Genomic DNA, 115,343 nt, shown 5'->3' with positions numbered 1-115,343 from the left:
CCATCTCTAAATCTTTTTCTAAAGTAGAGCCTCTTTTTCTTGTACCTGCTATTGGTCTTAAAAGTAGGTGACCATCTATTAATCTAATCATAACTTCTGGACTACTTCCTGCAATACTAAAATCTTCAAACTTTAATAAATAAAGATATGGACTTGGATTTTTACTTCTTAATGCTCTATAAAAAGATAGACTATCAACAACTGCTTGTTGAGTAAATCTATTTGAGATTAAAATCTGAAATATATCTCCAGCTCTTATCATCTCTTTTGATTTTTCAACGATAGAAAAAAATTCTTCTTTGGTAAAGTTAAATTTCCCATTATCAATTAATTTTGCTTTTTTTAGTGGAGTATAAATATATGGTTTTAAAAGCTCTTTTTCTATATTTTCAATCTCATTTTTCAACTCATCCATTGAAGTAAGGATTACTAATTTTGAAGTTTTGTGGGAAAATGCCAATATTATCTTTGGTCTTATTAAATCTAAATCAGGAATGTTCAGCTCATCTTCTAAAGAGTTCATAGAGGCTTTTAGTTTTGGTTCAAACTCCTTTCCTATGTCATAACCAACATTTCCAATAAATCCATCAATCAAGCCAATTCCTAGCTCTTTTGATTTTTCTTTATATATGTTTTTTTCAAAATTCTTATAATACTTTTTTAAAAATAATAGAGGGTTGTTGTCTACTTTTTCTATTATTCCAATTTCATTTTTAAAAAAACATTCATTGTTTTTGTACCAAATTCTCTCTCTTGCTCCAATTATTATATATGAAAAATTTCCATCATTACTTGAACTTATACTACTTTCAAACAAAAAACTAAGCTCTTTTGGATAAAGAGCTTTTGTTTTTTCATAAATAGAAACAGGTGTAAATTGGTCTAAAAATAGAGTTTTACTATAAAAATTCATAAATATCTACTAATAATTTACTATAAAAGTATTTTGAATATTTAACTTATTTTTAACAGATGATACATCATTTGATGCTGCTGTTCTACTGCTATAAGGACCAATAAGAAGTTTGTTAAATGTACTACCTTTTACATCTTCTTGGATAACTTTATATTTAAAACCTTGGCTTGTTATATTTTTTAAATAAGATTCACTAGGTCTTTTTGAAAATGCGCCAATTTGAATAAAGTAACCACTTCCAGTAGTTTCTTGATTTGTTGATTTTGCTCCAGAATTACCTTCAACTAAATCTCTTATAGATTTTTTTGGCTCAGCTTGTGTTTTTGTAGATGGTGCTACATTTGTTTCAGATGTTTTTGAAATCTGTTTTTTCTCTTCAATCTTTTTTATAGTTTCATCAAGAGCTTCATTTGGAATAGAGTTATCTGAGAAATTTTCATTTTGAGCCATTTTAGCATCTTCTTTTGTCTCTTTTATCATATCTAATCTATCATTTGAGCTATTAATTTGTTGATTTGTTGATGGTTCTATGCTATCTTTTTTCGCTTTATCATCTAGTATTCTTTGGTATCTATCTTCTATATTACCACTATTTTCAGATAAAGTTTTCATTTCAGAAGAGTTTTGACTATTTGAAGTAAACGGGTCTTCTTTTTTTGAATCACCTGTTAGAAGTCTTATAATAATTATTGTTAGTAAAAAAAGAACTACTAAAACAATACCTAAAATTAAGTATTTTTTCTTATTGTCTTCTCCACCTTGTTGTTGATTTAGCATAATATTGTCAAATTCATTGCTATCATCATAATTGATATTTTGCTGTAATCTATTCATCTCATTCATATCATCGTTGTTATCTATACCTTTGTAGGCATTATTTAGATTGTTTGTAAGATTTATATTTCCCATAGATATCCTTGTTTCATCAAGTTCACTTAATTTTTTTTCAAGCTCTTCTTTTTCTTGTTTTAGTTGAACTTTTTTTACAAAATCATCACCTATTATTTGCATAATAACTCCTTGCTTCTAAACTTTATTAATACGTCGAACTACTGTAAATCACAAACTTACTAGCTAACTCTTCAAGCTCTTTGTTTATTTTTTTGTGTAACTCTTTATCTTCAATATTATCTAATACATCACAAATTTTATTTGCAATATATTCAAACTCTTTTTCTTTCATTCCTCTTGCAGTAAGTGCTGGGCTTCCTATTCTAATTCCTGATGTTACAAATGGACTTCTTGTCTCACCTGGAACTGTATTTTTATTTACAGTTATTCCTGCATCTCCAAGTGCTGCATCTGCTTCTTTTCCTGAGAATGGTTTATTTAAGAAAGATACTAAAACTAAGTGATTATCTGTTCCACCACTTACTATATCATAACCTCTACTTACTAGAACTTCTCCTAGTACTTTTGCATTAGCTTTTACTTGTTTTGCATAATCTTTCCATTTTGGATCAAGTATCTCTTTAAATGCAACAGCTTTAGCAGCAATTACATGAACAAGTGGTCCACCTTGAAGTCCTGGAAAAATTGCACTATTTATTTTTTTAGCAATATCTTCATCATTTGTCATAATCATACCACCTCTTGGACCTCTTAGAGTCTTATGAGTAGTTGTTGTTACAACATGAGCATGAGGAAATGGACTTTGGTGCTCATTTGCAGCTACAAGTCCTGCAATATGAGCAATATCTGCAAATAAAATAGCTCCAACAGAGTCTGCTATTTGTCTAAATCTTTTAAAATCAATCTCTCTTGCATATGCACTTGCACCACATACAATGATTTTTGGCATAACAATTTTTGCAATCTCTTCTACTTTATCATAATTGATTCTTCCATCAAGTTCAACACCATAATAAAATGCAGAGTAGTTTTGCCCTGAAAAGCTTGGTTTACTTCCATGAGTTAAATGTCCACCATGAGATAAATCCATTCCTAAGATTTTATCACCAGCTTTAAGAAGTGCTGCATATACAGCACCATTTGCTTGACTTCCACTATGAGGTTGAACATTTGCATAAGAACATCCAAATATTTCACAAGCTCTATCAATTGCAAGTTGTTCTACTTTATCAGCAAATTCACATCCACCATAATATCTTTTATATGGATAACCTTCAGCATATTTATTTGTAAATACACTACCCATTGCTTGCATTACTGCTGGAGATGTAAAGTTCTCACTTGCAATCATCTCAAGATGATTTGTTTGTCTTTTTAGTTCTGCTTCAATTATCTCAAATACTTCTTTATCTGCTACTTCTAAATTATCGTTTGTTATGTAGTTCATTTATTTCTCCAATTTTTATTTTTCAGATTTTATTATTTTTCTTCATTTTCATCTAATAATAGATCAAAATCTTGTTTTACAGGTTTCATTGCAGGGAAAAGTAAAACATCTCTAATTGAGTGTTGATTTGTAAGCATCATTACAAGTCTATCAATACCAATTCCTTGACCAGCTGTTGGAGCCATACCATAAGATAATGCATTTACAAAATCTTCATCCATCTCGTGAGCTTCATCATCTCCGCTATCTTTTGCTGCCATTTGTCCTTCAAATCTTTGAAGTTGGTCAATTGGATCATTTAACTCACTAAAAGCATTTGCAATTTCACGCCCAGCAATGAAAAGTTCAAATCTATCTGTTAAATGAGGTTTTTCATCATTTCTTCTTGCAAGTGGTGAAATTTCTACAGGATACTCTGTTATAAATGTTGGATTTATAAGTTTATCTTCTACAAATTCATCAAAAAGTTCACCTTGAAGTTGTCCAAGATTTAGTTTTGCATTTGCTTCAAGTTTATTTTCTTTTAAAAACTCTAAAATTTTCTCTTTATCTTCAACTATTTCTTGTGGAACACCACCAATTTTATATAAAGATTCAATAAGAGGTATTTCACTAAAATTTGTAAAATCTACTTCAAGTTCTCCATAAGGTAAAGTTGTAGGAAGATTTAAATTTTTAAATAGATATGCAAAATACTCTTTTGTAATAACAATTAAATCTTTATAAGTTTTATATGCCCAATAAAATTCAATTGATGTAAATTCAGGATTATGTGTAGCATCCATTCCTTCATTTCTAAAGTTTCTATTTATTTCAAATACAGCTTCAAATCCACCAACTATTAATCTTTTTAAGTACAACTCAGGAGCAATTCTTAAAAATCTATCAATTCCTAAAGCATTGTGATGAGTAACAAATGGTTTAGCATTTGCTCCACCAGCAATTGGGTGCATCATAGGAGTTTCAACTTCTAAAAAGCCTTTATCTTCAAAAAATCTTCTTGTTAAACTTATAACTTTACTTCTTGTGTGAAAAGTATCTCTAACACTACTATTCATAATTAAATCTAAGTATCTTTGTCTATATCTTAGCTCTTTATCTTGTATTCCATGAAATTTTTCTGGAAGTGGTGAGATAGCTTTTGTAAGAATTGTTAAACTATCAACATGAAGCGAAAGCTCACCTTGTCCTGTTACGAATGGATAACCTCTAACTTCAATAATATCACCAACTTCAATATATTTTTTGAAAATATCGTTATAAAAATTTTCCTCTAAATTATCTCTTGCAACATAAACTTGAAGCATCCCACTTTCATCTTCTAGTTTAAGAAAACTAGCTTTCCCCATAAGTCTAAAAAACTTAATTCTTCCAGCTATTGTAAAGTTTCTGCTTTCATCTCTTTTTGTTTCAAGATTAAAAATATCTTCATTTTTTGTTAAATAATCTTGTATACTTAGTTCTCTTTTTGTCTCATTTGCATATGGATTTATTCCTAAATCTCGCAAATTTTGAGCTTTTTCTATTCTTTGTTGTATAAATCTATTTTCAAACAATTTTTAAATCCTTATTCTTCTTTATTTCTAATATCTTGCAACTTATCTTTTGTACTATCTAAATTTTCTTTTAAATTGTCAAGTTGCTCTATGTTTTCTTTCATATCATTTAAAGCAGGTTCTATGCTCTGTTTTGTTTCTTCGATACCATTTTGTATTGAAACTGAACTATCTGTTGCATTTTGAATAGTTTTATCAATACTATTTACAACTGCTGTTGTGTCAAATTTTATTATGTAAGAACCAACACTAAGTAAATGAGGCATCATAAAAGATTTACTAAATTTTTCATCTATTACTTTTTTAAATGATCCTACTTGATTTAGTGAATAAGCAATAACAGAAAAAATAAGGAATATTTTTAACATTCCAAATATAAGACCAAATATTCTATCAACAATTCCTAATCCACTTGCACTAAATATTTTACTAACAACAACACCAGCACTATAAACAATAAGCCAAACAGCAATTAAAGAAACTACAAAACCTATTAGTTTTATCGTTGATTGGTTTTCTATTACAAGAATAGGAGCTAAAAGTCCGCCAACTTCTGTTGAAATTCTTGATGCCACAAAAATAGCACCAACAATACCAACTATTCCAAAAACTTCTTTTATTAAACCTCTAAAAAGTCCTTTTAAACCAAGCAATAATGTAATAAGTATAATAACTAAATCAAAAACTTCAATATCTTGCATATAAACAATCCTTTTTTCAATAATCTGTGCATTTTACCTAAAAAAGATAAAATAAAAGTTTAATTAAAATTTATATTAATATTTAAACCTTTGAGTTTTTTATTTTTATACTCAAAATCTTCATTTTTAAATTCCATTTCAAAATGAAGATTTTTTACAAAAAATTCATTTGTTGTAAAAAGTCCTAATCCTACACCAAAAGATTGATGTTTTGTAGTAAAATATGGTTCGCAAATTTTTGTTATAATATCATCTTCTATCCCATTTGCGCTATCTTTTATTGATAAAACTTTATTTGAAAAGTTTATTAGTATATACCTATCTTCTTTATTCTTGTTATGAACTAGTGCATAAATTGAGTTATCAATAATATTTAAAATTGAGTCAGAAAAATCACTTTGATTACAATTTATAATAAAATCTTCACTATGTTGAAATTCACAAACAATATAGTTTTTTTCAAATATAGTTTCACAAAATAGTATTACATTTTCTACCATTTCAAGCAAAGAGTGACTTGTAATAGTTTCGTCTTTTTCAAAAAAACTTGAAAAGTTTTCTATTGTATTTGAGAGTTTGTTTGTATTAAAAATAATTTTATCGCAAGATAGTAAAATCTCTTTTGTATTTAGCTCTTCTATTTCTTCTTTTAGCTTCATTCCACTTGCTATTGTACTAATTACACTTAAAGGTTGTCTCCAGTGATGTGCTATGCTATTTAGAGTATTCTCTATAGCATTTATTTTTGATTGTTGAAATAGAGTTTTTTGTTCATTTTTCTCTTTTTCTAGCTGTAAAATTTCATTTGTAACATCAATAAAAGTAACAATAATAGATAAATCAATCTTTGCACTAGAAGTTTTTACACTAAAGTGTCTTAGTTCATCTTTTGAATTTTTCATAGCAACTTTAAAGTTTTTATCTTGATTTTCAAATATATATTCAACCCAATTTTTACCATCATAATCTTTGTTGATAACATAATCATCTTTTTCTAAATCTATAAAAAAAGTGCAGATACAAATATGTTTTTCCTTGAACTCTTCGACATCTTTAACTAAAGGAAAAAATGATAATAGTTGTTTATTTGCATCTATAATCTCTTTTCCGTTTGTTATTATTACAATATTTGGTTGAGAGTTTAAAAGAATTTTATTTTTACTATTTTGATATTTTATATCTCTTAAATAATATATTAGAATCGCTGTAAATAAGACAATGAGTGCTATAAATGTTCCTAAAATTGTTTGAGTTTTTATATGCTTTATATTTTCTATACTTATGCTATTTAACTCTATAAAATTTAGTATATATGCTAAATTGTTGCCATTTTCATCAAAAAGTGGATATTTTGAGATTAAATAATCATTTTCTACAATAAAATCATCTATATTTATATATTTTTCAATACCATTTTCTTTTATGTAGTTGTATAAATTCATATCAACATTTTCATTAGCAATATAGTAATCATCTATAAAAAGTTTTGATAAAAGAGGATTTGTCAAATTTTTTCTAATACTTTTATCTCCTATTACAATAGGAGAGATACTGTTTTTTAATAAATCTTCTGAAATTGAATCAAAATGAGTAACAACTTCTAATGCTCCATAAAAATTATTATTTTCATCAAAAATAGGAACTCTTGCTTTTATTCCTACATTAAAAAGTCCAGCACTAATCGAAGTTGAAATCTTTTTTAAAGCTTCTATTTTCTTTAAATCAGGTCTAAAGTTAAGGCTTCCTCTTATATTTGTCCACGACCTATATGCACTATTTAAGTTATTATCAAAAATTTGAATCCAAACATTTTTATACTTTGAATACTCTTCTATTAATTTTGCAATTTGTACATAATTTAACTTTTCAAACTCTTTGTTTTTTAAATGTGTATATAAGTTTTCATCTTTTGATAGAGAAATTGCGATGGCTAAAGAGGTATTTTTTTTATCATTAATTAAATTTTGTGTTTTTTCAAAAGTATTTTTATGTGTAGTTTGATATATTGAGTTTAGAAGCTGTTTTTGTTTTTCATTTATATAATAATTTGTTAATATTATTGCAAAAAAAGTTGAAATAATAAATGCAATGATAATTAAAAATATATTTCTTTTTTTGTTCAAAATGGTTTTCTTTTTGTTTTCTTTTTTAAATCAAGCCCTAAGCATATAAAATAATTTCTTATTTACAAATTAAACTTCACTTTTATTTAAACTATTTTAGATAAAATCCCAAAATGATAAAAAGATACCCAACAAAACAAATATATGTAGGAAATGTTCCTATTGGTGGTGATGCACCAATTAGTGTTCAGTCAATGACATTTACAAAAACATCAGATGTAGAAGCAACAGTTGAGCAAATAAAAAAACTTCATTTTGCAGGAGCTGATATTGTAAGAGTTGCTGTTCCTCATCTTGAGGATGCTCAAGCTTTAAAAGAGATAAAAAAACAAGTTGATTTACCAATCGTTGCTGATATTCACTTTCACTATAAGTTAGCTTTAATTGCAGCTGAAGTGGTTGATTGTATTAGAATAAATCCAGGAAATATTGGAGATAAAAAAAGAGTACAAGAAGTTGTAAAGGCTTGTCAAAATAGAAATATTCCAATAAGAATTGGAGTAAATTGTGGAAGTTTAGAAAAAGAGTTTGAAGATAAATATGGACAAACAGCACGAGGTATGGTTGCAAGTGCTGAGTACAATATAAAATATCTTGAAGATTTAGGTTTTACAGATATAAAAGTATCTTTAAAAGCTAGTGATGTTCAAAGAACAGTTGAAGCTTATAGAATGTTAAGACCTATGAATAACTATCCATTTCATTTGGGAGTAACTGAAGCTGGAACACAGTTTCACTCTACAATTAAATCTTCAATTGCACTAGGGAGTTTGCTTCTTGATGGAATAGGTGATACATTAAGAGTTTCAATGACAGGAGAGCTTGAAGAAGAGATAAAAGTAGGACGTGCTATTTTAAAAGATTTAGGTATTTCAAAAGAGGGTTTAAATATTATATCTTGTCCTACTTGTGGAAGAATTGAGGCTGATTTAGTAAGTGCAGTATCAGAGATAGAAAAAAGAACTGCACATATAAAAACTCCTCTTGATGTTTCTGTTATGGGATGTGTTGTAAATGCTATTGGAGAAGCAAAAAGTGCTGATGTTGCTATTGCTTTTGGAAAAGGTAGTGGGCTTGTTATGAAAAAAGGTGAAATAATCGCAAAATTAAGTGGAGATGCTTTAATAAACAAGTTCGTTGAAGAAGTTGAATTTGAAGCAAAAAGAAAAATATAATGGATAGTATTTATAGTATAAATATTGAAAGAGCAGTTTTAAGCTCTATATTTTTTAATCCAGAAGAGCTTGAAGATGTTTTAGGAGTTTTAAAACCAAAAGATTTTTATCTTCCTGCACATAAATCTATATTTGAGGCAATAGTTAAACTTCATAGTGAAGATATGCCAATTGATGAGGATTTTGTAAGAAATAGGGTAGATAAAAAAGATGTAAATGATGGAGTTTTACTCGAAATTTTGAGTGCAAATCCTATTACAAATACAGCCGCTTATGTAAAAGAGATAAAAGATGCTTCTGTAAAAAGAGAGTTAGCAACACTTGCAACAACTATAAAAAAAGTTGCTATTGAAGATGAAATTAGTGCAAATGAAGCTTTAGATACTATTCAAGGTGAACTTTATAAAATATCTACAAATAGTGCTACAAGTGAGCTAAAAGATATGCAAACAGTTACAAGTGACACTTTAGCATATATCGAAAAGATGAAAAAACTAGGAAATAAGTACCTAATAGGACAAACAACTGGTTTTGAAGCACTTGACAAAAAAACGACAGGTTTTAATGAAGGGGATTTAGTAATAATCGCTGCACGTCCAGCCATGGGTAAAACAGCACTTGTTTTAAATATGGCTTTAAAAAATGTAGAACAAGGCAAAGGAGTGATTTTTTTCTCACTTGAAATGCCAGCTGAACAGTTGATGCTAAGAATGCTTGCTGCAAAAACATCAATTCCTCTTCAAAATCTAAGAAAAGGTGATATGGATGATAAAGAGTGGTCAAATTTAAGTGCCGCTTTTGATGATTTAAACTCAAAAAAACTTTTTGTAGATGATGGTGGAAGTATAAATATTAATCAGCTTAGAGCAAGAGTTAGAAAATTAGCACAAATTCAAGAAAATAATATCAGTCTTGTTGTAATTGACTACCTTCAACTAATGCAAGGTTTGGGAAATAAAGATAGACATCAAGAAGTTTCAGATATTTCTAGAGGTTTGAAAATGCTTGCAAGAGAGCTTAAAATTCCAATTGTTGCTCTTTCTCAGCTTAATCGTGGACTTGAAAGCAGACCTGATAAAAGACCAATGCTAAGTGATTTAAGAGAATCTGGAGCAATAGAGCAAGATGCTGATATTATAATGTTTGTTTACAGAGATGATGTTTATAAACAAAGAGATGAAGCAAGAAAAGAGAAAGAGGCTAAAGATAAAGGTGAAGATTATAAATCTAAATTTATAGATAAGCCAATTGAAGAAGCTGAAATAATTATTGGAAAACAAAGAAATGGACCAATAGGTACAGTAAAACTAGATTTCCATAAAGCTTTGACTAAATTTATTGACAAAGATAACGAACACTATGGACAAGCTCCAATAGAAGTTGTTTTTGAATCAGTAGCAGATGTTCAAAAAGAGACAAAAATAGATTTTCCTGATGGAGTTTTATAAAATAATACCTTTTTAAGTTATAAAAGTTTAAAATCAATACAAACTTTTACACAAGGAAAATCTTATGAAAAGAGCTTTTTCTCTAATAGAGATTATATTCGTAATTGTGATTTTAGGGATAATTGTCTCTTTTGCTGCTCCAAAACTTATGGATACAAAGGATAGTGCTCTTGTTTCAACTTTAAAAAGAGATGTTAATACAGCTGTAAATTCTATTCAAAGCTACTATTTATTAAATCAAAAAATTGAAGACATTAATGATGCTATAAATATTGGTGATGCAAATTGGGATATAGAAAAACTCAAAATGAGTGATAAAAACTCTTGTATAAAACTAGAAATTAAAAAAAATCAAAATATTGTCTCTATTGATGTTCAAGTAGATAGTGCAAAAGATAGTACTATTTGTAAAAAAATAAAAGATAGTGGCTTAGTTTCAAAGGTTTATGAAGTTTACTAAGAATAACAAATATTAAGTGATTTTTAAGTACAATTCGCGTTATTTTTTTACTTAAGGAAACAAATGCAAATAGATTTTGCCAACTTAAAAATCCAACACAACCTGTATAAAGAAGAGATAGAAGAGGCTATTTTAAAAGTAGCACGAGATTGTAACTTTATAATGGGAACTCAAATAGATGAACTAGAAAGAAACCTAGAGAAGTTTACAGGTTCAAAATACGCAATATCTTGCTCAAGTGGAACAGATGCTTTGCTTCTTGCTATGATGGCTTTAGATATTCAACCAGATGATGAAATTATTACAACTCCTTTTACATTCTTTGCAACAGCAGAAACAATAGCCTTTCTTAAAGCTAAACCAGTTTTCGTTGATATTGATGAAAAAACATATAATATAGACCCAAAAAAAATAGAAGAGAAAATTACTTCTAAAACTAAAGCTATTATGCCTGTGTCTTTATATGGACAACCGTGCGATATGGATGAAATAAACAAAATAGCTAAAAAACATAAGCTAAAAGTTATAGTTGATGGAGCTCAAAGCTTTGGCTCTACTTATAAAGATATAAGTGACTCAAACCTTGGTGATATATCTTGTACTTCTTTTTTCCCTGCTAAACCATTAGGTTGTTATGGTGATGGTGGAGCTTTGTTTACTAATGATGAAAAACTTGCAGATAAAATAAAATCTCTTAGACTTCATGGACAAAGTATAAGATACCATCATCAATATATTGGTATGGGTGGAAGACTTGATACTATTCAAGCAGCAGTTTTAAATGTAAAACTAAAATACTATCCTAAAGATTTAAAACTAAGACAAGATGTAGCAACTAAATATACAAAAGCATTAAATGCAAAAAATATAGAAACTCCATTTGTAAAAGAGAATAGAACATCAGCTTGGGCACAATACTCAATAAGAGTAAAAAATAGAGATGAACTTCAAACAAAACTTCAAAACCTAGGAATTCCAACAGCAGTACACTACCCAATGCCACTACATGTACAAGAATGCTTTAAATACCTAAACCTAAAAGAAGGAGATTTTCCAATCTCAGAAAAAGTATCAAAAGAAATCATGAGTTTACCAATGAATCCATATGTAAGTGATGAAGAGATTGAGTTTATTGTTGGAAGTTTAGCAAAAGAGATAAGATGTTAAATGTTGCACTTGTAGGATTTGGTTATTGGGGACCAAATATTGCAAGAAATATAAATAATAATCCAAATTTAAATCTTCATACAATTTGCGATATGATAGATGAAAATCTTGAAAAAGCACATAAAATATATGCATCTTCAACAAACTATGAAAAAGATTTTAATAAAGTTTTAGAAGATAAAACTATAGATATAGTAGCTGTTGCTACACAAACGAGTAGTCACTATTATTTGATAAAACAAGCACTATTGGCTTTTAAAAATGTATATGTGGAAAAACCTTTTACTGCTACTTTACAAGAGGCTCAAGAGCTTGAAGAGTTAGCAAAAAAACAAAATAAAATTATACATATAGATCATATTATGATTTTTCATCCAGCAATAAAAAAGATAAAAGAGATAATCTCTAGTGGTGAAATAGGAGAAGTTTTATTTATAAATTCAACTAGAAAAAGTTTAGGACAATTTAGAAAAGATGTAAGCTCTATGTGGGATTTAGCAGTTCATGACTTATCTATAATAGACTATTTGATGGATGGGAAAAATCCAACTAGTATAAAAGCAAGTGGTGAAAAATTTTATAATCCAAAAGAGAGTATTACATTTGTAAATCTAAAATATGAGAACTTTTCTGTACATCTTGAATCAAATTGGTTAAGTCCAATAAAAGAGAGAAATATCACTATTGTTGGTTCTAAAAAAATGCTTGTTTATGAGGATTTAAAATTAGAAAATAAACTTACTATTTATGATAAAAATGTAGAAGTTGTAAGTGGAGAAAATATTACAGACGAAAACTATTTGGTAAAAACAAATGAATTTGGAACTTATTCACCATATATAAAACCAGAAGATGCTTTATACAACAGTATTGAACATTTTAGAACTTCAATTGTAAATCAAAAACAATCTTTATCAAATCCTTCTCAAGCAATAAGAATTCATAAAATTCTAGAAATTGCAGATAAAAATATGAATATGTAAGATAAAATCTTACATATTTTAAACATTTTAATAATCACTATCAATTTTATCTTATTTTAAGAAAAAATCATTAATATTCCATTTCCTTTTTGTTAATTATAATAACAATTATCAAAAATAAAAATAGATTTCTCCTAAAATCTATTTTAAAAAATTTAAAGTCGAAAAAGAAAATATAAAAAAGGAATGGAATGAAAATAAAAATGGCACTAAGTGTAGCTTCTATTTTAGTTACACAAAATTTACTTTTGGCAAATGAGACTACAAAACTTGATGATGTACAAGTTGTAACATCAGCTTCTGGATATGAGCAAAAAATCACAGATGCACCAGCATCTATTTCTGTGATAAGTCAAAAAGATTTACAAAATAAAAAATATTCAAATTTAGCTGAAGCTATTGAAGATGTTGAAGGTGTTGATGTAAGAGGTGGAAATGGTAAAACAGGTGGATTAAATATAAGTATTAGAGGTATGGGTTCTGAAAATACTTTGGTTCTAATCGATGGAAGAAGACAAAATTCTTCAGGAAATAATACTCCAAATGGATTTAGTGAAACTAATAATAATTTTTTACCACCATTGTCTGCAATTGAGAGAATTGAGGTTATTAGAGGACCTATGAGTACACTTTATGGTTCAGATGCTATGGGTGGAGTTGTTAATATTATTACAAAAAAAGTTGCAAATGAGTGGAGTGGATCAGTTGGTGTAGATAGAACATTCAATGAAAGTTCGCAATTTGGAGATAGTAATAATGTAAATACATATATTAGTGGACCACTAGTAAAAGATAAATTAGGATTAGCATTAAGAGCAAGTCATTATGATAGAGATGCTTCTGATATTAAATACGGAGATGGAGAGGAGGTAAGTAAAAGAGGAAACTCTCCAGTTGAAGGTAAAAACTATACTGTAGGAGCTAAATTAAATTATACTCCAGTAGAAAATCATGATGTATTTTTTGATATTTCTACATCAAGACAAAAATATAACAATGACCAAGCACAATTAGGTACATTGAATACAGCAACAGTTTCTCAAGGTTATGACGAGACATTAAAGTTTGAAAGAAATCAATATACTTTAGGACATACTTCACGATTTGATATAGGTACTTTAGAATCAAGTATTATGAGAAGTGAAACAGAAAAATTAGGAAGATTAATTCCTGGAACAATAGGAGTTCCTTATGTTGGTATGCCAAATCAAGTTGGCGGAGAAAAAAGAGAGTTAAAAAATACAGATACAGTTTTAGATACAAAATTTGTAACAGATTTAGTTAATAGCAATATTATTTCTCTTGGTGGACAATTTTGGAAATCAGAGTTTAAAGATGGTTTAGTTGATGATAAATTTAAACAAGATTTGTGGGCTTTATTTCTAGAAGATGAGATTTCTGTTACCGACTCTTTAGCTTTTACTTTGGGTGGAAGATATGATCATCATGATGTTTATGGAGGAAATTTTAGCCCAAGAGCTTATGCCGTATATACTGCAAATGATAATTGGACTTTAAAAGGTGGAGTATCAAGAGGGTTTAAAGCTCCTCAGGTTCAAGCACTATATGATGGTATTAATGGAGCAACATCACAAGGAAAACAATTATCAATAGGAAATCCTGATTTAAAACCTGAAAAATCAACAAACTATGAAACTGGAGTTTACTATAATGCAGATAATGGTTTCTTAGCAAATGCTACTATTTTTTATAATTTATATAAAGATAAAATTGAATCAGGTGATAGAGTTCATGTGAGTGGAAATTCAAAGATTCCTGCTGATAGTGGATATAGGGTTAAAGGAAAACCAAACCTTGGTGATCACCCTGATAATGGTAGTTATGCAAGAAGTTATAATACTGGCGAAGCTGAAACAAAAGGTTTAGAGCTAGGTACTCAAATTCCACTATATCTTGATGGATTAAATTTAAAAGCAAACTATACTTATATGAAAACAGAGAAAAAATCTGGAGATGATGAAGGTGCACCATTTTCAACTACTCCTGAGCATTCTTTAAATGCAACTTTAAACTATCAAGCTACAAGTGCTTTAAATCTTTGGCTAAAAGGTGAATATAGAAGTGATAGATTAAGATATACTAAAAATTATGATAATTTAGAGGCTGAAGAAAAAAATATCTATGATCAATTAGGAGATATAAATTCTTATACTTTAGCACATTTAGGTGGAAGTTATAAATGGAATAAAGATTTAACTTTTAGTGCAACTATTTATAACTTATTTGATAAAGATTTTTTCTCAAGAGACCAATATAATGATAATGGAACGATAAAATATGCTGTTTCTGATACTGTTATAGAAGGTAGAAGAATTTGGTTAGCAATGAATCTTACTTTTTAGTAATAAAAAATTGCTTTAATAAAAAAAGATAAGTAGATTTCTACTTATCTTTTTTTAATTATTAATACCAATTATCAGTTTTGTTAAAGTGGTGTTAAAATTGAATTGATACTATAAAAATTTAAAAAATAGGAGTTAAAGAATGAAAAAATTAGTTTATGGTGTTTTAACATCAGCAAGGTTGAAAAATGCATAAAACATTTTGGTTTCAACTTCACTGGTTTTTAGGTTTTATTTTTGGAGCTTTACTTTTAATTATAGGGCTTAGTGGAGCTGTATTATCTTATGAAAAAGAGATTTTACAAGCTATAAATAAGGATACATATTTTGTAGAAGTTTCTCAAGATAAACAAATTTTATCTACACAAGAGATTTTGGAAAAATATCAAGCACAAAATCCAGACTCAAAGATAAATAGTATCTCTTTTTCAAGCGATAAAAGCTCTAGTGTAGTTTTAAATATTGCTTCAAAAGATTCTAATAATAAAAGAGGAGAGAGTATATATTTAAATCCTTATACAGCTGAGGTTTTACCACAAATTGTAGGAAAAGATTTTTTTATGTTTTTCTTTAGGCTTCATAGATGGCTAACACTTTCAGGAGATACACAATGGATTGGAAAAAATGCAGTTGCAGTTGCAACTATTGCTTGCATAATTTTAACTATTGGCGGAGTTATAGTTTATTGGTCTAGAATTAAATCAAATTTTTTAAGAAGTTTTACTTTTAGTTTTAAACATAAAAATAGAGCATTTTTATCGACAATGCATGGTGCTATTGGTATGTGGGTTATTCCATTTTTCTTACTTATGTGTTTTACAGGGCTTTATTGGTCGTATGATTGGTATAGAAGTGCAATGTTTAGTATAATGCAAGTTGAACAGCCAAAAAGAGCTACACCACCTACTCAAGCAGTTCAAATAGGACAACAAAAAGAAAAGCAGAGTGAAAAAGATCAAAAATCTGAAAAACAGCCAGAAGTAATCTCTTATGAAACAGCTCAAAAGGTAGCAGATATTTTTAATCAAACTGTTTCAAGGGATTATAAAAATGCAAATTTAAGATTAACTCCTTCAAAAGATGCAGTATTTACAATTTCATATTTATATGCAGATGCAACACATTTTAGAGAGTCAAATTCTATGGAAATTGACCCAAATAAATCTTTAGTTGTAAAAGAAGCAAAATTTGAAGATAAAAAACTAAACGAACAGCTTATGAGTAGTATGTTACCACTTCATAGTGGTGAATATTTTGGTTGGATTGGACAACTTTTGATGTTTATTGCTTCAAGTCTTATGGCTTTATTTGTAATAACTGGATATATGCTATATTTTGATAGATGGAAGAAAAAAAGAGCAAAGGCTTTAAAAGAAAAACAAGTTGTTTTATAGTTTATTAGAATAATCAATATAACTATTTTCAAGATATAAAAAAAGGCTTAGAACAGAAGTTCTAAGCCTTTTTATGTTTAGTAGAAACTCTACACTTAAAAGTTTAACAACACTTCTTAAAACCACCAGTGTTGTATTTTCTTTCCAAAGCCTCGTTAAAAAACTGACCTCTAGTTAAAACATCTTTATTCGGATGAACTCTTTTCATATGCTCAAGATATTTCTCATAGCTAGAAAGCCCCACAAGGGGATGAAAAAACTTTTCAGATTTTTCATAGAATTCTTTGATTTTTTCAAACACTTTTAAGCCTTTTGAAGAGAATCAAGTCTTACATAAGGAGACTCTTTTAAAGGTATTTTTATTCTTCCAAAACAAATTCCCAAAGTTGAAATAATTACTAAAGTAGTTGCAAACATAAAGAACACTGCTAAAACAGCATTAACTATATTTGAATTTTTTAGTTTATTTGCAATAGATATATCAGCTTTTGCTTTATTTATATCAGCTTCTAGAGTTAAAGTAGGAATTTTTGCTTCTAAATCAGCAATTTTTTTAGCTTGAATTTGTGCAGTAGCAACATGACTTACAGCATTATGAACTCTATCACCCTCTTTATATGGTAACACTTTTTGAATTCCACCATACATAGTAGCTATTAAAACAAATGTTGCAGGTAATACTGTAACCCAAAGATATTTTGTTTTACCCATTTTGTATAGTATTGCAGTTGCAAGTAATAAAGCCATACCAGCTAGCATTTGGTTACTTACTCCAAATAGTGGCCATAAAGAATAAATTCCACCTTTTGGATCAATTGTTCCTTGATATAAGAAATATCCCCAACCAGCAACACTTAAAAATGTAGCTAAAATACCAGCTGCATAGTTATTTGTATTTCCTAAAGGTTTATAAACATTTCCTAACATATCTTGAACCATAAATCTGCAAGCACGAGTACCTGCATCAACAGCAGTTAAGATAAATAAAGCTTCAAATAAAATAGCAAAGTGATACCAGAATCCCATCATATCAATTCCACCAAAAATTTCATGAAGTACAATTGCAACTCCAATAGCAAAAGTAGGAGCTCCTCCTGTTCTTGATAAAATCGATTCTTCACCTATATTTTTTGTAAGTGTAAGAATTTCTTCAGGAGTTACGCTAAATCCCCAAGTAGAGATTGTTTGAGCAACTTGAATAACATCTGTCCCTATAAATATAGCAGGAGAGTTAATAGCAAAATAAAGCCCAGGATGTAAAATAGTAGCACAAATTAAAGCCATGATAGCAACTGCACTCTCCATTAACATTGAACCATATCCAACACTAAGTGTATGAGTTTCATTTTCAAGCATTTTAGGACTTGTTCCACTTGAAATTAGAGCATGGAAACCACTAATAGCACCACAAGCAATAGTAATAAATAAGAATGGGAATATTGCCCCTGCAAAAACAGGACCACTTCCATCAAAATATTGTGTATTCATTTTTGGCATTTGAATATCTGGAGCAACTATAACAATAGCAATTGCCATTAGTCCAATAACACCAATTTTCAAAAAAGTTGATAGATAATCTCTAGGAGCTAGCAAAAACCAAACTGGTAAAACAGCAGCTATAAATCCATAAGCCATCATTATAAATGCTAAAGTTGTAGCATCAAATGTAAATACTGCTTTCCAATAAGGATCAGCAGCAATAACACTTCCATAATGAATTGCTAAAATTAGAAGAATAAAACCAATAATTGAAGCTTCTCCAACTTTTCCAGGTCTGAAGTATCTCATATAAAGACCCATAAAAATTGCAATAGGAATAGTCATAGCAATAGTAAATAGTCCCCAAGGAGATTCAGCTAAAGCTTTTACAACAACCATTGAAAGAATCGCTATAATAATTAGCATAATACCAAATATAGCAATCATAGTAACACCACCAACGAATGTTCCAAGCTCATCTTTTATAATTTCACCTAGTGATTTACCATTTCTTCTTGAAGAGATAAATAAAACAACAAAGTCATGAACAGCACCTGCAATTGCAGCAAAATGGTGACCAAATAAAACAGATTTGTTTGTAGGAACAAAATCTCTTCCATCATCATTTATCATAGCTGGAGTTGCTCTGTTTTTATCAAGTTCTAAAACTTTATAAGCAACAAATCTTCCATAAAATCTATATGCAATCATATAGATACAAACAGCTGCAACAACTAAATACATAGCAGAAACAGTTTCTCCTTGTTGTAAAGCTAAATAACCAAAGCATGATGCTCCAACTATTGCTATTACACCCCATAAGAGTTTATTCATAGCGAATCCTTTTTTAAATAAAATCTTTGGATTCTACTCTTAAAAAAATAAAATGATAGTTAAATAAGCTATATAATTAATACTATTTAGGACTATTTTATAATTATTTACACACAATAATTTAGAATATGAATAAAAATAAAAAAAGGGCTATTAGCCCTTTTTTTTTAAATTAGTTAGTTTTAGAGTAGTTAGTTATGCAAGAGCGTTTATCATATCTTTTGTAACTTCTGATACATCTTTTGTACCATCAAGTTCCATAAATACACCCATTTTTTTATAAAAATCAATTAGTGGTGCTGTTTGAGAGTGGTATGCTTCAAGTCTGCTTTTTACAGTCTCCGCATTATCATCTTTTCTAATAGTTAATTCTCCACCGCAATAATCACACACACCATCTTTTTTTGATGGATTAAACTCAACATGGAAAGATGCTCCACAACCTGAACAAACTCTTCTTCCTGTAATTCTTCCTACAATTAGGCTATCAGGAACATTTAAAGAGATAACTTTATCAAGTTTAATTTTCATATTTTGCATAAGTTCACCCAAAGCCTCAGCTTGAGCTAAAGTTCTTGGGAAACCATCAAGAATAAATCCATTTTTACAATCAGCAACTGCAAGTCTATCTTTGATAATTCCAATAATAGTTGAATCTGGAACTAATTGTCCAGCATCCATAAATTTTTTTGCTTCCATTCCCATAGCTGTTTTATCAACAATAGCTGCTCTTAAAATATCTCCTGTTGAGATTTGAGGGATATTGTACTTCTCAATTAGAAATTTAGCTTGAGTTCCTTTTCCAGCTCCTGGTGCTCCAAATAGCATTAAATTCATATTTTATCCTTAAATTTTTTTTGTTTATTGTATTAAAAAAGGATTTAATAGTAGATAAGTTTAAAATAGTAGATTAGTAATTTAATTGATTTTTGATACAATCATTGCTTAAAACTCAAGGCTTCATTCTTGAAGCCCTTTAGAATTTTCTCAAAGAGAGTTCTAAAGAACAACCTACTTTTAGGAATTTTTTATAAATTCCGTTAAAAAGTAGTAATAACAGAAAAGGAAATGAATGAAAAAATTATTTTTAATTATTGGAGCACCTGGAAGTGGAAAAACAACAGATGCCGAACTTATAGCAAAAAGACATGAAAATATAACTCACTATAGTACAGGCGATATGCTAAGAGCTGAGATGGCAAAGAAAAGTGAAATAGGAAATGAAATAGCAAAATATGTAAATGCTGGAAACATTGTACCAATTAAAATAGCTATACAAACTATAGTAAATGCTATAAAAAATGCTCCAACAAATACAATAATAATAGATGGTTATCCTAGAAGTTTAGAGCAAATGAGTGCTTTGGATGAGTATTTGAAAAATGAAAAAGAGCTAGAGCTAGTTTCTTGTATAGAAGTAGTTGTAAGCGAAGAAGTTGCAAAAGATAGAGTGCTTGGAAGAAATAGGGGAGATGATGATAAGGTTGAAGTATTTAACAACAGAATGAGTGTTTATATAGAGCCTTTAAAAGTTATTCAAGATTTTTATGAATCAAAAAATATTTTGAAAAAAATAGATGGAGAGAGAACTATAGAAGAGATTGTAGATGAGATGGAAAGTTTCATTTTGTCAAAAATATAGTAAAAAAAGATTTTAAACTATGAGCAAAAGAGTAAATTTTTATAGCGTAATTATTGGAACTGAGCTTTTAAATGGAAGAAGAAAAGATGCTCACTTTGAGTTTTTAAATAAAGAACTTCTAAATCGTGGTTGGGAGCATAAAGCCTCTTTTGTGATTGAAGATGATAAAGAGTTGATGCTAAAAATATTTAATCTTATAAAATTTGATGAGAATAGTGTGATGTTTTGTTTTGGTGGAATTGGAGCAACTCCAGATGATTTTACAAGACAAATAGCTGCAGATGCTTTTACAGATGGAGAAATGGAATTTCACGAAGAGGCAAAAAAGAAGATTGAAAATAGATTTAAAGAAGAGGCTTATCCTCATAGGGTAAATATGGCGTATCTTCCAATAAATGCAAAACTTCTAAAAAATGTGGTAAATGATGTATCTGGATTTTATTTGCAAGATAGATTTTTTTTCACACCTGGTTTTCCATCTATGAGTCAAAGTATGATTTTGGAAGCTTTAGATAAACACTATTCTAGTTCAAATATCAAAAAATATAGAAAAACAGTGACAATTTTAAGTAGTGAGAATGATTTAATTGAAGTTATGAAAAAAATCCCCGCACATCTTGAGTTTTCATCTTTGCCAAAGATTATTGGTGAACAAAGAAAAGTTGTAATATCTGTTGCTGGATATAATCAAGATGAGGTAAATCTTGCTTTTAAACTCTTTTTGGATTTTTGCCTTGAAAATAAAAAAGAGTATGTTTTGGAAATTGGACTTTAGTCCAATCAATAGAAAAAATAGGTGAGACTTTAGTCCCACTTCCAAAGATATAAAAGGTGAGGGCGAACTACTTATTAAAAATAGTCTAAATAAAAAAGATTTTAGTGTAGAAAACGCTCAATTAGAGATTAGTTTAAAGATAATTTATTATCTTTTTCTATCAAATTTTTAATATATGTGTTTAAAGAAATACCTATTTTTGTAGCATTTAAAACTGCGAGTTTGTGAAGTTCACTTCCTGTTCTTACATTAAAAACACCTTTAAATGCTTTTTGTGGTTCTCTATTTAACTCTTTACAAGTCAAGATATATTCATCAACTGCATTTTTAAAATTTTCTTCCAATTCAGTTGCATTTTGTGCTTCAAATGTTACTAAATCATTTATCATATCTATTTTTCCAAAAAAACATTTGTCTTCTTGTGAATACTCAACTGTCCCTATATAACCATTATATTCAATAATATTTGCCATTATAAAAACTCCTTAAGTTTGTTTTGTATCTGTTTTACAAGATAAACTTTTAAAATATCACTTGGATGCGGTTTATGTAGATTTATTAATAAATCTTTATCTTTATTGTAAAATTTAACAGCAGAACCAGCACCTTCAATTTTTATAAACCCTAAAGATATTAGTAAAGTATTTAACTCTTTAAAAGTTAAATCTTTTTTTGGTGGATTTTCTAAAAATTTTAATAAAAGCTTATCTTTTTTACTCATAGCAAAATGATACCATAAATTAGTTGCAAATTAAGAAAAAATTATTATAAATTTTCAATAGTTTTCTTTAATCTATCCAAAGCCTCTTTTAAAATTTCAATTGATTTTTTGATAACTCGGTTTTAATTTAAATGATATAAGATATAATCTAGACAATATTTATATGTATAAAGGATGTGTATATGACTGCAATATATAATAAAAATGCAAAGAAAAAAGCTACAAATATTTCAATAAACTCTGACTTGCTAAAAAAAGTAAAACAATACAAAATAAATATTTCTGCAAATGTTGAAAAAACTCTTGAAACTTTAATATATGAATACGAAAAAGCAAATTGGGAAGATCAAAATAGAGATGCAATAGATGATTACAATAAAAGAGTAGAAAAAGAGGGTCTTTTTTCAGACAATTTTAGGAATTTTTAATGGCTCAATTTGATGTTTACTAAAATAAAAACTAAGAGATAAAATGATACATAAATACATAGAAAACATAAATAGACTTTTTATTACTGGAAATGCAAGAGAGCATAGTTATAGAGGGGATTTACAAGATTTATTAAATAAAATTATAGATGATAAAGATATAGTTGTAACAAATGAACCAGCAAGAATAATAAATGTTGGAGCTCCTGATTATAGTATTACAAAAAAAGATATTCCAATAGGTTATATTGAAGCAAAAGATATAAACAAACCACTAAATAGCAAGGATTATACAGAGCAGTTTGATAGATATAAAAATGCTCTTGATAATCTTATAATCACTGATTATATGGATTTTTGGTTTTACAAAAGTGGTGAACTTACAAATAAAATAGCAATAGCAAAAATAGAAGATAATAAAATTGTAGCTATTGAAGAAAACTTCACACTATTTACAAATAATATAAAAAGCTTTACAACACAAATATCACAAACAATCACAAGCCCAAGTAAACTAGCAAAAATGATGGCTGGAAAAGCAAGACTTCTTCAAAATGTAATTTATAGAGCGATAATAAGTGAAGATGAAAGCGATGCAAACAACTCTTTAAGAGAGCAGTTGGAAGTTTTTAAAGCTACTTTAATTCACGATATTACACCTGAGAGTTTTGCAGATATTTATGCTCAAACTATTGCTTATGGAATGTTTGCAGCTAGGCTTCATGATGCAACTATGGATACATTTTCAAGACAAGAGGCTGTTTTTTTAATACCAAAATCAAATCCATTTTTAAGAGGATTATTTAACTATGTTAGTGGTGCTGAGTGTGATGATAGAATTATTTGGATTATAGATTCTCTTGCAGAGATATTTTTAGCAACAGATGTAAAAAAGCTTTTAGATGGTTTTAGCCAAAAAAGTGGAATGAACGACCCAATAATTCACTTTTATGAAACTTTTTTAAGTGAATATAATCCAGCCTTGAGAAAAAGTAGGGGTGTTTGGTACACTCCACAAGCTGTTGTAAACTTTATAGTTCGTGCTTGTGATGAAATGCTTAAAGATGAGTTTGATTTAAGTGATGGTTTAAGCGATGAGACAAAAATCAAAATAAAAGTAGATGATATAAATGCTGGTTATACAAAATCAGGTCAAAAGATAAAAAAAGAACTTGAAGTTCACAAAGTGCAGATTCTAGATCCAGCAACAGGAACTGGAACATTTTTGGCTGAGACTATAAAGTTTATCAAAAAAGATTTTTGGGGTGGAAGTTGGAGCTCTTATGTGGAAGAGCATCTAATTCCACGACTTAATGGTTTTGAGCTTCTAATGGCTAGTTATGCAATGGCTCATTTAAAGCTAGATTTACTTCTTATGGAAACTGGATATAAACCCTCAAAAGAGCAAAAAAGGTTTAATATATTTCTTACAAATTCACTTGAAGAACATCATGAATCATCTGGAAATCTTTTTGCTTCATATTTGGCAAATGAGAGTAAAGAAGCTGATAGAGTAAAAAAAGATGTACCTGTGATGGTTGTGATGGGAAATCCACCATATGCTGTAAGTTCTTCAAATAAAAATGAGTGGATACAAAATCTAATAGCTGATTATAAAAAAGATTTGAATGAAAGAAAAATAAATCTTGATGATGACTATATAAAATTTATAAGATATGGACAACACTATATAGAAAAAAACGGTGAGGGAATTTTGGCATATATCTCAAACAACTCTTTTATAGATGGTATTACTCATAGACAAATGAGAAAGTCACTTTTGGAATGTTTTGATAAGATTTATATTTTAGATTTACACGGAAATGCAAAGAAAAAAGAAGTAGCACCAGATGGAACTAAAGATGAAAATGTCTTTGATATTATGCAAGGTGTGAGTATAAATATTTTTGTTAAGAAAAAAGAAAAGAGTAAAAAACTAGCAGATGTTTACCACTATGATTTATATGGGAAAAGAGATTTTAAATATGAGTTTTTAAGTGATAATAATATTAAAAGTGTAAATTGGAATAAATTAGAATATTCAGAACCAAACTACTTTTTTGTTAAAAAAGATTTTGGAAATATAAAAGAGTATGAAAAAGGGTTTAAAGTTGATGAATTAATTAGAGAACAATCCATGGGAATATTAACATCAAGAGATAACTTTGTAATAGATTTTAAAAAAGATGATTTAATAAATAGAGTAAAAAAATTTACAGATAAAACAATTTCTGATATTGAATTTCAGAAAATTTATAAACTGAGTGAGAATTATCAATGGAAACTATCTGAACAAAGAAAATTATCTCCAGAGTTTGAGGAAAAATATATTAAAGAAATTAGTTATAGACCGTTTGATATAAGATATATTTATTATCAGGATAATATTGTTTTTAGAAGTAGAACAAAATTGATGAAGCATTTATTTAAAGATAATATAGCAATTAATCTTGTTAGAGCAGGAAGAAATATTGATTCTTCAAATTATTTCTTATCAAATTACATTACGGATAAAGGAATATTGTCTTCATTGGATAATGCAAATACTTTCCCACTATATTTATACCCTGATGAAAACTCTTTGACAAATGAACCAATACCAAATTTCAATATGGAAATTGTCAAAGATATAGAAAAAAGTTTAAATCTTAATTTCGGAAATTGGACTTTAGTCCAATCACTAGAAAAAACGGGTGGGACTGAAGTCCCACTTCCAAAAGAAAAAACAAATGGGACTGAAATCCCACTTCCAAAAGAAGAGTTTCAAGCTTTGGATTTATTTGATTATATTTATGCTGTTTTACATAGTCCAAATTATAGAGAAAAATACAAAGAGTTTTTAAAAATAGATTTCCCAAGAGTTCCATATCCAAATCCTGAAACTTTTTGGCAAATGGTAGCTTTGGGAGCAAAATTAAGAAGCTTACATTTACTAGAAGATACAAGCCTTGATGATAGAGTTATAGATATAAAAGGTGAGGGCGAACTACTTATCAAAAATAGTCTAAACAAAAAAGATTTTACTATAGAAGATGAAAAAGTAGAGCTTAGATTAAACGATGATGTAAGTATTGTAAATATTCCTTTAATTGCGTGGGAGTTTTATATTGGTGGGTATCAACCTGCTCAAAAGTGGCTAAAAGATAGAGTTGGAAGAGTTTTAAGTAGAGCCGATATGAAACACTACAATAAAATTATAAATGCACTTTGTAAAACAGATGAAATAATGAAAAAAATAGATGAGCTAGCAAAGTTTTAATCAAACTTTGCTACAAATTCACACTTCTATTTCAAGCTTAAAACTGTATTTTTAAGTCCATTTAAAGACTCTTTTAAAATCTCAAAAGAAGTTGCTATATTTACTCTTATAAAATCATTGCCATTTTCTCCAAAAGTAGCTCCTGATATTACTCTTACTTTTCCAAGCTCTTCTAGTTTTTTTGTAAACTCTTTTGAATTTAAGCCAAGATGGCTTATATCAATCCATAGTAAATATGTAGCTTCGGCTTTTACTACTTTTAGATTTGGGATATTTTTTGCTATAAAATCTTCCAAAAAATCTCTGTTTTTTTCAAGATAAACCAAAAGTTCATCAAGCCAACTTTCGCACTCTTCATAAGCTGTTTTTGTGGCTTCTATTCCAAAAACATTTAGGCTTTTTATCTCATTTTTTTGTAAAGTTTTATCTAATTTCACTCTTAAACCTTTATTTGCTACAACAATATTTGAAGCTTTTAATCCAGCTAGATTAAATGTTTTTGTAGCAGATGTACAAGTAATTGAATTTTGTAAAAACTCTTCACCCAAAGATATATAAGGAGTATGAAAATATCCTTTGTAAACTAAATCTCTGTGTATTTCATCGCTAACTACAAGCACATTGTGTTTTTGGCAAATTTCTCCCATAGCTTTTAGTTCATCTTTTGAAAACACTTTTCCTACTGGATTGTGTGGATTACAAAGTATAAAAAGTTTTGGATTATGAGTTTTTATTTTATTTTCAAAATCTTCTAAATCTACACTATATTTTCCATTTTCATAAATAAGCTCATTTTCTAATACTTCACATCCACTATTTTTTATAGAAATTGCAAAATAGTGATAAATAGGAGTTTGGATTAAAACTTTGTCATCTTTTTGGCAAAAAGTTTGAATTATTGAAGCTAAACTTGGAATTACTCCAGTTGTTGGCTCTATCCACTCTTTTTTTATTTCACAATTAAATCTTCTTTTCCACCAATTAATCTCAGCATTAAAATAATCATCATCTACAACCGTATATCCAAAAACACCATGATTTGCTCTATTTATAATACTATTAAGTATAGGTTTCGCAACTTCAAAATCCATATCAGCAACCCACATAGGAATCACACCATCTTTTGTAGTATCCCATTTGTAACAGTTTGTATCTTTTCTATTTATTTCTTTATCAAAATTGTAATTCATTTATTGCCTTTAAAAATATATTCAAAATGACTTTTATTATACAAGATTATGATTTATGTAAGGTTTTATGAATTTGATAGATAAAGAGAAATATAGATAAAATTTCAAAAAAAAGGAGTAATTTATGGAAAATTTTAGTTTTTATAATCCAACACAAATTGAGTTTGGAAAAGATAAAGAGAAAAATATTGGAAAATATATAAGTAAAAATGGAATAAAAAAAGTTTTAATAGTTTATGGAAGTAGAAGAGTTATAGAAGATGGACTTTTTGATACAGTAATAAATAGTTTAAAAGAGCATAATATTGATTTTGTAGACATAGGAGGGGTTATTAGTAATCCTATTTTATCTACAGTAAAAGAGGCTATAAAATTAGCAATTGAGCAAAAAGTCGAAGCTATTTTAAGTATTGGAGGTGGATCTGTTCTTGATAGCTCAAAAGCAATAGCTGCTGGAGCTTTATATGATGGTGATGTTTGGGATTTCTTTACAAGCAAAGAGCAAATTAAAGAAGCTCTACCTATTTTTGATATTATCACACTTGCAGCAACTGGAAGTGAGATGAATGGTTATGCAGTTATTACAAATGAAAAAACAAAACAAAAATTTAGTATTTGGTCACCTTTGGTTTATCCAAAAGTTTCTATTATAAACCCAGAGTTACAAAAAAGTGTTTCAAAAGAGTATTTGGTTTATTCTGCAACTGATGTAATTGCACACACAATTGAAGGTTACTTTACAGCAAAAGTTCAACCAAAATATATGAGTAGACAAGTTGAAAATATCATAAAAACAGTTATTGAAACTGCAGAAATATTAATTAAAAATCCAGATGATTATAGTGCAAGAGGAGAGTTTGCTTGGGCTGCAACAAATGCTTTAAATGGTACAACTACTGTTGGAACATCTGGTTTTTCATTTCCAAATCACTTAATAGAACATGCACTTTCAGCACTTTACAATGTTCCTCACGGAGCTGGGCTATCTGTTGTAATTCCAGCTTGGGCAAAGTGGTATTATAAACAAAATGAAGAGCAGTTTATTAGATTTGCAAAAGAGATTTTTGGCAAAAATACAGCACTTGAAGGAATTGAAGCACTTGAAAGTTGGTTTAATAAAATAGGAACACCTACAAGATTAAATCAATTTAATCTTTCAAAAGATAATATAGCTGAAATTATAGAGAATTTATCTTTTCAAGAAGAGTTTTCAAAAGAGGATTTAGAGCAAATTTTAAACAATATGCTATAAAAAATATTTTGAATGAATTTTAAATTCATTCAAAATTATAATAACTTATTTAAATCTATACTATCTTTTCCTACAAATTTTTTTTCATCTGTTTTTTTTACTACCATTTTTGCAATCTCATCAGTTTCAACTGCAACATCGTGAGTTAAAGATGCTATTTTTGCATTTTGTTGAGTTTGCTCATCCAAACTATTTACAGCATCATTTATCTGTTCAATACCCATAAGTTGCTCTTTTGAAGAGTTTTCAATATCATAAATAAGTTTTGAAGAGTTTTTTATATTTTCATTTAACTCTTTATACCCTTCGATCATACTATTTGCAATCTCTTTACCTTGATTTGCTTTTAGTGTTGCATTTTCAACAATATTTTTTATCTCTTTAGCAGCTTCTGCACTTCTGTTTGCTAAGTTTCTAACCTCACCAGCAACAACCGCAAATCCTTTTCCAGCTTCTCCAGCAGTTGCAGCTTCAACAGCTGCGTTTAGACTTAAGATGTTTGTTTGAAATGCAATATTATCAATCACACTTATTGCTTCATTTATCTCAGATACTTGGCTACTAATCTCTTCCATAGAAGCAGTTGTTTGATTTGCAAGTTTTTCACCATTTGTAGAAGAGTTAAGAAGTTTTTGTGATAGTTGAGTCATTTTTGATACATTTTGTGAATTACTTCTAATATTTGATGTAATTTGTTCTAAAGATGCTGATGTTTGTTCAAGTGATGCTGCTGCTTCATTTGAACTTATATTTAATTTATCTACATTTGTAAGTAATATATTTGAGCTCTCATCAAGTTTTAATCCAATTGATTTGTTTTCAATTAACATTTGAGTAATTGAACCTCCCAAAGTATTCACACCATTTGCAAGTTTTAAAAGATGTTCTTTTAAATTCTTTGTTGATATTTTATTTAGATAGTTATAATTAGAGTATTGCTCTAATACATTTAATACATTTTCAATATTTGATTCAAGATTATTTGCCATTCTGTTTAATACATTTTTTAATTCCATTAATGCAGGATTTGAAACTTCAATATTAATTCTTTGACACAAATCACCATGTTCAAACTCTGATAAAACAGCAACTGTTTCATCGATTAGTTTTCTATCCTCATCTGTTGCTTTTTTTGCTTTCTCAATATTTTCATTAATCTGTTTAGCCATAATCCCAAACTCATCTTCTGAATCAATAGCAATTTTTTCAATATCATTACTCTCTTTATTTAAATATTTAAAAAATGACAATAAGCCATCTTTGATTCTTTTAAGAGATTTTAGTGAGATTGTTAAAGTTATAAAAATAGATATAGATATTACAATTAAAGTTATAACAGATAATGTGATTATTAAATACATAAGTTTATTTGCATCTTTAAAAATTTCATCTGAATTAACTCCACCAACTAAAAGCCAATTCCATTCATCAAAATTTTTAAATACTGTAAATTTTTCTTCATCATTCCAAATATATGTAAGGTCACCATTTTTCTTATTTAAAATCTCTTTTACAATATAAACTCCATTTTTATCGGAAATATCTAAACCAGATTTTTTGCTTAATGTTGGATGAGAGATAAACTCTCCATATTTTTTATCATTTAAATTTGAGTTTAAAATATAGTAGTAACCACTTTTTCCTATAACTCTATTTTGAATAGTTTGCATTAAATCATTTAAATCAGAGCTAATATCAGAACCTATAAAAGCTATTGCAATAACTTCATTATTTTCTATTATTGGTATATATTTTGTCATATACTCTTTGCCAAACAATAAGGCTTTTCCTAAGTAAGTTTTACCCTGTAAAACACTTTTGTATCCAGGATGATTAATATCTAGTTTAGTTCCAATAGCTCTTTGTCCATTCTCTTTTTTTAAGCTAGTAGATACTCTAATAAAATCATTATCTTTTCTAACAAATATTGTAGCAATAGAGCCATTAGTAATTTGTGTAAATTTATCAACCAAATCAAAATTTAGATTTACTAAATTTCCATTTATATATAAAGCAGGAGTTTTTAAATTTTCAATCTCTATGTTTTTTGAGTTATCTATTTTAATATCATTTAACATACTTAAAAATATATCACCAGATAAGTTTGCGCCACTTTTTGCAACTTTATTGAAAGTATTTATATTTTCTATTAGTAAAGACAACTCTTTTTGAACAGTTTTTTCAGTATTATTTTTTATCATTTCAAAACTATTATTAACAACTAAAAAAGTTAATATAGCCATTGAAATAGATATTGATATTATTGATACAGATACTACTTTTGCAATAACTGAATTTTTTATAAAATTCATTTTAATATCTCCGCCTATTTTGGTTAAATTTTTTTGACCGTAATTATAGGCAGAATTTAATTTAATATTAATAAAACTCTAAACAATCTCTCTTTTTATACTCTCTTTTAAGCTACAAGTTATCTCATATGTTATTGTATTGTGAAGTTTAGCCAACTCTCTTACATCATCAAAAAGACAAACTTCTTCTTCATTGCTATTTATAGATAAGTTATCCATAGAAACACGACCTAATATTTGAAAACCTTTTGGTGTTGTGTAGTTGTGATTTTCATTAAGTCTTAAAAAACCATCTCCATAACCTATATCATAAGTTGAAACTATCATATCAGCACTTGCACAGAATTTTCCACCATAACCAACACTTTGATCTTTTTTTAAAGTTCTACTTGCCATTTTTGATGCCCAAAGGCTCATTACAGGTTTTAGTTTTGGAAAATCAAATGGTAAATCATCTTCTAAATATCCATAAGTTGCAATTCCAACTCTAGCAAAATCTTCGTTAAGTTCTTCAAAATTTCTCTCTCTAAAAAGTGCAGATGAGTTGCAAGAGTGAAAAGTAGGGATTGGTAGAAAAAGTTGTTCACATACCTCTTTTACCTTAGCTTTTGCTTTGGAAAAAAGTTCTTTTTGGAAGAAAAAATTTGTTGATAATTCATCCGCTCCTTTATGATGTGTGAAAACCCCTGTAATATTGGCTTTTTGTTTCAAAAGCCCTAAAATAGCCACTTCTATGTCATCTATTGATATTCCATTTCGGTGCATTCCTGTATCTATTTTGATATGAACATTGCTATTTTGTGGGATTTTTTCTATGTTTTCAAGAGAGTTTAATGCCATGTGAAAAGTATGTGAATAGTTGTGAAAAACTCTAGGAGCTAGGATTAAAATATATGGAAAAAAGTCCTTTATTTTTTGTGCATCTTCAACACTTCTTACTACTGCTTTTGTAATACCAAACTCTTTTGATAATTTCGCAATTTCAACTATTCCATGACCATAAGCATTATCTTTTAAAACTACAGCAACTTTTTCTTTGCTTGTTGTTTTTTTACTAATAACTTCAAGATTGTAAAAAAGATTATCCTTGTTTATTAATATCTTCGCCACTTTTTTCCTTTTTAAAATAATCAAATATATTTTTTGAATCAACTTCATTTAAAACAGTTTTTAACTCTTCTAAACTTGCACTTTTTATCTTTTCAAACTCTCCAAAATATAGAAGAAGTTTTTTGATTTTAGCTTCGCCTATTCCACTTATTTGTAAAAAAGATATCTCTTTATCCTCTTTTCTTTTTTGTTTTTTGTGAAAACTAATAGCAAATCTGTGGGCTTCATCTCTTTGTCTTTGAACAAACTGTAATCTTTTATCACTTGGAAGAAGATTTAAGCTTTTGTATTCACCATTTTCTTTAAAATGGACTATATCTTTTGCATTACCTTTTGCTCTATAGGCTTTGGCATCTACTTTTTGTTTTGAAATCGCAATAATATCTAAATTTACCCCAATACTTTGTACAATATCAAAGGCTAGTTTTAGCAAAGTTTCTCCACCATCGATAATCCATAAATCAGGAGCTGGATTTTTTGAAAAACTCTCAACTCTTCGCATTAACATCTCTCTCATTTGTGAGTATTCATCTTTTGATTCAAGGTTGTAGTGTCTAAAAGCTTTTTTGTCAAAAGAGCCTAAATCTTCATTCCAAACAATCATAGCTCCAACTGTTGCTTGTCCCATTAAGTGAGAGTTATCAAAACTTTCTATTAAGCTAGGAGCTGTTTGTAGGGAAAATAGTTCTTTTAACTCTTCATATATAGTTGTTTGATTTTTTGAAGCCTCAACTCTTAGAAGTTCATCACAGTTACTTAATGCAATTTTTACGATACTAGCTTTTTTATCTATTTTTGGATTTATTACTTTTATCTTTTTATTAAATCTTTTATACAAAAACTCTTCAATATCATCTAAATCTAAAATTTCATCAGCTAAAATAATCTCTTTTGGGATAATTGGAAGCTCATTTGAGTAGTAGTTTACAATAGCTCTTTTGTAGGCTTCATTTAAATCAAACTCTAAATCATCATTTATTTTTATAAAATCATAATTTGAAGATGCAAGTTTTCCATCTCTTATAAACATTCTTACAATTACAGCTTTCTTACTAGCAGATTTTATAGCAAAAATATCCAAATCTTCATTTGTTGCTAAATCTATGCCTGTTTTTATTTGAGATTTTTCAATAGTTTTTATTCTATCTCTTAAATTTAAAGCATCTTCAAAACGAAAATCATCTGAATATATTTTCATTTTCTCTTTTAGTTTTGATAAAAGTTTTGATTTATTATATATATAAATCAAAGCTTCATCTAAAAGTTTTTTATACTCATCTTTTGTTATTTTCCCAACACATGGAGCTTTACATTTTCCTATTTGGTAAAATAGACAAGCACTTTTTCCTTTTATACAAGATTTTTTTTGCACCAATGGAACTATTTCATATATGCTATCTAGCATATCTTTTGCACCACTTGAGTAAGGACCAAAATATTTTATATTTTTACCTTTTTCTATTTTTCTTGTAATTTCAAGTCTTGGAAAATCTTCATTTAAATCAATATAAATATATGGATAGGTTTTATCATCTCTTAAAAGTATATTGTATTTTGGTTTTAGCTGTTTGATTAAAGAGTTTTCAAGTATTAAAGCATCATGTTCATTTGGAACAACAATCCACTCTACAAAAGTAGTTTCACTAATCATCTTATATATTCGTGGACTTAGCTTATCAGCAGGTAGGAGTTTTGGTGTAAATTTAAAATAAGATTTTACTCTATTTTTTAAAACTTTTGCTTTTCCAATATATAGTAAATGACCGTTTTCATCAAAATATTGATAAACTCCAGAATCATTTGGTAACTCTTTTAATTTCTCTTCTAAATTCATTTTGAAATAGTAGCCAAAAACTCTTTTTATAGAGTTTATCTTGATGTGATTATTTTAAATAAAAGATATAAAAAAAGCCTAGATAAAAATCTAGGCTTTTATAAATTAATAAATAGAGAAATTTACTTCTGGCTATTGTTTTCCTCTTCCTCTTTTTTTAAATCTTCGGCAATATTTCCCTCTTTTTCTCTACTTAATCTAGAAATTAATACATAAAATAGTGGGATAAATACAATTGCTAGGAATGTAGCAGTTAGCATTCCACCAATAACTCCTGTTCCAATAGAGTGCTTACTAGCAGCTCCAGCTCCACTACTAATTGCAAGAGGCATAACTCCAATAGTAAATGCTAGTGAAGTCATAATAATTGGTCTTAATCTTACTTTTGCAGCTTCTAAAGCAGAATCAATTAGATTGTATCCCTCTTTTCGTTTTTGAAGAGCAAACTCTACAATCAAAATTGCATTTTTAGCAGCCAATCCAGCAAGAACTAAGAGCCCAACTTGGAAATATATATTGTTATCAAGTCCTCTTAAATTTGTAGCTAAAATAGCTCCAAAAATAGCAAATGGTACAGCTAAAACAACAGCAATTGGAAGTAACCATTTTTCATAAAGAGCTGCAAGAATTAAAAATAGGAATATAATACCAAAGATAAATGCTTGAGCAGAACTTCCACCAATTTGTTTTTCTTGATAAGCAGTTCCAACCCAAGATATTGTATATCCTTGTGGTAAAACCTCTTTTGATACTTCTTCAATAGCTTTTAAAGCATCTCCAGAACTATATCCAGCAGCTGGTTGTCCTGAAACTTTTGCCGCTTGGAAAAGGTTGAATCTTTCTATAATATCAGCTCCAACTTCTTTTTTCAAAGTTACAAAAGCATCTAAAGGTAAAAGCTCACCATTTGATGATTTTACATAAATATACTGCATATCTTCAACATTTGATCTGTATGTATCAATAGCTTGCATATTTACTTTATATGTTCTTCCATAAAGTGAGAAATCATTTACATAAAAACTTCCAAAAGTTGCATTTATAGTGTTATAAATATCGTTTATATTTACACCTTTTGCTTTTGCTTTTTCTGTATCTACATCCATTTTATATTGTGGAATAGTTGCAGATAATGAAGTTCTAACTCCCATTAGTTCAGGTCTTGTTTGTGCTTTTTGTATTACAGCATCAACAGCTTTTTGTAAATTTTCAATACTTCCACCTGTTCTATCTTGAACATACATATCAAATCCACCTGTTACACTCATACCCATAATTGCAGGTGGAATAACAGCAAATGAGAATCCTTCGCTAGTTCCCATTAGTTGTCCACTAAATTTCTTTAAAAGTGCTTGTGCTGATTGACTTGAATCTGGTCTTTCATCCCAATCTTTTAATTTAACAATAGTTGCAACTGTGTGTGTTCTTTGAGCACTTGTTGTAAAGTCATAACCAGCAAGTGTTATAATATTTTTAACATTTGGGTCTTTTGAAATAATTGCATTTATCTCTTCTGATAATTCAATAGTTCTTGATAAAGATGAACCTGGAGGATTAAATCCAAAAATAAATATTGTTCCTTGGTCTTCATCAGGAACAAGTCCTGTCTTCATACTTTTAAACATATCATAAGATATAAAAATTAATCCACCAAATAACAACATAGATATTAAAGAGAATCTAATAGTTTTTTTAACTAAAAGCGAATAACCAACAGTTGCTTTATCAAACATAGTATTAAACCATTTGAAAAAACCTTTTGGTTCATGTTTTTTATTTTTTAATATTCTTACACATAATGATGGTGTTAAAGTAAGAGCAACAAACCCTGAAATTAAAACGGATATAACAATGGTAATAGCAAATTGTCTATACATCTCACCACTTAATCCACCCATAAATGCAACAGGTACAAAAACAGCTCCAAGTACTAAAATAATAGCAATTAAAGCTCCAGTAACCTCTTTCATAGCAGCAAAACCTGCTTCTTTTGGAGTTTTACCCATCTCCATATGTCGTTCTATATTTTCAATAACAATAATAGCATCATCAACAACAATACCAATAGCAAGAACAAGTCCAAAAAGTGTTAAAAGATTTATACTAAATCCAAAAGCATACATTCCTGCAAATGCACCAACTATAGATATAGGAACAGCAATTAAAGGAATAATAGTAGCTCTCCAGTTTTGTAAGAACAGATATATTATTAAAATAACTAAAATAAGTGCTTCAACAAAAGTTTTAATAACTTCGTTTATAGAAGCCGTAATAAAATCTGTACTATCATAAGGAATAGTATATGTCATATCTTCAGGAAAGTTTTGGCTAGCTTCTTCTAAAGCCTTTTTAATAGCTGCTGCTGATTCTAAAGCATTTGCTTCACTTTGTAAAAATACACCAATAGGTAAAGAAGGGGCATCATTTAATCTTGTTTGCATACTATAACTACTAGCACCAAGCTCAATTGTAGCAACATCTTTAAGCTTTAAACTACTTCCATCAGGATTTGAACGAATTACAATATTAGCAAACTGTGTTGGATTATCAAATCTTTCTGGAGTTTGAATTGTATATGTGTACATTTGCTTATTTGCAATTGGTTCAGCTGCAATTTTACCAGCTGCATATTGATTATTTTGCTCTTTTATAACAGCAATTACATCAGTTGTAGCAAGAGAGTATTTTGATAGTTTTGAAGGGTCAAGCCAAACTCTAATAGAGTAATCTTTTGCTCCAAAAATCATAGCATCTCCAACACCTTCAACTCTTTTTAGAGTTTCAACCATATTAAGTAGTGCATAGTTTGATAAATATATAGAGTCATAAGTGTTATTTGGAGATTGAAGCATAGCAAATAGAAGAATACTAGGAGATTTTTCACCAACTACAACTCCAACTCTTTGAACTTGCTCAGGCATAGATGAAAGTGCTGCTTGAACTCTATTGTTTACATCAATTTTTGCACTATCAGGATCAGTTCCTACTTTAAAATATACATTAATTGATAAGTTTCCACTATCATCAGCTAAAGAGTTCATATAAAGCATATCTTTAGCACCATTTATTTGTTGTTCAAGAGGAGCTGCTACTGTTTTAGCAATAGTATTTGCACTAGCTCCTGGATAATTTGTGCTTACAACAATTTGAGGAGGAAGAACTTTTGGGTATTGTTCAATTGGTAAATTGAACATAGAAATAAGTCCAACAAGGAAAATAATTATTGATAAAACTCCCGCAAAAACGGGGTTTCTTATAAAAAATGCTGAAATCATAACTATTTCTCTTTATCTACAATTTGAACTTTTGTGTTAGGTCTTATTTTTGCAATATTGCTAATAATAATTTTCTCACCACCTTTTAAACCACTTTTTACTACAACACCTTCTTTGATTAAATCACCAACAACAACAGGCGTAGGTTTTGCAATATTATCATCTCCTACAACAATTACAACAGTTGCTTGTGCTGTTTTTAAAATAGCATTTTCAGGAACTACAAAAATATCTCCTAAATCAAGATTTGAAATTTCAATTTGTGCAAAATTTCCAACAATTATTTCATTGTTTGGATTATCAATTTTTGCTCTTACAAGAAGCGTATCAGTATTTGTATCAATTATAGGAGCAACAAAATCAATAGTTCCATTGAATAATTTATCACCTAAAATTAAATTAGTTTTTGCTTTATTTTCTCTAATTTGACTTATGTATTTATTCATATCCTCTTTTGGAAGAGAAAATTCAGCATGAATTGGATTTGTATTTGTAATAGTTACAAGTGTAGAGTTAGCAGAAGTTGTTCCTACTAAATCTCCAATATCTTGTTTTTTTATTCCAGCAATTCCATCTATTGGACTAGTAACATTTGTGTAGTTATATTGAATTTGTGCTTCATCTAAAGCAGCTTTTGAACTCTCAAATTGATAAGTATAATCATCAAATTGTTGTGCACTAATAGATTTTGAAGCTATCAAAGATTTTGCTCTATCAAAATCTTTTTTTGCTTTTGTAAAATTTGCTTTTTTTGAGTTTAAATTTGCTAAATAAGTATCAGGCTCTATTTTATAAAGAAGAGTTCCTTTTTTTACAAATTGCCCCTCTGTATAGTTTTTTTCTTTTAAAGTTCCAGGTACTCTTGCAATAATATCTACTTGCTCAACAGCTTTCAAAATAGTTGGATAAGTTTTACTTGTAGTAATATCTTTTTTTTCTGCTTTAAATACTTGCACTGGAAGTGCAGGGGCTTCATTTGCATTTAGATTTGCAATTGCTATGCTTGCCACAAAAAGTGACATTATTGATTTTTTTATCATCTTATATACTCCTGTAATTTTTCACCACTATGGTAAATTATTGTTGCTTTTTTTACTTCTAAATCATTTATAGCTTTTTTATGTTGACTTATTGCATCAAATTTTTCTGTTAAACTTTGTAAAAATGCAACATTGTCTATAAGTCCATTTTCAAATTTTGATTTAATTATTTCATAAGTACTTTGAGCTGCTTTAAGAGTTGCTTCCGTTGATTTAATTTTTGCTTTTGCAATATTATATGACTTTAAAGCTAGCTGTAAATCTACATCTGCTTTATTTTTCTCATACTCAAAATTTGATCTACTAGCTAAATACTCTTTTTGTTTTGATTCATATTGATATTTTGTTTGACCAAAAGAGAATAAATTCCATTTCATATTTGCACTTGCAACATTTTGGTGATTGTTTATATCAGTATCATTGCTTTTTTTGTCGTAATTATTGTCATAATAGTTAAATGTATTATCCAAAGTTACAGTTGGCAAATATCCACTTTTTTGTGCTTGGGCAATACTTTGTTTTGATTGAGTTACAAAATCCAAAGCTTGAATATCAAACCTAGGGTTTTTTTGTATCAGATTATTAATATCTTCAAGTTTTGAACCATCTGTTATTGATACTTTTGTTCCTGTAATATATTCAAGATTATGTGTAATTGTAATAATATTTAATTCAATTTCTTGAAGCTCAACAATAGAGTTTTGAAGTCTTGAAACTATTTTTTGAAGCTCATCTTCTGTTGTAGTTCCTGCATTATAAAATCTTCCAATTCTATCTTCTTGTGCTGTTAATTGTTCTATCTCTTTTTGTTTTGTATCTTTTTGTGCTTCAAGAGATAGATAATCAAAGTAGTATTTAATAACAGTTAGTGATAGATCATTTCTTAATGCATCAAGTGATTTTTCACCACTTTTTATATCAGTTTCATATCCATCATAAATATCATATTTTTTTCCACCATCATATAATAAGTAGTTTACACTACCATAAGCATTAGCCCCTTTTTTGGGTGTATTTGGGTATTCGTGTTCATTTACTGAGTATGAAGCACCAGCATCTAGTTTTGGTAAATAACCTCTTTGTACACTTTTATACTCATCTTTTAATGCATCTAAATTTTGTTTAGAAGATTCAACTAATCTATTTTCAATTGTTAAATTTACTAACTCTTCTAAACTTTGACTATATAAAAATATTGGTACCAAAAAAGTAAAATATATCTTTTTCATTTTGCTCCTTTTAGAAATAAAGTAAAATTCTATCAGTTTTTTACTTAAATTTGTCTTGCTAGAAAGATAATTTTAATTTTAAATTAGATACAATTTTCACCATGAATAAAAAATATATAGATGAATTTTATAGTAGAGTTGCAAAAGATAAAAAGCATGATGTTTTTGCTTTTTCTTTACCAATGTTTTTAGTAAATAAACATATTTACAACGAATCAGAGAGTTTTTATAAAACTAGCTATGATTTGCTACATTCTGATATTGATGTTTTAGCATCTTTATATTTTAGCAATGAAAATCATTCACTTTCTCCAACAGAACTTTATGATGCAACAATATTTTCAAGTGGTGGTATGACAAAAGTTTTAAAAAAACTTGAAGATAGAGAGTTTATAAAAAGAGATGTTTCAAAAGAAGATAAAAGAAAGAGTTCTGTAACTCTTACTAAAAATGGAGTTTTTTTAATAGAATCTTGCATTTGTGAAACTTCAAAAAGATTAGAAAATCATTTTAAAGTATTAAGTCAAAAAGAGCAAAATGATTTAAAAAAGATTTTGTCAAAACTTATCTACTCGATGATTTAAACTAATATAAAATCAATCAGATGTTATCATATACCCTTGAGATGATACATTTTCAATCAAATCTTTAGATGTTTTTGCTCTTAATCTTTTTATAAAAGTTCTAACTCTTTCATCACTTATATTTTCTAATTCCCATAGATTTTCTTTAATATTTTCCATTTTTACAAGTATATTTTTGTTTTCTATTAGAAGATTTATAAACTCTTTTTCCCTTTTTGTAAGATTTATTAATTCACTATCTTTATATAAATTACAAGAGTTTTTTACAAATACAAAACCACCTTTTAAAGTATAGTTTTTCTCTTTATTTATCTTATTTGATAGCTCTTTTAAGTATTCAATAAAACTTTCAATATCAAATGGTTTTATAAAATATTTTGAAATTCCCAAATCAATTGCTTCTAAAAGCATCTCTTTTTGGCTGTAAGCACTTAAAATTATTATAGGAGTTTGTCTTTGACTTTTTATTATTTTGCACATTTCAAGACCACTTAGATTTGGCATAGAAATATCACTAATTACAATATCAGGTTTAAAACTTTTAAACTTTTTAATTCCATCAATACCATCTTTTGCAGTTGCTACTTTGAAAAAAAGCTCTTTTATTGAGTTTCTTATTAAATTTGCTAGTTTTTGTTCATCTTCAACTATTAAAACTTTTAGATTTTTCATACTGTTTTTGGAAACTTTAGAGTAAATTTTAATCCATTTGATATATTTTCATGCATAATTTCACCTTTAAAACTATTTTCAATAATTATTTTACAAATAAAAAGACCAAGTCCTGTTCCAATTGATTGATGTTTTGTTGTAAAATATGGTTCGTAAATTTTATCAAATAGTTCTTTTCTTAATCCTTGAGCATTATCAAGATATTCTAAATATACAAAGTTATCTTTTGTATTTGTGTAAGTTTTTATAGTTATCTCTTTTTTTGTAATATTTTTTTGTACAAAAGCATCTTTTGAGTTATTTATAAGATTTAATAGTACTTGAGTTAGCTCATTTTTTACTCCAAAAATCTCTAAATCTTTTACAATATCAAACTTAATATTAATATTTTCATCTTCTAAAACTCTATTTAAAATCTTCAAAGCTTCATTTATGCTTTGATTTATTAAAAAAACTTCTTTTTGTTTTTGTGGAGCAAAAAAATTTGTAAAATCATCAATAGTACTAGACATTCCTAAGATTAAATTTTTTGAGTTTAAATAAAGATTTTCAATCTCTTTTTTGTTCTCTTTTTCAAAAGCTTTTTTAAGATTAAATAAGCTTAAGTTTAACTCTGTTAAAGGTTGTCTCCATTGGTGAGCAATATTTCCTAGCATTTGACCTAAACTTGCCATTCTTGATTGCAAAAATATGATTTTTTGTTTCTCTTCTAGCTCTTTTTGAAGTAGTACTTCGTTTGTAATATCATATCTTATGGCTACAAATTCAACAATATTTTCCTCTTTTTCATCTAAAATAGGAATAATAGTTGTATTTAAATATATATCTTGCCCATTTTTTGATATATTTTTTACAGTAGATTTATAGACTTTTTTATCTAAAATAGTATTCCAAAGTATTTGAAAATTCTCTTTTGGAGTATGGGGATGTCTTATAATATTATGATTTTTTCCAATTAATTCATCTTTTGTAAAACCAAAAAGATTGCAAAACTCATCATTTACAAAAGTTATAATTCCATTTATATCTGTTTTTGAGACTATATTTGAATTTTCTATTGCTTTTTGGTAGTTGTTCATAAGTTTAAAATCCTATAAAAATTTTTCTATCCTATCAAAGAAGCTTTTTTTTGTCAATGATTTTAGAAACTACTCCACCAAAGCTTAAGTTTTAATCCAAAAGTTGAACTATATCCAACTTCAGTGAATTTTAGATTTTTGTTTTTGTCATAAATAAAAGTTGTAGGAAATGCTTTTACATTAAATTCACTAGATAAAAGACCATATTCATCATTTACGACTTTAAAACTAAGATTTTTATCTTTTAAATATTTTTCTATCTCTTCATTGCTTCCTGATTGAGTTGCTATTGTGATTACTTCAAAATCTTTTGATAATTTTTCGATATTTTGCTCTTCTAAAGCACATATTGGACACCAAGTGGCCCAAAAATTAACTAAAAGAGGTTTATCTTTTTTTATCTCATAATTTGAACCATCTATTAATTCAAAACTTTGGATAGAGAATTTTTCTTTGTTTAAATCTAGACCTTTAAAATAGCTTACTACGTTTAAAACTATTATAAAAAAAATTGTATATTTTATTAAACTTTTTAATATTTTTTTTATTTTTTCACTCATTTTTTACCTTTAAATATATTTTTAAATAATCTTTTTCAAACTATTTCTTATAATAATTGGAACAAAAAACATAGAAACAATATAAGATATTAAAGTTCCACCAATTAAAGCAACTCCAAGTCCACCAAATACAGCATCATTTGCTATTAAAGAGCTTGCAAAAACAAGAACTAAAACAGTTAAAATAATAGGTTTTGATCTTGTTGCTGCTGCTTTTGCTATAGCTTCATTTATTTCTAAATTATTTTCAATTACAAGTTGTTTTGCAAAGTCGATTATCAAAGTCGAGTTTCTTGAGTTAATACCAATTAAAGCAATAAATCCAATAAGACTAGTTGCTGTTAAATAAAAAGTATCGTTTGTAAAAATATCCATAATAATATGGGCAAAAATAACCCCAATAATAGATATAAAACTAGATAAAACAATTGCACCACTAAGAGCAAAATTCTTATAATAAACTACCATGAGTAAGAATATTAAAATTAAAGCTATGATAAAAGCTGTTCCTAAATCTATAAAAGTATCAATAGTTACTTGCAGTTCTCCATCAAAAACCAAATCAAATCTCTCATTTGTTTTTTTATCTATAAAAGATAGATTTAGCATATTTGTTTTTATTATTTCATAATCATCTGAAAAGCTTTTTATCATATCTTCTCTTGAGTTTAAAAGTGGATATATTTGGCTATCGTTTGAAGTTTCGGCTATTACATTTATTATTGGATTTAGATTTTTTGATGTAATTGTTGGCTCTTTTATAGTTTGTTTTATATTTACTAACTCAGAAATACTAATCATTTGTCCCATATTGTTCATAATTTTTAAGCTATTAAGTTTTAGATTTAAAGCATCTTTTGAGTTGTTTGATAAATTTCTTGAGTCATCAAGTCTTAAAAATATTGGAATTTGACTTTGGGCATTTTTATCATTTATAACTCCTAGAGGCATACCTTCAAATGCAAGATATAAAGTTGCTTTTAAGTGTTCTAAATCAACTTTACTCATAATTGCTTTGTTGCTATTTATTTCCAAAGTAAAAGTAAAAAAATCTTGTGAAGCTAAAATATCAATATCAACCAAAGTGTCTTGATTTTTAAAAATATTTGCTACTTTTATAGCAAAATCTCTTCTACTTTCAAAACTATTTCCACCATAAATTTCAGCTACAAGAGAAGCTAATACTGGAGGACCAGCAGGAAGTTCTATAAATTTTATAGTTGCTTCGTATTTATCTTGACAAGAGTTTTGTATTTTACTTCTAATATTTGAAATAAGATTGTAGCTTGTAATTTCTCTATCTTTAAATCTTTTAATATTTATCATAAGTTCAGCTTGATTTTCACTATTTTTTAAAGCACTTTGTTTTACAAGTCCTGCAAAATCAATTGGTTGACCTTGAGATATAAAAGCTGAAATATTTGTTATATTTTCTTCATTTTGCAGATTTTTTACAACACAATCTACAACTTCTTTTGTCTCATACTTACTTGAACCATCTTTTAAATCTACATAGATAGAAAAACTATCTGAATCTTTGTTTGGAAGCATTTTTGCTTTTACTATTTTTGTTGGAAAAGTTAAAATACTTAAGATAAAAAGTATTAAAGTAATAAGATATATTAAATTTATTTTTCTTTTACTATTTAAAATATCTAGTATAAATTTTTCTAATCTCATTTTTTACCTTTTAAAATCTTTTTAACCAAATAGGGTGTAAAAGCATATGCAACAAAGAGTGAAACAGCCAAAGATATAGGAACAAAAACAGGAAGAGGGTGCATAAACTCTCCCATCATTCCACCTACAAAAAACATAGGAATAAATACCATAATGATTGCAATAGTTGCTATATTTGTGGGGTTTCCTATCTCATTTGTTGCATTTATTGCTAGAGTTTCTAAATCCATATTTGGATGTTCAATTTTGTGTCTATGTATATTTTCTATTACAATTATTGCAGCATCAACTAGCATTCCTAGTGCAACAATAAGTGCAAAAAGTGTTATACGATTTACACTCTCACCTATCATAAATCCAATAAACAAAGTCAAAGATAAAATCATAGGAACAGTCAAAGATACAATAATTGCCTCTTTAAATCCTAAAGTAAAAATAAGTAAAACAAAAATGATTATAATAGAAATTAATAGATCTTTTATTAAAGCATTTACTGCATTATTTGCTGTATATCCATCGTCTCTTGTGATTGTAAAAAGTATATTTTTCTCTTGCAAAGATTGTTTTATACTATTTAAATATTCAAAAATCTCTTCATTTATCACAACACTATTTGCACCTTGTAGCTTTGAAGCCATTAGAGTAATTTGGCTATTTTCTTCAAAATTTCCATTTTCATCTTTTAGATAAATATAGGCATCTTTTTTGTTTTGTATATCATAAGATTTCTCTATTTGTGCTATATCTTTTAGATATATTGGAGTTTGAAAGTTGTAAGAGATTATTAGATTTTCCAAATCTTTTACATTTTCTATAGCTTTTTTTACCTCTAAAACTACCAAAGAGTTATTGTTTGTATTTGTGCTAATATTTGGAATATTAAAGTTTAAACTCTCAATTTGTTTCATAACTTGTGCAATTGCAAGATTATAAGAGTTGATTTTATTTATGTCAAGAAGAATATTAAATTGCTCCTTTTTTTCTCCTTTTAAATCTACTAAAGCTACATTTTTTATTTTATTTATCTCTTTTGAAATAAGGCTTACTTGTGTAAAAAGCTCACTTTTTGAAATTAAATCAATTCCATCTTTTTTTGCACTATAAAATGCTACTGTTGCTATTGGAATACCTGTGTCTATATCCATAGTTTTTATTATTGGTTGCATTGCATTTTTAGGCATTAAATCCATATTTCTCATAACTTGGTCATATAGTTTTAAGTTTGATTGTTCTTTATCTTCCCCAATAAAAAATTGTACTTGTACAACACCATAGCTATCATAAGCAAAAGAAAAAATATGTTCAACCCCTTTTATCTCTCTTATTTTTTTCTCCAAAGGCTCAATTATTACTTTTTGAATTTCACTAGCTTTTGCATCTGGTAAAGCAACTATTACAACTGCACCACTAACTTTTATTTGAGGATTTTCCTCTTTTGGCATAAATTGAAGTGCAAAATATCCTAAAATTAAAATAAAAATACCCAAAATTCCTGTTAATGGATGATTTATAAATATTTTTGCAATTTTTCCTGCACTATTTAAATTTTGATTCATTATTTATCCAAATCTATAGTTATTTTTGAATACATTGCTGGATAGATTTGAAAATCTTTTTTATCAAATGAGATTTTTATTGAAAATGAGTGAGCATTTGCAATATAATTTGGATAAATTGCTATAATTTTTCCCTTTGTTTCAAACTCTTGAGATGGAATTTTTATATCTACAACTTGACCTATTTTTATGTACTTTAAACTAGACTCTGCAATATTTGATTTTATTATTAAATCATCCAAATCTGTTAGTATTAAATGTGGCATCATAGGAGTTGCCATCTCTCCCTCTTTTATAGATTTTTTTACTACAAGAGCGTTATTTGGGGCTTTTACTTTTAGATAGTTAAAGTTTGCATTTAATTCACTTAATTTTGCTTTTGCTGTAATTAAATTTAATTCAAGTTGTTCATAATCAAATTTTGAAACTAAATCTTGGTCTAGTAGATCTTTGTATCTTTTTAAGTTTAACTCAAGATTTTTTACTTGATTTTTTAAAATATCACTATTATACAAAATATCTGTTGGGTCAATTTCGTATAAAATTTGCCCCTTTTTTACACTATCACCTTCATTTACATATATTTTTGTAATATATCCCATCATTTTACTTGAGATTATCTTCTCATTTTGCGATTCTACAATACCGTCCAACTCTAAACTATTTGCAAAAATAGTTGAAAAAGTTAAAAATATTAAAATTAAAAATCTCATTTATAATCCTTTTGTAGGTTTTGTCCTAAAACTAAATTTAATCTAGCAAGTGCCAAAGAGTTCTCATATTTAGCATTTAGAAGCATAGTTTGGCTCTGTCTATAATTTGTCTCTTGAGATAAAAGTGTTGTCATAGAGATTAATCTATTTTTATATTGAAGTTTTGCTTGATTTAAAACACTACTTGCTAATTCACTTGCAAGAATTTTCTCTTTTAAAATCTCTTGTTTTGCTTTGTAGTCCAAAATAGCTTTTTGCACTTCAAGTTTTATTCCATCTTGAAGTTTTTCAAAATCTAATTTTGCTTTTAGGTATTCAAGACGACTTTTTTCAAGATTTGCACTTCTAGTTCCATCAAAAAGAGTTAAACTAATACCTAAAAGCGCCATGTAGTAATCTTTGTCTTTTGAAGTAGAAAATTTATCATCATTGTATCCATACTCTAAATGAGTAAAAACAGATGGATAATATGAACCTTGGTTTACTTTTATATTTTTATTATTTGCTTCAATAGATATATTTTGTAAAGTTATTTCATCTCTATTTTTTAAAGCAATTTTGTATAAATCTTCAAACTCTTTTATTTCTAAATATGTGTTTTGTAGATTTTCTACATCGCTAATATTCTGATTTGAAGTTAAAAACTTAAGGTAAGCAAGTGATAGTTTAAAGTTGTTTTCGGCTTCAATTAAGTTTGAGTTTGTATTTAAAAAATGTAGTTCAGCTTCGTTTACATCTATTTTTGTAACAAGTCCATTTTTATGAAACTCTTTTGCTCCATTTTTAATAAACCCAATAGTATCTTTTGCTTTTTGCATAGTTTTTACAAAATCTTTTGCTAAAACTGCACTATTGTAAGCTTTTAAAACTTCAAATTCTAGAGTTTTTTTATCAAGATTATATAAAATTTCATTTGCTTTTTCTTGAAGTTTTAAAATACCTTTTTGGTGATAAAGTGCAAATCCTGTAAACAGAGGTAAATCATATGAAATATAAGAGTTGATGCTTGTATATGCTTCTGGATAGTTTAAATCTTTGGGAGCTGTGTTTATATCTTCATTCATTTGAGAAAATCCAAAATCTTTAAATGTTGCCTCTCTACTAGATAGTTTTCCCATAAAAACATATCCAGAATGATTTGTACGGCTAATATCACTATTTAATGAGACTTTTCCAAAGTTTAAACCATCAATAAAATCACTATTTGTTTTTGCAATATCTATATTGATTTTTTGCTTTTGTAAATCTTTACTATTTTCTATAGTTTGGTTTAAAGCCTCTTCAAAACTTATAGTTTGCGCAAAAGCTAGTTTTGAGATTATTAAAAATAGACATAATTTTTTCATATAAATCCTAAGCAAAATTTAGTGAAAAAATTATATCCAAAAAAATAGATAATTCAAAGTATAATTATAAATAAAAATTATAAAAAATATCTATAGATATATAAAAATTATTTATATATCTTGGTGCTCTTCTTTTATTTTTAATATATCATCTAAATTATCAAAGAATATATCTACAAGTTTAGGGTCAAAGTGTTTTCCTCTTTGCTCATTAATAAACTCTAAAACTTTTTCAATCTCCCAAGCTTTTTTGTAGCATCTATCACTTCCTAATGCGTCAAAAACATCTGCTAAAGCTGTTATTCTTCCAAAAATAGGTATATCTTCACCTTTTAAACTATTTGGATATCCTGTTCCATCATATTTTTCATGATGAGTTAAAGCTATTTGTGAAGCAACTTTAAAAAGTGGTCTATTTGATATTCCAAGCATATCATGACCTTTTTGTGCATGAGTTTTAATAATTTCAAACTCTTCATTTGTTAATTTTCCTGGTTTATTTAAAATAGCGTCAGCAATTGCAATTTTACCAATATCATGCATAGGACTTGCAAGCTCTAACATATCAATATCATCTTCACATAAACCATAAGCAGCGGCTAAAATTCTTGAGTATTTTGCAACTCTTTTAATGTGTTCTCCAGTTTCTTTGGATCTAAACTCAGCAATAGAGCCCATAGTAAAGATAACCTCTTTTTGAAGTTCTTCTATCTCTTTATTTGCTGTAATATCTTCTCTAATAGCAAAATATCCTATATGATTTCCTAAGTCATCATATTCAGGTTCAAAATCAGCAACTACCCAATAGTATGAACCATCTTTTCTTAAATTTTTTATCTCTATAGTTATTTTTTCTTTTGCTGCTAACTTATCCCAAATCTTTTTAAATGTAGATTTTGTCATATCAGGATGCCTTACAATACTGTGTGGTTGTCCCAAAAGTTCATCTTTTGTATAACCACTAATTTTACAAAAGGCACTACTTGCATGAGTTATTCTTCCTCTTAAATCAGTTCTTGAGAATATTACATTTTTATCATAAATATCAAGTAGTTTTTCAAGTCTGTTTTGCTGCTCTTGAATCATTTTTGTCTTGATTTTTACATCATTATCAAGCTCTTTTGCATACATAGTTTTTAGAAGATATAAAAATACTATAAGATATAAAATTGAGAATATTATAACAATATATAAATATTGATTTTTAAAATTTATTAAAGATGAATAATCCAATCTATTTTTTTCAAAAAATAGTAAAAATAGACCCATATCTTGACCATTTGTATCTTTTATTTGTAAATTTGTAACAATGTATTGATCGAATAAAAGATAGTTTTCAATATTTAAAAATTTATCAACACCTCTTCTTTCAATATATTTTAAAATAGATTGGTTTGCATCTATATTTGCTATATAATTATCACGTATGAATATTTTACTAAATGGCTCAATTAGTTTTTTACTTTTTTCACGACTTAAAATAAAAATGGGCTCTATTTTTTCAAATTTTAAGTTTTTTGATATAGAGTTAAATTTTGAAATAAACTCTACAAAACCTAAAAATTCACCATTTAAGTCATAAATTGGATTTATAGCTTTTAAAGTTAAGTCAAACAATCCTGAGCTTATATTTGTAATTGGTTTTGGATTTTTTATAAGTTCATCTAAATCTGTTCTAACATTTGATAAGTCATCACCTGACATATTTTTCCAAGATCTATAAAAACTTTTACCCTCTTTATCAACAATTTGTAGCCAAAGATTTTTGTAATCACTGTTATCATGTAAAAATAATAGAGTATTATTATAATTTAGTAAGCTTTTATTTTTTGTTTTTAAAGCATTTATAAGATTTTCATCTTGACTTAAGATAAATGCCATATTAAGCGTATTATCCTGTTTTCTTTTTATTTCATCTGTAAAAAGTTTTCTCATTTGAATACTTTTTTCTAAAAATATCTCTTTTGTTATCTCCTCTTTTTTTGGAGAGTAGTAAAAATAGTATGATATAGATAGAAGTACTAAAAAACCTATAACAAAATATAAAATTTTTTTCATATATAAAACCTGATTATAAATTATTTATTTAAAGGATTGTGCTAGATTTCCAATTATAAGTAACCAACCGTCAACTATAATAAAGAAGATAATTTTTATGGGCAGTGATATCATAACAGGTGGCAACATCATCATACCCAAACTCATCAAAATTGAAGCAACTATAATATCTATAATTAAAAATGGTAAGAATATCAAAAATCCTATCTCAAATGCAGTTCTTAGTTCACTTACAATAAATGCAGGCATAAGTAAAATAAGTGAAACATCTTCTATATTTTTTGGATTAGGTTCTTTTTTTATTCTATAAAATAGTGCTAAATCTGATTCTCTAGTATTTTTTATCATAAAATCTTTAAACGGGGCAACACCTTTTGTAAAAGCTTCTTGATATGATATTTTTTCATCCATATAAGGTACAATACTTTCATCCCAAGCCTTTTTTCCATACGGTTCCATAATAAAAATTGTCATAATAAGTGCAAGAGAAATTATTATTTGTGTAGGTGGGGATTGTTGTAAACCCAAAGCCTGTCTTAAAAGTGCTAAAACAATTATAATTCTTGTAAAAGATGTCACCATAAGTAAAAGCGTAGGAGCAAGAACCATAAGAGCTAAAATAACAGCTATATTTATAGTTTTTACAAATTGTATTGGTTGATCTACGGCTGCAACTGAAAGATTTATCATTGGCAATGGATCTTGTGCAGCAAATAAAAATAGTGATGAAAAAACTAGTGAAAAAATTATCTTCAAATATAAATCCTAAATTAAATGGTGTTTATTCTATCTAATATATGATTAAATATTACTCTAATTCTGTTATATATCCTAAGTCATATAATTTATCAAAAATTCTACTAGCAATTCCACCTGTGGCACTTCCACCACCACCACCATGTTCTTGTATTATTGTTACTACATATTTTGGATTTTTATATGGTCCATAAGCAGTAATCCAAGCATGAGATCTTTGAAAATACTCCATTTCGCTCTCTTTCATCCTTACTTTTTCACTTTGTGGAATAGATACAACTTGAGCTGTTCCTGTTTTTGCTGCTATTTTTACTTTTGAGTTTATATATCTTTTTGCAGTTCCCGATGGTGAGTTTGCAACGTCATACATTCCTTCTTGCATAAGTTTTATATGCTCTTTTTTAAAATCTAACTCTTTTGGTTCTTCATAAGCATCTTTTGTTAAGTGTGGTTTTGGAAGTTTTCCGCTTGCAAAAAATGCTGTAAATCTTGCTATTTGTAAAGGAGTTGTTAGCATATTTCCTTGACCAATAGAGCTAATAACAGTTTCACCAATGTACCAAGGTTTTTTTAATCTTTTTTCTTTCCACTCTTTATTTGGATTAATACCTACAAATTCATTGTTTAAATCTATTCCAGTCTTTTCTCCAATTCCTAATTTTCCTAAAGTTGCAGACATTTTACCAATTCCTATTTTTAAGCTGCCTTTGTAGTAAAAATCATCGCAACTTTGCTCAATTGAACTTCTAAATCCAATATGACCGTGGCCTGTTGTTTTCCAACATCTAAAATTTCTATTTCCAATTGGTAAAGAACCACTGCATTGAACTGTAAATTTATCACTTATACCATTTTCTAAAAATGATAAGGCAACTCCCATTTTAATAACAGAACCAGGAGGATACAGACCATTTGTAATTTTATTTGTAAATGGATGATTAAAGTCATTCCTCATAATATTCCACTCTTCTTGACTAATTCCTCTTGCAAAAAGGTTACTATCATACTCTGGAAATGAACCTGCTGCTAATATTTCACCATTATTTGCATCCATAACTATAACAGAACCAGCTCTATCTACAAATAATTCTTGAATATATTTTTGAAGATTAACATCGATTGTGATTCTTACATTATTGTCATTTGAAGGATCTTTTTGTTCTATTACTTCAATCTCTTTATTTAAAGCATTTACTTTTGTATCTTTAAATCCCAATGTTCCTTGCAGTTTTTCATTATAGTATCTCTCAATTCCACTTTTACCTACAATTCCACTATATTTTGCTATTTCATTGTTTGCAATATCTAATTTTGAAGCTTTACTTACATAACCTATTATATGTGCGGCTAACTCTTTGTGTGGATAGTGTCTTTTTGAAGAAGATTCAATTCTTATATCCTCTTGAGTTGCTAAAAATGTGTATCTTGAAAAAATCTCTTCATAAGGAACATAATCAATAACTTTTATAAATTCGTGATTATAGGGCGAATCATCTCTTAAATAATCTTTTATTAATTTATTTTTATCATATTGTGGAAATTGTTCTACTACAATATCTATAAGTTTTTCTAGTTTTGCTCTATATTTATCAGCTCTTAAATGAGGCTTTATAAGAATAGAAAATCCTATTTGATTTAGAGCTAAAGGTTCTCCATTTCTATCTTCTATTACACCTCTTGTAGGTGCTAAATATGTTTTTTTAATATAGTTATTTTTTGATAACTCTTCATAATAAGTGTTTGATTTTATAGATAAAAAATATACTCTTGAAAGTAGCGTAATAGCAATAATTCCAATAAAAACATAGATAAGTGTTAATCTAAAATTCATAAAAATATCCCAACTAAGATTAAATCTATAAATAGATTTATTAAGAGAATAAAACTAAAAAATGAGTCAAAATTAAAGAAAATATACCAAATAATACCTAAACCAATGTAAAAAAAGATTATGTATAAAAATGTATTCATCTTATTTTGTTCATATCTTGGAACTATAAAAAGATATACAAAATATGATAATAAAGATAGAGAAAATGGTTTAAGTCCCATGTTTAATTCAATAAATAAAAATGCAATTATAACAAATGCAAAAGAGTAGTAATATTTTTGTTTTAAAGTTCTATAAAATGCAGTTGAAATAACTCCCGCAAATAAAATAACTAAAAAATGAGTAGAAGCTAAAAAATTTATACTTACCGCAAATAGTAGTAAAAATATTAAAAAAACTGGATTGTCTATGCTATTTTTTACCATAATAATGCCTAGATATTAAATAGATCTTTTGGATCTATGTGTGAGCTATCTTTTGTAACTTGAAAAGTTAAATTCTCATTTACTCTTCCTACAACTGAGCCTTTTTGAACCCATTTTCCCACAACTAAATTTGGTGCAATATCATCTAAATGTGAGTAAACAGTATGAATTCCACCTTCGTGTTGAATAATAACAACATTTTCAAGCATTCCCGCATTCTTTTTTGCATATACAATTTTTCCATTTAAAACAGCTACTACTTTTGAGCCTTTTTCATTTGATTGTAAAACAACAGATTCATTAAATAATTTTATTTTATAAACAGGGTCATAATATGTTCCAAAATTTTTAACAATTTTAAATGATTTTAAAGGAGCTATAGTTTTTGCACCTTTGTATTTTACAATTTGAACACCATCTGTTGAAGAACCAATTTTTTTAACATCAAGATCTAAATTTTTTGCATATTTTTGATTTCTTACATTTGTTGTTTGTGCTTGTTGATTATTATCTTCTTTTTGTTCTTGTGCTTTTTTTAACTCTTGTTGTTTAACAATTTTTAAATCAGATAATATTTTACTCAAAGACTCTTGTTGCTCAATAACTTTTTTAAGCTCAACTTGATAAAGTTTGTGCTCTTTTTCTAAGTTTTCTAAAGATTTTGTATGCTTTATTTGTAGAGCCTTATAGTTCTCTTTAGTTTTTAATCTATCTTTTATATAGTTGTTTAGTTTATTTATCTCTTGTTGATTTGCTTTTGTATTTTCTGTTAGTCTATTGTAATTTTCATTTAGTTTTAAAACTTTTTGTTTTGCATTTGTTGATAAAAGATTAAACATCTCATTATCTATAAGTTCTTGCAAAGACTCTTTTGAAGCTAGTTGAAGTGCTAAAGATGTAGAAAATTGTTCTACTATTGTATTTATTATCTCCTCTTCACTACTATTTTTCTCTTTTATTAAATCGCTTGATTTAGCTTGAAGGTCATTTAGTTTTGATTGAGAACTCTCTAGTAATTTTTGATGTTGTTCTATATCTTCATTTATTTTAATAATATCTTCTTCAAGTTTTGATAAATTTGTGTTTGAAGCTTCTATTTTGTCAGCTATCTCTTTTATTTTAACAGCTGTATTATCTTTGTTTTTTTTACTGCTATCTAGGCTTTTTTGATTTTGTGCAATTTTTGTATCTATTGCTGAAGCAAAGATAAAAACTGGTATTAAAAATAGTAAAAAAATTAATTTAATCATTACTTATCTTATACTTAAATAGTACTCCAAAGATTGTAAATACAGAGATACAAAAAGATAAAATAAAAATTTTTATAATATCTCTTTCAATATTTATATTTACATTAACTATCTCTTGTAATTCAAATGGAAAAAGTAATTCAATATTACTCGACACATATATCAAAAAAAGTGAAGATATTAAAAAAGCCATAAAAGAACTTATTAGAGCATATTTTAAAACAGAAGAAGCACTATAAATAATAGAAGCCCCATGAAGTCTTAAAATAGAAATTCTTACACTATGTTCATGAAACCAAAGTTTTATCTGTTTTGCAATAATTATTATTGCAAAAATTGTAATAATAAAAAATAGTATAAATGAGACACTATTTAAAATAAGAAGTAGTAAATATATTTGATTGTGATTTTTATAAAAAACCTCTACATTTTTTACATCTTTATTTGAAAGTAGGGTTTTTTTAATAACTTCTAGTTCGCTACTTGTTGGAAATATTTCAAGATATATTTGATAAAAGTATGGTAATTTTTGTCTTAAAAGCTCAATAGAGTTATCAGATAAATTTGATTTAATATTTTCAATTATCTTTTCATTTGGTAATAGTTGAATATTTTCAACTTTAATTCCAGCTAGTTCATTTAAAGACTCTTTTTTTATAGGATTTGTTGCAACCAAAACAATACTATAATCTCTTGATATTTTATTTTTGTAATTATCTACAATATTATCAATAAGTAAAAAAATACAAAATGTAATAAGCATTGCTAAAAGTGGTACAAAAAAGGCAAAAATAGCTTTAAGAGACTTCATAAATTATCCCATCTTCTATTGATAACTGTCTAAAATTAATTCCTAGATTTTTTGGAACTCTATGAGTTACCACAACTACTGTAATTCCTAGTTGTTCATTTGCCCCTTTTAATAAGTTCCAAACAACATCAGCATTAAAATCATCTAAATTTCCAGTTGGTTCATCTGCTATTATAATTTTTGGATTATGTGCTAAAGCACGTGCTACTGCAACTCTTTGTTGCTCTCCACCACTTAATTGATTTGGATAAAAACCTTTTCTATGAGTTAATTTTACGTGTTTTAAAAGATTATCAGCTTGAAGTCTTGAAACTTCATCTGAATAGTTATTTATCTTAAGAGGTATCATTATGTTCTCTTCAATAGTATAATCATTTATTAGTTTATAATCTTGAAAAATAACACCAATATCTTTTCTAAGATATCTTAGATTATTTCCTTTAATTTTAAAAACTTCTTGATTTGATATTTTTAAACTACCATGTTTTATTGGAATATCACCATAAAAAGATTTCAAAAGTGTTGATTTTCCACTTCCAGAGTTTCCTCCAATAAAGACAAACTCTTTCTCTTTTATAGAAAAATTTCCTCTTTTTATAATATATTTATTATTATCATAAGTAAGATATAAATCTTTTGCTGTAATCATTTAGATAAAATCTCTTTTAATTTTTTATCAGCTTCTATATTTGAGCTAGTTGGAAGAGGATTACCTTGATAATAAGATATTTTTCCATCTATTACTAAGAGATATTTAGTAACAGGTCTATCAAAGTTTCCCATAGTAACTTTTATTAAACCTGAATTATTTTTATTTATTATCTTATAAAACTCTTCAATGTGTATAAAATAATTTTTAATTATAAGAGCTTTTGAAAAAATATTTTTTATAAAATTATCAAAATTTATATCAAAATCAAATTCAAAACTATAATCAATATTTAAGTTTTTATCAATATTTTGAGAAGTTAAAACTACATCATATATATTTTTACCTTGTTTTTTCCATCTATCTTCATATTTACTTACAACTTCTAAATCTCTATTTACATCAATTTTTATTGATGCTTTATTTAAGTTTGTAAGTAAATTTACACAAAAATCAAAATAATTTCTACTATCAGTTCTAAGCTCCAAAGTTCCAGAAACTTTTAAAACTCTTAAAGCTTCATTTACAAACTCTTTTGAATAAATTCTTCTATGTGCTTTTTTATCCCAAGGAACTGGAAAATGCACAAATATTTTCCCTACTTGATTTGACTCTATAAACTCCATAAAAAGTCTAGCATCATAGTTTACAACCAAAACATTTGTAATATTTTGAAGTTCTAATTGTGTTAGAAGTTGCTCAATAGATGGATAGTGAATTTCAAGTCCAATAAACTGTATATTTGGGTTTTGTTTTGCTTGATAAAGTAGATGTCTTCCGCTTCCAAAACCAATTTCTATTTGAAGCTCTTTATCGCTTTTAAAATCTTCTACAAAAAAATCAATATCTTTTAGATATTTGTGTTCTTGCTCTTTTTTCTCTTTTAAGTTTGTAGTGTTTTTAAATACAATTTCTGATTTATTCTCTAAAACATAAGAGTTTAGAGCATCTTTTATATATGAAACAGGTGATATTCTTGTTGTTTTATCTGATTTAATTATAAAGTTATCATCTTTCTCTTTTATTGCTAGTAAAAACTCTAAATCTTTGTTTTTTGTAGCAATTTTGTATTCAATTTTTCTATTACTACCTTTTGGATGATAAGATACAGCTGTAAATAAAAACTCAATATCTCCTTTTTTTAAAGGAGTTTCAAGTAGATTGTTTTTTTCAAAAACTATGTGAGGCATATTTATATACTTGTTTCAGGTAGAGCCAATTTTGCCTCATCGCTTTTTGCAGAAAGTACACCAAACTCATCTACTGCTTGTACAGAATAGTAATAATCAACACCTTTTAAAATATCATGGTCTTCAAATCTAAGAGAAGTTATATTTTTAAATTTTACTGTATCTGATAAAAACCAGTTCTTTTTTACTCTTTTATGAACATTGTAAGATGTTGCTCTATTATCTCCTGCTTGCCAATTCAAAATAGCTTTATTTCCTTGAATTTGAGCCAAAGTTAATATCGGCTTTGCTGGTGGAGCTAGAGATATACCTTTTATAGCTTCAATATCAGAACTACTTTCAAGATTATCTTTATCAACTGCTATAACTTTGTAGTAGTACTCTTTTTTATCTGCATTTACTTCATCTGTGTACTCTAAAGTATTTGAGTTTACAGCTGCAATATTGCTATAACCTAAAGATTTGTAACTACTTCTATATATTCTATATTGAACTACATCAGGACTTTGAGAAGCATTCCAAGTTATATATATTTTTTTTGGAATATTATTTGAAGTTTTAACATTTGTTGCAGGTAGAGGAAGAGCTTTTGTTTTTGCATCTAATATTTTTGAAGGAGCTGATTCAACATCTCCAAAAGAGAAGGCTTTTATTCTATATTTATATGAAGTATTGTCATCTAATCCTGTATCAATAAATTCAGCACTTAGTCTATTTTCTATCTTAGAAGCAGATGCCCAAACCCACTCTTTAAGAAAAGTATTATATCTTTCAACTCTATAATAACCAACTCTAGGATCAGGATGCGGTTGCCATACAATTTTTACTTTTTTTGGAAGATTTGATATAGCTTGTGCAAAACCAACAGGTGCGATTCTTGGAAGAGTTTCTACAATATAAGCTTGAGTTGTAGGTGATTCTGTTCCATCATTTAATCTAGCAGATATTTGATAAGCATATTTTGTTTTTGGCTCTAAACCTTTGTCAACATAGTGTGTTATATATCTACTATCTGTTGCTTTGATTAACTTAAGAGTATTTTGACCTTTTGATAATTCTGTTCTATAAAAATTATAACCAACAACTCTATGGTCATCAATTCTTTGCCACTCAAAACCAATTGAGTTCATATCTGGAATTGATTTAATTGAAGAGTAATCTATTGATTGAAAATTTTGATTAACCTTTGGTGAAGTTGTTGTACTTAGGCTATCTAAAACATTAGAACAACCACTAATTATTAAAATTAAAAAACTTAAAGAGGCTAGTAGTCTCAATTTTTTCATATATTCTCTCCTTATCAAAATTGGTATCTATAAAATCTTGCATATCTTTTGGAAGTTTTGCAGTAAAACTCATCTTCTCTTTTGTTCTTGGATGAGTGAATACTAGGCAAAATCCATGCAAAAAAAATCCATCTATAATACTGAAATCGCCCTTAAATCCATATAAAATATCCCCTAAAATGTGCCTATTTAATCTATTTAAGTGTACTCTTATTTGATGTGTTCTTCCTGTTGAAAGTTTACAAGCTATTAGTTCATATTTTGAGTTATTACTAACTTCTAGTTTACAAAACGATGTTTTTGCATATCTTCCATCTTTTTGTATAGCCATTTTGAGTCTATTGTTTGGATTTCTTGCTATTGGTTCTTCTACAATAATATTATCTTTTAAAGGCAAATCAATTATTGCTAAATAGTATCTTCCAGCTTCTCTTTTTTCTAACTGTTTTGATATTTCAATATGAGCTTCATTTGTTTTTGCAACTATTAAAATACCACTAGTTCCTTTATCAAGTCTATGTACAATTCCATGTCTTTCTTCTCCACTTATAGTTGATAAACTTATATTTTTAAGTTTTAGCCAATCAACTAAAGTTGCGTCTTTTACACTAGGAGCATCGTGAACAGTAAGTCCTTTTGGTTTATTTATAATTAAAATATCACTATCTTCATAGATTATCTCTATATTTTTATCTTTTAATGAGTTTTCAATAAATTCTCTATCTTTTTTATCAAATGTTTTTGGTTCAGGAAAACAAACCTCTATTTCTTGATTTAATTTTAGTTTTAAACCATTTTTATTTGTTGTTTTTCCATCTACTTTTACAAACTCTTTTTCAATTAGTTGCTCAATTTGATTTCTTGAAGCATCGATTTTTAAACTTAAAAATTTATCTAATCTAATCTCTACATCTACAATAAAATTTTTATACATATTATGCTACTCTTTCGTTATGCGTTTACTTGATAAAAGAATTATGTCACATTTTGATTATTTAATATTAATCTTTATAGCCCCTTTGATAATACTATCTTATGTATTAATAGCAGAGGCAAATGATGCATTGGCAAGTAAACAAATTTTTTATTTTAGTATATCTTTTTTTGCATTTATTTTAGTTTTTATGCTTCCTCTTAGAAAAAATCTAAGATTGGTTCCTGCTTTATATTGGATAGGAATTTTACTCTTACTAGCAGTTGAATTTATTGGAGTAACAAAATTAGGAGCAAAAAGATGGATTCATATTCCATTTCTTGATACAACTATTCAGCCCTCTGAAATTATAAAACCAATATATATATTGATGTTGGGATATTTAATTCAAAGAAAACCACCACCTATTGATGGATATGGATTAAAAGATTTTGGATATTTTTCAATTTATATTTTTATACCATTTATTCTAATAGCTAAAGAGCCAGATTTAGGTACAGCACTTGTGTTGCTTTTGGTTGGATATGGGATACTTTTCATAATTGGTGTAAATTGGAAAATATGGGTAGGAATTGTTTTTGTTTTATCCATATTTTTACCATTTTCATATAACTATATTATGAAAGATTATCAAAAGAAAAGAGTTCATGATTTTATAGTTGCAGCGAAACCTAGTTATCATGTCCAGCAAAGTATTATAGCAATAGGTTCAGGTGGGCTTACTGGAAAAGATAGTGATGAAGCAACTCAAACTCAACTTAAGTTTTTGCCAATTGCTACGAGTGATTTTATTTTTGCTTATTTGGTAGAAAGACATGGGTTCTTAGGTGCTTTTGGTTTGATAGTTCTATATGTGATTATAATTTTGCATCTATTTACAATAAACTATTTTTTCAAAACAGATTTTATAGTAAAAGTTTTTTCTTCTGGTTTAGCTTTACTTATTTTTTTAAATATGAGTGTAAATATTTTAATGGTAATAGGTTTTGCACCAGTTGTTGGTATTCCTTTACCACTATTTTCCTATGGTGGAAGTTCTTTTATAAATTTTATTGTAACTTTTGCAATTTTAGAAAATTTACTTGCATTTAGATATATGGATATGTATAATTACGAAAGAAAAATGTAAAAATATTTTTAATAGTTTCTATAAAAAACTTTAAATCTAAGTTTAGTTGGTTCAGTTGGTTTTGGATACTCTTTGTATGCAATTTGTATTAATTCCAAAGAGTAGTCATCTAGGATAGTATAACCACTTGAACCTATTATTTTAAGTCCACTAATATCTCCATTTGGATGAAACATAAATTCTATAGTATTTATTCCACCAATTCCAAGCTTCGCAGCTAATTTTGGATATCCCATACGATTTAGAACTTTTTGAGTTATTACTTGAAAGTTATTTAGATTTTTTTCTAAATATGCTTTTTGTACACTTGTAAAATTATCATACTCTTTTCCATATAGTTTTTGAAGTTCATTTAAAATTTCTTGATTTACAGGAGTTTTTTGAGATAAAAATTTTTCTAATGCACTATCTTGAAGATTGCTACTCTCTTTTAAAATTTGTTTTTGAACTTTTTTTGCTTCTTTTATATCTAGCTGTTTTTTACTATTGTTAGCTTTTAATTCACTACTTGCTTTTTGCTGTTTCTCAACTTTTTTTGGAGTTTTTATATCTTCTTTTTTTTCTTCAACTATTTTTGGCTCATTTATTTTTGGCTCAATATTTTTGGCTGCTTGTTCTTGCAATACTTTTTCTTGTACTAATTTTACAAATTTCACTTCACTTTTTTCATTATCTTTTTTTGTCTCCTCTTTAGCAGGCTCCTTAAAACTATAATTTAGAAAAAGTAAAATATGGATCAATAAAGAAACAAAGAATGCAAGTACTATTTTTTTCATTCGCGAATTATAGTAAAAAAAATTAAAAATTGTATTTATTTTAAATTTGATAAATATATTAAATAACCTTTTGCTTATATAGATTATTGTAGAATAATTACTTAATTATAATTTAGGAAAAAAAATATGTTTAAAAAATCTATAAAAGCCTACAAAGAAGCTTGTGAAGTAATCCCAGGAGGAGTTGATTCTCCTGTTCGAGCATTTAAGAGTGTAGGTGGAACACCTCCATTTATCAAAAAAGGAAAAGGTGCATATTTATATGATATTGATGGTAACAAATACTTAGATTTTGTACAAAGTTGGGGACCACTTATTTTTGGACATTGTGATAAAGATATTGAAAAAGCAGTTATAAAAACTGCAAAGTTAGGTTTAAGTTTTGGAGCTCCAACAAATCTTGAAACAAAACTTGCTTCTGAAATTGTTGATATGTATGAAAATATTGATAAAGTAAGATTTGTAAGCTCAGGAACAGAAGCTGTAATGAGTGCAATAAGACTAGCACGTGGTGTTACAAATAAAAATGATATTATAAAATTTGAGGGTTGTTATCATGGACACTCTGATTCTTTATTGGTGCAAGCAGGTTCAGGTATGGCAACTTTTGGAAGTCCAAGTAGTCCAGGAGTTCCAGAAGATTTGATAAAACATACGCTTTTATGTGAATACAACAACATAGAACAGCTTCAAAAATGTTTTGAAGAAAGTAGTGATATTGCTTGTATTATAATTGAGCCAATTGCTGGAAATATGGGATTGGTTCCTGCATCAAATGAGTTTTTAGCTACTTGTAGAGAGCTTTGCGATAAGCACGGTGCTTTACTAATTTTTGATGAAGTTATGAGTGGATTTAGAGCTTCTTTAAAAGGTGCAAGCGGTATTTTAGATGTAAAAGCCGATATTTTAACATTTGGAAAAGTTATTGGTGCTGGAATGCCTGTTGGTGCTTTTGCTTCTTCAAAAGAGATTATGGGACATTTATCACCTGAAGGTAAGGTTTATCAAGCTGGAACTTTAAGTGGTAATCCAGTTGCTATGGCAGCTGGTTTGGTAAGTCTTAAAAAGTTAAAAGAAAATCCAGAAATTTATGATAATTTAGGAAAAAAAGCAAAAAGATTAGTTGATGGGCTTAGAAGAGTTGCTATCGAAAATGAAATAGCTCTTCAAGTAAATACAAGAGGAAGTATGTTTGGATTTTTCTTTTGTGAAAATGAGCCAAAAAACTTTAAAGAAGTAGGGCTTTGTAATTTTGAAAGATTTGCAACTTTTCACCGTGAGATGTTAAAAAGAGGTTTTTATTTTGCTTGTAGTCAATATGAAGCTGGATTTATTTGTACAAAAATTACAAATAAGATGATTGATAATTGTATAAAAGCAGCCAATGAAGTTATGAAGGATTTAAAATAATGGAAAGTTTTAAAAATGTAGAGCTTATAAAAAAAGCAAATATCTATTTTGATGGAAATGTAACAAGTAGAACTTTTATAGATACAAATGGAAGTAAAAAATCTCTAGGAATTATGATGGCTGGAGAGTATCTTTTTAGTACAGCTGAAGCTGAGATTATGGAAATTATTGATGGTCATGTCGAAGTAAGATTAAAAGGTGAAAGTGAGTGGAAAAGCTATAAAAATGGAAGCTCTTTTGAAGTTCCAGCAAACTCAAGTTTTGATATAAAAGTTTTAACAATAAGTGATTATTGTTGTAGTTATATAAAATAGATTGGAAATATATGGAAGAGATAAAAGATAAAGAGCAAAAACCAAAACATAGAGATAAAATTGAGGCGCTTGATAGTTTGTCTGTTGGTATTTCTATGGTTGCTGCTATTGTAATTGGAGTTGGAATAGGTTTAGCCCTAAAACACTTTACAGGATACACATGGACTCTTTGGATAGGTGTTTTTTGGGGTATTGCAGCAGCTGGTTTAAATGTTTATAAAGCTTATAAAAGAGCTCAAAAAGTATATGAGGGTATGGAAAATGATCCAAGATATTCATATAGAGCAAAACATGGTGATAAATCATTTGACGATGATGAAGATAAATAGTGAAATTTTAAACTTTGCAAAGGTTTTTTTATTTTTAAATCTTTGTCTTAGTTTGTATGCAATATTTTTCCAAAATACAATTTGGCTTTTAAATCTCCAAATAGCTTTTTTTGCTTCAATTTTTGTAACTCTTGCTTCATTTTTATCTTATAAAAAAAATATTCAAAATAGATTAGAAAATTTTGATAAAAATGATACTTTAAGTAGTGATGAGAGAGATAAAATCGATGAAATTGATGATCCTTTTGATTTATATAGCGAGTATAAAGAAGTTCCTGAAAGTGAATTAACACCACAAAAAATAAAAGAGATTATAGATGAAGAAAAAAGTAGGGTAAAACAAAATTCACTAAAAAATGTATTTTTTAGTGCAACAGGTTTTTTATCTATTTATAGAATTTTGGGTTATGGATTTTTAATTTTTGGATTTTTTGCATTAAATAACAATAAAATCCTTGTTCCTCTTGCTTTTATAATTGGTCTTAGTATTGTACCAATTGGAGTTTTATTTACAAAGTTAATAAAAAAATAGTATATAGTTTTATAAAATATTCAAGCTAAAATTTTGTCAAAAATATCTACTATACTTTCATCTATTTTTTTATTATTTGCCATTTCTTGCATTATTTCTATAGCTTTTTGGTGAGAAAAAGCTTCTCTATAAGCTTTTTTTTCTATTAAAGCACTATAAATAATTAAACAAATAATCAATCTATCTTTAAAACTCAAATCTTTTGAAGATAGATTAAAAATTCCACTTCCATCTAATCTTTCTTGAGCCTTAAAGCTAAGAGAACAAATATCAGAAAACCCCATAATAGAGTTTATAAGCTTTTTTGTGTAGTATGGATATGATTTTATTATCTCTTTTTCTTCCAAATTTAGAGGCTCTTTTTTTTCTAAAATATCTTTTGAAATGTATAATTTCCCAATATTTTGTAGTGATGTTGCAATCAAAAAAATCTGTTTGTCTTTGTGCTCAAACTCAAAAAAATCTGATACTTTTAAAGCACTATCTAAAATATTTGATTTTGGATTTTCAAGTTTATAAAAAACTTTTGTCATCTTTAATATATCTTCAAAATCAAGAGCTTTTGTAAAATCTTCTAAATTGGAGTATATAAATATAACAATTTCGCTCTCATTTTCTAAATCAAGCCAAAAAGTAAGATTTTTTGATATTTCAAAAAAGTTTTCTATCAGCTCTTTACTAAATTTTTTTTGATTGTTTTTTGTAAAATCAATAGCATCAACTCTTTGATTTATACTATTTTTTGAAAAATCAAAATTTTCACAAATTAAAGTTGAAAACTTTATAATCTCTTGAAAAGTTTTATCTTCTAAATGTGAACTATCCAAAAAATCAAACTCTTTTAAACTATTTTTTTCTAAACAAAAAATCAAAGCACAAGAGCATAAATCAGCTAATTTTTTATTATCAAGTCCAAATTTAATGCCTAAGTTTAAAGCTATATACGCAACTTTTTTACTATTTAAAACTTCACTAAAAGCTAGTAGAAAATTGTTTAAGTTAAATACCATTTGTCGTTTTTTGTCCATGGAAAAACCTTTATTTACATATTTAAAAGTGATATTATAATATAATTTTCACTTATAAATCTAAAGGAGAGTTTATTTATGTTTAAAAATATTGTTTTTTTTGCACTTTTTTGTTCTTTTGGTTTTGCTTCAAGTTTTGATTATAAGTTAAAACCACAAAAAGTAAGTGAAAATATTTGGTGTTTTTTTGGAAAAACTGAAGTTCCATCAAAAGAAAATGGTGGATTTATGGCAAATTCTTGTTATATAAAAGCAAAAGATAGCTATATTTTAATAGATACAGGAGCAAACTACAACTTTGCAAAACAAGCTTATGAAGCTATGCAAAAAATTGAAGATTTAAAAGTTAGCACAATTATTATAACTCACGAACACGATGATCACTGGATGGGAAATAGTTTTTATAAAGATAGATTTAATAGTACAATTTATGCTCCAAAATCTATAAATGAAAACTATGATGAAAGCTCAAAGCCTCGAATTTTTCAGATTTTAGATAAAAATGAGATGGAAAATACAAAAGTTATAAAAGCTGATGTTGTTGTAAGTGATGAAAAAGTTATAAATGTATCAGGTAAAACTATAAAAATAATTCCAACAAAACTAACAGCACACACAAAAGATGAATTAATAGTTTATCTTCTGGATGAAAAAGTTATTTTTACAGGTGATATTATTATGAATCAAAGAGTTACATCAAATAGGGAGGGTTCTGTAATAGGAACTTTAAAGGCTATTGATTTAATAAACTCTTATAATTGGAATACTTTAATTGCAGGACATGGAACAATTACTGATAAAAAAGCAATAGATTATACAACAAACTATTTCACACTTTTAAAAACAAGAGTTTTAGAAGCTATTGAAGCTGGAATTACAGCAGATGCGATTTCAAAAGTAGTTACTATGGATGATTTTAAAGATGTTGCTATGTTTGATGAGTTAAATAGTAGGAATGTTTTTGATGCTTTTAGAGAGTTAGAGTTTTATGACGAAGAGTAGAAAATCTACTCTTCAATAAGTTCCATAATAGAATTTTTTGATTGCGTAGTCATATCTAAATCTATATGAACACCATCTTTAACTTCTACTAATTTTACATCTAAGCCTTTTTGTTTTGCAAGATTATAAAAATCTATTGTTGTTTGTGGAGTTGAAATTTCATCAGCTGTTCCATAAATAAGTACGATTTTTGCTTTTTTAGATATTTTATCAACTACATCAACTGCAGAGATTAGCTTTTTGTCATTACTTTTTTTATGAATATCATAAACTCCACCAACACAAACCAAATTATCAACTAAATCTGGTTTTACTCCAAGAAGTGTAGCACTCATCATACAACCAGCACTATGAGCTATTAAAGTTATTTTTTTAGCACTATATTTAGATTTTAAAGATTCAACTAAATTTTCTAAAAATTCCACATACTCTTTTGTTGCTGCTAAGTTTTTAACTTCTTTACTTGAAAGAGGAAGAAGTTTATTTGAAGAACTTTTTGAATAACCTGGAAGTGCAACAGCAATAGTTGAAATATCACTCATCATAGTTAAATCTTCAGCAAATGGTGAATATCTAGCAAGAGTATCACTTCCTTCATCCCAAGTTCCATGGACAATAATATTTAAAGAATCACCCTCACCATTAAATTTTTTATATGATATACACTCATTTTGTACATATATAAAACCATCACCTTTTTTATTACAATCCTCTTTTGTATTTGCAAAAAGATAATTTACAAATAGCAATGAAGTTAAAATAACTAGTTTTTTCATATTTTTATTCTCCTTTAAAATAGTTTTAATAAGCAGTAATACCAATATATCCATCAACTTTTCGTTCAATTACTTCAACAATTCCAGCTTGAGTAAATGAAATACCATCTATAAAATCACTTTCTTTCCATTTCATAGTTTCCATAGTATTTTTGCAAGCTATAAATTCAACATCGTACTCCATCAAAGATTTTATTCTTGATTGTGTTGCTTTATCATAATCTTTTTTTAGAGTTCTAAGACCTTTTCCATAAGCAATAACTACAATTTTTAGACTCTCAGCTGGATACTCTTTTAAAATATTGTACATAGAACCAATAGTCTGATTTACAGTATCTAAATCATTTACATATAGTGAATATACTACCTTTCTTGGAGATTCAAAGCTAGGTTTTGGGTTGCTAAATTCTGTATGTGCTAATGCAAAACCAAATAGACAAAGAATTAAAAAGAGTTTTTTTAACATTATACTTCCTTCACTTTCATATTTTTTAAAATCTTTCCAGATTGTATAATCTTACAATAAACTCCCCTATGACCTTTTAAAATTTTTGGTAAATTCTCATTAAAAACACTTAAGTGATTGCAAACGGTACATATTTGAGTTATTTGAATTATAGCTTCATCTATTTTGAAATATTTTCCAACTTGAAAATCGTGAGGATCAAAATCTAATAAAATATTTTCCCCTAAACTTCCAAACTCTAAATCTATGTTAAATTCTTTTGCTAATTCATATGATTTTAAACCAACAATCATGACAGTTTGGTCAAGATTTTTTTCTGCAAATTTATCAAACTCTATTCCATAATCTTTTATTAAATTTAAGATTTCAACCTTTGGTCGTGGAAGCCCACTTGACTCTTTTGTTGCACTAAAAACTTCTAAAATTTCACCTAAAATTTTCATTTGTTCTCTTTTAAAATATCTATAAAATCGTTTTTCTTCCAAGCTCCTGGATATTGAGTTAACAACTTTTTATTGTTGTTTACAAAAAAGAAACTAGGAGTTACCCTTTTATACTCCTTTTGTAAATCAAAAGGAAGTGAATTTTTATCCATATCAATTTCTATAAAAATGTAGTTTTTTTCTAATAATTTTTTTATTTCATTATCCGTAAAAACCTCTTTATCCATTTTTTTGCAAAAATAACAGCTATTTGAAGTTGCATAAACTATAATTTTTTTACTCTCTTTTTTTGCTTTTGTTAAAATGTTTTGCTCTTCTTCTTTAGAGTATTTTGGTTTTTTATAGACATCTTGCTCTTTGATATTATTTTTAAACTCCATAAAATAACTTGTTAAATTAAGGTAATCATCTTCACTTAATTCACCTTTCATACTACTTTTATTTTCATAATGTCCCAAAGCACTATCATCACAAATTGAGTTAAATCTATCTGGATTTTCTAAATACGATTTTAAATAACTATGTATTTCAATCTCTTGAAACTCTTTATCATTTTCATCACCAATTTTTTTTGAGCTATCAAACATTGCCCAAACTATTAAGTTTGCACTAGGAGCTTTCAAATTTAAAAGCGTATTGTTTTTTTCAAAGAAATTTTCCTTTAATAAGTTCATAGGAATATACTCTTTATGACAAGATGAACATTTTGCATCAAAAACTTTTTTGCCATCTTCAAAATTTGCAAATAAAGCTATTGTAAAAACAAATAAAATAGATATTATTTTCATAAATTCTCCAAAATTTTTCTAAATAGAACGATACAAATTTATGGCTCTATTTAAAAAAACATAAAGAAAAAATCTTTATGTTTTCTATGCTTATATAATTCCTGGATTACCTTTTATTCCAACAATATCAGGAGTATCAATTTTTATTTTACTAATATGTTTCATATTTTTCAAATATGTCTCAACTGTTTCCCAAACTGGTTCACCATCACTTTTGGCTCCTACAGTTGACCAACCAGCAACTTTATATGATTTATTAGCATCAAGTTTTTCACCTGTTTTGCTTAAAATAATATTTGTGATTCTCTCTCCAATTTTTGCTTTTGGATCTATTTTATAAGATATTCCACCTGTTCTTACCATATCTCCACCTTGTTGTAAAAATGGGTCTTCATTAAATAAGTTATCAGCAACATCCTCTAATATTAGTTTTAGTTCACTTCCTTTAATATCTCTTACATAAGTTTCAGGATATGTCATAGCTGTTTGTGTCATTAAATCATCAAAAGTGATTGTTTGATTTGGCATTATTGAAGTTCCCCATCTAAACCCTGGACTTAGAGAAATTTGAGCACCTTTTACATCGATTAATGCATCACATATAATTTGATCCCAAGAACCATTGAAGTTTCCTCTTCTAAATAGTGTCTCTTCTGTTGTAGCTATTGGACGTGTTAACTCTTTTAGATATGGAAGTCTTACATCTTCGATATATTTTTTCATCTCTTTATTCTCAGGAACTAAATCAGAAAAAATTGGAAGAAGTGTAAATTTAAAATCTTTAATTTTCCCATTTTGAATATCTAAATCTAAAACATTTAAAAATTTACCATTACTTCCAGCATTACAAACATAAGTTGTACCAGATGAGTTTTTAACAGGATAAGCTTCTGGAACACCATCGTGTGTATGCCCACCTAGGATAAAATCAATTCCAGTACAAACTTCTGCCATTTTTTTATCTGTATCAAAACCATTGTGAGATAAAACTATAATAGCATCAGGTTTTTCTTCATCTTTTATTTTATCAACTAACTCTTGCATACTGTTTTCATTTATTCCAAATGTCCAATCAGGAATAAATCTTTGTGGATTTGCAATAGTTGTATAAGGAAATGCTTGACCAATAATTGCAACCCTTGCTTTTCCTAAAGTTTTAATAGTATATGGTTTAAATGCATGACCACTATCTTCATCATAAGCTTCAGCACCATTCATCATCGCGTCTTCTTTTACAAAAACATTTTGTGCTAAAAACTCTGCATTCAACTCTTTTACATTTTCAAGAATTTCTTCAGCTTTATATGTAAATTCCCAATGCCCAACACAAATATCGGCTCCAAGTAAATTTAAAGCCCCAATCATATCTTTACCTCTAGTCCAAAGTGCTGTTGCACTTCCTTGCCATGTATCTCCACCATCTAAAAATAGAGTTTTATCTTTTCCAAAACTATCTCTTAGAAAATCAACTACTGTTTTTATTTGTGCAAAACCACCTGTTTTACCCATAACTTTTGCATGTTCTTCAAAATTTACACAAGAAAAGGCATACTCTAATCTTTTATTTCCTTTTATTCCATAATAATCTAAAAATTTTTCACCAACAATATGTGGTGGTTTTCCTAAATTTCCATAAAATCCTAAATTCACACTAGGTTCTCTAAAATAAACAGGCAATAACTGTGCATGACAATCTGTCATATGTATAAATCTTGCATTACCAAATGGTTTTAATTTATAGTAATCTTCTAATTTTTTAGATGTTTCTACCATTCTTGTATGAGAGTTTGCAAATATAGGAGTTGCTCCTAAAGCTGCAATCATATATACAAACTCTCTTCTACTTAATTTGCTCATTTAATATTCCTTTTGCTGTATAAATAAAAAAAGTCAAGATAAAATCTTGACTTTTAAAAAATAGTTTTTAAATACTTTTAGTATTTGTAACCATCACTAGGACTTGCTAATTTCCAAGTTTTTTTTGCTTCAATTTCTTGTGTAAAAGCACTAATTGCAAAGCTACAAGCTCTCCAAGTTGCAAATTCAATTGAAACTTTTTCGCCAGTTGGTTTAGCTTTTTCATCAACTAGCTCAATCTCTTTTGTACCACTTTTAATAGCTTCTTTAGAAGCATTAATATATTGACTATTTTTCATACCAAATCTCATAAACTCAACACCATGTTCAATAGCTACTTTATTGTATTTTTCAGCTGTTTGAATTACTTTTTCAAGTCCATTTTCTTTTACATTACACTCTTTTTTAACATCAAGTTTTGAGTAATTTTCTGCTGCACTTAAATTTAGTCCAAAAGATAAAAGAGCTACTGATATCGAAATTTTTAAAATATTTTTCATTTTCATATCCTTTATTTTCTTACATCTGGACCATCAACTGGCATATCATTTGACATATAAGCTAAGAAATATATCAATTCAATCATAGTTTGGCTCTCATCTTTTGGTGGAACTTGACCTTGATCTACAACACAACCAGAAAGTCTTCTCTCCAAAGTGCCTATATCTGTCCATTTAAGTCTTAGAACTGGAAAGTGAGTAACTTGACCTAAAAGTGGTGATAAAACTTCACTTCTAACTTTTTGTCCAGAACCTTGAATATGACAAGTAGCACAAGATAGTTTTAAATAACCTCTTTGAGTATAGTAGTACTCTTTTCCTCTTTCATAAGCCTCTTTTTCAGCTTTACTATTGATTTTTATATCAAATTTTTTACCAGCTTCTTTACTTTCATTTACCCAATAAGCTTGAAATTCTGCAATAGGACCTTTTTTTGTTCCCCACTCTTTTTCACCATTTGCTCTTAAACAATCATTAACAGCTTTTGTTAAAGATATCATCTCTTTTTTATTTTTATCATAGTAAGGATATGTTCCAGCATTTGTTAAATCAGGGAAACAAGTTTGTAATGAGTTTCCATTTGCAAATTTTTTAGTATATAAAGCTTCACCTTTTTCAATAGCATCTTCATAAGGTGGCATCTCTTTTAGTGCTTCATATTGGCTTCTTGCATCTTTTGAATATGCATAACTTCCAATATTAAAATCCATATGTTTTAAATTTTTATCATATTTTTGTTCAAGTTCTTCTTCTGTGAAATAATGAAAAAATCTATCTTTATTTTTTGCTGGGTCTTCAAATTTTGCTTCAAAGAACTTTATCATCTCTAATCTATCTTTTTCTGCATCTGCATTAAAGTTTGCAGCACTTAAAGATGATATAAACAGAGCTAAAACAGTAGTAGATTTAACTATTTTTTTAAGCATTTTCTCTCCTTTTATTTAAAATCAAATAGTTTAAACTATTTGATTTTCTCTACTGTTGTATCACTATTTCCTTTTAAGTCTTTCCAAGTAATTTCAATATCATCTCCAACTTTTGCACCTGTAAATGAAAATTTGAAGTATGGGTCTTTTGATAAGAATTGACTAGAAGATACTTCGTATACAACTTTCCCACCAACTTTTGCAACTAAATATGTAATAAAGTTTGCCTCTTTTTTAGCTCTTTCAGCTTCTTGATAACTTAACATATCATGACTTGCTAATGCTTTTACTTCACATACACCATTTTTATCAATTTTTGCTTTTATTTTTGTTGTTCCTGCCATTTTATATCCTTTTTTTATTTTTATAATTTTTTATTCTATTTTTATCTTTTTATTTAATTATTAGCTGAATTAGATCAACCACCACAACCACCAATTGTAACTTTTATCTCTTTAGAAACTGAGTGTAATTTTCCACCAACATCTGCAATTACTGTAACAGTACCTGTTTTTGCCATTTTAATTCTAAATGCATAATCTAAAACCATATCAGGAGTTGTTGTAAATACAGCAACTGCACTTTCAGGGTTTGCATCTTGGAATACTGCAATTTTACTTGCTTTTAAATCTGTTTTAAAAGAGATTGGAATAACTGCACCATTTTCAGCAATATCTGGAGCTGTTAATGAAATTCCACCTTGAGTTGTAGTTGTTGTTCCAAAAATTTCTTTAACTGCATCATCAACTTTTGTAGCAGTCCAAGCTTTTGGTTTACTAGCTCTAAAATCCTCTGCACTTAAACTACTTGGAATTGCAGCAACTGCAATAGCACCTAAACCTAAACCTAAAAAATTTCTTCTATTTAACATATTTCTTCCTTTATTTTAATTTATTGTTTTTAAATAAGCAACAACTGCTTTTATTTCATCATCACTTAACCATCCATTTCTTCCAAATGCTGGCATAGCAGTTATTGGATCACCTGGATTTGTTGGGTCAAAAATTTTATTATACAAAACTTCATCTGGCCACATTGCAAGATACTGCAATTTTGGTCCCATAGTTCCAGGACCATCTAGAGTTTTTCCATTTGCATCATGACAAGCTATACAATTACCTTTTGTATTCGTAGTATATATCTTCTCACCTTTTTTAATCAATTCTGAATTATCTGCTTGAGCATTTACTAAAAATAGTAAGCTAAAAGCAAGATATGTAGCATATTTTTTGATTAAATTCATAATACCCTCCTTATTTACTTGATTGAATCATATAGTCAATGATTTTTTTAAGTTCATCATCACTTAAATCAGTTCCACCTCTCGGTGGCATAGTATTTATACCATTTATTCCGTTATAATAAACTTTATCAATACCATTCTTAACAATATTATCCCAAGCAACTTTATCACCTAAAACAGGAGCTCCTATAGCTGCATTTGCATGGCAAGCTGAACAACCAGCATTTTCATACTCTACTTGTCCTGGTTTTTGAGCTGATTTATCATTTTTTGGTAAATCTCTTATAGTTGATAGTGGCTCATTTGCAGTTGTAGTTAAATCATCTTGTATTCTCATAACAAGATGATTTATATCACCTTTTATACAATCTTTCATACATCTTTCACCTTTTCCATATAGTGTTGGATTTGAAAGATATTCTTTCATATTAAGAACCCCTTCTTGTGGGTTGCTTGGTGTATTTGTTTCTGGATAAAAACCTTGTGCATTAGGCATAACTATTTTCAAAAATTTCTCTTTATCTAAAACATAATCATCATCAAGTTCTTCACTATCAATAGTTATATTATTTAAAGATAATAAGTATGCAGTAAGTGCATAAGTTTCACTATTTGTTAAAGTTTTTGGTGCATTAAAAGGCATTGATTCTTGAATATACCAAAAAAGTGTGCTAGCGTATGGCCAAAATGAACCTATAGTTTTATCTGGATTTGCTGGATTTGGATTTTCATCTGCTGGATTTAATCTTTGATTTTTTAAACTCTCAACACTTCCACCAGCTAGTTTTGGATAACCTTTTCCTCCACTTCCAAAATCTCCATGACACATAACACATTGAGCATCATAAAGCTCATTTCCAAGCTCTACACTTCCTTTTGCCTTTTTAGGCTTCCCATCTTCTAAAACAACTTCACCTTCGTGCATATCAAATTCTGGAAGACCTGTTCCTTCATACATTACATCTTTATTCCAAGCTGCTATCTCTTTTTTAGTAGCATCTCTTCCAATATTTAAACCATCTAACTTTTGTGTATTTACATGATATTGTGTATATTTGTCATCTTTTACTGGATACTTAACAGCTCCATCAACAGATGATTCAGTTTTTGAAGCTGTATTTGATGTTGTTTCATTACAACCTGTAACTAAAATAGCTAAACCAAGAGCTAGAAGAGTACCTTTAAGCTTTGTGATGTTTTCTAATGTGAACATTGTTACACTCTCCTTTTGAAGTTATTTCCCAAGTTACAATTGCATTTCTATGATAAACACTCTCAACTCCAACAGCTTTTGTCTCTTCATCAATAGTTGGTTGAATATTTCCAAAGTCATCGTACGCACGGCTTGATAAAAATAGGGGTTTTCCATCCCATTTATAAATGTAGCTAAATCTAGTCCATGATTTTGGTAAAACCAAACCTTTTAGTTTCGCTTCAACCCAATTATTTCCACCATCAAAAGATATATCAACACCTTTAATTGTTCCATGACCACTCCAAGCAAGACCTTCGATTTCTACCATATCACCAGCTTTTAGATGTGTCCAAGGTTTTTCAGGACAAGGTTTTGTAATTACAGAGTTTACTTCGTTTACCCAGAAAAATCTCACTGCTCTTCCATCTTTTTGAAGCATTGTGTATTTTGAAGTCTCTTCTTTTGCATGCCAAGGTTTATCACTAAACTCAAGTCTATTTAACCATTTAGTATTTAAATTTCCTTCCCAACCTGGAACAACAAGTCTTACTGGGTAACCTTGTTCAGGTCTTAAAGCTTCACCATTTTGTCCCCAAACAACCATAACATCATCAAGTGCTTTTTCAACTGGAATTGTTCGTGGATTTGAAGCATTATCACTTCCAACCGCCAACATCCAAACAGCATCTTTTTCTAAACCAATATCATCAAGTATAGTTTTTAGCATAACTCCAGTCCATTGGGCTGAGCTCATCATACCTTTTATAAATTGTAAACTATTAAATTGTGGACCTCTCCATTCAGGACTTCCATTTGCAGGACATTCAATAAAGTAAGTTCTAGTTTCGCTTGGGTATCTTTTTAAATCTTCTAAAGTTAAAACAATTTCTCTTTTTACTTTACCATGAATCATCAATCTAAATTCATTTGGATCAATATGTGCAGTTCCTCCATGATTTCTTGTGAAAAAAAGTCCATTTGGAGTAATTATTCCTTCACTTTCATGAATTGGACACAAAGAAATAGAAGCATAAGAATCACCAGAAGATAGAAGGTTATGAGTTCTTCTAATATTGTTATGCTCATAAGGTGAAGGAATACCATATAGATTTTTATCTACAGGATCACCTAGCTTTTGTCCCCATGGAGCTTCTTTGATTATTGCTTCATCATCAGCTCTTAAAGACATAGGTGACAAAACAGTTGCCGCGCTTATTGCTCCAGCTAAATTGATAGCAGTTTTTTTAAAAAAATCTCTTCTACTTGTAGTTTCTATAGATAAAGAGTCTTTTTGCATATCTAAAACTTCACTATTTTTCAAGCTAACCTCCTAATAAAATTTAATATTATTTCAAATAATTCTGAATTTTAATTATAGGTTTTATAAGTTAAAACGAAACTTAAAATATTAATTTTTCTTATATAATAATTTTTAAAAATACGAAAAAATAGCATATACATAGCATGGATAAATATATATTATATTTAAAATTTGTTTTATTTATAAAGCTATTTAAGTTTTATTTTCTATCGTTTTATTATCTAATTTAAATAACTTATATAATTTTCTAATTATTATCATTAAAATCAATCCATCTAGCATACTTGCAATAATAAAAGAAAAATATTCTTCTTGAGTTATTAAGCCATAATTGTATGAAATCATTGCAATTGCAACCATAAAAGTAAGTGGCATTGAATCACTTAATGCAAAAAGAGTTGTTTGTTTTGGTTTTAGATATTTTAAAAAAACTAGATATGAACTAATTAATCTTATTGAGATTATAGTTCCCATAATAAATATAGCATGTTTTAAAATTTCTAAAGTTATCATATCTAACTTCACTGTTGAACCTGTGTAAATAAAGAAAATTGGTGCGAAAAAACCAAATCCAAAAGACTCTATTTTGTGTAATAACTCTTCTCTTTGCATAAAAAACATTTTAAAGAAAAGACCAGCTGTAAATGCTCCTAGGACAACATCTATTTTTAAAATAAGCATAATTGATACTAAAATTAGTAATAAAGAGATTGAAAATCTTATATCTTGATTATGTTTATCATCTATATTATCTGGGATTAAATATTTTTTAACTTCTGGAAACCACCAAAAAAGCATATAAGAAAATCTAAGAAGTAAAATTGTACCAATTATTACACTAATAATTGTTATAATTGATACAAAAAATCCACTACTTAAACCACTATTTTCTGTCCAACTAGTAAAAAGAGTAAGTGCTAAAATACTTACAATTTCACCAACAACTCCAATAGAAAGAGCTAAATTTAACCACGGTTCCTCTTTTCCATACTCTTTAATTAGCATCATTAACATTCCCAATGAGAAGATTGGAAGAGCTACAAAATATGTTAAACCCAAATTAAAAAACCAACAAACAGCTCCTGCAATAGAGTATAAAAGAACAAAATATAGTATTACATTTAAAGCCATTGTTGCTTTTATTATCTTTACAAGTTTAAAATTTATTTCTAAACCTGCTAAAAACATAAGGTATATAAAACCAAATTTAGCAACTAATTTTAAAGTTTCATCATCATAAATAAGTCCAATATAACCACAAAATAATCCTAAAATTATCTCAACAACTACAACAGGTGCTTTTATGACTTTTGAAACAAGGGGTGAAATCATTATTATTGTGCAAATTGTAATAATTAAAATAATCTTTTCCATATACATCCTAAAAAAATATTAATATTTTGAATTTTGATATTAATATAACTATTCTTTATCTTCTATTATCATTCCAGCTTCCCTTAAAAATGGGCTAGCAACGAAGCTTGTCTTTTTTAATTTATCGTATTTTGCAAAAGATAGATATAAAATATCTTTTGCTCTTGTAACTGCAACATAAAACAGTCTTCTCTCTTCTTCAAGGCTTCCGCCTTTACTCATAAGTTTTCTATTTGGAAATCTTCCATCCATTAAATCTATTATATAAACCTCTTTAAATTCCAACCCTTTACTAGCATGAATTGATAAAAGATTTACTCCTTCTCCCTCACTAAGCTCACTTCCACCTAAAATCATAGAGTTTATAAATTTTGATAAATCGGAAAAATTTTTTGATAAATTTCTAAGTAACATGGCTTTTCTATTAATTTTTGCCAAAGATTTTGTTTTTTGTATAGAATTTACTGTGCCATCTTTTTGAGTTGCTCTTTTTGTTGATAACATATCTTTTAATCTTGAATAAATCATCGAAGAGCTAATTGCTGTAACCATTATTTCTGGATTTTTTGTTCTTTTTAATTGTTTTAAAAGAATAAATAAATCATAAATATATTTAGCTCCATCAACTCCTAGTTTTGGATGTTTTAGTATAGGATTTCCTAAAAATGCTTCTTCAAAATTACAATCTTTAAATTTTGAAACAGAACCTAGCTCTATAAAATCATCAAAAAGACCTAATTGTTGGCTTTTTCTTTTTGTTTCATATGGATTATTTATATCTTTATTTGGATAAAAAAGTCCATTTAATAAATTTCCATTTCCTAGTTTGATTAAAGCATCAAAAATATCTTTTCCTATTGCTTTTCCTATTCCTTTTCCATGTTCAATTATGTGTATAAAAGCCATCATATCATTACTTATAACTTGTAAAACCAAAATATCTAAAATAAATTTAACTTCAACAGAATCAAAAAAACTAAGTCCACCTTTTCTTTTTGCAGGAATTCCAAACTCTCTTAAGTTTGCTTCAATTCCATCTGCACTTGAATTATTTCTATAAATTATTGCAATTTCACTGTGAACAGTATTACTTTTTGATATAAGTTCTGAAATATATTCATATTGTGAAAAAAGTTCATCAAAAGCCAAAAGCTTTGGAAGATAACTATTTTCAGCTCTAACAACTTCTAATTTTTTTGGATAAATTCTTTCATTGTATTCAATAACTTTTGTTGCTAAGTCTAAAATAGGTTTTGTTGATCTATAATTTTTTCTCAATGTAAAAACATTTGCATCTGGATATCTCTTATTAAAACTAGAAATAATACCAATATCAGAACCATTAAAAGCATAAATACTTTGGTCATAATCTCCTACACAAAATAGTGATTGTGGTAAAAAAGCATCAAGAAGTCTTCCTTGCAAAGGATTTGTATCTTGATATTCATCTACAAGTATCTCTTTGAAATTAAATCTTTTATCTTTCAAAATTCCAAGCATTGTTGTTAATAAATCATCAAAATTTACATATCCATATTGTTTTTTTAAATTATTAAACTCATCAATAACATCTTCATATATTAAGCTGTATATCTCTTGAGTTGAATTTTTCTCTTTTAGCCAACTAGTAAAATCTTCATTATTATTTGAATTTAAGTATAAAGAGTACATATCATACAAATATCCACCATCATATGGATTTGCTTCATCACTTCTATCCATAAAAACTCGTTTTTCATAAATAGATTTAAATAGTGTTTTAAGCTCATTTGGTTGTTTTAAAGTAATATTTATCTCTAATTCTTTTAAAAGTTTATATGATACAGAGTGAAATGTTCCAGCCATAATCTCTTTTGCTATCTGTTTTGAAAATATATTAGAAACTCTTGAAACCATTTCAGATGCAGCTTTGTTTGTAAAAGTTAAAAGTAAAATTTCATTTGGTTTTACTCCATTATTGAGTAAATGAGAAATTCTTCCAACAATTGTTGAAGTTTTACCAGTTCCTGCACTTGCAATTATAAGATTGTATCCGCTTTTGCAAAGTATGGCTTCTTTTTGTTCTTGATTTAGATTTGATAGTGGCATATTTAAAGGCTTGTGTATATTTTTATATAGAATGAAATCATTTTGGAATACTATCATAAAAGGTTTAAGCTATATTGAAATGGGATAGATGAAAAAATAAGCAAAAAAAAAGGTCGCCTAGGGGAAGCGACCTTTCTACACAAGGAAACATAAAAAAATTATCTATTTAAGAAATTTATCTTAAAAAATACTCGTATAAATTAAGTTGTTCACTTAACTTATGTTGAAATTATATACAGAAAAGATTAATGTAAAATTAATCGATAGTAAAATTTATAAAAATAGATTAAAAATTTCTATTTTAATCTACAATTATGGGGTTTTCTCCTCTTTTTAAAACTTCTCCAATAACACTTGCATACTCAAATCCACAATCTTGAATCTCTTTTATAAACTCTTTTGCGTCGTCTTTATTTATAGCTATTAAAAGTCCACCAGAAGTTTGAGCATCGCAAAGGATAGTTCTTAAAGTTTGGTCAATACTATCTTTAAATGAAACTTTATCTTCCACAAATTTTGCATTTCTTTTTGTTCCACCTGGCAATACATCATTTTTGCAAAGTTCAAAAGCCTCTTTTATAAAAGGAACATTTGAAGCTTGAATTTCAAAGCTAATATTCTCATTTATACACTCAAGAGAGTGTCCTAAAAGCCCAAATCCTGTTACATCTGTACAAGAACTCACACGATATTTTTTCATAATTTTAGATGGCAAATAGTTTAAAGTGGACATAATTCTTGCACAATGTTTGATTAAGTCAATATCTATTAAATCTCTTTTAATAGCTGTTGTAATAATCCCCATTCCTATTGGTTTTGTAAGCACTAAAACATCACCAACTTTTGCACCATTATTTCTTTTTATATCTTTTGGATTTATAATTCCTGTTACACTAACTCCATAAAACATTTCAGGCGATTGAATAGTATGTCCACCAATTAATGCTCCGCCACACTCTCTTATTTTATCGTTTCCACCTCTTAAAATTTCTACTAAAGCCTCTTTAGGAACATTTTTGCTATCAAATCCAACAATATTTAGAGCTGTTTTTACTTCTCCACCCATAGCAAAAACATCGCTTAAAGCATTTGCAGCTGCTATTTGTCCATAAATATATGGATCATCAACTACAGGTGTTATAAAATCAAGAGTTTGAACTAGTGCTAAATCATCACTAAGCTGATAAACCCCAGCATCATCGCTTGTATCAAATCCAACTAAAACTTTAACATCTTTATAAGTTAAGTTACAAAGAGCTTGTTTTAACTCTCCAGGTCCCATTTTTGCTGCACAACCAGCAGCTTGAACAAATTTTGTAAGTTTGTAATCATTATTCATTTGTAAACCTCTTTTTTAAATTGTGTTAATTATACTTAAGCAAATTTAAATTTTTAGTTAAACAATAGTAAAAAATATTTTACTATTTAAGTTTTTACTTATGAAAATTTTTATATCATCAAATTCTAATTAGTTCATAGACCATAGGTTATGGTTTGATATAAATATAGAAAAACTTTCATTTATATCTACAATAGAACGAAAAAAATCAGGTAATTAAATCATGAAAAGAAGAACATTTTTAAAAACAACAGCACTATTTTCAAGTGCAATTGCTATAACTCCGAATTTTGTTTTTGCAAAAGAGCAGACAAATCCATTTGGAATTACAAAAAAACCAAGAAAATTTGAAGTAAAAAATAGTTATAGCTTTGAACAAAGCAATGAAGCAACACAACTTTGGATACCACTTCCAAAAGATGAGGATTACCAAAAAGTTGTATCATTTAAATATGATGGAAATTTTAGTGAAGCCAAAATTGTAAAAAATCCTTATAATACAAGAGTTTTATATGTGAAATGGAATGATGCAAATATTAAACCAACTTTAGATGTTAATTTTGGAGTTGTTATGCAAGAAAGAACAACTGATTTCTCACAAGCTAAATCAAATACAAGTTATTCAAGCGAAGTATTGGAGTTTTTAGAAGGAACAGAGCATATTCCTATAACAAAAGGTTTAACAAAATATGTAAATGATATTACAAAAGATGCTAAAACACAACTTCAAAAAGCTCAAGCTATTTATGACTGGACAGTTTCAACTATGTATAGAGATGAGAGTGTTGTTGGTTGTGGAATTGGTGATGCACAAAAATCAATTGAAGAGAAAATTTATGGTGGAAAATGTACAGATATAAGCTCTGTATTTGTATGTTTATTAAGAAATGCAAAAATTCCAGCAAGGGAAACTTTTGGAATTAGAGTAGGGCAATCAAAAATTTCAGATGCTTGTGGAAAAGCAGATGAAAAAGGATTCGCAAATATTACAGGAGCACAACATTGTAGAGCTGAGTTTTATATAGAGGGTCTTGGATGGGTTCCAGCTGATCCAGCAGATGTTACAAAAGTAAAATTAGCTGAAAAGTTACCAAATGATAGCAAAAAACTAAAAGAGGTAAAAGATTATTTCTTCGGTTCTTGGGAGATGAACTGGGTAGGATTTAATAGTGCTAGAGATTTTATTTTAGAGCCAAAACCTACACAATATCCTTTAAATATGTTAGGTTATCCTTATGCTGAAGTTGGAGAAGATGCAAAAGATTACTACAAACCAAAAACTTTTGTATATAGCTACACTTCTCAAGAGATTGTATGAAACAAAATAAGTTAGTGATAATTGGTGCAGTTTTTACTGCACTATTATCAACTATTTGTTGTTTGCCAGCATTATTGTTTATATTTTTTGGAGTATCAAGTGGAGTTTTAAGCTATTTTACTACTTTAGAGTATACTAGAGTTCCACTTGCTATTTTAGCAATTATATTTTTTTTGATATCAATTTATAATTTTAATAAAAAAATATCATGTAGTTGTGATAAAAAAGTTAGATTCAGAACTTATATTTTAGTTTTAATATTTTTTATATCAATTTTGTTATTGCTTTTTTATCCAGAGATTTTACCACTTTTTATGGAGTAGATTATGAGAATTTTAGTTCTGTTTTTTATCTTTTTTAGCTTTGTTTTTTCTTCACAAATTTCAGTTTTTAAAGTTGAAGGAATGCATTGTCCTTTATGTACAACAGCTGTTAAACAGGCTATTTCAAAACTTGAAGGAGTTGAAAAAGTAAGTGCTAGACTTAATACAAAAGAAGTAACAGTTATTTATAGCCAAAAAGTAAAAATAGAAGATATTTTAGAAGCAATTAAAACAACTTCATACCAAGGTGTAGAGGTTTCTACAAAAAGTCATGAATAAAAGTTTAAATATTTTCTAAAGATTTTTCATCAAATTGATAAGTTTTATGTTGAGTTTTAACTAATATATCTTTATCAGCTAAATCTTTAAATAGTTTAATCAAAGTTGGTTTAGAAATAGAAAATTTATCCATAATTTCACTATAAGAGCCAAAAAAGTTATTATTTTCATCAAGATTATTAAAAATATATTTTATAATTTCAACTTGTTTACTATCTGTAATTGCTCCAATTGTTTTTATAATATTACTATTCTTTTTTATCTCTTTTTCTTGTATTTTTGGCAAAACAACATCATGTAAACTACTTAAAAGTTCATTAATATTTATTGGTTTTAAAAGATAGTTTTCAACTTTTAGTTTAATTGATTCTATTAAATAGTTTGTGTCGGTATGTGCGGTTGTTAAAATTGCAGGTATTTGGATATCTTTACTTTTTATATATTTTAAAAAATTGATACCATTTTCATTTTCAAGCAAAATATCACTTATTATTACATCTACTTTTTTTTCAAGTAAAATATTCATAGCATCAATAGTATTTTGAACCCCATAAATATTTGCTACAAAATCTTCTAAAATATCACTAGTGTGCTTTAGAAGATTCTCATCATCTTCTAGGTATAAAATATTAATATTTTTTAAAATATCTAGATTTTTATTCATTTTTTTCCTTTTTATCTTCAATAATTTCTTTATTTATTGGTATTTTTATCAAAAATGATGTTCCTTTGCATATTTGATTATCTATAATAATTTCGACATTTTTACAAGAAATTTGCCCTTTTATATGTTTTTCAATAATCTGCTTTGACATATAAAGTCCAATTCCAGTTCCTGCACTTTTATATTTTGTTGTGTAATATGGTTCAAATATTTTTGGCATAATAAGTGCAGGAATTCCACCACCATTATCACTAATATTTACAAAAACAAAATCTTTTTTGCAATTTACAATAATTCTTATTACTCTATTATCTTTAGAAATATTGTTTATTAAAGCATCTTTTGAATTTGATATTATATTTAAAAAAACATGAGATAGTTCATTTTCAAAGCTATATATTTTTACATCTTTTTTTACAATTAAATCTACTTTTATATGCTCTTTATTTAAAAAATATTTTGATAATTCTATTGAATTTTCTACACAATCTTTTATAAAAAAGCTATTTTTTGATTTATTTGGACTGAAAAAGTTTTTAAAATCATCAAGTGTATTTGACATATTGTGTGCTAAAAGTAGGGCATCTGCAACTTTTTGTTCTACAAAATCGAGTGAAAGTTTATTTAGTCTCATTTTTGTTTGAAAACTTTGAATAATCATAGATAAAGAACCCAAAGGTTGTCTCCATTGATGTGCTATATTGTTTAGCATTTCTCCTAAGCTTGCAAATCTTGCTTGTTGAAACATAATAATATCTTTTTTTCTATTTTTTGAAACCTCTTGAGATATTTTTAATTCTAAGTTTGCATTTAACTCTTTTAGCTCTTTAGTTTTATCTTCTACAATTTTTTCTTGTAAATCGTGAATTTTTCTCAAGTGTACAGTTATAAATAAAGATAAAATTATTGTAAATAAAACAACTAAAAATATAGATATAAAAGAAAAAATTGTTATAAGATGAAAAATATTATCGGTATCTCTTTTTTCATTTATTGCTAAATTTAAATCATAATTTACCAAACTTCCTAGATACACCAAAATAGCATCTATTTCAAAATTTAAATTTGTAAAGTATTCTTTATTATTTTTTTGTTTTATATCATTTAAATAATGTAATATTTTAGCCATTTTATCATCAACATTTTGGATATTTAAATTTTTTATTAACTCATTTTTATAGTAGTTTTTATTTGAAAAATATTTTTGTATATAATTTATTACAAAATTAGTATTTGTAGAATATGAGTTGTTTTTATATTCACTCCAATTTTTATTTATAATCTCATTTGCTATTTGCAAAATTTCCAAAGTTTGTTCATAGTTTAGATTATTTTTCTCAAATTCACTTAAAGTATTTTGAATATTTATTTTATATGAATCATTTATATTTTCAAGTTTTATTAGAGTTTTTGTTCTTTTATCAAAAAGTGTATCAAAATCATTTTTTAAAATAAAAATAGATAATTGAGATAGTATTATAATAGTAAACATTCCGCAGGCAATTATAAAAATTAGAAAATTTGCTTTGTATGAAAATTTTAAGTTATTAAAATAGTTTAAAACTTTTTTCATCTTTTAATTTCTTTAAAGTTTCCATTTTCATACTCAAAAAGATATGTTTTATTTAGAAGTTGATTGTTTTTAAAATCTAATTCTAATTCATACAAAATATTTTTTGGAGGATTTTTTAGAGTATTTAATAGATTTTTTGAGTTTAATTTTCCTGATTTTTCAATTTTTGATATTTGATTTACCAAAACTTTTGAAGCTAAATATGCCTCAAATGATATGAATCCAAGCGGACTATCTTTTGAATATTTTTGCATAATTTCTTGATACTCTTGTACTATTTTTAAAGATTTATCATTGTAGTTTGGTACGATTTGGGAAAATATAAGATTTTTTGTATCTGTATTTGTAGTTTCTAGCTCTTTTACAATAGAGTTTGCATCTCCAAATGAGATATTGCAAAAGATTACATTTTTTAAAACTTCATCATTTTTTGCTTTTTTAATAAATAAAGAGTTTGCTTTATATGCTCCAATCATTACTATTACTTCTGGTTTGGAGTTTTTTATTTCATTAAAAGCATGACTTATTGAAAGAGTATTTCTTTTGTATGTACCTGTTGATAATAGATTTATATTTTTGTTTTTTAGGATTTCTAAAGTTGAAATATATCCCTCTTCTCCATACTCATCATTTTGATAAAAAATTGCTATTTTTTCTAATTTTCTTTCATCTACAATATAATCTAAAAGATTTTCTAGTTCTTGTTTGTAGGAAGGTCTAAAGTTTATTATGTTTGAAAGATTTGTATCTCTTAAAAAGCTTGCTCCTGAAAATGGTGCAAAGTATGGAATTTGACTCTCTTTTATAATTGAAATTACTCTACTGTTTGTAGGAGTTCCAACTATTCCATAAAAAGCTAGAATATCATCTTTTAAAAGGTTTGTTATATTTTCATATGTTAAATCAGGTTCATATTTATCATCAAGAACTTTTAAAACAAGTTTTTTATCTTTTATCAAATTATTATCATTTGCATAGTTAAAATAACTATTTGTAGCTATAAAAACAGCATCTCCCCAAGCTTTCAAAGCAGAACTTTGTGGCATAGATGAAGCTATTAATATTTCATTTTTTGAGTTATTTTTTTCAAAATTAATTAGAAATATAAAAACAATAATAAGTGAAACAAATAAAACTTTTTTAATCATTCATAAGTTTACATTGTTTGTGTTTAAAACTCTCAGTTTAATTGTAATATGATACTTTTTACTATATAAATTCAGGTTTATTTAACTTCTTTATATATAGAATATGGTAAAATATTTTTTACTAAAATTAAGGGCATAGGTTATGCAAGAGTATATATACCATAATAAAAACGGGTTGGATTTCCCTTTAAGTGAAAAAATCCAAGTAGCTACTAGTTTAGATGATATTAAAGATAAAAGTTTTTTAATATCAAACTCAAAAGATGTGAACTCTGAATTTATTGCTTCAGAGATAGACTTTTATATTAAAAATTCACAAGATAATTTATCAAAAAAAATAGAAAATGTTTTAAAGCTGTATGAGATAAATGCTACAAGATTTGATTTTGCACAAGATATTTCCCATAGTGTTGATATTTCAAAAGAGGTTTTGTTAATTACTAAAAACCAAGAGGAGTATGATAGTTTTACTTCAAAAATATCTAAAGATGACTTTGAACTCTTTAAAATAGATGAAACTATTTTAAAAACTATTAGTGGTGAAATTGGAAATTTTGAAGTAGTTGTAAAAGATAGCCATAAAGATATAACTTTAAGAGTTTCTCAAATTGTTTGGTTTGATGCAAAACCATCTCCTAAAGAGAGAATTGGAGTTTTTGATCCAAACTTAAGTAGTATAGATGAAGTAGTTAAAATATTGAAAGATAATATAAACTCATTCTCATATAGAAAATTTACAACTTATGATAAAACTATTTGTCAATATGATGGAAGAAGAGAGGTAATTTGTAGTAAGTGTGAAGAGGTTTGCCCAACTGTTGCTATTACTAAAGATGATACAACAAAAACTCTAACTTTTTCTCAAGTAGATTGTCATGGTTGTGGTGGATGTGTAAGTGTTTGCCCAAGTGGAGCAATAGATTATACTCCTACAAATAAAGAGTCACTTTATGAAATATCAAAGTTTTATAAAGAGACACACCCTTTAATTGTTCCTTCAAAAATGTCTTTGGATAATTTAAATATAAATCTTAAAGAAAATATCTTGCCTTTTGCAATTGATGGTGAAAAATTCTTACATGAAGCAACCCTTCTAACTTTACTTCAAATATCTGGTTCTCAAGTTGTTTTTTATAGTGACTTTTTATCAAAAGGTACAAAAGATGCTATTAGAATATTAAATGATATTTACCAAAAAAAATACCAAAAAGATGCTGTTTTAATTGCTATGAATGAAGATGAGTTAGCTTTGGCTTTAAAAGAAGTATCTTTTGTGGAAAACTCTTATTTTAACTTCAATCAAGATGGATTCAAAAAAAGAGAAGTTTTTTCTCATAGAGTTCAAAAGATTGTTGGAAATGATGATTTAGGAGAGATTAAAACAGGTGAACATATTCATTACGCAAAAGTTGAAGTAAATCAAGATACTTGTACTTTATGTCTAGTTTGTGTAGGTGCTTGTAATGTTGGAGCTTTAGTTGCTGATGCTAGTGATAATACTTTAAGAATAAATCCAAGCATTTGTACAGCATGTGGATATTGTGAAGTATCTTGTCCTGAAACAAATTGCTTAACAATAAAACAAGATGTAATTGAATTAAAACCAACTTGGTTTAAAGAGAGTGTTTTAGCACAAGATAAACTTTTTGCATGTGTTGAGTGTGGGGTTGAATTTGCAACAACAAAAGCAATAGAAAAAATAGCATCTAAAATGGCAACAATTTTTGCAAGTGATCCTGTAAAAGTAAGAAGTTTATATTGTTGTGCTAATTGTAAGCCTAAAATTATGATGCAAAACTATTTTGATAATAGAAAATAAGGATAAAAAATGCAAGATACACAATCTATAAATAAAGCTAGAGCGATATATTACAACTTATTTGCAAACTTTTTTGTTACAAGTTCAGATATAAAAAACTATTTTGAACTTTTTAGACTTTTAAATCTTTTAAAAAATAGCTCTTTGGATGAAGTTTCTGAAGAGTCTATCAAAAATATTTTAAATCTTTTGGATAAAGATTCAAATCAATCTTTAATACAAGAGTATGATGATATTTTTCATAATCCTGTTTATGAAAAAGTTAGACAAACAGCTTCTTTTTATGAAGAGGGTGTTGAATCTGGTAAAAAAAGAGTAGAGATGATTCAATTTGTTGCAAAAACAAAGCTTAGACGAGATGAAAAGAGATATTTTGAATATGAAGATTCTGTTGGCTTTATATTTTCAATAATGTCTGAATTGTCAAATTTAGTTGCTCTTGGAGAAAAGCAGTATGAAAATACTGTTCATTGTATTTTTGAACAGATTTTAAATCCTTTTGTAGATGAGTTTGCAAGAAGTATTTATGAGCATAAAAAAGCAAATATTTATAAAGAACTTATGGTTGTTTTTCACTCATTTATTGAGTTTGAAAGATTATACTTAGAAGTTACAAAACCGATGAAAAAAGATAAAGCTAAAAAACAAGTAACTGATAATTGGGGAGATATATCTTCTGAAGAAAGAGAAAGAAGAGAGAAAAACAGAGCACTAAAAGCTTTAGGTCCTAAAAACTAAAAAGGTATTCCTTTTTAGGGATTTTATAAAAAAAGTTTTGCTTTTTTTATAAAGTCTCTTAAGTTTAGAGGGGCTTAATTTCTATAAGGAGGTCAGTCGTGCAAGAAAGTAGAAGAGCTTTTGCAAAAAAAGCAGCAATTATCACAGCTGCTGCAGTTGCTACAACTGGAACTGTTTTATTGGCTGGAAATGGTGAAACATCTGTTCAAGATGATTCAAACAATGGTGTAATTGTTGGAAAATCTAATAAAAAAGAGATTCTATACAAAAAAACTATGGCTTGGGAAGAGTTTTATAAAAACGCAAAATAAATTTAGTAGGAGAAGCTTATGTCAGCAAATACATATGAAGCTTTAAATGCAAAAGTAGGAAGACGGTCGTTTTTAAAAATGGCAGCAGTTTCTACAGCATTTGGAGTTACATCATCTTTTGCAAGTACAGTAGCAACTAGAGCAGCTACAGAAGAAGAGATTAAAAATCCTTTTCCTGGTTCGAAAATTGTAAAAACAATTTGTACAGCATGTTCAGTTGGTTGTGGTGTTATTGCAGAAGTTCAAAATGGTGTGTGGGTAAGACAAGAGGTAGCACAAGATCATCCTGTATCACTTGGAGGGCATTGTTGTAAAGGTGCCGATATGATTGATATGGTTAAATCAGAGGTTAGATTAAAATATCCAATGGTTAAGAAAAATGGTCAATGGCAAAGAATTTCATGGGATGACGCTTTAAATAATATTGCATCAAAACTTGAAGATTTAAGACAAAAAGATGGACCTGATTCAGCAATGTTTTTAGGATCAGCAAAATTTAATAACGAGCAAGCATATTACTATAGAAAATTTGCTGCTATGTTTGGAACAAACAATATAGATCATCAAGCTAGAATTTGACATAGCTCAACAGTTGCCGGTGTGGCAAATACATGGGGTTATGGTGCTATGACAAATTCTTTGGGAGATATTCAAAACTCTAAAGCAATTATAATTTTTGGAGCAAATCCAGCGGTTAATCACCCAGTTGGTTTCCAACACTTTTTAAAAGCTAAAGAGAGAAACAATGCAAAGATTATTGTAGTAGATCCAAGATTTACTAAAACTGCTGCAAAAGCAGATTTATATGCACAAATTAGACCAGGTACTGATATTCCATTTATGTATGGAATGTTAAATATCATTTTTGAAAATGGTTGGCATGACAAAAACTTTATTAATGATAGAGTTTATGGTATGGAAGATATTATGGCAGAGGCTAAAAATTGGCCAATTGAAAGAGTTGCTGATGTAACAGGAGTTAAAGCTGATTTAATAGTTCAAATTACAAAACTTTATGCAGCATCAAAACCTGGAACTTTGGTATGGGCTATGGGATTAACTCAACATACAATAGGAACTTCAAATACAAGAATGGCACCAATTTTACAATTGGCTCTTGGAAATATGGGAGTTGCAGGTGGTGGAACTAATATTTTAAGAGGTCATGATAATGTTCAAGGTGCAACAGACTTTGGTTGTTTATCAGATTCACTTCCAGGATATTACGGTTTAGCTGAAGGTTCATGGAAATATTTTGCTTCTTCTTGGGGAGTTGATTTTGATTGGCTTAAGGGAAGATTTAAAGATCCTTCTTGGATGGGTAAAAATGGATTTACACTTGCACGTTGGTGGGCTGGAGTTTTAGCTGGAAATGAAGGTGAAGATGCTATTCATAATGCTGGAACTAATCTAAAAGCACTTTTTGTAATGGGTAATGGAATTACTTCAACTGCTCAAACAAAAAAAGTAAAAGAGGCTTTAGATAATTTAGAATTAGCAGTATTTTGTGACCCATTTGTAAATGAGGGTGCAATTATTACTGATAAACAAAACGATGTTTATATTTTACCAGCAGCAACTCAGTTTGAAACAGCGGGATCTGTAACTGCAACAAATAGAAGTGGTCAATGGAGATATGAAGTTGTAAAACCTATGTATGAATCAAAACCTGATCAAGAAATCATGTTTGAATTAGCAAAAAGATTAGGGTTTTATGATCAATTAACTGCTGGAATGCAAAAAGGTAAAGATTTTGTTTGGCCAGAAGATGCAACAAATGAGATATCTAGAATTATTAAAACTATTGGATTAACTGGATGGAGAGCAGAAAGACTTAAAAAACATACTGACAATTGGCATATGTTTGATGAGATTTCACTAGCTGGTTATGGAGATATGGCAGGTGAGTATTATGGTTTACCATGGCCTTGTTGGACAGAAAAACACTCAGGTAGCCCAAATCTTTATGACATTACAAAACCAGTTAAATTTGGTGGTATGGGATTTAGACAAAACTTTGGTTTAGAGCATGAGGGAGTTTCATTATTGTCACCTAAAGGTTCAGCACCAGTTGGTGGAGTTCAAGATGGTGGATATCCAGAAATTACAAAAGAGAATATTGAGGCTATTTTAAAAATTACTTTAAGTGAAGATGAAAAAGCAAAAATGGGTGCAAACTGGAAAGTTGATAAATCTAACTTGATAGTTGAAAAATGCATGGAAGCTGGAATTGCTCCTTATGGAAATGCAAAAGCAAGAGCAAAAGTTTGGCAATGGGCTGATCCTATTCCAAAACATAGAGAGCCTTTACATACTCCAAGAACGGATTTAATTAAAGATTATCCAAGTTTTGCAGATAAAAAAGATCACTGGAGAGTTGATACTAGATATATTAGTGAACAGACAAAACAAGATTGGGCAAAAGATTTCCCAACAAATCTTGTAACTGGAAGATTAGTAAATCTAAATGGTGCTGGTGTTGAAAATAGAGCTAGTAAATATTTAGCTAGATTAACACCTGAAATGTTCTGTGATATTAATCCAGATTTAGCAGGAAGACATGGTATTAGAGATGGTTCTATGATGTGGATTCATTCACCAAATGGAACAAAAATCAAAGTTAAAGCAAAATACTCTTACTCTGTTACACCCGATAGAGTATTCCTACCATTCCACTTTGCTGGAATTATGGAAGGTGTTGATTTAAGCCATAGATATCCAACTGGAACACTTCCTTATGCAATAGGTGAAAGTGCAAATACAGTTACTAACTACGGTTATGACATAGTTACACAAATCCCTGAAACAAAAGGTGGTTTATGTAGAGTAGAAAGAGCTTAGGAGAAGTAACATGAGTAATAATAAAATAAATTTTGCAAGAATGAAGTTCTATTGTGATGAAAATAGATGTATTCATTGTGATGGTTGTTCAGTTGCTTGTGCCTCAGCACATGAGTTACCAGTTGAGATTAGTAGAAGAAAAGTTGTTACTGTAAATGAAGGTAAACAAGGAATGGAGTTTTCATTATCTGTTGCTTGTATGCATTGTACAGATGCACCTTGTGAGCAGGTTTGTCCAGTTGATTGTTTCTACATCAGAGAAGATGGTATCGTTTTACATGATAAAAACAAATGTATAGGTTGTTCATACTGCTTATACGCTTGTCCTTTTGGTGCACCACAATTTCCTAGTAATGGAGCTTTTGGTACAAAAGGTGTTATGGATAAATGTACTATGTGTGCTGGTGGTCCTGAAGATACAAATAGTGAACATGAAAGAGAACTATATGGTCAAAACAGAATAGCTGAAGGTAAAGTTCCTGTATGTGCTGCTATGTGTTCAACAAAAGCTCTACTTGTTGGAGATGCTGAATCTGTAGCAAATATATATAGAGAAAGAGTTTTATCTTTTGGTCATGGAACTCAATCAACACCATTTGGTTGGGATAAAGCTTATGAAAAATAAAAGTTTTCTAAGTGAATATAAAGCTTACGTAATAGTAGGCTTTATATTTATGCTTTTAACATATTGGTATTTTTGGTTAGCAACAATTGCTGATATAAACTATGTTTACCAATTTTTAATGCAAATGTTAAAAGGAAATTTTACTGGACAAATTGTACCTTTTGATAGTTTAACACACTATCAACAGATGGAAGTGGGTCTTTTTGGACCTAGATATGATGCAATTGCTCCTGAAGTTATAAGAGCATTTGAAGAGAGACAACATCTTCTTCCTTGGGTTTTTTTATTTGAATTTTGTCTATTTACAATAATGTTTATTGTTGCAAAAGGTAGAAAACAAGCAAAAATTACAAGAGAAAATGAGAAAGTGCAAGTTTATTCACTTTTTCAAAGAGTTGTTATTTTGTTAAATATTGTAATTATGATTTATCTGTTTATAACTGGTTTTTCAATAACATTTGGAAACTGGACAGGTGGAGGATATATTCCTCGACTTATGAGAGCTACACATGAAGTTGTTGGTGTTGCTTGGATTCCAGTTTGGTTTATTGTTACAGTTATTGCATTTAAAGATCATAAATACTTTGTAAGACCTAGTTCTAAAATATGGCATAAATTCTTTTTAAGAGGAAAATATGATGCTATGAATAGAATCAACTACTATATGTATGTTGCATTTGGGTTTTTACTAGTATTAAGTGGTTTTACAATCTGGTTTATGTTTCCAGATGCAGCAACACATGCTCAAACAATACAGATAAAAAGATTTATTCTGTTTATCCATTTTATGGGTAGTGCAATTATTTCGTTCTTTACATTTGAAACAGTATATTCATACTTTGTTTCAGTAAAAGGTTATCTTCCAGGTGTGATAACTGGGAAATTACCAATTGAGTACTTAGAACAACTAAGAGCTGATGTATTAGAAGAAGATAAAGATTTATTAAAAAGATAGGAAAGGCTTTAGGGCTTTTTCTATTTAAAAAAAAGATTTTAAATATGCAAAATTTGCATATTAAGGAAAAACATGGATAATAGCAAATATTTAAAAACAGTAATTATTGACAAACTTATAGAAAATGAAGCCAATATGGTTGAAGACGTGACAATTGAAGAAGCACGTCTAAACCTTTATTTAAACGGAGAAAAAGCTATATCTATGATGACAATTCCAAAAGACCAAGATGCCCATGCAATTGGTTTTTTAATGAGCGAAAATGTAATCTCTTCTATTGCTGACATAGAAGAGCTAACAGTTAGTGCTGATGGATTAAGAGTAGATGTAAAAGCAAAAATAGATGAAAATTCACTACAAAACTTATATAAAGAGAAGACTTTAGTAAGTGGTTGTGGTGGTGGAGTTACTGGAAATATTGAAGGAAGTTTAGAAATCCCATTTAATCAAACTGCTTTTAAAATAAAACCAGAAACTATTTATACAGAAGTTAAAAAGTTTTATCAAGAGAGTGAACTTTATAACTTAACAGGTTGTGTTCACAAAGCTATGATTTATCTGCTTGATGGAACAACTGTAACAGCTGAAGATATAGGAAGACACAATGCAATTGATAAAGCAATTGGAAAGTGTAAACTTCAAGGTCTTGATACAACAAAATCAATTTTATTTGTAAGTGGAAGATTAAGCTCTGAGATGGTTACAAAAGCTGTGATGCACAAAATCCCAATAGTTGTATCAAGAACAGCACCAACATATCTAGGAGTTCAAACAGCACATAAGCACGGTCTTACACTTATTGGATTTGCAAGAGGTAAAAAGATGAATCTTTATACTCATAGTGGAAGAATAGATGTCTAGCATTGACGATAAGTTAGATTTTACTTTGAGTGATGAGCAACAAAGAATAGTTTTTGAAAATCTTGATGATAATAAAAAACTATCTTGTCTAAAAGCATTTAAAGTAGCAAAAAAGATAAAAGTTGAAGCTAAAGACATGAGTGCAATCACAAAATCTTTAGGGCTTAAAATAACAGATTGTGAGCTTGGAGTATTTGGCTCTTTAGATTTTTTTGCTAAAGATGAAGAGATTTATAATAGATTAAAAAATAGTTATAAAGAGCAAAGAATTCCTTGTGAAAATTTGTGGCAAGAAGCTAAAAATTCATCTTTAAGAGTAGTTGGTTCAACTGTTAAAAACTCTGATATTGAAGTGAGTTATTGCCAACTTGGATGTTTTAGAGAAAAAAAAGGGCTTAAAAGTGGAAATCAAAGTTAAAATTTGGATTGAAGATAATAAGCAAAATCTTATTTTTGGAAGTGGAAAAACAGAAATTTTAAAAGAGATTGAAAAAACAGGTTCAATTAGTGATGCTTCAAAAAATTTAAATATGAACTATAAAAAAACTTGGAGTCATATAAAAATCCTTGAAGAGTTTATTGAAGATAGCTTAGTTATTACAAAAAAAGGAAGAGCTGTTGATAGTGGTTCACAATTAACATCTAAAGCAAAAGAGTTAATAGAGCTTTATGAGATTTTGGATAAAGATATAAAAGAGTATTCAAAAAAGAGATTTAATGAACTTTTTTTAAGTGAAAACTTAATAAAAATAAAGGATAAATAAAAGTGTATAAACTAAATTTTTTGCAGTATAAAAATATGCAAAAACTGCATATTAAAGATAAATTATCTTTGAATATTTTATCAAATAATGAAGATTATAATAGTTTAGAAGATAGTTTTAAAAAAGAGTTTGCATTTGAAAATTTAAACTATTTCTCTTTTTGTAAGAGTGGTTTTTTATATTTATTACTTCAACTAAATAAAAAAGGAAAAATTGCAGTAAGTCTTGGTGAAACACAAAGTTTAATAGATGCTTGTGAAATTTTTTGCTCTCTTGGATTTGAGATCTTATATTTAGATTTAAATAAAGATGGAAGTATTAATTTAGATAAATTAAAAGATAAAAAGATAGATTTTTTGTTTCTATCATCATACACAGTTGATACTTTTTATAAAAATAGTTTAGAAAATGTAAAAATACTAACAGATGCAAAAATTATTTCAAATGCAAGTGCCTCTTTTGATAAAAATAGTGATGCTATATATTTTGATTCATACAAACTAACTGGTTTTTCAACAAAAGCAATAATACTTTTTAATCAAAATTTATTTGAAGAACAAGCTATTTTTGAAAAAGATGGAATTTCATTAAATAATATTTTTCAATCTTTAAAAAATCAGAAATTTGAAAATAGTATGAAAGAGATTTTTAAAACAAAATTAGAAGAGAGTTTAAAAGATAATCTTTACTACTTTATAAACAATAAAAATAGCTTAGAATACACACTTCATTTTGCACTTAAAGGTATAAAAGCAAGAGAGTTAATAAGAACTTTAGCTTTAGATGAAATTTTAATATCAAATGGTGAAGGGTGTAGTTTAGGTTTATCAAAACCATCAAGAGTTATTCAAGCTATGGGTTATGATGAGCTTACTAGCAGAAACGCAATAACACTTAGTTTTGAAAAAAGCTATTCAATTAGTGAAATAGATAAAATTATTAATCTTATTTCAAAAAGATATTTACAAATAAAAGTATTAAATAAAGGATAAAAATGTTTGAAAAATTAAACTATTTAGATTTTAATGAAGCAATTAAAAAGAGTTTAGAGTTGTCAAATACAACTTTAAATAGTGAAATTATTCCAATAGCTTTTTCATTAAATAAAGTTGCTAGTAAAGATATATTATGTGTAAAAAATCTTCCAGCTTTTGATAACTCTGCTATGGATGGATTTGCTTTTAAAGCTATTGATGCTGGAAAAACTTTAAAAATAAAAAGAGCTATTTTTGCTGGAGATAAAGATACAAATAGTGATGAATTACTTGGCAAACTTGAGTGCTACAAAATAATGACAGGAGCAAAGGTACCAAAAGATGCTGATACTATTATTGCTATTGAAAATTGTTTAAGTGTTACACAAGATAGTATAACAATACCTGATGATATAAAAAAAGGTTCAAACTTAAGATTAGAAGCTGAAGAGTTAAAAGTTGCTGATGTTTTAATAAAAAAAGGAGAGAAAATAAACTCTTCTCATATTGCTTTACTTGCAAGCCAAGGAGTTGTTATGGTTGAAGTTTATAAACAAATTTCAATTGCTGTTTTATCAACTGGAAATGAACTCAAAGAGCCATGGCAAAGAGCTTCAAATGAAGAGATATATAACTGTAACTCATTTGCAATTATTGCTCAATTAAATGAAAAAGGTTTTAATGCAACTTATTGTGGTGTTATTCCAGATGATTTAGAAAAATCAACAAAATTTATAAATAGTTTAAAAAAATATGATGTGATTATTACAAGTGGAGGTATCTCTATGGGAGATGCTGATTTTGTAGCTGATGCTTTTTTAAAAAATGGATTAGAGGTAGCTTTTCATGGAGTAAATGTAAAACCAGGGCGTCCTATGATGATGGGAAAGATGGATAATAGTTTGGTTATTTGTATGCCTGGAAATCCACTAACAGCAATGGTAAATATAAACCTTTTTGTAATACCAATGTTAAAAAAACTTCAAGGTGAAAATGCTTTTTATCACGGATATATAAAAGCTATAAATCAAAGTAGTTTTAAAACAAAAAAAGGGAGGGTAAATATAGTTTTAGGAAGAGTTCAAAATGGTAATTTTTATGTTACAGATAACAATAATTATGGTTCTGGAATGATTACCGCTTTTTATAAGAGTAATTCAATTTTGGTAACAAATGCTTCTGCTTCAAATATACAATTAAATCAAGAGGTAAAAATTCTTGATTTAAATGGTATTTATTTTGAAGATAATACAGATATTTTAAATTAAAAATTAGGAGAAAAAAATGAAAAAATTGTTAGTAGGTTTAGGTTTTAGTGCAGTAATAGCTAGTAGTTTATTTGCAAATAGTTTAATGATGGCAACAACAACAAGTACGGAAGATACAGGATTATTGGATAGTTTAGCTCCAAAATTTAAACAAGATACAGGAATAGAGTTAAAATGGGTATCAACAGGAACAGGTAAAGCTTTGAAAATGGGTGAAAATTGTGATGTTGATGTACTTTTAGTACATGCTCCAGAAGCTGAAAAAAAGTTTGTAAATGAAGGTTTTGGTATTGATAGAAAAGAGGTTATGTATAATGACTTTGTTATTGTTGGTTCAAAAAAAGATCCAGCTAAAGTTGAAGGAAAAACTACTCAAGAAGCATTTAAAGCAATTAAAGAAAAACAAGCAAATTTTATTAGTAGAGGTGATAAATCAGGAACTCATCAAAAAGAGCTAGAGATGTGGAAAAATGTTAGTGATGTAACACCTGAAAAAGATAAGTGGTATATTCAATCTGGACAAGGAATGATTATTACACTAAATATGGCTGCTGAAAAAGATGGTTATACATTAACAGATAGAGGAACTTGGATTAAATATGAGTCTCAAAAAGGTGATGCAAATACAATGAAAATTGTTGTTGAAAATGACAATTCACTATTTAATCAATATAGTGTTATTCCTGTAAATAAAAATAGATGTCCAAAAGTTCAAGATGAATTAGCAAAAAAATTCTCTGATTGGCTAGTTAGTGCTGATACACAAAAGTTTATAGGAGATTTTAAACTTTTAAATAAATCACTATTCACACCAAATGCAAAATAATACAAATAGGAAATAGTAATCAAATATGAGTCTGTTAGTAGATGGTTTTAAAGAAGCTATTGAGCTTTTAATTAGTGGAAATGATAGTGTATATTCTGCAATAATTGTTACTGTTACAGTATCTTCTTGGTCAATATTGATTAGTTTGATACTGGGACTTCCTTTGGGATTTTTACTAGGTTATTATCAATTTAGAGGAAAAACTGTAATAAAAACTATTGTAGATACATTTTTGGCATTTCCTACAGTTGTAATAGGACTTCTTGTATATACAACCCTATCACAAGCAGGAGCTTTTGGGGAGTATAATCTACTATTTACTCAAAAAGCGATAATTATAGGTCAGATTTTTTTAGGTTTACCTATAATTATTGCATTAACCGCTGCACAAGTTGAATCAACAGATAAAAGGTTATATCTATCTTTAAAAGGTTTGGGTGCAAAACCTTATCAAATTTTATTAACAACTTTAGTTGAAGCTAGATTTGGTCTAATGACAGCAGCAATGACTGCTTATGGAAGAATTATCACTGAAATTGGAATTTCTATGATGGTTGGTGGAAATATAAAATATCACACAAGAACAGTTACAACAGCAATTTCACTTGAAACTGGAAAAGGTGAATTTGAAACTGGTATTGCTTTAGGTTTGGTACTTTTTGTAGTTGCACTTATGGTTAATATAGCATTATCAATGCTAAAAAGGAGATGGACTCAATGAATATTTTATATGAACTAAAAAATATTGAGTATTTTTTCGATGAAAAAAGAGTTTTAAGTATTGATAATCTTATATTAGAAGAGAATAAAATTATTGGTTTTTTTGGACCAAATGGTAGTGGAAAATCTACACTTTTTTCTATTTTATCTTTTATTTCTAAGCCACAAAATGGTGAAATTTTAATAGATGAAAATATTAAAAAAAGCGTTGTTATGCTTCCTCAAAATCCATATTTATTAAAACGAACAGTATTTGAAAATATTGCTTATGGTTTAAAAATAAGAGGAGAAAAAGTAGATTTAAAAAGTAAAGTTGATGAGGCTTTATCTTTGGTTGGTCTTGATAGTAATTTTTCAAATAGAAAATGGAATCAACTATCAGGTGGTGAGGCTCAAAGAGTTGCTTTGGCTTCAAGGTTAATATTAAAACCAAAAGTATTAATACTAGATGAACCAACAGTTGGAGTTGATACAAACTCAGCACAATTAATAAAAGATGCTATTTTATTGGCAAAGCAAAAATATAATACTACAATATTTATCTCAAGTCACGATTACACATGGTTAAAACATATAAGTGATAAAAAGATAGCACTTTTTCAAGGAAGTTTAGTTGAACATGGCAATATAAATTTACTATTTCCACCATGGAATAAAAATGAAAATGGTGATTTGGTTAAAAATTTTATTGATGGTCAAAAAATTACAATTCCTAACTCAAAGAGTAAAAAAAGAGATTCAGTTGTAATAATTAATCAAAACAGTATAAAAATATCTAAATTTGATGAAAATAATAAAAAAGAAAAATTGATAGCAACAATAACATCAATTCAAAAAGATGAAAATCAAGATAATTTACAAATAGAGTTCTCTATTTGTGGTATTAATTTTTCTTGCTTAATCTCTAAAGATGAGATTCAAAAAGATATTTTATTTCCTGGAGATAAAGTAGAAGTATTTTTTAATTTAGAGAGTGTTTGTTGGATGTAAGAGATAAAATAGTAAACTTCTAACTATTTAAAAATTAGGAGTAAATATGTTTGTACAATTAAATGAGAGAGTTCTTTTAAATCTATCTAAGATAACTAGAACAAAAATAGATCATGTTGAAGATGGAATAAGAGTTAGATTTTATGAAGGTCAATATCAAGTTGCAAAGTCAAAAAGATTTGAAACAGTAGAAGATGCTAATAAGTGGCTTTTTGAATTATTAAAACCTTTTAATACACGAAATTAAAAAATATTTAGAAATTATTTGATAAGCTTTTGCTTTAAAAATAAAAAGGAACATAAATGAAAAAATTGTTGATAGGATTTGTAGTTTTAATAGTAGCTGGAGCTATTTTTTTTACTATAAATAGGTCAGTTGATAAAGCTGTTAATCTAAAAATTGAAGAGTTAAATCAAAATGGTTTTTCTATAACTCAAAATAATTCTAATCTCCCAATGAAAATAAGAAAAGATGGTGAAATTCAAGTTATAGATGCTATAAAAGCATTAGATTTTATAAGTAAAAATATAGAAGAGAGCCAAGCAAAAGAGCTTTTTGTTGAATTTTTAAATATTTTTGATAATCAATCAAAACAGTTAGCGCTTGAGGGTACAAAGTTTGATTATGATTTCTCTTTAAATATTTTTACAAAAGAGATGAATGCAGATTTATACCTAAAAGAGTTATCAGTTGTATTACAAAATGAGTTAGAAAATAGTGAAGATGAAGCTAGCAAAGAGCTTTTAAGTATCTTAAAACAAAAAGCTATTCACTTAAAAGTAGATGATAAAATGAACTTCACTTTAGATGATATTGCATTTAGTAACAGTGGTTCTTTGATCTCACTAAGAGGAATAACTGGAGATAAAAATAGTCTAAATATTACTTTATTTAAAATTATTGGTGCAAACAATGAAAGCTTTGTCTTAGAAGATATGAAAAGCTATTATAAAGAGATTGAAAAAAATATAGATACAAAATTTTCAGTTTCTAATCTATCAATAGATAGTGAATTTGTAAAAATGAGTATAAAAAATATCTTATTTAATGGCTCTTCTAAAAATATAAATGACAAAGTTAGTACAAAAGATAAAATCTCTTTTGATGAGTTTTCTTTTATTAGTAATGATGCTCAAAGCTTGATAAATGGTTCAAATATAGTAAATGTAAAAAATAGTGAAATATCTTTTGCTTTGGATAATTTACCATATAAACAGTACAAAGAGTTAATGAAAGTTATAGATAGTGAAGATGAAGATGCTTTTTCAAAAGCTTTTGATAGTTTTTTTGAAGAGCTTGTAAAAAATGATGTAAAAGTTTCATCTTCTGGAGTTTCATCTTCATTTTCTCAAAATTCAGAGAAAATCTTTGAAAAACTAAGATATGAAGCAAACTTATCTTTAAATAAAAATATGAAACCCGCATTGGTTAGTGGATTAAATGATATTTTTGAAAAAATTGATATAAAAATTGATTTAGATAAAGTTTCAGCAGATAAGTTAATCTTACCTTTAAAAGAGAGTTTAGGATTAAATTATAAAGATATTGCAAATGATGATTTAAAGAGATTTGAGATATCTTTAAAAGATGGTATTTATATAAATGATATTAAATTATTGGAAGAAAAAGATTTAAAATTTACTCAACAAGAGAGTGATTTTGAATATTATGATGATGAAAATCTTACAACTTCTTATAATATGATTGGCGAAAATCTTCTAAAAATAACTTTTGAATATAAATCTTCTTTAAATGAAAATAGTCAAAAAGGTTTAGTTGTATCTTTTCCTCAATTAAAAGATAAATCAAGAGTTGTTTCTACTATTTTAGGAGATTTAAAAGAGATAAATCTTTATGAACCAAATAGTGAGCTTTTTACTATAAATCCTTATGAAAGTATTAAAAATAGCTTTTTGGCTATTGAAGCTTATGATGATACTTTGAGTGAAAATTCACTAAAAGAGTTTAGTATAATCTTAAATATAAAAGATTTTAAAGATGAGATTTTAGAGATAAATTTTAGAGCTTATTCAATTGGTTCAACTGATCCAAATGGAACTATAAACTATGAAATATCGCCAAAAATAGGAACTAGTTTTACAAAAGATGAACAGCAGTATCCTGTGAAAATTTCTGATATTGAATTATCTGAAGTAATTGAGCAAAAAGTAGAGTAAAATTATTTAGAAAGCTTTGCTTTCTAAATAGATTTTTTTGTTTTCATAATCTCTTTTTCGATTAGTATAAATAAAAAAGGGATTAAAGAGTATATAAATAGTTTTAAACTAAATAAAAACCCCCACTTGTACTGTTTCATAGCATTATATAAAGCTATACAAAAAAATATAAAAAATATTCCATGCATCATTCCAAATATTTTAACAGCCATAGGTTCTTCAAAGAGATATTTTAGAGGCATTGCTAGAAAAACTAGTATTAAATAAGAGATTCCTTCAATTACAGAGATAGCTCTAAATTGAGAAAATTTCGTTCGTAACATTTCAAACCTTTTGTTTTTTCTTTTAAGTATAGTAAACTATTCTTTATCAAAGGTTAATATAACACCATTTTAAGTAGAATCCGCAGCATGAATATAAAAAATAAAAATATAATATTAACAACACTAAACTCAAGATTTTCGCACTCAAGTCTATCTTTAAGGTACTTGTTTGCAAATTTAAAAGAGTTAAAAGATGAAGCAAAAATTTTAGAGTTTGTAATAAATAGCCAAACTCAAACAATAGTTGAAGAGATTTTAGAGTACAAACCAAAAATTGTATTAATCTCAACATATATTTGGAATGCCCAAGATGTAGCTGAAATTGTAAAATATATAAAACTAATAAGCCCAAATACAATAGTAGCTCTTGGAGGTCCAGAGATTAGTCATCTTCCTCATAGAGTAGATTTTCAAACTGCAGACTACTTTATGTTTGGAGAGGGCGAAATAAGTGTTTATAACTTGTGTAAAAATATCTTAGGTGGAATTAGACCAAAAGATAAGATAATTCATGCAAAGCCAGTTGAGTTTGATAAGATTGAACTTCCATATGATTACTACAGCGATTTTGATATAAAAAATAGACATATTTATATAGAAAGCAGTCGTGGTTGTCCTTTTACTTGTGAGTTTTGTTTATCTAGTATTGACTCATCAATGAGATATTTACCAATTGATGTTTTTTTAAATGAGATTGATAAACTTTGGAATAGGGGTGCACGAAACTACAAGTTTATAGATAGAACTTTTAATCTAAAAATATCTTATGCAAAAGCTATTTTGGAATATTTTTTGGCAAAAGATGAGGACTATTTTTTACACTTTGAGGTAATTCCTGATAATTTTCCTCTAGAGTTAAGAGAACTTTTAAAAAAGTTCAAAGCAGGAAGTTTACAACTTGAAGTTGGTATTCAAACCCTAAATTTAGATGTAGCAAAAAATATAAATAGAAACCTAAAAATAGATAAAATCAAAGAGAATCTGGCTTTTTTGAGTTCTGAGACAAATGCTCATATGCATATAGATTTAATTGTAGGACTTCCAAGCGAAACAATAGAGAGTTTTGAGGCAAACCTTGATTTACTTTATACTTTAAGTAGTGGTGAAATACAAATTGGAATATTAAAAAAACTTTCAGGTACTACTTTAAATAGACATGATGAGCTACACGGTATGGTATATAATCCAAACCCACCTTATGATATTTTAAAAAACAATTTGGTAAGTTTTACTCTCATGCAGGACATGAAAAGATTTGCTAGGTTTTGGGATATTGTTTACAATAGTGGAAATTTTGTAAAGACTTCAAAACTACTTTTTAAAGATGGAAAAGTGTTTAAAAACTTTTTTGATTTTAGTAAATGGTTGTATAAAAGAAGTGAAAGTACTTTTAAAATCTCACTTGATAGAGTTGCTGAATATCTGTTTGAGTATTTAAGCCGTGATTATGAAGAGGAGATTTTGGTAAAAACAATTTTGGATGATGTGATGATGATAGAGGGTAGAAAAATACCACCATTTTTGAAAAAATATAAAAAATATGAGAAAGATTTTATTCAAATTGAGCAAAGCAGAGCAAATAAAAGACAGATAAAAAGAGTTGATGATGAACTATAGAATGATTATTTTTTCGCTTTTATTACTATATATTTTTGCAGATATTTTTTATACATATTTTATAAAATAAGTATCTTTTTAATTACTTTTTTATTTAAAACTCTTTAGGGTAGAATCTAGTTTTTATAAAATAAATTTCAAATGGATAGATTATAATATGAGTTCAAAATTTTTTACCAATCAAGGTACAAATACATTAGAAAACAAATAAGCTAAAAAATAAAATATTCTAGGAGTTCAAAATGCAACTATTACCACAAGAGTATAAAGAGTTTTTAACAAATATTAAATCAAAAATAAAAACAGCCCAACTAAAAGCACATATAAAAGTAAATGAAGAGATGTTGCGACTATATTGGGATATTGGTTTTATGATTGTAGAAAAACAAAAAGTTTCAATGTGGGGAGATAAAATTTTAGAAAATATTAGTAGTGATTTAAAGCTAGAGTTTCCAGAATTACAAGGGTTTTCAAGAACAAATATTATATATATGAAAAAGTTGTATCAGTTTTATTCATTAGGTCAACAAGCTGTTGACCAATTACAAAACGATAAAATAGAGAAGATTTTTTATATACCTTGGGGACATAATATTCATATAATTTCAAAATCAAAAGATATAGATGAAGCACTTTTTTATGTAAATAAAACCATAGAAAATGGCTACTCAAGAGCCGAACTTATAGAACAGATGAAAAAAGAGCTATATAAAAGAAATGGCAAAGCTATCACAAATTTTAAAAATACTCTTCCAAAACTACAATCAGATTTAGCAAATGAGATTACAAAAGACCCATATAGTTTTGATTTTTTAACTTTAAGACAAAGTTATGATGAAAAAGAGCTGGAAAATGCACTTGTATCAAATATGACAAAGTTTTTGTTAGAACTTGGAAGTGGATTTGCTTTTGTAGGTCAACAATATAAAATAGTAGTAGATAAAAATGATTTTAAAATAGATTTACTTTTTTATCATACAAAGCTACATTGCTTTGTGGTGGTAGAACTTAAAACAACAGATTTTAAACCTGAATATGCAGGAAAACTAAACTTTTATATAACAGCAGTAGATGAACAAGTAAAAACTAAGTTTGATAACCCAACAATAGGAATACTTATTTGCAAATCAAAAAGTGATACTGTTGTAGAGTATGCACTAAGAAATGTAAGCACACCAATAGGTATAAGCCAATATGAACTTAGCAATATTCTTCCAAAAGAGCTAGAATCTTCTTTGCCAACGATTGAGCAAATAGAAGAAGAGCTAAAAGGCTTAATATGAGCGAAATTCTAATCTACCAAAATGAAAATGGAAACATCAAAGTAGATGTGATGTTTGAAGATGGCTCAATATGGCTATCTCAAGCTCAAATTTGTGAAGTGTTTGGTAAAGCAAAATCAACTATTAGTGAACATATTAAAGCTATTTTTGAAGAGGGTGAGTTAGATAGAAATTCAGTTGTTCGGAATTACCGAACAACTGCAAATGACGGTAAAAATTATGATGTAGAGTATTACAACCTTGATATGATAATAGCCATTGGTTTTAGAGTTCGTTCATCTACTGGTACAAAATTTAGAATTTGGGCAAATGATAAATTAAAAGAGTACATCACAAAAGGTTTTGTGCTAAATGATGAGCGATTTAAAAATGGCAACTCTATGGGCTATTTTGATGAACTTCAAAAAAGACTTAGAGATATTAGAATATCTGAGAAGTTTTTCTATCAAAAAATCAAAGATATCTATATGACAAGTATAGATTATGACCCAAAAGATGAAAAAACAATAGAGTTTTTCAAAATTGTCCAAAATAAATTACTTTGGGCAGTATCATCTCAAACAGCAGCTGAGCTTGTACATAATCGTGTAGATATGAGTAAACCTCTTTTAGGGATGAGTTCATACGATAAAGAAAATAAAAATGTAACAAAAAAAGATGTGAGTATTGCTAAAAATTATTTAAACGAAGAAGAGATAAAACTCTTAGGTTTGCTTGTTGAGCAATATTTAGCATTTGCCCAAACGATGGCAATGCAACAAACACCAATGTATATGAAAGATTGGATAATTAGACTTGATGCTGTTATATCTTTAAATGGTAGAGAGTTACTAAATCATGCAGGAAAAATAAGCCAGATAAACGCAAAAGCAAAAAGTGAATTAGAGTATCAAAAGTTTAAAGATGAACAAAAGAAAATAGAAAAAATTCAAAGTCTAAAAGAGCTAGAAGAAGATATAAAAAGGTTAAAATAAATATTAGTTATTAAGTAAGTTAGATTTACTCACTTACTTAAACTATTTTTTAAATACTTTTGTAATTTTTGAAAAAATAGGAGCTATTAAAACTACAATATACCCTACAATTGCTCCCAAAATAATTTCACTAAAAAATCCACCAAGAGGGATAGCTTTTATAATATTTTCAAGTGACTGTAAAATATGTGTTTCATGAGCTATGATTCCACCACCAACTGCAAGCATTGCAATAGTTCCTAAAACTCCAATAGTTTTTATAATATAAGGCATAGATTTTACAAAACCATCTCCAATTTTTTGTAAAGCAATACTTTTTTTCTCTTGTAAATAAAATCCAATATCATCTAGTTTTATAATTAAAGCAACTATTCCATATACTAAAACGGTTGTTAAAATTCCTACACTTATTAAAACCATAAGTTTTGTTATAAAATCACTATTATCTAAAAGGCTTAAACTAATAACAATTATTTCAAAAGATAAAATAAAATCTGTTTGAATAGCACTTTTTACCTTTTGCTCTTCAAAATCTTCATTTGAACTCTCTTTTTGATTTGTTTGTTCATCTTCTTGATGATGACCAAATTTTTCTAAAATAGACTCAACTCCCTCATAAGCCAAATAAGCCCCTCCAATAATCAAAATAGGAGCAATAGCCCAAGGTGCAATATAACTTAAAAGTAAAACAACAGGAATGATGATAAATTTATTTATAAAACTTCCCTTTGCGATTTTATAAACAATTGGAAGTTCTCTTAAGGCTGCTTTTCTTTTTGCTTCAAGAATTGCTACATTTCTTATATTTTCAAGCTCTTTTAAAATCTCTTGTTGAGCTTTTTCATCTAATTTTTTTACATTTTCTTCAAACTCTTCAACATCTTTAGCTTTTTCTAGCTCTTTTTTTAGTATTTCAGAAGTTGTTTCATTTGTAAAATTTGCAATAGCAGCTAAATCATCTACTAAAAGACCACTAGATTTTATACTTGCTAGTTTTGTATAAGTTGCTATATCATCAAATAAAATACCAATATCATCAAGTGAAGTTGCAAGAGATTTTGCAGTTGTAGCTGCAGTTTTTCCTGCAAGTGAACCAATATCATCTGCTAATATTGATAAATAGCCCAATAATCCAGCCATTAAATTCCTTTTTATATTTTTTAAAATTGAAATAGTATTAAAAATCTACTAAGACAAATATATAGTCTAATAATTTTCTATATTCTCAAAACTCCAACCACCATTTTTTAGTAGTTGAATTAATGTTTTTAAATTCTCTTTTCCATTGAAATTATTACTAAACATAAAATCATGCATTAAAAGAACTACTTTATCCTTTTTACTTGAGAGTTTTTTTTCATATATTTTTTCCATAGAGTTATATATTTCTTGAGGAGATAGTATTGGTCTTCCATTTTTTTCATAAGCCCACTCTACATCCCAACCATAGATATAATAACCCTCTTTATAAATATCATCATAACCAACAATCTCTTTTTCTCTTTGTATTTTGTCTATCATATTGTCATTTTTAGTAATTGTTGGAATTCTAAAAACATTTCTTCCAGCAAGTCTTACTGGCAAAAAAGCAGATGAAGTATTTGAAATATTATCAAGTCCTACTATTGAATTTGCTTTTTTTATATCTTCTACAACCAAAATAGGGTCACTATAAAACTTTCTATACCTATTGTTTGCATGCGAATATGTATGGTTTGCTATTAAAATATTTGGATAACTTATAGCATCTTTATATACATTTTGAAAATTTTCAATTTGACAAGCAATAAAAAACATAGTAACAGGAATATTCTCTTCTCGTACTGTTTCTATTATATTTTTTGTTGCTCTTATTGGACCATCATCGAAAGTTAAAAGTGCTATTTTATTATTTGTAGTTGCAAATGAATATAGTGATAAAATTGTAAAAATAGATAAAACTCGACCAAGCATAAATACGAAATCCCCTAAATGCTTAAATTAAATTGTGTATAATACAAGAAACTCAATAAAAGAAGAGAAAATTGAACAAAATTTATGATTTAATAGTTTTAGGAGCTGGACCTGCTGGAATAATGGCAAGTATAAGTGCTGCAAAAGATGGAAAAAATGTATTAATAGTTGAAAAAATGCCACAAATTGCTTTAAAATTAAAAGCAACAGGTGGAGGAAAATGCAATCTTACAAATACTTTATCTCAAGATGATTTTTGTACTAAATTTGGTAAAAGTGGCAGATTCATAAAAGATGCATTAGATAGTTTTACAAGAGATGATTTGCTTACTTTTTTTGCTTCAATTGGAGTTGCTACAATTGCTAAAGATGGATTTAGAGTATTTCCTGTAAATCATAGCTCATCTGTTATTTTGGAAGCATTGCAAAATGAGCTTGAGAGATTAAAAGTTGAAGTTAAAACTTCGATAAATATAAAAAGTATAAAAAAAGAGAAAGATATTTTTGAAATAAAGACAAATGAAGAGATTTTTAAAAGTAAAAATCTAGTTTTAGCAACTGGTGGTTTAGGATATCCAACTTTAGGAGCAACAGGAGATGGATATATTTTTGCTTCATATTTTGGTCATAAAATAACACAAACAACTCCTGCTATGATGCCACTTTTTACAAAAGAGAAAAATTTTGCTTCTTGTAAAGCTGATACAATTGCAAAAGCTATACTAAAAGTAAATATTCCAAAATATAAAAACCTAAAACTAACAGGAGATTTAATCTTCACAAAAGATGGTTTACGAGGTCCAGTTATATTGGATTTTGCAAGAGAAATTACTCCAATTTTAGAAAAATATGATGAAGTTCCACTTTTGATAAATTTCTTAAAAGGTAAAAATGAAGAGGATATTTTTCAGCATTTAAAAAATGAAATAGCCAAAAATCCACAAAATAATATTTTACAAAATTTAGAAACTTTACTTGCAAGTAGTGTTTCTAAAGAGATTTTAAATATTTGTGAGATTGATGAAAATTTAAGATTTAAACAAATAGATGGAATTAAAAGAGAAAAACTAATAAAAACTCTAGCTTGGACACCTTTTACTATTGTTGGGCACGATGGATTTAGACAAGCTATGATTACAAGAGGTGGAGTTGATTTAAAACAAATAGATCAAAAAACTATGCAAAGCAAAATTGTTGATGGTTTATACTTTTGTGGTGAAGTTGTAGATATTGATGGACCTTGTGGTGGATACAATCTTCAATGGTCTTTTTCTAGTGGCTTTTTGGCTGGAAAATTGAATAAAATTTAGGAAAAAATATGAAAAAAACAGATTTAAAACAGTATATATTTATAATTTTAGGTTCATTTGCAATGGCATTTGGAACAGTATGTTTTTTATCTCCAAATGAGGTAATTACAGGTGGAGGAGTAGGTATATCTTTACTTTTACATGCAATTTTCCCACAAATCACTTTAGGTATTATTATTGCAGTAGTAAGTATTCCATTTTTGATTTTATCGTATATCTATTTTGGAAAATATTATCTATTTAAAACATTTATTGTGGTTCTTCTTTTATCAACATTTATAGATATATTAAAGGAAGTTTTAAAAATAGAAGCCATGACACATGATATTCTACTAGCCGCAGTTTTTGGTGGAATTTTTATAGGTTTGGGTGTTGGCTTAATTATAAAAGGAAGAGCATCTACTGGAAGTACATCTGTTGTAGGAGAAATAGTTGCAAAAAAGACAAAATACAAAGCGGCAGAAGTTTTATTGGCTATTGATGCTGTAATTATGTTTGCTTCAGTTTTTGTTTATAATGATATTGATAAAGCACTTTACAGTATGCTTAGTGTTTATGTTGGAATTAGGGTGCTTGATATTATTCTAACAGGGCGACCATCAAAAAAGATAGTAAATATAGTATCAAACAATGTTGAAGTTTTAAAAGAGCAAATAAGAGATCGAATAGAAGAACACGGTACTATCTTAACAGGAATAGGTCTTCATAAAGGACAAAACAAAACTATTATTTATGTTACAGTTGATGCAGGAAAGATTGATTTATTAAAAAATTTAATCACTAAATATGACCCAGATGCTTTTATGATAATCACAGAAGCTTCAGAGTTTTTGGGTAGAGGTTTAAAGTAGTTTTGCTTTGATGCAAAGGTTGATTTAGTTGCAAATTAAAAAAAATATACTATAATGTAAGATTAATTATTAAATATAAATAGGAATATAATATATGTTATTGATGAAACTTGAAGCACGAGAGAAATTTGCATTTTTACAATTGGCTCATTATTTAGCAAGAGTTGATAATAATTTTGGAAGAGAAGAAGAAGAGGTTATTTTAGAGTATTGTGATGAAATGGGAATCGAAAATATCGATTCATTTGATATGGATAATTTTAATTTAGAAGCAACTTTAAATAATTTCAAAAGCCAAAGAAGTAAAAAAATTGTTGTTTTAGAGCTTATGATACTAGTTCATATTGATAGTGTTTTTAATATAAATGAGCAAATTTTGATAGAAAAGATTTCTCAAAACTTTGGTATTGGAACTAAAGATTTAAATGATTTTTCATCTTGGGGAAAATCTGTTGCAAAACTTTATGAGATAGCAAAAGTTTATATGAGTGATGAGTACGAGGAGTTAATATCTTAAATTATGAGTAAAAGTATGGAAATCATTACGCTTTTAAATGAAAGAATTGACAATCTATTAGAAGAGCATGCAAAAATAAAACTTGAAAAAATAGCTCTTGAGAAAAAGATAAGTGAACTAATAGATGAAAATGATAAGCTTGAAAGAAATAATCAAGATATGATTTTAAAAATTGATAGTACATTAACTTTAATAAAGGGAAATAAAAGTGATTAAAGATTTGACATTTCATATAAATAACAAAGCTTACACTATTTCTGTCGATGAAGAGCTTGAAAAAGAGCTTTGTAAATATTTAGATACTGAAAAAAACAATGATACAAAATCCCTTCTTTTGGCATATCTAAAGCTAAATCAAGAGTATAGAACTTTTAGAAAAGAGGTTGAGGATATTACAAATAAAATTGCGGGGTTTTAGAAAAAAAGCATTTTCTACTCTTGAAATAGTTATTTTTATAGTAGTTATTGCTATTATTTTATCTTTTTTGCTCCCAAAAATTAATACTTTTTTAGAAAATAGTGATTTACTAAAACTAAAATCAGATATAGCTCTTATAAAAAATGGTATACAAAAAGATAAAGCAAAAAATATATTAATACAAAAATTTGATTATATAAACAAATTAGATAATGCAAACATAGATGTTGAAAATGAGAAATTATTTGAATATATTTTAGATTTCCCAATTATTTCAACTTCAACAAATGAGTCTAAAAATGGCTATTGGGCAAAAGTATCAGATGATAAATATATATTTTTCACAAAAAAGCACAACTATGAATTTTTATTAAAAGATAGTCAATTTTTATGTGTAAGTAGTTTAGAATTATGTGAGGAGCTTTTTTGAATTATTATGAAGTAGCTATTTTAAAATCTCCTTTACAAAACTTAACTTACCAAAGTGAAGAGATTATCGAAAATGGCTCTTTAGTTGAAGTTATTTTAGCAAAAAGAAAAAATCCAAATTTAGCAGTAGTTATAAAAAAAGTTGATAAACCAGATTTTAAATGTAGTATGATTTTGACTATAAAAGATGAGTTTTATAGTGATTTTATGCTTGAAATTGCTGATTTTGTAAGTAAATACTATATTTGTTCTATGGGATTTGCTTTGAGTTTATTTCAAGCTTTTAATAAAAATATTTATTATGAAAATTTGAGTACTGATTATAAAAAAGAGATAAATTTATCATCTTTTCAGCAAGAAGCAAAAAGTTTTTTAGATAGTAAAAAACAAGCTCTTCTTTTTGCAAAAACTGGTGCTGGAAAAACTGAAATATATATAAAAACTATAAAAGAGATTTTAAAGCAAGGGAAACAAGCAGTTTTTTTAATGCCAGAAATCTCTCTTACTCCACAAATGGAAAAAAGACTTGTAGAAGTTTTTGATTCAAATGTTGCGATTTGGCACTCAAAAGTAACTATAAAAAGAAAAAAAGAGATACTGCTGAAACTTCAAAATGGAGAAATAAAATTAATAGCAGGTGCAAGATCAGCTCTTTTTTTACCTTATAGAAATTTAGGTTTGATTGTTGTAGATGAAGAGCATGATAACTCTTATAAAAGCGATACAAACCCAAGATATAATGCAAAAGATTTAGCAATTTTTATATCAAAAAAATTTGATTTAAGACTTATTTTAGGAAGTGCAACACCATCTTTAAATAGTTTTTATAAAATCCCATATTTTGAGCTTGATAAGACATTTTATGAGACAAAAAAGAGTTATATTTTTGAAAATAGTGGTCAAAATATTTCAGAAAAAACTCTTTATTTGATAAAAAAAAGTATTGAAAATAAAAACCAAACAATAGTTTTTTTACCAACTCGTGCAAATTATAAACACCAAATCTGTTTTGATTGTGGAAAAAGTGTTGAATGTCCATTTTGTAGTGTTTCTATGAGTTTACATAAAAACGATTTGGCTTTAAAATGTCATTATTGTGGATTTGCACAAAAAATTCCAGAGTTTTGTCCATCTTGTAAAACAGGAATTGTAAGAAATCATAGAGTTGGAACGGCACAAATAGAAGAAATCTTAAAAAATGAGTTTCCTAATAGTGTTATAAAAAGATTCGATAAAGATAGTATAAATAGTGAAAAATCTTTAAAAAAGATTTTAGATGAGTTCAATGAGAACAAAATAGATATTTTGGTTGGTACTCAAATGCTATCAAAAGGGCATGATTATCATAATGTAAAACTTGCAGTTGTTCTAGGAATGGATAGTTTACTTAATATGAGTTCATATAAAGCAAGAGAAAATGCCTTGAGTTTGCTTTTTCAAATATCTGGAAGAAGTGGAAGAAATGGCTTTGGAGAAGTTATAATTGAGACAAAAAATGAAGACTTTTTTAGATATTATTTAGAAGAATCAAATTATAAAGAGTTTTTAAAAAGTGAGTTAGAGTTTAGAAAAGATTTGTATCCTCCTTTTGTAAAATTGGCAAGAGTAATTTTATCTTCAACAAATGGTTTAAAAGTAAAAGATGAATTACAAGAGATTGTAAAAGATTTAAAAAACAATAAAGATATTGAAGTTGTAGGCTTTGGTGAGTGTGCAATTTTTAGAATTGCAAATAAGTATAGATATGAAGTAATTATTCGCTCAAAAGATATAAAAGCACTTTTAAAATCTTTGCACTATTTGAAATCAAGTAATATTTCAATTGATATGGATACAATTTATTAGAATTTGAGTAAAATTAATATTAAAAGAGGAGAGAAATATGATAAATACAAAAGAAGATTTTAAGGCACTTGTTGAGAGTATAGAAAAAGAGAGTTGGTATAAACAACCTTTAGGATTTGGAATTGCTAGAGTTAGCAGAGGAGTTTTAAATCCAAGCTTGATTTTAGAAGCTACATTTCCAGTTGTAAATTGGAATGAAAATCATAAAAGTGCTGCAATATTTTTAGCAGCTTTAAAACAAAGTGGACAAAATGTTGATTGTACAAAAAGTGAGGCTGTATTTGATATGGGTGATGGATTTTTAGGATATTGTATAGAAGCATTTAAACCATTTTATGAAGAAAAAGAGCTTCACAAAAATCTTCAAGTAATCTCTACTCTAGCTACATTACCAATAGATAGTGGATTAAGTGGTGATGATTTTAAAGTTGTGTTTATTTTTAAAGATGAAAAACCACAAAGTGTTGAAGCTACATATCTAAAATTATATGCAAAATATAGCAAAAAAACAGATGAGCCAAATCTTGAAGGAATAGAAGATTTACTTACAAATTGTGCTTGGATAGATGCTATTCCTGTAGAGCTTGATTGGTTAAGACAAAATGAGATTTTGCTAAAAGTTGGAGCAAAATATCCAAAAGTTGATTATGTTGGTAAATATTCAAGATTTTTAAGACATATTATTCCATCAAATGATGAAACTTCTTGCAAGGCAACACTTCTAAAATAGTTAAATAGCAAGATTATCTTGCTATTTATTTTTATGAATATTTTTTGTTTTTTGAATCAAATAAGTTTAAAATATTTTTATATTCATTTGCAAACTCTAAGTTTATTAAAGAACTTTTTTTATCAATAATATCTAAAGCTCTTTTGATATTTTTCTCTTCAAAAACATCAAAAAGGGCATCTTTGAAATCTTCAAAATTTAAGTTTTCTTGAGTTATTCTTAAAACCTGAGCCAAAATATAGTTGAATTTTTTATTTGATTGTTCTAGGTAAAAAATTGCTTCTTCATACTCTTTTAATTTAATCAAAATATCAGCTTTGAATTCACCCAAAGAGAAATCCTCTTTAAAAATAACTCCAATAAATGCACCCATATTTATAGAGTCATCAAAACCATTTAATTCATCAAGTAAATTTTCTAAATCATATTTATCTTTGTTTAAAATAAAATCTCTGATTAGTTTTCCTTGATTTTTATTGTTATAAATCATATCTTCAAGTGGATAAATCTCTGAAAATTCTGGAACAATCATATGACAAGAGTAAAATCCTAAATAGTCATATTCTCTAAGATATATTGTTTTGTTTTCTTTGTTTAAAATCTCTTTTAAAATTATAAATTGTTCACTACTTTTTTCTATATCAAACTTCCAAGGAGTATAAGTAAATGATTTTTTTGCACTTAAAAACTGTAAAGCAACTTTTGCATTTGAATCAACAAAATGTGACTCTAAATTTGAATTTGAAGCAATCTCTTCCATATCAAAAGTTGGTTTTTCAAAGCTATCTAGCTCATCTATTTCTCTTCCTTGTAAAAGCTCTGTTATTGTTCTTTCAATTGAAACTTCCAAAATAGGGTGGCTTCCAAAAGATAAAAAAAGTGTATTGTTTTTTGGATTTATAAAAGCTATTGCTGTAACTGGATATATTCCACCCAAAGATGAATCATAAACTTTTATTTTAAAGCCTTTTTCTTCTAAAGATTTTATATCTTCAGATATTTTGGAAAACTTATTTAAAACATCTTTTGGAAACTCTGGAAGAGCTAAACCATCTTTTATAACTTTTATTTTTACATTTCTTTCAAATATCTCACATAAAGCTTGAACTTTTGCTTCATCTTTTGTGTTTCCTGTAGATAAACCATTGCTTGCATATAGATTTGCTAGTAAATTTATAGGAAAATATACTTTTTTTTGTGAAGTTTGATTTATAAAAGGCAAAGAGATTATTTTTGAAGAATCATTTGAGTTAAAATCCAAAAAATCATCTTTTTCAATACCTTCTAAAGTGTAATACTTTTTTATATCTTCATCCAAGAAATCACTATTTTTATCAAATGCTTTTTGGTCTGGAAAAAAATCTCTATTTTCTAAATAGTAATCATTAAAATATAGATTTGTTTGTAATCTTTCTATAAATTCACCATAAGCACTTGCCAAACAAGAGTCAGATATTGAGCCTTTACCATTTGAAAAGATATAGTTGTTTGCACCTTCAAAACTTAGGTTTACTGAAAAACTATTTTTTACAGGATTTTTCTCTTTTGAAAGCCTTATTTTGTAACCTAAATCATCTATTATTTTTTTCATTTTTGTTAAACTTACTTCTAGTGGAGCATCTTTTGACAGTAGTTGCATTTTACTTCTTTCTTAAAAATTTTGTGAAGTATAGCTAAAGATTTTGTTGTTTTAGTGCTTATTTACATATTTTATTAATTTTAAATATTTTTTTTCGATGCTTCAAAAGCTAGTAAATTCTCTTTTCTCTCAATTCCCCATCTATATCCACTCATTGCTCCACTTTTTGCAATAACTCTATGACAAGGAATGAGGTAGCCAATATGATTTTTTCCAATAGCATTTGCAACAGCTCTTACAGATTTTGGTTTATCTACAATATTTGCAATATCGCTATAAGTTGCAATTTCTCCATTTGGAATATTTATTAGTGCTTTCCAAATATTTATTTGAAGATTTGTGCCTTTTACTAAAAGTGGATATTTTTTATTTTTTATAAAGATATTTTCCAAATACTCATTTGCTTGATTTTCATCAAAAACTAAGTTTGCATTCTCCCAAAGTTCATTAAATCTTTGAAAAATATCTTTTTTATTGTTATCACAAAAACCCAAATAACAAATTCCTTTAGAAGTAAATCCAATCAAAGCTTCACCAAAAGGAGTTTTTCCAAAACCATAAGTAATTTGTACATCTTTACCTTTTTCTTTCCACTCTTTTGGAGTAACTCCAATTAGGTTTACAAAAAGTTCGTGAAGACGGCTAGAACTCGAAAGTCCAATATCTAAACTGCTATCAAGAATAGATTTGGACTCTTTTATATGCTCTTTTGCATAGTTTAAAGTAACACTGTGCAAAAATTGTTGAGGAGTAAGACCAACATAATCTTTAAAAACTCTTATAAAATGGTACTTACTCATTCCAACATTTTTTGCAATTTCATCAATACTTGGATGAGATTTAAAGTTCTCATCTATGTATTTGATAGCTTTTTCTATTTGATTATAAGTAGAACTATTTTTTTCTATTTCCACTTTTTTCTCTTTATTAATACGTCGAACTACTGTAAATCACAAACTTACTAGCTAACTCTTCAAGCTCTTTGTTTATTTTTTTGTGTAACTCTTTATCTTCAATGTTATCTAATACATCACAAATTTTGTTTGCAATATATTCAAACTCTTTTTCTTTCATTCCACGTGCTGTTAGTGCTGGAGA

Annotated in this window: 109 protein-coding genes and 1 pseudogene (1 of these 110 running past the window's edge); 49 read left to right on the top strand and 61 right to left on the bottom strand. The window is 27.6% G+C overall.

Annotation, left to right across the window (positions count from 1 at the left end; genetic code table 11):
- The 6 genes in view from CJ670_RS06655 to CJ670_RS06630 are tightly spaced (at most 59 nt apart) and all read right to left on the bottom strand, a layout consistent with a single transcriptional unit that may run on beyond the window.
- A protein-coding gene (locus CJ670_RS06655; protein WP_105939364.1) for an anthranilate synthase component I family protein crosses the window boundary here: on the bottom strand, positions 1-913 show its 5' portion. The gene continues 500 nt to the left of window position 1, outside the view; the window shows 913 of its 1,413 coding nt (coding positions 1-913); the start codon lies at positions 911-913; the stop codon falls past the left edge of the window.
- Positions 914-922: 9 nt separating this feature from the next.
- Positions 923-1,927, bottom strand: coding sequence for an SPOR domain-containing protein (locus CJ670_RS06650; RefSeq protein ID WP_105939363.1), 1,005 nt, complete (start codon positions 1,925-1,927; stop codon positions 923-925).
- 25 nt (positions 1,928-1,952) lie between these two features.
- Positions 1,953-3,215: a serine hydroxymethyltransferase gene (locus CJ670_RS06645; RefSeq protein WP_105939362.1), complete on the bottom strand. Its 1,263-nt coding sequence runs from the start codon at positions 3,213-3,215 to the stop codon at positions 1,953-1,955.
- 32 nt (positions 3,216-3,247) lie between these two features.
- Positions 3,248-4,771 carry a lysine--tRNA ligase gene (gene lysS, locus CJ670_RS06640; RefSeq protein WP_105939361.1) on the bottom strand — a complete coding sequence of 508 codons (1,524 nt, stop codon included), beginning with the start codon at positions 4,769-4,771 and terminating at the stop codon, positions 3,248-3,250.
- Between the two features lie 11 nt (positions 4,772-4,782).
- Positions 4,783-5,472: a CvpA family protein gene (locus tag CJ670_RS06635; protein WP_105939360.1), complete on the bottom strand. Its 690-nt coding sequence runs from the start codon at positions 5,470-5,472 to the stop codon at positions 4,783-4,785.
- Positions 5,473-5,531: 59 nt separating this feature from the next.
- Positions 5,532-7,595, bottom strand: a complete 2,064-nt coding sequence (locus CJ670_RS06630) for a PAS domain-containing sensor histidine kinase (RefSeq protein WP_105939359.1) — start codon at positions 7,593-7,595, stop codon at positions 5,532-5,534.
- Positions 7,596-7,708: 113 nt separating this feature from the next.
- Here CJ670_RS06630 and ispG point away from each other — a divergent pair, with 113 nt between their 5' ends.
- The 7 genes from ispG (at position 7,709) to CJ670_RS06595 (ending at position 16,585) form a co-directional block, all read left to right on the top strand.
- Positions 7,709-8,770, top strand: coding sequence for a flavodoxin-dependent (E)-4-hydroxy-3-methylbut-2-enyl-diphosphate synthase (ispG, locus tag CJ670_RS06625; RefSeq protein WP_105939358.1), 1,062 nt, complete (start codon positions 7,709-7,711; stop codon positions 8,768-8,770).
- The gene (locus tag CJ670_RS06620) at positions 8,770-10,218 is read left to right on the top strand and encodes a replicative DNA helicase (RefSeq protein ID WP_105939357.1); all 1,449 of its coding nucleotides are present in this window, start codon (positions 8,770-8,772) and stop codon (positions 10,216-10,218) included. The genes ispG and CJ670_RS06620 overlap by 1 nt, the downstream gene beginning before the upstream one ends.
- Positions 10,219-10,282: 64 nt before the next feature.
- Positions 10,283-10,678 (top strand): type II secretion system protein, encoded by a 396-nt coding sequence (locus tag CJ670_RS06615; RefSeq protein WP_105939356.1) that lies wholly within the window; start codon positions 10,283-10,285, stop codon positions 10,676-10,678.
- 63 nt (positions 10,679-10,741) lie between these two features.
- Positions 10,742-11,845, top strand: a complete 1,104-nt coding sequence (locus CJ670_RS06610) for a DegT/DnrJ/EryC1/StrS family aminotransferase (RefSeq protein ID WP_105939355.1) — start codon at positions 10,742-10,744, stop codon at positions 11,843-11,845.
- On the top strand, positions 11,839-12,828 hold the full coding sequence (locus CJ670_RS06605; RefSeq protein WP_105939354.1) for a Gfo/Idh/MocA family protein: 990 nt from the start codon (positions 11,839-11,841) through the stop codon (positions 12,826-12,828). The genes CJ670_RS06610 and CJ670_RS06605 overlap by 7 nt, the downstream gene beginning before the upstream one ends.
- Before the next feature lie 191 nt (positions 12,829-13,019).
- Positions 13,020-15,191 carry a TonB-dependent receptor domain-containing protein gene (locus CJ670_RS06600; RefSeq protein ID WP_105939353.1) on the top strand — a complete coding sequence of 724 codons (2,172 nt, stop codon included), beginning with the start codon at positions 13,020-13,022 and terminating at the stop codon, positions 15,189-15,191.
- A gap of 188 nt (positions 15,192-15,379) precedes the next feature.
- A complete protein-coding gene (locus CJ670_RS06595; RefSeq protein ID WP_105939352.1) occupies positions 15,380-16,585 on the top strand; it encodes a PepSY-associated TM helix domain-containing protein in 1,206 nt (401 codons plus the stop codon).
- A 103-nt stretch (positions 16,586-16,688) separates the two neighbouring features.
- Here the strand turns inward: CJ670_RS06595 and kcuS are convergent, their stop codons facing one another.
- The 3 genes from kcuS to CJ670_RS06580 form a co-directional block, all read right to left on the bottom strand.
- Positions 16,689-16,886, bottom strand: coding sequence for a KCU-star family selenoprotein (gene kcuS, locus CJ670_RS06590; RefSeq protein WP_105939351.1), 198 nt, complete (start codon positions 16,884-16,886; stop codon positions 16,689-16,691).
- Positions 16,887-16,888: 2 nt separating this feature from the next.
- The gene (locus CJ670_RS06585) at positions 16,889-18,898 is read right to left on the bottom strand and encodes a carbon starvation CstA family protein (protein WP_105939350.1); all 2,010 of its coding nucleotides are present in this window, start codon (positions 18,896-18,898) and stop codon (positions 16,889-16,891) included.
- A 195-nt stretch (positions 18,899-19,093) separates the two neighbouring features.
- Complete coding sequence (locus CJ670_RS06580) at positions 19,094-19,735, bottom strand: adenylate kinase (protein ID WP_105939349.1); 642 nt, start codon at positions 19,733-19,735, stop codon at positions 19,094-19,096.
- A 235-nt stretch (positions 19,736-19,970) separates the two neighbouring features.
- Between CJ670_RS06580 and CJ670_RS06575 the strand changes: the two genes are divergently transcribed.
- On the top strand, positions 19,971-20,540 hold the full coding sequence (locus tag CJ670_RS06575) for an adenylate kinase (RefSeq protein ID WP_105939348.1): 570 nt from the start codon (positions 19,971-19,973) through the stop codon (positions 20,538-20,540).
- 19 nt (positions 20,541-20,559) lie between these two features.
- Positions 20,560-21,315, top strand: a complete 756-nt coding sequence (locus CJ670_RS06570; protein ID WP_105939347.1) for a competence/damage-inducible protein A — start codon at positions 20,560-20,562, stop codon at positions 21,313-21,315.
- 128 nt (positions 21,316-21,443) lie between these two features.
- On the opposite strand, the gene CJ670_RS06565 is transcribed toward CJ670_RS06570, so the two are convergent.
- A complete protein-coding gene (locus tag CJ670_RS06565) occupies positions 21,444-21,788 on the bottom strand; it encodes a type II toxin-antitoxin system HicB family antitoxin (RefSeq protein ID WP_105939346.1) in 345 nt (114 codons plus the stop codon).
- On the bottom strand, positions 21,788-22,036 hold the full coding sequence (locus CJ670_RS06560; protein ID WP_105939345.1) for a type II toxin-antitoxin system HicA family toxin: 249 nt from the start codon (positions 22,034-22,036) through the stop codon (positions 21,788-21,790). The genes CJ670_RS06565 and CJ670_RS06560 overlap by 1 nt, the downstream gene beginning before the upstream one ends.
- Before the next feature lie 182 nt (positions 22,037-22,218).
- Between CJ670_RS06560 and CJ670_RS06555 the strand changes: the two genes are divergently transcribed.
- Both CJ670_RS06555 and CJ670_RS06550 read left to right on the top strand, forming a co-directional pair.
- Positions 22,219-22,464 carry a type II toxin-antitoxin system CcdA family antitoxin gene (locus tag CJ670_RS06555; RefSeq protein WP_105939344.1) on the top strand — a complete coding sequence of 82 codons (246 nt, stop codon included), beginning with the start codon at positions 22,219-22,221 and terminating at the stop codon, positions 22,462-22,464.
- Positions 22,465-22,507: 43 nt separating this feature from the next.
- The gene (locus tag CJ670_RS06550) at positions 22,508-25,723 is read left to right on the top strand and encodes a type ISP restriction/modification enzyme (protein ID WP_105939343.1); all 3,216 of its coding nucleotides are present in this window, start codon (positions 22,508-22,510) and stop codon (positions 25,721-25,723) included.
- Positions 25,724-25,749: 26 nt separating this feature from the next.
- Here CJ670_RS06550 and CJ670_RS06545 read toward each other — a convergent pair whose 3' ends face one another.
- A complete protein-coding gene (locus CJ670_RS06545) occupies positions 25,750-26,913 on the bottom strand; it encodes a MalY/PatB family protein (protein WP_105939342.1) in 1,164 nt (387 codons plus the stop codon).
- 124 nt (positions 26,914-27,037) lie between these two features.
- Between CJ670_RS06545 and CJ670_RS06540 the strand changes: the two genes are divergently transcribed.
- The gene (locus CJ670_RS06540; protein ID WP_105939341.1) at positions 27,038-28,165 is read left to right on the top strand and encodes an iron-containing alcohol dehydrogenase; all 1,128 of its coding nucleotides are present in this window, start codon (positions 27,038-27,040) and stop codon (positions 28,163-28,165) included.
- 35 nt (positions 28,166-28,200) lie between these two features.
- Here CJ670_RS06540 and CJ670_RS06535 read toward each other — a convergent pair whose 3' ends face one another.
- From CJ670_RS06535 to CJ670_RS06510, 6 genes are all read right to left on the bottom strand, one after another.
- On the bottom strand, positions 28,201-30,477 hold the full coding sequence (locus CJ670_RS06535) for a methyl-accepting chemotaxis protein (protein WP_105939340.1): 2,277 nt from the start codon (positions 30,475-30,477) through the stop codon (positions 28,201-28,203).
- 78 nt (positions 30,478-30,555) lie between these two features.
- Positions 30,556-31,587, bottom strand: a complete 1,032-nt coding sequence (locus tag CJ670_RS06530; RefSeq protein ID WP_105939429.1) for an alanine racemase — start codon at positions 31,585-31,587, stop codon at positions 30,556-30,558.
- Complete coding sequence (uvrC, locus tag CJ670_RS06525) at positions 31,559-33,421, bottom strand: excinuclease ABC subunit UvrC (protein WP_105939339.1); 1,863 nt, start codon at positions 33,419-33,421, stop codon at positions 31,559-31,561. The genes CJ670_RS06530 and uvrC overlap by 29 nt, the downstream gene beginning before the upstream one ends.
- A 122-nt stretch (positions 33,422-33,543) precedes the next feature.
- Entirely contained in the window at positions 33,544-36,696 is a 3,153-nt protein-coding gene (locus tag CJ670_RS06520) for an efflux RND transporter permease subunit (RefSeq protein WP_105939338.1), read from the bottom strand.
- A 2-nt stretch (positions 36,697-36,698) separates the two neighbouring features.
- Positions 36,699-37,736, bottom strand: a complete 1,038-nt coding sequence (locus CJ670_RS06515) for an efflux RND transporter periplasmic adaptor subunit (protein WP_105939337.1) — start codon at positions 37,734-37,736, stop codon at positions 36,699-36,701.
- Positions 37,733-38,965, bottom strand: a complete 1,233-nt coding sequence (locus CJ670_RS06510; RefSeq protein WP_105939336.1) for a TolC family protein — start codon at positions 38,963-38,965, stop codon at positions 37,733-37,735. Before CJ670_RS06510 ends, CJ670_RS06515 begins: the two co-directional genes overlap by 4 nt.
- A 101-nt stretch (positions 38,966-39,066) precedes the next feature.
- Between CJ670_RS06510 and CJ670_RS06505 the strand changes: the two genes are divergently transcribed.
- Complete coding sequence (locus CJ670_RS06505; protein WP_105939335.1) at positions 39,067-39,549, top strand: MarR family winged helix-turn-helix transcriptional regulator; 483 nt, start codon at positions 39,067-39,069, stop codon at positions 39,547-39,549.
- A 12-nt stretch (positions 39,550-39,561) separates the two neighbouring features.
- Here CJ670_RS06505 and CJ670_RS06500 read toward each other — a convergent pair whose 3' ends face one another.
- The 17 genes from CJ670_RS06500 to CJ670_RS06420 form a co-directional block, all read right to left on the bottom strand.
- Positions 39,562-40,221: a response regulator transcription factor gene (locus CJ670_RS06500; RefSeq protein WP_105939334.1), complete on the bottom strand. Its 660-nt coding sequence runs from the start codon at positions 40,219-40,221 to the stop codon at positions 39,562-39,564.
- Entirely contained in the window at positions 40,218-41,300 is a 1,083-nt protein-coding gene (locus CJ670_RS06495; RefSeq protein ID WP_105939333.1) for a PAS domain-containing sensor histidine kinase, read from the bottom strand. The genes CJ670_RS06500 and CJ670_RS06495 overlap by 4 nt, the downstream gene beginning before the upstream one ends.
- 62 nt (positions 41,301-41,362) lie before the next feature.
- Positions 41,363-41,860, bottom strand: a complete 498-nt coding sequence (locus CJ670_RS06490; protein WP_105939332.1) for a redoxin domain-containing protein — start codon at positions 41,858-41,860, stop codon at positions 41,363-41,365.
- 21 nt (positions 41,861-41,881) lie between these two features.
- Positions 41,882-43,540, bottom strand: coding sequence for an efflux RND transporter permease subunit (locus CJ670_RS11060; protein ID WP_105939331.1), 1,659 nt, complete (start codon positions 43,538-43,540; stop codon positions 41,882-41,884).
- Entirely contained in the window at positions 43,537-45,096 is a 1,560-nt protein-coding gene (locus CJ670_RS11055; protein WP_105939330.1) for an efflux RND transporter permease subunit, read from the bottom strand. Before CJ670_RS11055 ends, CJ670_RS11060 begins: the two co-directional genes overlap by 4 nt.
- Positions 45,096-45,809: an efflux RND transporter periplasmic adaptor subunit gene (locus CJ670_RS06475; protein WP_105939329.1), complete on the bottom strand. Its 714-nt coding sequence runs from the start codon at positions 45,807-45,809 to the stop codon at positions 45,096-45,098. The genes CJ670_RS11055 and CJ670_RS06475 overlap by 1 nt, the downstream gene beginning before the upstream one ends.
- Positions 45,806-47,155, bottom strand: coding sequence for a TolC family protein (locus CJ670_RS06470; RefSeq protein WP_105939328.1), 1,350 nt, complete (start codon positions 47,153-47,155; stop codon positions 45,806-45,808). Before CJ670_RS06470 ends, CJ670_RS06475 begins: the two co-directional genes overlap by 4 nt.
- Positions 47,156-47,266: 111 nt before the next feature.
- On the bottom strand, positions 47,267-49,213 hold the full coding sequence (locus tag CJ670_RS06465) for an HD domain-containing phosphohydrolase (protein ID WP_105939327.1): 1,947 nt from the start codon (positions 49,211-49,213) through the stop codon (positions 47,267-47,269).
- Between the two features lie 24 nt (positions 49,214-49,237).
- A complete protein-coding gene (gene fliP, locus CJ670_RS06460) occupies positions 49,238-49,969 on the bottom strand; it encodes a flagellar type III secretion system pore protein FliP (protein ID WP_105911252.1) in 732 nt (243 codons plus the stop codon).
- Positions 49,970-50,021: 52 nt separating this feature from the next.
- Entirely contained in the window at positions 50,022-51,800 is a 1,779-nt protein-coding gene (gene mrdA / locus CJ670_RS06455; protein ID WP_105939326.1) for a penicillin-binding protein 2, read from the bottom strand.
- Entirely contained in the window at positions 51,797-52,225 is a 429-nt protein-coding gene (locus CJ670_RS06450) for a hypothetical protein (protein WP_105911250.1), read from the bottom strand. The genes mrdA and CJ670_RS06450 overlap by 4 nt, the downstream gene beginning before the upstream one ends.
- An 8-nt stretch (positions 52,226-52,233) precedes the next feature.
- Positions 52,234-53,475, bottom strand: coding sequence for a murein hydrolase activator EnvC family protein (locus CJ670_RS06445; protein ID WP_105911249.1), 1,242 nt, complete (start codon positions 53,473-53,475; stop codon positions 52,234-52,236).
- Positions 53,468-54,286, bottom strand: a complete 819-nt coding sequence (locus CJ670_RS06440; protein WP_105911248.1) for an FtsX-like permease family protein — start codon at positions 54,284-54,286, stop codon at positions 53,468-53,470. The genes CJ670_RS06445 and CJ670_RS06440 overlap by 8 nt, the downstream gene beginning before the upstream one ends.
- Positions 54,273-54,935, bottom strand: coding sequence for a cell division ATP-binding protein FtsE (locus tag CJ670_RS06435; protein WP_105911247.1), 663 nt, complete (start codon positions 54,933-54,935; stop codon positions 54,273-54,275). Before CJ670_RS06435 ends, CJ670_RS06440 begins: the two co-directional genes overlap by 14 nt.
- Positions 54,932-56,125: a tRNA (guanosine(46)-N7)-methyltransferase TrmB gene (trmB, locus tag CJ670_RS06430; RefSeq protein WP_105939325.1), complete on the bottom strand. Its 1,194-nt coding sequence runs from the start codon at positions 56,123-56,125 to the stop codon at positions 54,932-54,934. Before trmB ends, CJ670_RS06435 begins: the two co-directional genes overlap by 4 nt.
- Before the next feature lie 2 nt (positions 56,126-56,127).
- Positions 56,128-57,411, bottom strand: coding sequence for a hypothetical protein (locus CJ670_RS06425; protein ID WP_105939324.1), 1,284 nt, complete (start codon positions 57,409-57,411; stop codon positions 56,128-56,130).
- On the bottom strand, positions 57,359-58,345 hold the full coding sequence (locus tag CJ670_RS06420) for an RluA family pseudouridine synthase (RefSeq protein WP_105939323.1): 987 nt from the start codon (positions 58,343-58,345) through the stop codon (positions 57,359-57,361). The genes CJ670_RS06425 and CJ670_RS06420 overlap by 53 nt, the downstream gene beginning before the upstream one ends.
- 19 nt (positions 58,346-58,364) lie before the next feature.
- Here CJ670_RS06420 and CJ670_RS06415 point away from each other — a divergent pair, with 19 nt between their 5' ends.
- The gene (locus tag CJ670_RS06415; RefSeq protein ID WP_105939322.1) at positions 58,365-59,474 is read left to right on the top strand and encodes an FtsW/RodA/SpoVE family cell cycle protein; all 1,110 of its coding nucleotides are present in this window, start codon (positions 58,365-58,367) and stop codon (positions 59,472-59,474) included.
- 8 nt (positions 59,475-59,482) lie between these two features.
- Here CJ670_RS06415 and CJ670_RS06410 read toward each other — a convergent pair whose 3' ends face one another.
- Positions 59,483-60,250 carry an energy transducer TonB gene (locus CJ670_RS06410; RefSeq protein ID WP_105939321.1) on the bottom strand — a complete coding sequence of 256 codons (768 nt, stop codon included), beginning with the start codon at positions 60,248-60,250 and terminating at the stop codon, positions 59,483-59,485.
- 126 nt (positions 60,251-60,376) lie between these two features.
- Between CJ670_RS06410 and hemL the strand changes: the two genes are divergently transcribed.
- Genes hemL through CJ670_RS06390 form a run of 4 tightly spaced genes read left to right on the top strand, consistent with a single transcriptional unit; the run spans position 60,377 to position 62,835 of the window.
- A complete protein-coding gene (gene hemL / locus CJ670_RS06405; protein ID WP_105939320.1) occupies positions 60,377-61,660 on the top strand; it encodes a glutamate-1-semialdehyde 2,1-aminomutase in 1,284 nt (427 codons plus the stop codon).
- The gene (gene ppnP, locus CJ670_RS06400; RefSeq protein ID WP_105939319.1) at positions 61,660-61,974 is read left to right on the top strand and encodes a pyrimidine/purine nucleoside phosphorylase; all 315 of its coding nucleotides are present in this window, start codon (positions 61,660-61,662) and stop codon (positions 61,972-61,974) included. The genes hemL and ppnP overlap by 1 nt, the downstream gene beginning before the upstream one ends.
- A gap of 11 nt (positions 61,975-61,985) precedes the next feature.
- The gene (locus CJ670_RS06395) at positions 61,986-62,303 is read left to right on the top strand and encodes an AtpZ/AtpI family protein (protein WP_105939318.1); all 318 of its coding nucleotides are present in this window, start codon (positions 61,986-61,988) and stop codon (positions 62,301-62,303) included.
- On the top strand, positions 62,287-62,835 hold the full coding sequence (locus CJ670_RS06390; RefSeq protein WP_105939317.1) for a hypothetical protein: 549 nt from the start codon (positions 62,287-62,289) through the stop codon (positions 62,833-62,835). Before CJ670_RS06395 ends, CJ670_RS06390 begins: the two co-directional genes overlap by 17 nt.
- Positions 62,836-62,855: 20 nt before the next feature.
- Here the strand turns inward: CJ670_RS06390 and CJ670_RS06385 are convergent, their stop codons facing one another.
- Positions 62,856-63,863 (bottom strand): HD-GYP domain-containing protein, encoded by a 1,008-nt coding sequence (locus CJ670_RS06385; RefSeq protein WP_105939316.1) that lies wholly within the window; start codon positions 63,861-63,863, stop codon positions 62,856-62,858.
- A gap of 78 nt (positions 63,864-63,941) precedes the next feature.
- Here CJ670_RS06385 and CJ670_RS06380 point away from each other — a divergent pair, with 78 nt between their 5' ends.
- Positions 63,942-64,865, top strand: a complete 924-nt coding sequence (locus CJ670_RS06380; protein WP_105939315.1) for an MBL fold metallo-hydrolase — start codon at positions 63,942-63,944, stop codon at positions 64,863-64,865.
- A gap of 5 nt (positions 64,866-64,870) precedes the next feature.
- Here the strand turns inward: CJ670_RS06380 and CJ670_RS06375 are convergent, their stop codons facing one another.
- From CJ670_RS06375 to selD, 15 genes are all read right to left on the bottom strand, one after another.
- On the bottom strand, positions 64,871-65,641 hold the full coding sequence (locus CJ670_RS06375) for an alpha/beta hydrolase (protein WP_105939314.1): 771 nt from the start codon (positions 65,639-65,641) through the stop codon (positions 64,871-64,873).
- Positions 65,642-65,666: 25 nt separating this feature from the next.
- Positions 65,667-66,107 (bottom strand): DsrE family protein, encoded by a 441-nt coding sequence (locus CJ670_RS06370; protein WP_105939313.1) that lies wholly within the window; start codon positions 66,105-66,107, stop codon positions 65,667-65,669.
- Positions 66,107-66,550 (bottom strand): MOSC domain-containing protein, encoded by a 444-nt coding sequence (locus tag CJ670_RS06365; protein ID WP_105939312.1) that lies wholly within the window; start codon positions 66,548-66,550, stop codon positions 66,107-66,109. Before CJ670_RS06365 ends, CJ670_RS06370 begins: the two co-directional genes overlap by 1 nt.
- Positions 66,547-67,338: a thioredoxin family protein gene (locus tag CJ670_RS06360; protein ID WP_105939311.1), complete on the bottom strand. Its 792-nt coding sequence runs from the start codon at positions 67,336-67,338 to the stop codon at positions 66,547-66,549. Before CJ670_RS06360 ends, CJ670_RS06365 begins: the two co-directional genes overlap by 4 nt.
- Before the next feature lie 90 nt (positions 67,339-67,428).
- Positions 67,429-69,195: a thiosulfohydrolase SoxB gene (soxB, locus tag CJ670_RS06355; RefSeq protein ID WP_105939310.1), complete on the bottom strand. Its 1,767-nt coding sequence runs from the start codon at positions 69,193-69,195 to the stop codon at positions 67,429-67,431.
- 77 nt (positions 69,196-69,272) lie between these two features.
- Positions 69,273-69,695 (bottom strand): hypothetical protein, encoded by a 423-nt coding sequence (locus CJ670_RS06350; protein ID WP_207763617.1) that lies wholly within the window; start codon positions 69,693-69,695, stop codon positions 69,273-69,275.
- An 11-nt stretch (positions 69,696-69,706) separates the two neighbouring features.
- Positions 69,707-70,621: a sulfur oxidation c-type cytochrome SoxA gene (soxA, locus tag CJ670_RS06345; RefSeq protein WP_105939308.1), complete on the bottom strand. Its 915-nt coding sequence runs from the start codon at positions 70,619-70,621 to the stop codon at positions 69,707-69,709.
- A 35-nt stretch (positions 70,622-70,656) separates the two neighbouring features.
- Positions 70,657-70,965, bottom strand: coding sequence for a thiosulfate oxidation carrier complex protein SoxZ (gene soxZ / locus CJ670_RS06340; protein ID WP_105911228.1), 309 nt, complete (start codon positions 70,963-70,965; stop codon positions 70,657-70,659).
- 74 nt (positions 70,966-71,039) lie between these two features.
- Complete coding sequence (soxY, locus tag CJ670_RS06335; RefSeq protein WP_105911227.1) at positions 71,040-71,492, bottom strand: thiosulfate oxidation carrier protein SoxY; 453 nt, start codon at positions 71,490-71,492, stop codon at positions 71,040-71,042.
- 15 nt (positions 71,493-71,507) lie between these two features.
- Complete coding sequence (gene soxX, locus CJ670_RS06330) at positions 71,508-71,864, bottom strand: sulfur oxidation c-type cytochrome SoxX (protein WP_105939307.1); 357 nt, start codon at positions 71,862-71,864, stop codon at positions 71,508-71,510.
- A gap of 10 nt (positions 71,865-71,874) precedes the next feature.
- On the bottom strand, positions 71,875-73,077 hold the full coding sequence (locus CJ670_RS06325; RefSeq protein WP_105939306.1) for a c-type cytochrome: 1,203 nt from the start codon (positions 73,075-73,077) through the stop codon (positions 71,875-71,877).
- Positions 73,046-74,380, bottom strand: a complete 1,335-nt coding sequence (soxC, locus tag CJ670_RS06320; protein ID WP_105939305.1) for a sulfite dehydrogenase — start codon at positions 74,378-74,380, stop codon at positions 73,046-73,048. The genes CJ670_RS06325 and soxC overlap by 32 nt, the downstream gene beginning before the upstream one ends.
- Before the next feature lie 192 nt (positions 74,381-74,572).
- A complete protein-coding gene (locus CJ670_RS06315) occupies positions 74,573-75,754 on the bottom strand; it encodes a cation:proton antiporter (protein WP_105911223.1) in 1,182 nt (393 codons plus the stop codon).
- Between the two features lie 48 nt (positions 75,755-75,802).
- Positions 75,803-77,842 (bottom strand): ATP-dependent helicase, encoded by a 2,040-nt coding sequence (locus tag CJ670_RS06310; RefSeq protein ID WP_105939304.1) that lies wholly within the window; start codon positions 77,840-77,842, stop codon positions 75,803-75,805.
- A 301-nt stretch (positions 77,843-78,143) separates the two neighbouring features.
- The gene (gene selD / locus CJ670_RS06305) at positions 78,144-79,181 is read right to left on the bottom strand and encodes a selenide, water dikinase SelD (protein ID WP_105939303.1); all 1,038 of its coding nucleotides are present in this window, start codon (positions 79,179-79,181) and stop codon (positions 78,144-78,146) included.
- A gap of 223 nt (positions 79,182-79,404) precedes the next feature.
- Here selD and CJ670_RS06300 point away from each other — a divergent pair, with 223 nt between their 5' ends.
- Genes CJ670_RS06300 through CJ670_RS06290 form a run of 3 tightly spaced genes read left to right on the top strand, consistent with a single transcriptional unit; the run spans position 79,405 to position 81,101 of the window.
- Complete coding sequence (locus CJ670_RS06300) at positions 79,405-80,499, top strand: transglutaminase-like domain-containing protein (RefSeq protein ID WP_105939302.1); 1,095 nt, start codon at positions 79,405-79,407, stop codon at positions 80,497-80,499.
- Positions 80,496-80,822, top strand: a complete 327-nt coding sequence (locus CJ670_RS06295) for a transporter (RefSeq protein ID WP_105939301.1) — start codon at positions 80,496-80,498, stop codon at positions 80,820-80,822. The genes CJ670_RS06300 and CJ670_RS06295 overlap by 4 nt, the downstream gene beginning before the upstream one ends.
- A 3-nt stretch (positions 80,823-80,825) precedes the next feature.
- On the top strand, positions 80,826-81,101 hold the full coding sequence (locus tag CJ670_RS06290; protein WP_105939300.1) for a heavy-metal-associated domain-containing protein: 276 nt from the start codon (positions 80,826-80,828) through the stop codon (positions 81,099-81,101).
- Positions 81,102-81,105: 4 nt separating this feature from the next.
- Here CJ670_RS06290 and CJ670_RS06285 read toward each other — a convergent pair whose 3' ends face one another.
- From CJ670_RS06285 to CJ670_RS06275, 3 genes are read right to left on the bottom strand one after another with little or no spacing between them, the layout of a single operon-like run.
- Entirely contained in the window at positions 81,106-81,765 is a 660-nt protein-coding gene (locus tag CJ670_RS06285) for a response regulator (protein ID WP_105939299.1), read from the bottom strand.
- Positions 81,758-83,338 carry a sensor histidine kinase gene (locus CJ670_RS06280; RefSeq protein WP_105939298.1) on the bottom strand — a complete coding sequence of 527 codons (1,581 nt, stop codon included), beginning with the start codon at positions 83,336-83,338 and terminating at the stop codon, positions 81,758-81,760. Before CJ670_RS06280 ends, CJ670_RS06285 begins: the two co-directional genes overlap by 8 nt.
- Complete coding sequence (locus CJ670_RS06275; protein WP_228154218.1) at positions 83,335-84,486, bottom strand: ABC transporter substrate-binding protein; 1,152 nt, start codon at positions 84,484-84,486, stop codon at positions 83,335-83,337. Before CJ670_RS06275 ends, CJ670_RS06280 begins: the two co-directional genes overlap by 4 nt.
- 142 nt (positions 84,487-84,628) lie before the next feature.
- Here CJ670_RS06275 and CJ670_RS06270 point away from each other — a divergent pair, with 142 nt between their 5' ends.
- The 16 genes from CJ670_RS06270 to CJ670_RS06195 all read left to right on the top strand — a co-directional run bounded on the left by CJ670_RS06270 (position 84,629) and on the right by CJ670_RS06195 (position 100,356).
- Positions 84,629-86,305 carry a 4Fe-4S dicluster domain-containing protein gene (locus CJ670_RS06270; RefSeq protein ID WP_105939297.1) on the top strand — a complete coding sequence of 559 codons (1,677 nt, stop codon included), beginning with the start codon at positions 84,629-84,631 and terminating at the stop codon, positions 86,303-86,305.
- Positions 86,306-86,314: 9 nt separating this feature from the next.
- The gene (locus CJ670_RS06265) at positions 86,315-87,043 is read left to right on the top strand and encodes a TorD/DmsD family molecular chaperone (RefSeq protein WP_105939296.1); all 729 of its coding nucleotides are present in this window, start codon (positions 86,315-86,317) and stop codon (positions 87,041-87,043) included.
- 98 nt (positions 87,044-87,141) lie between these two features.
- Positions 87,142-87,354: a Tat pathway signal protein gene (locus tag CJ670_RS06260; RefSeq protein ID WP_105911213.1), complete on the top strand. Its 213-nt coding sequence runs from the start codon at positions 87,142-87,144 to the stop codon at positions 87,352-87,354.
- An 18-nt stretch (positions 87,355-87,372) separates the two neighbouring features.
- Positions 87,373-90,195: a formate dehydrogenase subunit alpha gene (locus CJ670_RS06255; protein WP_105939295.1), complete on the top strand. Its 2,823-nt coding sequence runs from the start codon at positions 87,373-87,375 to the stop codon at positions 90,193-90,195.
- A gap of 10 nt (positions 90,196-90,205) precedes the next feature.
- Positions 90,206-90,820, top strand: coding sequence for a formate dehydrogenase FDH3 subunit beta (gene fdh3B / locus CJ670_RS06250; protein WP_105939294.1), 615 nt, complete (start codon positions 90,206-90,208; stop codon positions 90,818-90,820).
- Positions 90,810-91,775 carry a cytochrome b/b6 domain-containing protein gene (locus CJ670_RS06245; protein WP_228154217.1) on the top strand — a complete coding sequence of 322 codons (966 nt, stop codon included), beginning with the start codon at positions 90,810-90,812 and terminating at the stop codon, positions 91,773-91,775. Before fdh3B ends, CJ670_RS06245 begins: the two co-directional genes overlap by 11 nt.
- Positions 91,776-91,847: 72 nt before the next feature.
- Complete coding sequence (gene fdhD, locus CJ670_RS06240) at positions 91,848-92,636, top strand: formate dehydrogenase accessory sulfurtransferase FdhD (protein ID WP_066405449.1); 789 nt, start codon at positions 91,848-91,850, stop codon at positions 92,634-92,636.
- Positions 92,629-93,054 carry a ModE family transcriptional regulator gene (locus tag CJ670_RS06235; RefSeq protein WP_105939293.1) on the top strand — a complete coding sequence of 142 codons (426 nt, stop codon included), beginning with the start codon at positions 92,629-92,631 and terminating at the stop codon, positions 93,052-93,054. The genes fdhD and CJ670_RS06235 overlap by 8 nt, the downstream gene beginning before the upstream one ends.
- Positions 93,038-93,400, top strand: a complete 363-nt coding sequence (locus CJ670_RS06230) for a winged helix-turn-helix domain-containing protein (RefSeq protein ID WP_105911209.1) — start codon at positions 93,038-93,040, stop codon at positions 93,398-93,400. Before CJ670_RS06235 ends, CJ670_RS06230 begins: the two co-directional genes overlap by 17 nt.
- 2 nt (positions 93,401-93,402) lie before the next feature.
- Positions 93,403-94,392, top strand: a complete 990-nt coding sequence (locus tag CJ670_RS06225) for a cysteine desulfurase (protein WP_105939292.1) — start codon at positions 93,403-93,405, stop codon at positions 94,390-94,392.
- Positions 94,393-94,394: 2 nt separating this feature from the next.
- A complete protein-coding gene (locus tag CJ670_RS06220) occupies positions 94,395-95,642 on the top strand; it encodes a molybdopterin molybdotransferase MoeA (RefSeq protein WP_105939291.1) in 1,248 nt (415 codons plus the stop codon).
- A 16-nt stretch (positions 95,643-95,658) separates the two neighbouring features.
- Positions 95,659-96,468, top strand: a complete 810-nt coding sequence (locus CJ670_RS06215) for an ABC transporter substrate-binding protein (protein WP_105939290.1) — start codon at positions 95,659-95,661, stop codon at positions 96,466-96,468.
- 25 nt (positions 96,469-96,493) lie between these two features.
- Complete coding sequence (locus CJ670_RS06210; protein WP_105911205.1) at positions 96,494-97,189, top strand: ABC transporter permease; 696 nt, start codon at positions 96,494-96,496, stop codon at positions 97,187-97,189.
- Positions 97,186-98,178, top strand: coding sequence for an energy-coupling factor ABC transporter ATP-binding protein (locus CJ670_RS06205; protein ID WP_105911204.1), 993 nt, complete (start codon positions 97,186-97,188; stop codon positions 98,176-98,178). Before CJ670_RS06210 ends, CJ670_RS06205 begins: the two co-directional genes overlap by 4 nt.
- Positions 98,179-98,224: 46 nt before the next feature.
- Positions 98,225-98,425 carry a sodium-dependent tyrosine transporter gene (locus tag CJ670_RS06200; RefSeq protein WP_105911203.1) on the top strand — a complete coding sequence of 67 codons (201 nt, stop codon included), beginning with the start codon at positions 98,225-98,227 and terminating at the stop codon, positions 98,423-98,425.
- A gap of 56 nt (positions 98,426-98,481) precedes the next feature.
- Positions 98,482-100,356, top strand: a complete 1,875-nt coding sequence (locus CJ670_RS06195) for a hypothetical protein (protein ID WP_105939289.1) — start codon at positions 98,482-98,484, stop codon at positions 100,354-100,356.
- A 23-nt stretch (positions 100,357-100,379) separates the two neighbouring features.
- Here the strand turns inward: CJ670_RS06195 and CJ670_RS06190 are convergent, their stop codons facing one another.
- Positions 100,380-100,679, bottom strand: coding sequence for a DUF3817 domain-containing protein (locus CJ670_RS06190; protein WP_105911201.1), 300 nt, complete (start codon positions 100,677-100,679; stop codon positions 100,380-100,382).
- A gap of 87 nt (positions 100,680-100,766) precedes the next feature.
- On the opposite strand from CJ670_RS06190, the gene CJ670_RS06185 reads away from it, so the two are divergent.
- The 3 genes from CJ670_RS06185 (at position 100,767) to rhuM (ending at position 104,553) form a co-directional block, all read left to right on the top strand.
- On the top strand, positions 100,767-102,296 hold the full coding sequence (locus CJ670_RS06185) for a B12-binding domain-containing radical SAM protein (protein ID WP_105939288.1): 1,530 nt from the start codon (positions 100,767-100,769) through the stop codon (positions 102,294-102,296).
- Positions 102,297-102,538: 242 nt separating this feature from the next.
- On the top strand, positions 102,539-103,579 hold the full coding sequence (locus CJ670_RS06180; protein ID WP_105939287.1) for a PDDEXK nuclease domain-containing protein: 1,041 nt from the start codon (positions 102,539-102,541) through the stop codon (positions 103,577-103,579).
- The gene (rhuM, locus tag CJ670_RS06175; protein WP_105939286.1) at positions 103,576-104,553 is read left to right on the top strand and encodes a RhuM family protein; all 978 of its coding nucleotides are present in this window, start codon (positions 103,576-103,578) and stop codon (positions 104,551-104,553) included. The genes CJ670_RS06180 and rhuM overlap by 4 nt, the downstream gene beginning before the upstream one ends.
- A gap of 42 nt (positions 104,554-104,595) precedes the next feature.
- Here rhuM and CJ670_RS06170 read toward each other — a convergent pair whose 3' ends face one another.
- Complete coding sequence (locus CJ670_RS06170; RefSeq protein ID WP_105939285.1) at positions 104,596-105,693, bottom strand: DUF808 family protein; 1,098 nt, start codon at positions 105,691-105,693, stop codon at positions 104,596-104,598.
- Between the two features lie 66 nt (positions 105,694-105,759).
- A complete protein-coding gene (locus tag CJ670_RS06165) occupies positions 105,760-106,506 on the bottom strand; it encodes a polysaccharide deacetylase family protein (RefSeq protein WP_105939284.1) in 747 nt (248 codons plus the stop codon).
- Between the two features lie 71 nt (positions 106,507-106,577).
- Between CJ670_RS06165 and CJ670_RS06160 the strand changes: the two genes are divergently transcribed.
- The 8 genes from CJ670_RS06160 (at position 106,578) to CJ670_RS06125 (ending at position 112,606) form a co-directional block, all read left to right on the top strand.
- Positions 106,578-107,816, top strand: a complete 1,239-nt coding sequence (locus CJ670_RS06160; RefSeq protein WP_105939283.1) for a BaiN/RdsA family NAD(P)/FAD-dependent oxidoreductase — start codon at positions 106,578-106,580, stop codon at positions 107,814-107,816.
- A gap of 8 nt (positions 107,817-107,824) precedes the next feature.
- Positions 107,825-108,667, top strand: coding sequence for a YitT family protein (locus CJ670_RS06155; protein ID WP_105939282.1), 843 nt, complete (start codon positions 107,825-107,827; stop codon positions 108,665-108,667).
- Positions 108,668-108,761: 94 nt separating this feature from the next.
- Positions 108,762-109,184, top strand: a complete 423-nt coding sequence (locus CJ670_RS06150; RefSeq protein ID WP_105911190.1) for a hypothetical protein — start codon at positions 108,762-108,764, stop codon at positions 109,182-109,184.
- 3 nt (positions 109,185-109,187) lie between these two features.
- Complete coding sequence (locus tag CJ670_RS06145; protein WP_228154216.1) at positions 109,188-109,400, top strand: hypothetical protein; 213 nt, start codon at positions 109,188-109,190, stop codon at positions 109,398-109,400.
- A complete protein-coding gene (locus tag CJ670_RS06140) occupies positions 109,393-109,602 on the top strand; it encodes a hypothetical protein (RefSeq protein ID WP_105939281.1) in 210 nt (69 codons plus the stop codon). Before CJ670_RS06145 ends, CJ670_RS06140 begins: the two co-directional genes overlap by 8 nt.
- Positions 109,589-110,032 carry a hypothetical protein gene (locus tag CJ670_RS06135; RefSeq protein ID WP_105939280.1) on the top strand — a complete coding sequence of 148 codons (444 nt, stop codon included), beginning with the start codon at positions 109,589-109,591 and terminating at the stop codon, positions 110,030-110,032. The genes CJ670_RS06140 and CJ670_RS06135 overlap by 14 nt, the downstream gene beginning before the upstream one ends.
- Positions 110,029-111,876 carry a primosomal protein N' gene (locus CJ670_RS06130; RefSeq protein WP_105939279.1) on the top strand — a complete coding sequence of 616 codons (1,848 nt, stop codon included), beginning with the start codon at positions 110,029-110,031 and terminating at the stop codon, positions 111,874-111,876. The genes CJ670_RS06135 and CJ670_RS06130 overlap by 4 nt, the downstream gene beginning before the upstream one ends.
- Positions 111,877-111,913: 37 nt before the next feature.
- The gene (locus CJ670_RS06125) at positions 111,914-112,606 is read left to right on the top strand and encodes a tetrahydrodipicolinate N-succinyltransferase N-terminal domain-containing protein (protein WP_105939278.1); all 693 of its coding nucleotides are present in this window, start codon (positions 111,914-111,916) and stop codon (positions 112,604-112,606) included.
- A 31-nt stretch (positions 112,607-112,637) separates the two neighbouring features.
- Here the strand turns inward: CJ670_RS06125 and CJ670_RS06120 are convergent, their stop codons facing one another.
- The 3 genes and pseudogenes from CJ670_RS06120 to glyA form a co-directional block, all read right to left on the bottom strand.
- Positions 112,638-114,245, bottom strand: coding sequence for a YcaO N-terminal domain-containing protein (locus CJ670_RS06120; RefSeq protein WP_105939277.1), 1,608 nt, complete (start codon positions 114,243-114,245; stop codon positions 112,638-112,640).
- An 80-nt stretch (positions 114,246-114,325) separates the two neighbouring features.
- Positions 114,326-115,159 carry a bifunctional helix-turn-helix domain-containing protein/methylated-DNA--[protein]-cysteine S-methyltransferase gene (locus tag CJ670_RS06115; RefSeq protein WP_228154215.1) on the bottom strand — a complete coding sequence of 278 codons (834 nt, stop codon included), beginning with the start codon at positions 115,157-115,159 and terminating at the stop codon, positions 114,326-114,328.
- A gap of 13 nt (positions 115,160-115,172) precedes the next feature.
- Positions 115,173-115,343: pseudogene (gene glyA / locus CJ670_RS10990) on the bottom strand (serine hydroxymethyltransferase); the annotation flags it as partial.

Origin of the sequence: Arcobacter cryaerophilus gv. crypticus, assembly GCF_002993025.1 — a bacterium.
In the GTDB taxonomy this organism is placed as follows: domain Bacteria; phylum Campylobacterota; class Campylobacteria; order Campylobacterales; family Arcobacteraceae; genus Aliarcobacter; species Aliarcobacter cryaerophilus_B.
This window is presented reverse-complemented; position numbering and strand designations above follow the sequence as displayed.

Bases quoted from the DNA above. Each gene is read 5' to 3' on its own strand.
- CJ670_RS06650 (WP_105939363.1), bottom strand. From the start codon at position 1,927: ATGCAAATAATAGGTGATGATTTTGTAAAAAAAGTTCAACTAAAACAA.
- CJ670_RS06645 (WP_105939362.1), bottom strand. From the start codon at position 3,215: ATGAACTACATAACAAACGATAATTTAGAAGTAGCAGATAAAGAAGTA.
- CJ670_RS06635 (WP_105939360.1), bottom strand. From the start codon at position 5,472: ATGCAAGATATTGAAGTTTTTGATTTAGTTATTATACTTATTACATTA.
- ispG (WP_105939358.1), top strand. From the start codon at position 7,709: ATGATAAAAAGATACCCAACAAAACAAATATATGTAGGAAATGTTCCT.
- CJ670_RS06620 (WP_105939357.1), top strand. From the start codon at position 8,770: ATGGATAGTATTTATAGTATAAATATTGAAAGAGCAGTTTTAAGCTCT.
- CJ670_RS06615 (WP_105939356.1), top strand. From the start codon at position 10,283: ATGAAAAGAGCTTTTTCTCTAATAGAGATTATATTCGTAATTGTGATT.
- CJ670_RS06610 (WP_105939355.1), top strand. From the start codon at position 10,742: ATGCAAATAGATTTTGCCAACTTAAAAATCCAACACAACCTGTATAAA.
- CJ670_RS06605 (WP_105939354.1), top strand. From the start codon at position 11,839: ATGTTAAATGTTGCACTTGTAGGATTTGGTTATTGGGGACCAAATATT.
- CJ670_RS06600 (WP_105939353.1), top strand. From the start codon at position 13,020: ATGAAAATAAAAATGGCACTAAGTGTAGCTTCTATTTTAGTTACACAA.
- CJ670_RS06595 (WP_105939352.1), top strand. From the start codon at position 15,380: ATGCATAAAACATTTTGGTTTCAACTTCACTGGTTTTTAGGTTTTATT.
- CJ670_RS06585 (WP_105939350.1), bottom strand. From the start codon at position 18,898: ATGAATAAACTCTTATGGGGTGTAATAGCAATAGTTGGAGCATCATGC.
- CJ670_RS06580 (WP_105939349.1), bottom strand. From the start codon at position 19,735: ATGAATTTAATGCTATTTGGAGCACCAGGAGCTGGAAAAGGAACTCAA.
- CJ670_RS06575 (WP_105939348.1), top strand. From the start codon at position 19,971: ATGAAAAAATTATTTTTAATTATTGGAGCACCTGGAAGTGGAAAAACA.
- CJ670_RS06570 (WP_105939347.1), top strand. From the start codon at position 20,560: ATGAGCAAAAGAGTAAATTTTTATAGCGTAATTATTGGAACTGAGCTT.
- CJ670_RS06565 (WP_105939346.1), bottom strand. From the start codon at position 21,788: ATGGCAAATATTATTGAATATAATGGTTATATAGGGACAGTTGAGTAT.
- CJ670_RS06560 (WP_105939345.1), bottom strand. From the start codon at position 22,036: ATGAGTAAAAAAGATAAGCTTTTATTAAAATTTTTAGAAAATCCACCA.
- CJ670_RS06555 (WP_105939344.1), top strand. From the start codon at position 22,219: ATGACTGCAATATATAATAAAAATGCAAAGAAAAAAGCTACAAATATT.
- CJ670_RS06550 (WP_105939343.1), top strand. From the start codon at position 22,508: ATGATACATAAATACATAGAAAACATAAATAGACTTTTTATTACTGGA.
- CJ670_RS06545 (WP_105939342.1), bottom strand. From the start codon at position 26,913: ATGAATTACAATTTTGATAAAGAAATAAATAGAAAAGATACAAACTGT.
- CJ670_RS06540 (WP_105939341.1), top strand. From the start codon at position 27,038: ATGGAAAATTTTAGTTTTTATAATCCAACACAAATTGAGTTTGGAAAA.
- CJ670_RS06535 (WP_105939340.1), bottom strand. From the start codon at position 30,477: ATGAATTTTATAAAAAATTCAGTTATTGCAAAAGTAGTATCTGTATCA.
- uvrC (WP_105939339.1), bottom strand. From the start codon at position 33,421: ATGAATTTAGAAGAGAAATTAAAAGAGTTACCAAATGATTCTGGAGTT.
- CJ670_RS06520 (WP_105939338.1), bottom strand. From the start codon at position 36,696: ATGATTTCAGCATTTTTTATAAGAAACCCCGTTTTTGCGGGAGTTTTA.
- CJ670_RS06515 (WP_105939337.1), bottom strand. From the start codon at position 37,736: ATGATAAAAAAATCAATAATGTCACTTTTTGTGGCAAGCATAGCAATT.
- CJ670_RS06510 (WP_105939336.1), bottom strand. From the start codon at position 38,965: ATGAAAAAGATATATTTTACTTTTTTGGTACCAATATTTTTATATAGT.
- CJ670_RS06505 (WP_105939335.1), top strand. From the start codon at position 39,067: ATGAATAAAAAATATATAGATGAATTTTATAGTAGAGTTGCAAAAGAT.
- CJ670_RS06500 (WP_105939334.1), bottom strand. From the start codon at position 40,221: ATGAAAAATCTAAAAGTTTTAATAGTTGAAGATGAACAAAAACTAGCA.
- CJ670_RS06495 (WP_105939333.1), bottom strand. From the start codon at position 41,300: ATGAACAACTACCAAAAAGCAATAGAAAATTCAAATATAGTCTCAAAA.
- CJ670_RS06490 (WP_105939332.1), bottom strand. From the start codon at position 41,860: ATGAGTGAAAAAATAAAAAAAATATTAAAAAGTTTAATAAAATATACA.
- CJ670_RS11060 (WP_105939331.1), bottom strand. From the start codon at position 43,540: ATGAGATTAGAAAAATTTATACTAGATATTTTAAATAGTAAAAGAAAA.
- CJ670_RS11055 (WP_105939330.1), bottom strand. From the start codon at position 45,096: ATGAATCAAAATTTAAATAGTGCAGGAAAAATTGCAAAAATATTTATA.
- CJ670_RS06475 (WP_105939329.1), bottom strand. From the start codon at position 45,809: ATGAGATTTTTAATTTTAATATTTTTAACTTTTTCAACTATTTTTGCA.
- CJ670_RS06470 (WP_105939328.1), bottom strand. From the start codon at position 47,155: ATGAAAAAATTATGTCTATTTTTAATAATCTCAAAACTAGCTTTTGCG.
- CJ670_RS06465 (WP_105939327.1), bottom strand. From the start codon at position 49,213: ATGAAAAAAATTTTATATTTTGTTATAGGTTTTTTAGTACTTCTATCT.
- mrdA (WP_105939326.1), bottom strand. From the start codon at position 51,800: ATGAATTTTAGATTAACACTTATCTATGTTTTTATTGGAATTATTGCT.
- CJ670_RS06450 (WP_105911250.1), bottom strand. From the start codon at position 52,225: ATGGTAAAAAATAGCATAGACAATCCAGTTTTTTTAATATTTTTACTA.
- CJ670_RS06445 (WP_105911249.1), bottom strand. From the start codon at position 53,475: ATGATTAAATTAATTTTTTTACTATTTTTAATACCAGTTTTTATCTTT.
- CJ670_RS06440 (WP_105911248.1), bottom strand. From the start codon at position 54,286: ATGAAGTCTCTTAAAGCTATTTTTGCCTTTTTTGTACCACTTTTAGCA.
- CJ670_RS06435 (WP_105911247.1), bottom strand. From the start codon at position 54,935: ATGATTACAGCAAAAGATTTATATCTTACTTATGATAATAATAAATAT.
- trmB (WP_105939325.1), bottom strand. From the start codon at position 56,125: ATGCCTCACATAGTTTTTGAAAAAAACAATCTACTTGAAACTCCTTTA.
- CJ670_RS06425 (WP_105939324.1), bottom strand. From the start codon at position 57,411: ATGAAAAAATTGAGACTACTAGCCTCTTTAAGTTTTTTAATTTTAATA.
- CJ670_RS06420 (WP_105939323.1), bottom strand. From the start codon at position 58,345: ATGTATAAAAATTTTATTGTAGATGTAGAGATTAGATTAGATAAATTT.
- CJ670_RS06415 (WP_105939322.1), top strand. From the start codon at position 58,365: ATGCGTTTACTTGATAAAAGAATTATGTCACATTTTGATTATTTAATA.
- CJ670_RS06410 (WP_105939321.1), bottom strand. From the start codon at position 60,250: ATGAAAAAAATAGTACTTGCATTCTTTGTTTCTTTATTGATCCATATT.
- hemL (WP_105939320.1), top strand. From the start codon at position 60,377: ATGTTTAAAAAATCTATAAAAGCCTACAAAGAAGCTTGTGAAGTAATC.
- ppnP (WP_105939319.1), top strand. From the start codon at position 61,660: ATGGAAAGTTTTAAAAATGTAGAGCTTATAAAAAAAGCAAATATCTAT.
- CJ670_RS06395 (WP_105939318.1), top strand. From the start codon at position 61,986: ATGGAAGAGATAAAAGATAAAGAGCAAAAACCAAAACATAGAGATAAA.
- CJ670_RS06390 (WP_105939317.1), top strand. From the start codon at position 62,287: ATGATGAAGATAAATAGTGAAATTTTAAACTTTGCAAAGGTTTTTTTA.
- CJ670_RS06385 (WP_105939316.1), bottom strand. From the start codon at position 63,863: ATGGACAAAAAACGACAAATGGTATTTAACTTAAACAATTTTCTACTA.
- CJ670_RS06380 (WP_105939315.1), top strand. From the start codon at position 63,942: ATGTTTAAAAATATTGTTTTTTTTGCACTTTTTTGTTCTTTTGGTTTT.
- CJ670_RS06375 (WP_105939314.1), bottom strand. From the start codon at position 65,641: ATGAAAAAACTAGTTATTTTAACTTCATTGCTATTTGTAAATTATCTT.
- CJ670_RS06370 (WP_105939313.1), bottom strand. From the start codon at position 66,107: ATGTTAAAAAAACTCTTTTTAATTCTTTGTCTATTTGGTTTTGCATTA.
- CJ670_RS06365 (WP_105939312.1), bottom strand. From the start codon at position 66,550: ATGAAAATTTTAGGTGAAATTTTAGAAGTTTTTAGTGCAACAAAAGAG.
- CJ670_RS06360 (WP_105939311.1), bottom strand. From the start codon at position 67,338: ATGAAAATAATATCTATTTTATTTGTTTTTACAATAGCTTTATTTGCA.
- soxB (WP_105939310.1), bottom strand. From the start codon at position 69,195: ATGAGCAAATTAAGTAGAAGAGAGTTTGTATATATGATTGCAGCTTTA.
- CJ670_RS06350 (WP_207763617.1), bottom strand. From the start codon at position 69,695: ATGAAAAATATTTTAAAAATTTCGATATCAGTAGCTCTTTTATCTTTT.
- soxA (WP_105939308.1), bottom strand. From the start codon at position 70,621: ATGCTTAAAAAAATAGTTAAATCTACTACTGTTTTAGCTCTGTTTATA.
- soxZ (WP_105911228.1), bottom strand. From the start codon at position 70,965: ATGGCAGGAACAACAAAAATAAAAGCAAAAATTGATAAAAATGGTGTA.
- soxY (WP_105911227.1), bottom strand. From the start codon at position 71,492: ATGTTAAATAGAAGAAATTTTTTAGGTTTAGGTTTAGGTGCTATTGCA.
- soxX (WP_105939307.1), bottom strand. From the start codon at position 71,864: ATGAATTTAATCAAAAAATATGCTACATATCTTGCTTTTAGCTTACTA.
- CJ670_RS06325 (WP_105939306.1), bottom strand. From the start codon at position 73,077: ATGTTCACATTAGAAAACATCACAAAGCTTAAAGGTACTCTTCTAGCT.
- CJ670_RS06315 (WP_105911223.1), bottom strand. From the start codon at position 75,754: ATGGAAAAGATTATTTTAATTATTACAATTTGCACAATAATAATGATT.
- CJ670_RS06310 (WP_105939304.1), bottom strand. From the start codon at position 77,842: ATGCCACTATCAAATCTAAATCAAGAACAAAAAGAAGCCATACTTTGC.
- selD (WP_105939303.1), bottom strand. From the start codon at position 79,181: ATGAATAATGATTACAAACTTACAAAATTTGTTCAAGCTGCTGGTTGT.
- CJ670_RS06300 (WP_105939302.1), top strand. From the start codon at position 79,405: ATGAAAAGAAGAACATTTTTAAAAACAACAGCACTATTTTCAAGTGCA.
- CJ670_RS06295 (WP_105939301.1), top strand. From the start codon at position 80,496: ATGAAACAAAATAAGTTAGTGATAATTGGTGCAGTTTTTACTGCACTA.
- CJ670_RS06290 (WP_105939300.1), top strand. From the start codon at position 80,826: ATGAGAATTTTAGTTCTGTTTTTTATCTTTTTTAGCTTTGTTTTTTCT.
- CJ670_RS06285 (WP_105939299.1), bottom strand. From the start codon at position 81,765: ATGAATAAAAATCTAGATATTTTAAAAAATATTAATATTTTATACCTA.
- CJ670_RS06280 (WP_105939298.1), bottom strand. From the start codon at position 83,338: ATGAAAAAAGTTTTAAACTATTTTAATAACTTAAAATTTTCATACAAA.
- CJ670_RS06275 (WP_228154218.1), bottom strand. From the start codon at position 84,486: ATGATTAAAAAAGTTTTATTTGTTTCACTTATTATTGTTTTTATATTT.
- CJ670_RS06270 (WP_105939297.1), top strand. From the start codon at position 84,629: ATGCAAGAGTATATATACCATAATAAAAACGGGTTGGATTTCCCTTTA.
- CJ670_RS06265 (WP_105939296.1), top strand. From the start codon at position 86,315: ATGCAAGATACACAATCTATAAATAAAGCTAGAGCGATATATTACAAC.
- fdh3B (WP_105939294.1), top strand. From the start codon at position 90,206: ATGAGTAATAATAAAATAAATTTTGCAAGAATGAAGTTCTATTGTGAT.
- CJ670_RS06245 (WP_228154217.1), top strand. From the start codon at position 90,810: ATGAAAAATAAAAGTTTTCTAAGTGAATATAAAGCTTACGTAATAGTA.
- fdhD (WP_066405449.1), top strand. From the start codon at position 91,848: ATGGATAATAGCAAATATTTAAAAACAGTAATTATTGACAAACTTATA.
- CJ670_RS06235 (WP_105939293.1), top strand. From the start codon at position 92,629: ATGTCTAGCATTGACGATAAGTTAGATTTTACTTTGAGTGATGAGCAA.
- CJ670_RS06220 (WP_105939291.1), top strand. From the start codon at position 94,395: ATGTTTGAAAAATTAAACTATTTAGATTTTAATGAAGCAATTAAAAAG.
- CJ670_RS06215 (WP_105939290.1), top strand. From the start codon at position 95,659: ATGAAAAAATTGTTAGTAGGTTTAGGTTTTAGTGCAGTAATAGCTAGT.
- CJ670_RS06210 (WP_105911205.1), top strand. From the start codon at position 96,494: ATGAGTCTGTTAGTAGATGGTTTTAAAGAAGCTATTGAGCTTTTAATT.
- CJ670_RS06205 (WP_105911204.1), top strand. From the start codon at position 97,186: ATGAATATTTTATATGAACTAAAAAATATTGAGTATTTTTTCGATGAA.
- CJ670_RS06200 (WP_105911203.1), top strand. From the start codon at position 98,225: ATGTTTGTACAATTAAATGAGAGAGTTCTTTTAAATCTATCTAAGATA.
- CJ670_RS06195 (WP_105939289.1), top strand. From the start codon at position 98,482: ATGAAAAAATTGTTGATAGGATTTGTAGTTTTAATAGTAGCTGGAGCT.
- CJ670_RS06190 (WP_105911201.1), bottom strand. From the start codon at position 100,679: ATGTTACGAACGAAATTTTCTCAATTTAGAGCTATCTCTGTAATTGAA.
- CJ670_RS06185 (WP_105939288.1), top strand. From the start codon at position 100,767: ATGAATATAAAAAATAAAAATATAATATTAACAACACTAAACTCAAGA.
- CJ670_RS06180 (WP_105939287.1), top strand. From the start codon at position 102,539: ATGCAACTATTACCACAAGAGTATAAAGAGTTTTTAACAAATATTAAA.
- rhuM (WP_105939286.1), top strand. From the start codon at position 103,576: ATGAGCGAAATTCTAATCTACCAAAATGAAAATGGAAACATCAAAGTA.
- CJ670_RS06170 (WP_105939285.1), bottom strand. From the start codon at position 105,693: ATGGCTGGATTATTGGGCTATTTATCAATATTAGCAGATGATATTGGT.
- CJ670_RS06165 (WP_105939284.1), bottom strand. From the start codon at position 106,506: ATGCTTGGTCGAGTTTTATCTATTTTTACAATTTTATCACTATATTCA.
- CJ670_RS06155 (WP_105939282.1), top strand. From the start codon at position 107,825: ATGAAAAAAACAGATTTAAAACAGTATATATTTATAATTTTAGGTTCA.
- CJ670_RS06150 (WP_105911190.1), top strand. From the start codon at position 108,762: ATGTTATTGATGAAACTTGAAGCACGAGAGAAATTTGCATTTTTACAA.
- CJ670_RS06145 (WP_228154216.1), top strand. From the start codon at position 109,188: ATGAGTAAAAGTATGGAAATCATTACGCTTTTAAATGAAAGAATTGAC.
- CJ670_RS06125 (WP_105939278.1), top strand. From the start codon at position 111,914: ATGATAAATACAAAAGAAGATTTTAAGGCACTTGTTGAGAGTATAGAA.
- CJ670_RS06120 (WP_105939277.1), bottom strand. From the start codon at position 114,245: ATGCAACTACTGTCAAAAGATGCTCCACTAGAAGTAAGTTTAACAAAA.